The sequence below is a fragment of the Pedobacter sp. T50_32 genome, assembly GCF_057652195.1.
This window is the reverse complement of sequence record NZ_JBYFBY010000002.1, coordinates 1-115,343: the sequence shown is the minus strand read 5'-3', so window position 1 is coordinate 115,343 and position 115,343 is coordinate 1. Positions and strand designations below refer to the sequence as shown.

The window sequence follows — 115,343 nt, the reverse complement described above, 5'->3', positions numbered from 1 at the left end:
AAGTGGAAATTTTATTGTCCAGGACTAGAAACCAAAAAAATATTAATCATGGCACACAACCTAAATTATAACCCTAACACCAATAAGCACAGTTTTTTTTCGGTAAGGGAAAAGGCGTGGCACTCATTAGGAACTATTGTTGAGCAATATCCGACCAGTAGCGAGGCAATACAATTTGCAGGGCTGGATTATCTCGTGGAAAAACGCCCATTGTTTACCTATGATACCGCCAATTTTAATGCCGACCCCGACACGGAAATCTTGATACCCGAAATCAAAGTTCCCGACACTTTCGCCACCGTTCGGACGGATACCGATGAAGCCCTTGGCGTAGTGGGCAAGGATTACAACGTCGTGCAAAATGTAGATGCTTTTAGCTTCTTCGATAGTATCGTAGGTGGTGGCGAGGGTATTCTTTATGAAACCGCTGGCGCATTGGGCAGGGGGGAAAGGATTTTTATTACCGCTAAATTGCCGGACTATATCAAGGTGGGCAGAAATGATCTGATTGAACAGTATCTCTTTTTGACCACTTCACACAATGGTTCGGGAAGTATTACGGCAGCATTCACGCCTGTGCGTATCGTTTGCCAAAATACGCTGAATGCGGCAATGCGTTCACAGTCGAACGGAATTAAGATTAAACATACCGCCAATGCTCACGACAGATTGAAACAGGCACACCAATTAATGGAGATTTCCCACCAGTTAGGGAAAGAGATGCAGGAAATTTTCAACCATTGGACGAAAGTAAGGATTACCGAAAAACAGGTTAAAAAATTGGTGCAGATGGCTATGGCTCCAAATCGGGAAACTTATGACGCCATTAGGATGGGAAAGGAGTTGGACACCTCTACATTATTTAACAATACGATCGAAAAAGTTTTGGAGTACGCAGGTACCAGCCCGAGCCAACAGATGGAAACGACCAAGGGCAATTTGTTCGGAGCCTATAATAGCGTCACGGGTTACTTTCAGAATGTCAGGGAATTCAAAACAGATGAAAGCAAGTTTAATTCTATTATGGGTGGCAGCGCAAGGAATAGGGCACAATCAGCTTTTGAACTTTGTATTGGCTTCGCTAAGATGGGTATTGACGCCTTAAATTAATTAATGGTCAAATAGTAATAATGTATCATGAAAAGTTAGAAAAACAGCTTTACAGCACTAGAGCCGCAGGATATGAAGTATCACGAATATCTTGATTATTGGGTTTGTGAATGTGGCAATTTTGAAAAAGAAGATGGATTTATGGCTTGTACGGATAAAGGTGATTTGATTAGTCCTTTAGGAACATTTCATGGTCGCTGTGAGCGTTGCGGGGAGGGTGTTCCACATAGGGAGACGTCAAATAATCGGCATTAATCCAAATCCTAACAGGGGAAGATTTTAGAAAAATTAATTCTGCTCGTTTGATTAATCTCGCTTGGCATTGGATGTTTGAAACGTCCAATGCCTTGTTATGTCCAAAATTTCGCGGGCGGCCCTTACGGGCAATATGGTGGTTTAAGCATCTTGATTACTCCCTAATAAGCTCTAAGAAATCGGCCATGCCTGTAAAGACTTACATCTATTAAAGGAAATAATTTGTATTTAAATGTAGACCGTTTAGCAATGTTCAGCGACTAGTGATGATGTTTATAACTAGAATTCGCAATGTCATAAAAGCCTGTTAATTTAGGGCTGATAACTAACGCCATGGCTACAAACAGTAACGTATATTCTCAGGGGGGTGGTGGAACTACCTATGAAATCGAAGTACAGACCAGTTTTTTTATTAATTTTTTGCTCGGTCTGAATATACCTGCCGTTAAAGATAAGATTTCCTTTTTTAGACAGCAATCGGGTTCCTTGGGATATAAAACGGATGATCTGCTGATGAAATGTGGTCACGGTGTTGGAACTCTCAACGTGCTCTGTCAGATCAAGCACAACCTGACCATTTCCAGGAAAGGGGAAACTTTTCGGCAGGTGATTTCGGATGCTTGGGAAGATTTTCGAAATCCGGGGCTCTTTAAACCCAAAACAGATAAGATATTTATAATCAAAAGTGACCTCACACTAGATGAAAAGAATCACCTGAATGTAGTTCTTGATTGGTCCAGATCCAAGGATGATGCCTTAGATTTTATAGATGAGGTCTATCGCATCAAAGCCAAGAAAAATTATCTGGATATGTTGCGCGACATCATTGATGACTGTTTTCCCAATGTACTGGATGATGAGCTCCTACATGAATTTTGTAGGACACTTTATTTTTTTGAATATGATTTTACGCAGGACAATAGCAAGGACAGGGCAAATTGCCATTCGTTATTAAACCAGTTTAAGCAGGATACCACGGTAGGTGCAGATGCACTTTGGGCGCAGTTGTTCACCATGGTTGCCGATGGTAACTCCAAAGGCGCTTCCTATCAGGATAGCGAACTGTCAACGACAATGCCTGTAGCCCTTTCTCGTAACAATTCCTTTGCTATGTTGGCTGCCCTTAAGCGATGGAGCGATCAAAATTACGAGATCATGGAGATGACCGAAGATAGGATCGGAGATTTCGTACTTCCACGGAAAGGATTACTGCAAACTTTGGTTGAAACGGTTAACAATGCCGAGGTAACGGTTTTAGTTGGTAATCAGGGACTGGGCAAGTCTGCACTGGTGAAAGCTTACCTGACCAATATCCATATGCAGAACCAGGGTCTGGTCTGCTGCTTTAAAGCGGACGAACTGTCCGATGGAAACTTGCGTGATTATTTTTCGAAACATTCGATCAACCATACCATTGGCGAAATCATTAGTCTTTTCGGAGCATTTGAACATAATGTGGTATACATAGATGCCCTTGAAAAATTATTAGAGTCTACTGGAACGGCTTTTGGTCAGCTCTTGACTGCACTTGGTCGGCTTTCCAATGTAAGGGTAATCATCAGTTGCAGAGAGGTAAATCTTCCACTCCTAAACATGAAGTACCTCAATAACGTTGGGTATGCAAAGTTGGATATCCCAGAACTGACCGATATAGAATTGGATACGGTATCGGAAAATGTTCCCTCGCTCGCCAAACTTTTCGAAAACCAGAGATTGAAATCGCTGTTGAGTATCCCCAAATATCTGGACTTTGCCTACAGGGCGATTCAGCTTAATGGAAAAATTGATGAAAATGTCAATGAAGAAGGTTTTATCCAACTTTTATGGGCGACAATAATAGAGAATAAGCTCAATGAGTTTCAAGATGGTCTGCCCGCACGGAGAAGTAGTACCTTTACAGAAGTAGCCGTTAAGCGATCTCAACAAATGAAACCATTTGTAAGCTTGGAACAGCCAGATATGTTGGCCTTAGAAAAGTTGGAAAAGGAGAATATCATTATTCAATCTCCCAATAGGGGCTATTATGCACCAGCACATGATATTCTGGAGGATTGGGCCTTGATCAATCACGTGGAATTTTTGTTCAACGAATGCAGCAGCGCTGACCGATTTTTTGAAACCTTGGGGAGGGAACCCGCAATGAGGAGGGCTTATAGACTTTGGGTAACAGTTGTGCTCAGGTCTGGTAATAGCCAAAAACAGAAATTTGTTACCGAACAGGCGCTTTCAAATTCTACTGAAAGATTTCGTTCCGATGAATGCCTCATCGCCATTTTGATGTCGGAATACTGTAGTAAGTTTTTCCAAACCAACAAAGAATTGATCCTGGCCAATGATAATGAGATACTGCTCCGTTTACTAAAGATATTAAGAACGGCATGTAAGATCAATATGGGCGATCAGCATACCAAGAAATATATGCCGATCGGCTATGGATGGGCAAATGTCATTTCGTTGATATATGAAAATCTAGAGCCTATATCGGCCAAGCACTTCACGCTGATCTACCAGTTGTTAATAGAGTGGAGCACCCTGCTGGATTATCAGGACGTAGAACTCGCAATAGTGAGGAAGGCGGGACTGATCACCCTGCATCTGATCAAACATCACCTGAAACCAGATTACCGTAGGAGATCCGGCGGAGATCCGGAAGTGAAGCTGTTGATCATGCTCTATGGCGGAATCCAAAATGAGCTGTCCAGTATTCTTGGTGAGCAAGAAAGGGATGATGAAGCGGATGAGGATGGCTTCTACGATGAAGAGCGGCTCAAGGTCAAATTGCTTAAGATCATCCTTTCGGGAAATTTTTCGAGGGAAGTGGTAAGACACAATCCTGTTCAGGTTATTGAGCTCGTTAGGAAGCATTGGATGGTGACTACCTGCAAAGTTTTCTATCCCGAAAATGAAAGAGATCGCTTTATCATGAATATCTCGCAATCTTCTGGTTCCCTGTCTGTCAATGAGCACTTCGGACTTCGGAACGAGGGAAGTAGATTGAACTATTTTCCAGCTAGTGCCCTGCAATCCCCAACCTATTGGTTATTGAAATTCCATCCTTTGCTCGGTGCGCAGTTTGTGACAGAAATTAGCAATTGGTGTGCTGGTAACTATGCAGTCTCGGAATTCGCCGAAAGAGATGAGATGGTTGAGTTGGATGCCTTACTGACGGATGAAGCAAAGTTGAAGCTTTATGGAAGTGATCTATTGTGGAGTGTGTTCCGTGGCTCGGTAAAAGTAGCGCCATACGAATGGCAGTCGGTGTTAATGGCATTAGAGAAATACCTCCTTGAACTTTGTGCAGATGGGCTGGAAAATCAGAACAAACTAGATGAAATCATTGATTACCTGGTATGCAATGCCAACTCAGTGGCAATCCTTGGCGTAGTTGCCAGTATTTATCAAGCCTATCCCCAACTCGCTGGTAAACACCTGTCGGTACTCTATTCCAATAGGGAATTTTTGAACTACGACATCTCTAGATATGTTCATGACCAGACTCCTTTTAATATCAGAACTGGACATGAAGAACATGATCTAGAGCGTTACCAATCAGACAAGTTGTTGCATAGACTAAAATATGGTGGAGGTCTACAGGCATTTATCCAAGATTATTGCTTCAATTTTGGAACGTTCAATCAGGATATCTTCCGAATCCTTGATTTTCATAGGAAAAAGGTAGATCCTTCAGATAGCCTTTGGAGAAAAAAATTGGATGAAATGGATATCAGGGCTTGGGAGATTACCGAAAAGTACGATAACGGCGATACCACCGGGTTTATCATACAACCTAAATATAATTCAGAAATTAAAGAGTATGCGGTGGCATTGAATGAGTCCAAGACGGAGTCAGACGCTCACTTCTCTAAGATGAACTGGCTTCATAAGGCGGTGAAGGGAGATCTGATGCCAACTAAGGAGGAATGGACTGTTATATGGAAGGAATATGCCAAGTTGGACACTTTCAATAGTTTCTCACATAGACCTGGGCAATTGGTCGAAGTTGGTGCCAAGTTGCTTTGGGAACAATTGGAACCCGATCAGAAGGAATGGTGCGAGATGTTTGTAGTTCAGGTGGTTAGCGACAGCATTGACAGGAGTTTTAACCGTAGTTTCGAAGATGGCATGCGTACGCCCGTAATTGATCTCCAGTCGTCGATAGAGGGATTCTGTGCATTGATAGGCAAAGGAAATAATCCTAACCAAAAAGATCTAGAAAAATTGGCGCTGTGTTTTTTAACTGCACCGCATCATGAAAATGATCCGCACGCTAAAGAATTTTATGATGCATTTAGTCGAAACGTATGGCAACATAACAATGAGCTTGGCAAAAGGATTTTAAACGGACTGCTTCGTTTTTCGGCTTTTTACAAATCTGATTTCAAATTTTTCTTCAGAACTCAATCACAATCTGAAAAAGAAGCATATTATAAAATGTACATCTCTTTCATTGATAATGCTATCGATCAGGATCGCGTTTTTGATACCAATGATATTGACTTACAGATATATTCAATCAACTATTTAAAAAGGGCAGTAAACATCCTTCCCCTTGAAACTGAGAATCTCAATGTTTTCGGGTTGATGAAGTCACTGGTAAGGTTAGTTGCCAATCGCCTGGAAGATGATAGGGACTATAAAATTGAAGATAGGATTCGTATGTTAAAGCTCGATGTGCAGAACAGAGCTAGCGAACTTATTTTGTGGAATCCCCATACCACTGGAGCTGGTTTCTTTGAGTTTGTACTGGAACAGGCAAGATCACTTTTGCGGGATGTCGGTGCTGAAGAGTACGAACGGTTCTATGGGATATATAAATTCTTCAGGGGGATATTGGATAGGGTGATCCTATTTGCCGACAATAGATTTCAGGATATAGATCTGATCAAAGTCAAAAAAATGGTCGATAATTTTGTTAGGGCCTGGACAGTATTTCGTGATTATCTGATCAGAAATCAGATTCCAATGTTCAGTAACGTTCTGTTGTTGGATATAGAGGCGGGCTGGAAATCGACGGCTGAAAACTGGAAGCCTATCGAGAGAAACCCAGTGTTTTTTATGGGTATCATTGAGATATTTGGAAAGTTCAATGTTCAGTCCGTAATTACCTTACTTTCGCATATCGGTGACCAAAAATTGTTTATTGATGGTTTTAAATGGTTGTCAGGTAATTTGAGAGCAACAGGTAATTTAAATGATCTGATGCACTTTCAGCATATGGAACAACTCATTTCCAGAGGATATTACAATCATCTAGAGGAAATTATGGACGAGGAATTGCTGTTGATGGATTATCTTGACATGCTCGACGTGTTGGTTAGACAGGGATCGCCTGACGCTTATTGGATTAGGGAATACATGGTTACCTTTTCTGCAAAATAGGAATAAAGAGGTTGCCCAATTAATTTTAAATGCGAGATTTACTAACTTAAACCAACAAATGCTTATAAATGGGAATTAACGATCTGCCGCAGGTTGATGGAGCTTCCATAAATGAAGATCGATCTAAAAACCGACTACTCTCATATTTTAGCAGAGCTGCTGGATTTATTGCTCACGAACAGACACAAGATTTTGGTGTGGACTATAAGGTTGAGCTAATCGCGCAGGGAGCAACCAATTGGTTCTTTGATATCCAATTGAAGAGTGTAGAACGGCCAAAATTTATTATAGACGGACAATACTTGTCTTTTTCTATCAAAGCCTCAACGTTGAACTATCTGTTAAAAAACGAGCCGATCTACGGACTGCTTGTTATTTATGACGTGGCTTCAAATTGTCTATTTTTTGATTATATCGATGCGATATACCAGAAACTTTTGTCGGAGCGCGAAGGTCGTAACTGGCAGGATAACGATAAATTAAGCGTACGTATTCCTACTGTAAGTGTGATGGATGCCTCTGCTGTAGCCGATATCTATAACAAATTCCTTCAGCGTTTCAGGAATCGTGGAGAAATGAATAGAGATCATGGCGTAAATTACGGGTTGCCGAGTTTCGGTGTTGCACAGGTTAAGGTTGCTGGTATAGGAAGCATAGAAGATGCGGTAGCTGAGCTTAGGACAAAAGGTGCGATTTTATTAGCGCAGCGTGACCTGTGGAGGGTTTATGAGCTACTAGAAACGTTGCCTAGAAACCAGATCATTTCGGATAAGGAAGTTTTATTGATCGCAGCTATGGCGTACAGCGGGGTAGGGAAGTTAGCCGATTCGATGTACTATATCGAAAGATTATCCAAAAAGTATGTATTGAGCGAAAGTGAACAGCGTTCCATTACCTTTACAATGCTCAAAAATAGGCTAGGCTCTGGAGAGATAAATAGGCGGAGCTTTGTGTCGGAAGCAAAATTATTGCTGGCTGAGGCTGATCCTTCAGAGGAGTTATCAATTAGGTTGAACATTCTATATTTTGAGCTGGGAAAAATACAGGGATTTGAGCGAATGTCGGCGCAATTGGTTGCAGAGTTTGAGGAATTGGAGCAGATGATTTCCAAGATTCAGGATGATAGGCAGCGTAACTACTTTAAGGCGACTAACCTTGATAATATGGCAGTAATCGTTAGTCATGAGCGTACCGAAGGTATGAATAGAAAAGCTGTGTTTGATCAATTGGGTGTGGAGATGGAAGAAAGCGAACGCCAAAGCTATGTAGATAAGGGCTCTACTCTTCACCACTGGCTTAACACTGGTTACGCAGAGGTGGGGCGTTACGCATTTGAACATAAAGAATTTGTTCTGCTGGCCATGGTGACAACATCCAGCCTGAAGTTTTGGCTCAACTTTCAGATGGATGTACTTGTTTTTGGCGAAAAAGGTATTTCAAGGGAAAATGTAAAATTGGAACTTGATGAAAGAATAGATATTGCCCTAGGTACCGTTAGCACGCTAGATGCAACAAAGTTTCTCAGGCAGGCCTACGTTGTCCAGTGCCTTGCCTACGAACTGATATCTGTTTCTAGAGACTGGTACGGATTTGACGATCGGTTTAATTTGGATGATGTCAAAAATACGATGCGAAGACTCGAGGATGAGCTTGAGCTACCAGCTTTTGTTTCGCAAATGCAAAAGCTCATTGCCATGAAACGCTCGGGAAACCATCATGGATTTGCGGGTGTCGGGATGATGGGAGGGATGAGCGACATACAAATTAGAACTTACGCAACGTATATACTTGAATCTAGGTATTACCCAAATGCAAAGCTGGAAAACATTATTGAGGAAATTCACGTATACAAGAGCTTTTACCAACGGAATGATGGCAACAGATTTGAATTGCGGATTCTGAGGCCAGCTGATCATAGCTTAGTATACACATTTAAGCATCACTTCTATATCAATGACACTAAAACTGGTCTTCAATCATTGCCCACTACTGACATCGATGCCTTGTTGAATTCTTTTGGTATATAACGGATAGTGTTAATATACATTTTGAAGGGCCAACTTGAAAATACTCAAAGAGCACGGTATTTGGTTATCGAATAGAAAGATAGATGGATCAAGAGTTCGAATAAACATTATCCCAGTAGATATACCGAGATAATGTTTGATTGCTATCTAAATCCTAAGTTCTCCTCACCATTTATATGGATCTATTTGCCCTTTTTGTGCTCGTGTGGTTTTAAAGTTGGTGTATTGCCTGGTGTTTGCTTATTGTCGCGTTGACGTCTATCCGGTTTTCCTGTAGACTCGGCAATTCTTTTTGGCCCTGGTTTAATTCCCATGATTGTTCCTCCTTTTCTAGTTAAATTTTAACTAAAGATATTTAGATTTATTTGCTTTTAGATCTTGGTTATCAATAAGTTATTAACATTTTTTTTTTAAGATCTTTGATAGTGTATAATAGCGGCTGTGCACAAATTATCCCTTTGTTTTTCTGAATCGGGCCTGCGAAATAATTATGATCAGCAAGCTATCGAAGCTATTCCTTATGATTTATACTGTGATCTAATTTCTATTAAGGCAAAGCAAGCCATTCAAAGATTAATGCACATTTGCGTCGGCATTAAATAAGTTGAGAAGAAAGGGAAGACGAATTGGCTCTGTTCTGCAGTTCTTTTTGTGCTTTTCTCAAAGCAGGTGCAACTAGGTTTACTTTGATATCGTGACGTTTGTTTTCGTATTCGGCGATACATTCAGCCAATTGGGTTAACAACGATTGATAAGTTTTGAAGATACCAGATAGCTGCTGTTGTTCATGTTTTAGCATGGGTTCAATATCAATTTGGCCCGAGTTATTGATCAGTTGATCTATCGTCACTGACAATAATTGATGTTCTCTTTGGTTAATGGCTTTCATTAAGTGGTGTCTGATAAGATTATTGGGAAGTAGCCCTGAGCCGAATGAACTACAGAGCTACTTTTTAGATAACATTTTAAATATTTTTATTGATATGCTTGTACCAGGTCATGGGCCTCTCCAGTTCTGGTTCCACTCATATCTTTTACGATCTGTACATATAGCGCTTGGACACCACCTCCCTGGTACCAACCTCCAGTGGTAGGTAGGTTGGCTTGTACAAAGCTGTAGGCAAAACCTGTCTCGGCCAACCATTCCTTTTTTCCTGCCTTCAACAGAAAGATATAGAGTTCCTGTCCATTGTTGTCAATGGGAGGAACCTGAAGGAACGAGGTCCAGGTACGGGGCTTTACATTCCTAGCCAGATATTTTACGGCATCAATGTCGCCAGAAGCATCGGCGTAGACAATATCCACAGGCATATCTGCTGGGCCATCAATATAGAAAGCGAACTGCTCGACGCCTACAATGGGAGAGGGAGAGACGTACTTTTCCGTAACAGCCGATCCGCCGTAATAAAATGACAGTTTTTTATCTGTATTAGCATCCCCAGGAGAAATAGTTCTACTGTAAATTACTTTACTGTCGCCCTTTTTTTTAAATTCCATTACTGTTGGACCTTCCTTATCGAAAGCTATCTTTCCGAGATAGGCGTATCTTCCAGAAAGTTCGCGTACCTTCCTGCCATCAAAATATTGTTCTAGTGTGTCTACCAGCGCAAAACCGAATATTTGGATAGGCTGTACCTTTTTAATAGGCTGTTGGTTCAATTCTCCATCTTTTTCACAGGCCGACAGACAAGTGGCGATCAGGGCACAAAATAGAATATGTTGTATTTTCATTTGATCTGTTTTTTAAAATTTATAACTTAATGACAGGCTGTAAGTACGGCCGATGTAACGGGTAAAAGTCTCGCGATCGCCAATCAACTGTCCGGTCTTTTCATCAGCGTAACCCTTCTCGAATTTTTCTGAAAAGCCTGGTTTATATGTATAGCGGTCACTCCACTCGAGATTGTACAAGTTTTCTGTCCCTGGTTTAAGCTCATAAGTGGTCGCGTCGTTCACGAAGAAACGGAAGGGCGCATCGGTTAGATTGCCCACGTTGAATTTGGCCTCCAATCTTTTCTTGATAAATCGATAGCTTAACTGTAGGTCCAATTGGCCCCTTGGCCTTTCATACTCTGCTAGCATGGGCTCACTAGAGGTCACAAAGGTCTTATAGTCCATATAGTTATAGATCAGGTTCAGCCCCAGTTTATCGCCAACGTACTGCGCTCCGATATTATAGAGCATTGGTACCTGTCCATAAAGCTGTCGTGGATATTTAAGGTAGTAGAAATATGGGGTTGCCGGTGAAGTGGTTTGATCATATCTGATTTCCCTGCCCTGTACTTCCGATGTCTGGATCGTAAGGTTCCCCGATAGATAGATATCGCTAAGTATGGATGGTTTGGAAAGGATGAAATCCAGTCGCTTTCGGACTTCGAATTCCCAGCCCCTAACCTTGGCCCAATCTGAATTGGCGATGGTAATGTAGGGACTACCGCCACTCATATTGTCCAAACGATAGAACTCTGCCGGTTTATCAAAGTACTTATAAAAATAACCTGCCGAGATGATTTCGCCAGCACCCAGAAACCATTCTACCTTTGCATCGTAATTGTGGATCAGAGTGGTGCTCACTCCATTACTACGTACCCTGGTTCCATAATTGGGATTATAGCGTGAAAATCTGGAGTTTTCCATCAATCCCGGCCTTACGGTAGATTGCGCATAACTCGCCCTGAAGTTTAAGCTGGACATAGGGCTATAGGTCGCACTCGCTGATGGCATGAAGCGCCAGGCTTTCTCCTCATCCATCAGTAATTTGACATTGACATCAGTATTCAAGCTAGTAGGGTTCTTAATGATGTCTAGCCTAAAGTATTCTGCTCTGGCACCCCATACCAACCTGAACTTCGATCCGATCTTGTTATCGAACATGGCATAGGTGCCGTGGTTAACGCTTTTGGCCTCAAAGCCGGCATCCGTAAAGGAGGAAACCTTATAATAAAAATCTCTTGTGGGATCTTCCATACCCATATGGTTGCCCCATTCCTGGATGGGAATCTCTGCGGAGTTGCTTCCCTGTATATCGGATACTACAATCGGGAGTACCAACCAATCATTCCAAACGTGTTTGTTAAGGTAATTGTAGCCGGTCTTAAAGATATGAGAGGTATTGCCTAAACGAAAACTGTAGGCAGTGTTGAACATGCCCTCTAAATTGATCTCACGATAACTGAACTTTCCTCGGTATAACGTGCCCCAATTGGGATCGCTGTTCTGTCCGGGAATGTAGTGGTATAGCGGAGCATAGTTGGCATATTCCGTATTCCCTAAGTTGGCATATACAGCATCTTTCTCCTCCTGTTTAAGATAGGTTCTGGAACCGTTCCAGTCCAATGTTAGTCTTCCGAACACATGTTTTCCCGTCAGTTTGTTCTGCAATAGGTCGGTAAACTTTGGTCGCTCGTCTTCTTCTATGACTGGATATGGCTGACTTTCATTTTTAGGTCGTTCATTTTGCCAACCTACCAAACGGTTAAATTCATTCTCGAAAATTCTATTGTAGAGGTTGAAACTGTTTAATTGATGTTTTTCGGTGTTAAAACCCGCATTGAACATGCCGCCAAAGGAGGTGTTAAAGATGTATCGGTTACCGGTATTTATGTCTGAGGTATCCGTAGCCAAGCTGGGCCTCATGCTCCAACCACCTCTTCGCATGTTGGCGATGTAGTTGTTGCGCTGGCTGTTTCGGTAACTTACCGAGCCTATGAATCCGAGTTTGCGGATCTTGTCCTTGTTTAGTGAATAGATGCGCCCCAAACTGAATTGGTAGCCCTGTGAAGGAGCTGCAACGAAGGTACGGGCACCGAAACGCTCGGTACCTCCGATACGTTTGTTCTGCTCTGCAACTTCTGCTGCGGTCATCTTATTTTGGGCATCCGTTTTTTTGGGGTCAAAGTTGGAAAAGACATCTTTAAGCCCTTCCGGGAATCGGTTTCGCGTACCGTCATCAAAACCAAGGTAATCGTATTTACCTCTCCCGTAACCTTTAAAATCTTTGCCAATGGTACGGTCGTTGATCCCTAATCCGGTACTAAACGAAATGAAATTCTCTGAGGGGATGGTCTTAGTGGTAATCTGCACCAAACCACCCGCAAAACCATAAGGCATATCAGGTGTAACAGATTTTGAAACTACAACCTGATCTACCATGTTGGTGGGGATGAGGTCAAACTCAAAATTGCGTTCTTGCACATCTGTACTTGGAAGGGTACTGCCGTTAAGAGTAGCTACATTATAACGCTCAGCAATGCCCCTTACTACTACGCGTTTGCCATCGGTAGTGCTTACGCCAGTAATTCTGGCCAAGGTTTCGCCCACGTGCCTATCTGGAGTGCGGGCAATCTGTTCTGCCGAAATTCCATCGGTAAGGCCAGCGGCATTTTTCTGTTGTACGTAAAGCCCGGCGGTACTTTCCTTTTTGTAACTACCAGTTACGGTTACCTGTTTCAGGGCACTGGTGGAGGCATTTAGCGTAATATTAAGATTGGTATTTTGCCCTTCCTTTACGGTAACATCGGTAACGCGCTTGGTCTGGAATGAAATGTAGCTCGCTTCTAGCGTATAGGATCCAGGCTTAATAGTGATAGTGTAGGTACCATCGATTCCACTTTGAACCGTAGCGCCAGTTTCTATGATCTTGATGCCCGCTGCAGGCAGGGGTTCTCCTCGATCATCAAGGATTTTTCCTGAAATACGGCCGGGTCGTTGGGGGTTTGGCAATAAGGTTAGAATGATATAGTTGTCTCTACTTTTATAACCGATATTGAAATCTGTCTTCAGCCAATTTAATGCTTCTCTCACCATAGGTGAGGCATTACGTATAGTAATTTGTTGTGAAAGTAATTTGTTCACTACTTCATCGTAGGTGATTTCGGCACCTGTTTGTGATTTGATACTGGTAATCAGTCCCAACCCTGTAGTATTTCGGTCAGACAGGTTGATTTTCTTGTCCAACACCTGTATCGCCATGGTTTTAGCGAATAGTGCAGGTATCAGGAAAAGAATTAATAAAAATTTTTGCATGTTTGCGTTGGTTATTAAATGGGTTTGTGTCCTGTTTGGTACTATGGCATTTACCTGGGCTCAATCAGGTAATTGCTAGGCTGTCCGTTATTAATGGACAGCTTTTTCTTTTTATCGCTTTTCTGTATTCCTCCTTTCTTAATAAATAGTGATCGATTTTCCTTTCATCTCATATTGAAAATCTCCGGTGATGGCCAAGATGTCCAATACGGTGTTCAGTGGTTTTCTGGTAAAACTTGCGGTCAGTCTCTTGTTGCAAATTGAATTGTTTTTGATCATGATTTTTACATCATACCATTGATCTAATTCTGCACAGATATCTTTAAGTGGAATTTGGTTATAGCTCAATTTCTCTTCTGCCCAGCTGGTCAATAGTTTGGTATCAACTTTGGCAACTTGGTATGTTCCATTTTTACTGAGGGTCAACTGTTGACCTGGAATGAGGACTGCCAGCATTTTCTTGGCGAAACCTATTGCAATTTTTCCGGTATGTAAGATTACTTTCTGTTCCTGATTGTTGCCGTTTGTATTCACTTCAAAGCTGGTGCCGAGTACTTTAGTTCTTAGTCCTCCACTGCTTACATAAAATGGTTTTTTGGGGTTGTGCGAAACTTGGAAATAGGCTCTGCCACTTAACCTTATCTGTCTATCACTATCATTAAAGTTACTCGGAAGATCAAGGTTGGAACCGGGGAATAGCGTAACAGTGCTGCTATCAGATAATTGTAGAGTGGTCAGCTTTCCAAGTTGGGCTTCATACCTCTTAAAATGGATATTTTGGGCAAGCTCATTGGCGTGACGGAGGCTGTTTTTATGATAGATAGTTAAGCTTATACCGATACTTAGCAATAGTATTGCTACTGCGGCGTATTTCCATAGGATAAACTTGCGTTTGGTTGGAGTAGACCTTATCTGGAATTGCTGCCATGCCTCTTCATTATTTTTTATAGCTGAAGGTAAAGTTGGCTCTACCTGCCAATATTTTTCTTTCCAAGCTTCCTGCATACATTGTTGTACAAAAGCTTCGTCAATATCAAGGGCAAGATAAAGTTCGATCAAAGTTTTTTCTGTGGGTTTGCTCTTTCCCCTGAAAAAAATGATCATTGCTTTTTTGGATGGTTTTTGTACGTTGCTCATTATTGATTGTAGGAGGCTTTCTGTAACCTCTTACTATAAAAAACAATGCAGCTTTATGGGAGCATGGCTATGCTTGGGGAAAGTTTAATATTCGCTTAACAAAATTTTAACACAGCTTGAGGCGTCTGGGCTCATGAAATTAACGTTGGAGTAAGGGCAAGGACAAAGGTAATCGCTTCTGGATGGTCTTGAAATTCACTTTTGATGACCTTTAAGGAAGATTTGATATGGTTGTTCACAGTATGTACAGATAATTTTGTCTGTTTGGCAATTTCCTTGTTTGCGAGTTCCTCTTCGCGGCTCATCAGGAAGATTTTCCTGCGCTGAGGTGAGAGTTTAGCCAGTGCAGCTTGGTAGCGTTCTGCGATTTCTCGGAAAGTTAGTTCGGGTAATACGGTAGCACCTAATTGCTCCAATGGAACATCGGTAATAGCTACAGTATTGGATACTTTTTGTCTAAGGTATCCTGCCATCTGTTGGCGCATGATGCCAAAGATATAACGTTCCAGCTCTTCGATATCTTCCACTTTGGACCGGAGCTGCCATACTTTGAGCAGTGTATTCATTACCAGCTCCTCTGCAGTTTCGCTATTCTCTATATTGCGAAGCGTAGCAGCTAGGAGGCGGGGTCGGAGGTAATCGAAAATTTCACGAAAAGCACGGTCATCACCTGTAGACCAGATTTTAACTCGTTGTGCTATATATGCATTCATGATTACTTCTGAAAAATTTTATTCAAAGATAAATTTGCTATATTAACTTAGTGTTAGCTCAACTCTGTTTTGATTGACTTTGGTTTGTGCGACGATCTAGAAGTTTTAATCATAAGCTAAAAGAATTTTAAAATAATTTATATTGTAATTGAGACGGTTTATCACCGTCTATTCAGGAAAAAGTTGCCACTATATTTCGTTTCAAACTGTTCAATTCTCCTAGTATATCTTACTATTGATTCATCCTTCTATTTTCTTGGAACTAGACTTGGATGAGGGATTGGTGCAGGGACAATAAGGAATTGTTTAATGATGAAGAAAATAAGCTGGTTGAAGAATACTTCAACAATTTTTTTGAAAAGTGCAGGCAACAGAGTTCTTCGCACCGCGAAAAAATGGAGAACCACTTTTTAAAATGGTTCCCTGTTTGGACCAAATAAATGATCGCGATTTTTCCCCATTAGTTGGTGGGTGTTAATAATGGCGCACAAGTAGGTTTTCAACCTGGCACACACAAGATTTGCAAAATTCTCGGTTTAAGGTTTGGAACAAAAAAAGGTGGCCACTTTTAGGATATCCTCCAGTGTGGGACGCTATCTGGGCGCTGCGTGGTGGCAAAGGCTGACTTCTATCCAAAGCTCTAACATTATGGGAAAAACAATCAAATTACCTCCCCGTACCGCCAAATTTATAATCTCAAGTAGTGATTTATTCAAGGCTAAGTTTTGGCGAGATGTCGTCAACGTGTTGCTGTTTGTCCAAAAACACCGACAACTGGGAGATTTGAAAAGCGATCACTTAACAAAGTATCTTATATGAAGTCAGCTAGAATTGAATTAAGGCATAGGGACGGAAATGACTTAGTGATGTTTTATTCTATATATGGTCAGATATATCTCAAAATAGACCAAAAGTACAATTTTTCACATTTGCCAACTTTTTAGTTCTAACATAATCTCGTTATGGTGTTCTGCAATAAACTTGAAATAAGGTTTATATACTTTTTATATGAAACCTTTTTGTTCCAAATCTTTTATTATAGGCTCAATAAGCAATAAAAAGCTTTTTAAGTGTTCAAAGTATTTCTCGTTAGGGGTACTAATCAGATTTATCTCTGTTTTTTGGAAGGGTTGCTCATTTAAAAGCAACCCTTTTTTGTTGATTTTCAGCAGGTTATCACTAAGTGCTGGATCGATATAGTTTGTTCGAAATAAACCATTACCCCATACGAGATTATCTTTGAACATTCCCCTGATAAAGGTGTGCTTTTGGGTCACATTTGCCTTTTCGTAAATGGAAAGTAGGTTTTTAAGGTAGGGAAGCAATTTTTCTACAATATCCGCATCTGATTTTATTTTTGGCCTGTCTTCATTGTTCAAACTAGCTTCCGTCATCCTCTTTTCCAGCTGTAGTTTTTTAAACCAAGTTTGGTAAGTAGAAGTATCAATTTCCTCATTGACCAATCGCTCTTCAAGCTTATAGATCTTCTCGTTGATTTTGTGCAGTTCCCCTTTTTTTGTCTGATGTCTTTCGTTCTTCATTTTGATAGGTTCAGTTAGCATTGATTTTGCAGCCTGAAGGATAAAATCGACATGATGTTTTTTGAAACTTAAGGCCCTCATCAATTCTTCAAACTTTTCATGGATGACCTTGCCCGGAATATTGACCCCTGGATGGCCCATACATCTGTAATAGAGGTAATAATTAGCAGCACCTTTGGACCAACCGGCGGTCAACATCTGGCCACAATAGCATCTCAGCACGCCCCTTAATGGGAAGTCTTCTGCTGGCTGTACCCGCTTTCTGCGCTTGAATTTATCGAGCATTCCCTGCGTCTGCCAGAACTCGGTTTCTGATATAATAGGGGAATGGATAGCTTTGACGTATTTCTCGGGCAATTCGCCCAGGGTGGGTGTTATGCTGAAAGTGGCCACCTTTTTTTACATCAAAGTGGCCACCTGTTACGCTCCAAAATGGTCACCTGATTTCGCTTAAAAGTGACCATTTGACTGATTTTAAGGGCTTTTGGTTGTTAAAAATAGTGTTCTGGATTGGATAGCTTGCCCGCATGGTTTTGATGCCTTACGGTGCCTTAAAACTCTCTGAAATCAAAAGATTGTGGCCTGTCTGGATGTCATTAGGTTTTTCCCTAGGATTTTGTGATTTATCGTGGTCAATCATGTCTTTTGCGTAGCAAAAGCAGTTTTGAAACGTTTATTATCGGAAGGTCCGTAGAACGGAAAGTAGATACCTTGAATTATTTGTAAGGTGGGCTAAAAAAGGTTGAGCATTAGTTGAGCTGGTCAGTTTGGAACGGAATAGAGTGGTTACTTTTACCGAAATCTACAAGTAGTGCCAGAGCTCGTCTACCCCTTGGATGCTTTTGTATCTTTCCAGTAGAGCCTGTACTGCTGGGGACTTTTCCCATACGCCTTCCGGGACTTCGTCGCCACCGAAATGGATGGTCTGCAGGGGGGCGCCGGCGGTCTGGTACATCTTGATGGTTTCCTCAATCAGCTTGCCAATAAAATTGTAGACTGATGGTAATGCGGGATTGATCACATTGTCCCTAAAGCCCTGCACCGAGCGGTAGGTCGACTGGTCCTGCGGGTCGCGCAACAGGAACTGTTTAGCCTCTTCGGGCTTTCCCGCCTTTAGGAGCCGTTGGTAACGCACGTCCATCGCTTTGATGGCTGCCCTGGCATGTCCGGGGGTTTCGTATTCGGGAATGATCCTGATATGCCTTTGGGTGGCGTATCTTAAAATTTCGATGAAATCGGCTTTGCTCAGGTGGCCGCTGCCGGAGGGGCTGTTGGGGAAGGGGCCCGAGCCGTAGGCGGGGATCAGATGGTCCTGCTCGGTCAGGGTATGGCCCCTTTTGCCACCGAACTCGGTCAGTTCGGGCAGGCCGTCGATTGCGATGCGCCAGCCTTCATCGTCTTTGAAGTGCAGGTGGAGCACATTGACCTTATAGAGAGACATGACATCCAGTACTTTTAGGAGCTGTGCCTTGGGCTGGAAGTTCCTGGCGATGTCCATCATAAAGGCACGGTGTGCAAAACGAGGCGCATCCTTGACCTGTAGTGCCGGGATGGTCAACTGCTGCTGTTTGGCTTTCCAGGCTATGGCGGGGATCAAGCTCTTGAGGGTTTGGATGCCATAGAAGATCCCGGCAGGTTGGCTGGCGTAGATGGTAATTCCAGATGGGCTGACCTCTAATTCATAGCCTTCGGGAGCAGAAATGGCCTTTTCTCTCAACAGGATGAAGTTTTCTTGGGCAGTCTTGCAGAGCTTTGGGGACGATAGGAGGTTTTTGCCCAATTCGGAGGCCAGGTATTGCGCTTCTTTTTGGAATTTGTCGTCAGCTCCTATCTGGGTGTTGGCATCGATCTGGAAGCTTCCGTCCCGGCGCTCAAGGCTGATGGGTGTTGGCAGTATCGGCGTAGGTTCGTTGGTCTGAAATTGGGCTGCTAATCTGTTCTGTGCGAATTTTTGATGGGCAATTTCCTTTTCCTGCATCGTATCATCAATAGCAGATGTATTTTTTACCTTTAGTGGAATGGGGCGATTTGGCTGTTTGTGGTAGACGATGTAAAAGCCTTGGGGGTAATCGGTTGCGTTTTTAAGCGGCCTTGAACGGATGGCAAGCTTGAAGGTCTTCTTTGGGGGGATGCCCCTGAATTGCTTTCCGGGGGACAGGGCAAAGAAATCTCCGTTGATATGGGTGATCTTTAGCTGGGAGGTGTCCTGTACGGTGGCATTGGCCGGGTCACCAGCGTTGAAGTAGATGGTCCATCCGCTAGCTGGAAAGGCAGTGCTGGACGGGTTTTCCAAGATCAGTTCGGAAAATGTCTGCGCTGTAGGCTTGTCGTTGTGCTTGAGGATATTCCAGGTAAGGCTGGGTTGTTGGTCTGCCTTTTTCTGGGCATGGGCGGTACCGGATAGCAGCCATAGGCATAGGCCGGCAAATATCGTGTGTTTGGTCATGCTTGTCGATTAAAATGGAACTGGTATGTTAGCGGTGTTTCTGGGATAAACGAACGTCAGCTGTGGCGCCGGCTAATCTTACCGCGGCCGGTCTCTGTATCGTTGTGTAGCTTTGAAAAAAGGGCCGATGGTTTGTATTCCATCGACCCTGATTTATCTCTGAATTTATTTATCCCACCAAACTCTTCCAGTGAGTTTGTCACCACCAGGAACGGCTGCCGAAGCTGCTTGATGATTGACACCATTTTTAGCCGCTTCTTCTACTGGGTATGGAAAACGGCGGGGAATAGTTCCTCCAGTGGCATTTCCAGGGTAGGCTACAGGTGTAAGTGCTGGGAAGCCTGTTCTTCTCCAGTTGGACCAAGTTTCGTAGAAATCCATCTGTAGGTTACATTGCAACCAGTACTGCGTATTGATCTGCTGTAGGGCGCCTGCGGGATTGAACGCATTTGCCAACAGGTAGGTATCAGCAGCGCTTGCGGGAATGGCCATACTGGCATCGTATGGGGCCAGGCCGGTGATACCTGCCCTGAGGCCATTGTTGTAATGGCTGGCGGCAGTTCCACCGATGGCCCAACGTTGGGCGGCTTCGGCCAACAACAGTTCTGTTTGGGCGTAGGTCAAGATAAAGGTAACGCCATTGCGCTTTAACATGTTGGGACTGGGCGAGGAGTAGTCGGGGATGGTAGTATAGGCCGGGTCGGAACTGATGTTCTGGCTGGCCACGGCGCTCAGGTCCTTGCCATTGGGCATTCCCTTCTGTACTGCCGGATCGGGGTCAAAACTGGTGTTTTGGGTCTTGGTGCCATCGTTGAGATAGAGTTTGGTCACCGCAACTTTCCCTAGGCGGGGATCGGCAGTAGTTTTCATCAGGTCGATGATCGTTTTGGACCATTTCACGTAATAGTGCTCCTGTCCACCATCTCCCAACAAGACCTGGCTGTTCCTGTTCTGTGTCACCCTGTCTCCACTGGTGTCATGGATCAAAAATGCATCGTCGGCATTGGAGCTCATGGTCTTGCCGATCACCTTGGTGGCATAGGTCTTGGCGGTGTTTTCGTCCGCTTTTACCAGTCTCATGGCGAAACGGAGCAATAGGGAATTGCCGAAACGTTTCCATTTTTCGATGTCCCCATTGTAGATCACGTCCCCGGTCACTTTGTCGTTGGCCGCGTTCAGGGCGTTGGTCGCTTCCTCGACTTCCTTCAACAGGTCGGTGTAGATGGCCTGTTGGGTATCGTATTTTGGATTGAAGATACTGGTGTAGTAGCCCTGTCCGGCCTGGCTGTAGGGCACATCACCATAAAGGTCGGTGATGCGTGCAAAGATTAGCGCTTTCCAGATACGGGCAATCTGGTGGATGTTGCTATATTTCTGTTGGCCTTTGGTAAATTCAACTACATCTACAATGGGCCTGACCTGTTCGATGTAGGCCCCAACGGCGCCATTTCCCCAATAGGCCGAAGTATAGCCTTCGTTCAGCATATACTTGTCACCCGACCAGTAGCTCACTACAGTTGACAGGCCCTGCATCATGGTCGAGCAATAGATGAGGTTTCCACGCCAGGTATCGTAAGAAAAGTCGATACTACCAGTGTAGGTGAGCTGTGCGGTAGTCAGGGTATAGTTGGGGTCAAAGGTACTGGGTCCGTAGGCTACCGGATCGGTATTGATGTCCTGGAAATCCTTGGTGCAGCCAGCTCCTAAAAATATTGTAGCTAAGGCGATTACGATATATGGTTTGAATATGTTGGTTTTCATTGTCTTCATTTTTAGGATTAGAACTTAACATTTAGGTTGAAGCCGAAGGTTCTCACAGGAGGCACGCCACCCAGTTCGAGACCAGGGAAAGTAGCGTTGTAACTTGATTCGGGATCAATGTTATCCGTTCTCTTCATTAAGATGGCTAGGTTACGGGCAACCAGGCTGACGTTTAATCCCTGTATTTTGTTGCCGAACATTTTGGCCGGGAAGTTATAGCCCAACACGATCTGTCGAAGTTTGATGAAGCTGGCATCCTGTACAAAGCGATAGGAGGTATTGTTGGCCACATTGGCGTAATAGGCCGCTGCCGTTACCGGGGTGTTGGTCGGTGCAACGGGTTGGGTGTCCAGGGTCTGGCGGTTGGGCAGGGTTTCCTTGTGCAGGCCAAAAACGTAGCCGTAGTAGTTGGTGGCCGAGAACAGTTTGCCGCCCCATTTACCGTCTACCAATACCGAGAGATTTACACCCTTGTAGTTGAATTCGTTGTTCCAGCCGGCAAACCATTTGTTGAAGGCAGAACCATAGGCCTTTAGGTTTCCGCGTTCTGGACCATTTGCAGTCTGCACGATATTTCCGCTTGGATCATATTTATAATCGTAGGCCATGATCTGCGAGGCCGCTTTGCCCGGAATGTTCTGAAGGAAACCGACGCCTGCACGTGAAGTGGCCAACAACTGACTTTCTACGCCCTCGGCTAATGACAATACCTTGTTGTCGTTATAGTTTGCGTTCAATGAAGTGGTCCAACTAAAATCCCGATTTTTGATCGGTTGGCCAGAAATCAACATTTCTACACCTTTGTTCTGGATCTGACCAGCATTTAATGTTGCTGCGTTGTAACCGGTGGTGCTTGAGGTAGTGACGAAGGAGATCTCGTCCTTTGAACGTTTTTTATACCACGTAAGGTCTAAGTTTAGTCGACTGTTAAAGAAACGCATTTCCGTACCAAATTCAAGTTCGGTAGCCTGTGAGGCCCTTAGGGACGGATTGGGGATATTAACGTTCGAGATGACCCCAAGTGGGTTGCCATTTAAGCTCTGGCTCATAAAATTATAATTGAGCGCAGTTTGGTAGGCCGAAGTTGCCTGACCCACCATGGCATACCCGGCCCTTAATTTACCGAAACTCAAAAAGGAAGGTTTCCACAGTTCGGAAAATACGAATGAACCGTTTACCGAAGGATAGATGATATAAAGTTTATTGTCTTTGCCAGGTGTAGCCAAAGTACTGAACCAATCTGAACGGGCACTTCCAGTCAGATAGAATAGATCTTTATAACTGAACTCTAATGTGCCGTAAATAGATTGCGTTTCTACATGGCTTTCCGCATATCCAACCGATTTATTCTTGGCATTAAGGATATTGTAGACCCCGAAAACGGCAAAGTCTGTTCCATTATTGGTCGTCTGGTACTGATCTGTTTTACGATAACTGGCACCTAAATTTGGGGTGATAGCGTAATCGCTGCCGATGTTAAAGGTTTTGCCCAACAGGATGTCGGCGTTGATATCGGAAAACTTGGTCGATTGTTCGGCGATCTTACCATTGGCGTAATAGCCCGTTCCCGAGGGCACCACGTTCTTATAGCTGTCGTTGTAGCTGTCCTGTCCACCTCTAGCTTGTAAAAACAAACCATTATCGAAGGTGTACCTGGCATTGATCGACCCGATGATACGGTTACGCTTGGTATTGTTCATAAATTCGTAGGCGGCAAACCATGGGTTGGTGGCATAAACGTTGCCCGGATTGTACAGCCTTTCGCTGTTGTTGGAATTTCGCCAAGGTTTCAGGTCGTTGATATTGATGCTGGTAGGCAGGAAGATGGCATTGTAATTGGCATTTCCGGCGCCGTCAGATACCATTGGTCTGTTCTTGACCTGTTCCAGGATATAGTTCAGACGGGTGTCTATCGTCAAACGTTTGATAGGGGCAAAAACACCGGCAACATTGATGGATTGTCTGTCCAGGCCAGAGTTGGGCACAATGGAATTGTTGCTGACCGTATTACCTGAGACCCTTAGGCTTCCGCCTTCAAAAGTTTTGTTCAGGGCTAGGGTGTTGGTCCAGGTGCCCCCGGTGGTGTAAAAATCTTCGATGTTATTTCGATGTGCCGTGTAAGGTCTGCTGATGCCGTCGAACTGTATGACGTTGCTGCCATCCAGTGCGGCGCCGTAGCTCGAACCTCCGGCTTGTCCAGCGGCTAGGGCAGTGGTGGGTTTCAGGCCATTGGCGCCCTGGCCATACACTTGTTGCCAGTCGGTCCGGTCTACCACTTGTTCGGCGACGTAATTGGTGTTAAATTCTATGCCATTGCCTTTGGCACTTTTGGTGGTGATCAAAATGACACCTCCCTTGGCTCGATAGCCATACAGGGCAGAAGCTGCCGCACCTTTTAATACCGAAATGCTTTCGATATCGTCTGGGTTCAGGTTACCAATGGCATCGCCCAGGTCCGGGGCATTGTCCCACTGGCTGCCCCTGTTGCCATTTGGATTGGCATTATGCAGGCCAACGGGCTGGTTTTCCATAGGTACACCATTGATGACATATAAAGGCTGGTTGCTCTGGCTTAAGCTGGACACGCCCCTGATAGTGACGCTTGTTGCCGCACCTGCTCCGCCAGCGGTAGAACTGATATCCAGCCCTGGTACTTTTCCCGCCAATGAGTTCATCAGGTTGTTCTCCCTGGCTTTGGTGATTTCTTCTCCCTTTACTTCGCTTACTGCATATCCTAAGGCCCTACGTTCCTTTTTGATACCCAGGGCCACCACGACTACTTCGCCCAATTGTTGCAAGTCTTCAGCTAAGGTGATCTCGAAATTGGATCTTCCCGCTATGGTAACTTCCTGGCTGGTGAAACCGGAATAGGAAAAGACCAATATGCCGCTCTCGGGAACCTCTATGCTGAAATTTCCGTTGATGTCGGCGATGGTTCCCTTATTGGTCCCTTTGATCCTGATGGATGTTCCGGGCAGGGGAATGCCCTTGGAATCCCTGACCTTTCCCTTGATGGGAGTATCTTTAATCCTGCTGATCACGATCAGGCCGCGATCTGAGACGGAGTAGTTCAGTTTGGTATGTTCCAGTATTTCTTTGAGGATGGCAGTTACCGGGGTGTTTTCCACCTTGATGCTCACATCCTTGTTCACCGGTACATAGCTTGGGCTGTAGACGAAGCGGTATTTGCTCTTTTCCTCGATGATCTTCAGGACCTTCGACAGCTTGGTGTTCTTCACGTCGAGCGAGATCTTTTCCTGGGAGAAGACCGAGGCAGATACATTGAGGCAGGTGATAAAGACCACTAGGAATGCAAGCTTCATTAACAACATGAATTTGAGGAGCGCCCTAAAGTGGTAACGCTCTTGCGGTAAGTAATAAATTATCATATTTTTGTGTTTTGGTTACGGTTTATGGCAGCAGGTGTTTTAGCGAACACTGCCTTAAATACATCAAAAAGAAAATGGAAGGGCGGTGCTCCAACACCGTCCTTTTCTTCGCTATTTCGATATGCTGATCTGATTTTCCCTTATTTCATATTTAAAGTTTTCTACTTGTTTCAATGCTTCCAGTACCTGGGTGATGCTCTCGTTGCTAAAAGTTGCCGTGAAGCGGTATTTCTGTACCTCTGGGTCGGTAAAGCTGATCTTGACATTGTACCATTTTTCAAGGACGGGTCTGAGCTGCTCGAAATCCTGGTCATATATTTCGAGTTTATTTTGTGTCCATGCGGTTTCCAAAACCACATTGTCCTTGGTCAGCTGGTAGTGGTTGATGGTGATTTCTGGTCGGTTTGCATTGATCTTGCGTCTGGCGGTGCCCTGTGTTTTTTCAGGGGTACTGTGCTTGTAGAAGGTGACCTTCTGGCTTGGCTTGAGCGTGATCACGCCCATGTCGCCAGTGGTCTGCATGGTGATCAGTCCACGGATCAGGGTCGCTTCCGATGTCGCCTCATCCGGATATGCCTTGACGTTAAAGGCTGTACCCAGTACGTTGATGTGGAAATCGGTGGTAAAGACCTTGAAGGCTTTGGCCTTGTCATGCTTCACATCGAAAAAGGCTTCTCCCTCCAGTACCAGTTTACGGTTGGTTTTATTGAAGCCCTGGTCTAGTTTGATGGAACTTTTGGCGTTCAATAGTACTTTTGAACCATCGGGCAGGATAATTTCTTTCTTTTGGCCCGCTGTGGTGGTGTAGCTGTAGTTGATGGGTTGTACGGTCTGGCCGGCGTCGCCAAAATAGAATGCCGCCCCGATGATCAGCAATATACTGGCTGCCGCCGACCACCATAGGGCCAGCCTTTTATGAGGTTTCTGCTGGTGGAGAGACTGTTGGTAGTTGCTCACGGCCTGATGCAGCTTGGCCTTGTTGCCGCTGAGCATCCTGTACAGGTTTTCCGCCTGCTGGATCACCTGCTGCTGCTGGGGATGTTGGGAGATGTATTTTTCCCAATAGTCGACCGAAAGTTGATCGGTACCGGCACAATAGTGCTGGAAGGTAGTGTCGATCAAAAAATCTTCGGCCTCGAATTTACTTCTGTCTGTCATTTCTGCTGGGGCATTTTAATAACAGTGCCCTGGAAATGTTTTTTTTCCTAAAGATTTTTTAACTTTTTTTTAATATTGGCCCTGGCGTGTCCCTAGAAGCTGTTAAGTTCTTTGCGGAGGAACTTCAGTGCATCGTAGATAGTGTTGTAGGCGGTCTTGATGGATTGGTTGGTCTGTTCGCTGATCTGCTCATAGCTCAGACCTTCAAAAAACTTCAGGTGGATCAATTGTTTTTGGCGGAAGGTCAGCTTTTCGAGTGCCTTTTTGAGCTGGTAACGTACGATCTCGTCGCGTTGTACCTTTACGATAAACTCTTCATAGCTCATTTCCATCCATTGGCCCTCGTCGCCGGCCTTGAACAGGGCATCGTGTATTTTCTTTTCCCTTTCCAGCAGGCGCAGCAGTCTGCGTTTGAGGAAGGTGCGCAGGTAGGCTTCTACGTTTTCCACCCTGGCCAGGTTTTCGCGTTTTTCCCAAATGGTGGTAAAGACATGGTCCGTGGCCTGGCCGGAGAGCTCTGTATTGCCGCATACGCGGATGCCAAAATTGACCATACGGTAATAAAGGGCCTTGTACAGGTCAAAGAAGGCGTCGCGGTCTCCGCTACGGATCCGTTCCCAGAGCAGGCTATAGGTCAGTTGGTTGTCCATTTGGTTAGTTGGGACAAGTATAGAGATTTAGCTCGAATAAAAAAATTAAGTTATCTTCTCGTGCCCTGGTTCCATCATAGGTATTTGGTTAGGAGTTCCTCACGATTCATATTTTCTCGCTGGTTGTGCTGTACCCATATACATACCTGCAAAACTGTTTTGTCATGATCTTAAAATTCGCAAAGGGTGCAACCTTTTTTCGACAATCTTCGTCTGATGGTTTGATAGGGTCATCCATCAATAATTTAAAACAGAATTTCATGTATAGCGCAAGATCTATTTGTTTCATTATCATGCTTTTACTGACTACTAATGTAAAAGCACAGAAAAAAACAGAGATACTGCTGTTGGGAACTTTTCACTTCGATAGTCCGAACCTGGATCTAGTGAAGACTAAAGCCTTAGATATCGATGCTATTCAGTTAGAGTTGGAAAGCATAAGTGCCCAAATTGCAGCATTTAAGCCCACCAAGATTTTTGTGGAGTGGGATTTTGATAAACAGTCGCAGTTGGATAGTCTTTACACGCTGTATCTGGCCGACAGATATTTTGATGTTGTAAAGGAGCGTTATCCTAATCAGAAATTCTATAGAAACAGTGAAATTTTCCAATTGGCATTTAGATCTGCAAAAAAAAGTGGGCACAGTCAGGTTTACGGCATCGATATCAAAACCGAGTTTCCATTTGCGCAGGTAATGGCTGCAATTAAGGAAGCTGACCAGACAGAACTGGCAGCTGAAATACAGGAAAAGATAGCTGCAATATCAAAAAAAGAAGTTGCCGATCGAAAAAAGCATACATTAAAGGAATTACTGATTTTGAAGAATACACCAGATGCACGTAGAGATGATTACAGCGCTTACATTAGCCTGTTTAACAGGGCCGGGCGGTATAATGATTTTCAGGGCAGTCGTTTAGTAAGTGAATGGTATCGTAGAAACCTATTGATGTATTCATTTGTCCAGAAGGCTCTTGTTGATAGCGATGAGTGGGTGATGGTATTGGTAGGCGCCGGACACGCAGCCATTATTGCCCAGTTGATTGAATTAGATAACAGGGCAACCTTGATTTCGGTAGATAAAATTTTGAAATAGGCAATTTTTTTTGTTGAAAAGATATTCGAATAATCTTTAATATCTTTCCAAAGAGAAATTTGCTGAGTTTCAGATAACCAACATCCAATTTAGTAAAATCAAATCGTTAGTATTTTAGTTTTCTACATCAAGGCAAATAGCTTTTTTATAAACCAATCATTGATTTACATTTTGTGGTTTATAATGCTGTTTGTAAAACTGCTTCTTAAAATCCTTATACTGTTTTACCGCACCTAAGGTATGCATCATTTTAATATAATACCAAGCTAGATCTATTTGATGGGGCTTAAATCCGCTCCTGGCACTTTTAGGATATAAATGATGATTGTTGTGCCATTCGCCAGCAACAAAGCCTGGCCATAATTGGTTGATAGAATTGTCCTTTAAATTATAATCTGTTCCTGCTTTCTTTTTGTCGTCGCCTTTTCCATGGCCTTCATAATTAAAAGTCCGTACACCTACGCCCCAAAAGCCCGCAGCTCCGAATAGTGTACAAGCTAAGGCATGGCCACCAAGCAGATAAAAGGTGGTGTACCAAAATGCCCAGTTCAAGAGCCAAGATAGAATAGCTCCTTTCGGACTAACATAAGAGCCCCATTTTAAGTATTCGGCATACGAATTTGATTTTACGCCAGTATGTTGCATCAATTGTTGCACACGGCTAAATTCAGCTTCACTTAAATCTTTTGCTATGGGCTGATGATTTACATCAGCTAAAAAACAGTATAGGAAACCCGCTTGCGCATTGTATGGATCCCCTGGCTTATCTGATAAAGAATGGTGAACGTGGTGAGAAACCACATAAATTTCTTCTGGAATAACGTTTATGGTTAGGTTTTGCGTGAAAAAACGCCAGAATTTATTTCTGAAAGTATAAGCACCATGGGTACAATATCGGTGGTGCCAAATTGTACCGTGTGTGCCCATAATAATCATACTATAAACAAATGCAGCCAAAACTGTCCACCATTCTAAATAATAGATCAAAAAGATAAAGAAGAATGGGATTAAACATAAAATTTTAAGCCAGCTAAATAATGGAAGCCAATTTTTCTTATCCTTAAAAACATTTAGTCTGCTAAAGAATTCTTTTATGATTTGAGCGTGGGTAGGCTTAATTAACTGGCCGTTTTGGTCCTTCCACCCATAGGCAGGCGGCTGCAGAACCTTTTCAAAGAAGTGCATTTTTCGTTTGTTCTAGTTTGTTGTTGGTTGTATTCTTAACGAATTCAGTTGTAAGTTATGTTTTTTTATTAGTAATAATGAATTTATCGATAGCAGATTAATCTTTTCCTTGTTGACTGTTAAATGTAAGGAGGAGATATTTGTATCCGTATAACACTATTTTCTCTAAAATTTCTCCGTCAAAGGAACGGTAATAGCAATAAATTTTGGTCATTTGCTAGCGGTCGAGAGCCTAAAAAATATTTGTGTTCTTAAAATAATGTTTAGCTTTGCTAACAATGAAATTTAAGGCTTTCTTATTGGTATTCTATCTCATGGGCATGATGATGCTTCCGTGCAGTGATGCCTATAATGAATGCAAGCCTGAGCAAAATCTGCAATCTAAAGTTAAATCGGCTACTGAACATAGTCACGGTGCCGATGCAAACGATAATTGTAGTCCTTTTTGTAATTGCAGTTGTTGTCATACCACAATCGACACTAAATTTCTAGCTAAAAGGGATGAGGAACCAAGAGTTACCTTTTTAGAAAAAAAGTATCTTTTTACCAATCAACGTTTCGTTTCTAACTACTATGGAAGCATTTGGCAGCCGCCGAAGCTTAATGGTTAACTTTTAATTTTTTCGATGATGTGTGTTTAATAGTCTCATTAAGCGCTCTTTGCTATGGCTATTTCCTGCCAGCAAATCATCATTAATATTTTATTGTTAATCATCCATGAAAAAATGTTAGATAAAATCATTTATTTCAGCATTAAGAACAAGCTATTCATTGGTTTAATGACCTTGGTTCTTATCATTTGGGGTGCTTGGAGTGCAACCAAGTTACCCATAGATGCCGTACCCGACATCACAAATAATCAGGTGCAAATATTTACCAGCTGCCCAACATTGGCAGGGCAGGAGGTAGAGCAGCTAGTGACCTTTCCAATAGAGCAAAGCATTGCCAATGTGCCTAAAATTGAAGAGATACGTAGTATTTCCCGTTTCGGTCTTTCGGTAATTACGGTGGTGTTCCATGAAAAGGTTGACATCTATTTTGCCCGTCAACTGATCAATGAGCGCTTGAAAGAAGCCATTGATAAAATTCCGCAAGGTGTAGGCACGCCAGAAATGGCCCCTGTAAGTACAGGTTTGGGAGAGGTCTACCAGTATATCATCCACCCTAAAAAAGGCAGTGAAAATAAATACAATGCCAAAGATTTGCGCAGTATGCAAGATTGGATTGTTGCTAGACAATTGTACGGCACTCCCGGAATTGCCGAAGTAAACAGCTTTGGTGGACAGTTAAAACAGTATGAAGTGGCTGTAAATCCGGATAGGTTGAGGGCAATGGGGGTAAGTATTCCAGAAATATTTACGGCTTTAGAAAAGAACAACGAAAATACAGGCGGAGCTTATATCGACAAAAAACCGAATGCCTACTTTATAAGAGGGATTGGCTTGGTGAGTTCTTTAGAAGATATCAAGAAAATTGTAGTTAAAAACTCTGGAGCAGTACCTATTTATATCAATGATGTAGCCGAGGTAAGGTTTGGTAGTGCAGTGAGATACGGAGCTTTAACCTATAATGGTGAGGTTGATGCGGTAGGTGGTGTGGTGCTAATGTTAAAAGGCGAAAACAGTAATGAAGTGGTGAAACGCATCAAAGCAAAAATGCCAACCATACAAGCTTCGCTGCCCGACGATGTAATTATTGAGCCTTATCTAGATCGTACCGATTTGGTAGGGAGAGCAATTGCCACCGTAGAAAAAAACTTGATTGAAGGAGCGCTGATCGTGATTTTCGTTTTGGTCATTTTCCTTGGGAATCTTCGTGCAGGACTGATTGTTGCCTCAGCTATTCCATTAGCCTTACTTTTTGCCTTGGGCATGATGAATGTTTTTGGTGTAAGTGCCAATTTGATGAGTTTGGGCGCTATCGATTTCGGTTTAATTGTAGACGGAGCGGTGATTGTAGTAGAAGCAACGATGCACCATTTGGGCTTACGAAAATCGATGAATAAGTTATCGCAGGTCGAGATGGACGAAGAGGTTTTTGCATCAGCTTCAAAAATTCGTACCAGTGCTGCCTTTGGCGAAATCATCATTTTGATTGTGTACATCCCAATTTTAACGCTGGTTGGTGTAGAAGGAAAGATGTTTGGCCCAATGGCGCAAACAGTAGGTTTTGCCATTTTCGGAGCACTCATTCTATCAATGACTTATATCCCGATGATGTGTGCGCTTTTCCTTTCTAAAAAACCGATGCTGAAAAAGAATTTTAGCGATAAGATGATGGCAAAATTGCAGGGAATTTATCAGCCATTGCTAGAAAAAGTAATCAAAATCAAATATTATGTGGTTGCTGCAACGGTGTTATTGTTCTCTGTTTCTATTTTCTTTTTCAGTAGGATGGGTGGTGAGTTTATCCCGCAACTGCAGGAAGGTGATTTTGCTTTCCATTGTATCCTTCCACAGGGAAGTTCTTTGAACCAAAGTATTGAGACTTCTATGCAGGCTTCAAGACTGATCAAGCAGTTTGATGAAGTGAAAATGGTAGTTGGGAAAACTGGTGCGGCCGAAGTTCCTACCGATCCAATGCCTCCAGAAGCTACAGATTTAATGATAGTGCTTAAACCTAAAGAGGATTGGAAAACCAAGAGAAGTTATGAGGAACTGGCAGATGCGATGATTGAAAAGTTAGAAGTAATTCCGGGAGTCTTCTTCGAGAAAAACCAACCCATACAAATGCGTTTCAATGAGCTAATGACCGGTATTCGACAAGATGTTGCAGTAAAAATTTTCGGAGAGAACATCGATACCTTGGCTAATTATGCCGAAGAAGTAAGTGAGGTGATACAAAATGTGGAAGGTGCAACCGCTCCGCAAGTAGAGCGTGTAAGTGGACTTCCACAAATTAATATTGAGTATGACAGATCTCGTATTGCTAATTACGGCTTAACCATACAAGATGTAAATGAGGTAGTGAGTACCGCTTTTGCGGGTAAAAGTGCCGGAAAAGTATACGAGAACGAACGACGTTTTGATTTGGTGGTACGTTTAGATAGCACGCACAGAAGTAGTATCGATGATGTAAGTAATTTGATGATCCCAACTGACAAAGGGCTTCAAATTCCATTGTCGCAAGTAGCTTCGGTTGCTTACAAATTAGGACCAGCGCAAATTAGTAGAGAAGCTGGAAAGCGACGTATTGTTGTGGGGTTCAACGTTGCTGGACGAGATATACAAAGTGTAGTTACAGATATTCAAGAACAATTGAAGGAGAAAATCAAGCTGCCATCTGGTTATTATTTCACCTACGGTGGACAATTTGAAAACCTGCAAAAAGCAAGTTCCCGTTTGATGATCGCAGTTCCAGTTTCACTGTTATTGATTTTTGGCTTACTGTATTTTACTTTCCGCTCGTTTAAACAAGCTATTTTAATTTTTACGGCGATACCAATGAGTGCCATTGGAGGTGTGTTCGCATTGATGTTGCGTGGTATGCCATTCAGTATCAGTGCTGGCATTGGCTTTATTGCGCTTTTCGGGGTTGCCGTTCTCAACGGTATCGTGCTCATTGGCACATTTAATCAATTGAAAAAAGAAGGTATGAATGATATTTTAAAAAGGGTAAAAGAAGGTGCAGTTACCCGTTTACGTCCCGTTTTAATGACCGCTACGGTAGCATCTTTAGGCTTTTTGCCAATGGCGATTAGCACCAGCGCAGGTGCGGAAGTACAAAGACCGTTGGCTACAGTAGTAATTGGCGGATTGATTACAGTAACTTTTCTTACACTATTTGTGCTGCCTTTACTCTACATCATTTTTGATGGAGCGATTAAATTGAAAGGGAAGTTTGGACGCAAAACCGTTGTTGCAATAGTAGTCTTTTTGCTTTTCGGATTTTCTTCTGCTACTGCACAACAACGTATTTCGGTAGAAAATGCCATTGAAACTGCATTGAAAAGTAACCAACAATTGGATATAAACCAAGCTGAAGTGAATAGCGCCAAATTGAATTCCAAAACAGCTTTTGAAATACCCAAAACTGGCATATTTGCGGAAAATGAAGATTATCGCCCGTCTGATAAAGTAGGGATTTTAAAGATTGGTGTTTCGCAGGCTATCGCTTGGCCAGGTTTGTATGCTGCTCGGAAGAATTACTTGAATGCACAGCTAAAATATGCAGAGTTAAATACCGACTTGCTTAATGCTACGATAAAAAGAGATGTGAAAACTGCTTATTATCAGCTATGGTATTTGCAAGACAAGCAATTACTTTATAAACGTTTGGATAGCATTTACACGATGTTGTTTAAAACTACCGAACTACGAGTTAAAACAGGTGATGTAGCGAACTTGGATAAAATTGCAGCGGAAGCCAAAATGAAAGAATTACAAGCTTTCATGATGCAGAACAATAAGGAAATGAGTATTCAACAGCAACAGCTGATGATGTTATTGAACCAAAACGAATGGTTGTTGCCTTTGGCTTCGTCGTTAGTAAAAGTAAGCGCTGCAACTAATGATGTTAATGGAGGTCATCCTGTTTTGGCACTGCAAGAACAGAATGTGAATATTTCATCATCAAACATTGCTGTACAAAAGAATACCAATAGACCGGAGTTTTCGGGCAGGTTCTTTTCGCAACGATTATGGGGTGCAAACGATCCATTTACGGGTTTTTCGGTTACGGCAGCTATTCCGTTGTTTGGTGGTGGTACTTATCGTAACAAGGTAAAAGTGGCAACTGCAGAAAGAGAAGTGCAAGAAAAAACGCTTGCCTATCAGATGCAGCAGTTGCAAACACAAAGAAATTCTGCCATTGCAGATGTAGAGAAAAATCAATCGTTACTAGATTTTTATGAAACTGCTGGATTGAAACAAGCGGAGCAGATTATGGCTGCTGCTACCTTGAGCTACAAATCTGGTGAAATCAGCTTTGCGGAACTAGGACAGTTTTTAAGCCAAGCCATTGGTATTAGACAAAGTTACTTAGATGTCTTGAACCAATACAATCAGTCAGCTATCCAATTTAATTACTACAACAATAAATAAGATGAAACTTGTTTTTAACATATTATTCTTTGCTTTAACTGTTATCACGATTAATAGTTGCGGAGAAAAACATACAGAAGGCGATGGGCATAGTCACGGCAGTGAAACCAAAAAATCTGAAAGTGCTAAAGAAGAAGGTCATGGAGAAGAAGAAGCTAATAACATCACATCGCTTAGCGAAGAGCAAATTAAATCGGTTGGCATCACGTTGGGAACCATAGAACAAAAAAGTCTAACCGCTACCATTAAAGCCAATGGTGCATTGCGAGTGCCCAATAATAATAAGGCTAATGCAACCTCCCTGTACGGAGGTTTGGTAAAAAGCTTAAGAGTTCAAATGGGTGATTATGTTCGCAAAGGACAGGTAATTGCAACGATTGAAAATCCACAGTTTGTACAATTACAAGAGGAATATTTAACCATTGGCAGTAGAATTACTCTGGCAGAACAGGAAATGCAGCGTCAACGTGAACTTAATGCTGGAAATGCTGGCGCTTTGAAAAACCTGCAAAATGCCACTGCAGAACTAAATTCGTTGAAAGCTAGAAAATCATCGTTGTACAAGCAAGTTCAATTGATGGGGATTAATCCAGCATCGATTACTGCAGCTACGTTGACAGCTGCACTTTCGGTAACTAGTCCAGTAAGTGGAACGGTAAGTGCCGAATTTGCAAAGATTGGAAGCTACGTAGATGTTTCATCGCCCGTGGTAGAAATTGTAGATAATAGTTTAATCCACCTAGATCTGCAGGTATTTGAAAAGGATTTGCCATTTGTAAAAATAGGGCAGTTGGTAAATTTTACGGTAACTAATAATCCACAGATTACCTACACAGCTAAGGTTTTTAATATCGGTTCTTCTTTCGAGAATGAGAGCAAAACTATTGCCGTTCATTGTACAGTTACTGGAAATAAAGCTGGTTTAATTGATGGGATGAACATTACTGGCATGGTTAGCGTGAATAAAGCATTAACGTCTGCCGTTCCGAATGAAGCAATTGTTGAGGCCGATGGTAAGTTCTACATCTTTGTACAAACCGATAAAAAGGTAGCTGCAGAAGGTGAGGAAAAAGAGCATCCACACAAAGAAGGAGAAAAACATGATCCTGTAATTGAGAAAGGTCACGGTAACAATACGAATTTCGAAAAAATGGAAGTTGCGAAGGGAGTTTCGGAACTTGGCTATACAGCCATCACTCCTGTGGGAGAGATACCTAAAAGTGCAAAAATTGTTACCAAAGGAGCCTTTTTTATTAATGCCAAGTTAAGTAACGCTGGAGGTCATGATCATTAATAGATTTATGAGTGTTTAATATTTAATATTTAGGCCAAAAGGTGACCATTAAAAATAAATGGTCACCTTTTTTTCGAATATCTTAAGTTGGCATCGTTCTACAGTATAGGCGATTTTGGTGTTTTTATCATTTTCTTATGTTTTATTACCTGTAGTTTAACAATTCTTTATTTGATTTTGGTGTTGTTAATCAGATTTTTAGACTATTATCCTCTTAAAAAAGTAACCCGATTTACATCTATTAAGTAGTACTACTCAAAAAGTAACGCGAGTATCAGTACCCAAAAAAGGCGATAGTTGATATGGTACTTTTGTCTGTAGCTCATGAGCAGACCAAGGAGAGGATACTACCTAGTTGAAGTTTCCATTGGTATGAAGTGAAAACATAACACCATAAAATCATATAATGAAACACTTAAAAACCATTTTATTCTTTGCGCCAGTATTGGCGATTTTAAATGCAAATGCTCAATTAAAAAAACAGGCCATCACTGGAGATGCAACTCTAATAAGTAAAAGTGCACCTAGTAATGCTCTTGTGGCAAAAGTTTCGGACAGAGGCAATGGCACCGAACTAGATTCGCTTAGCGTAGGCGCTACTAATGTCAGCAAAAAAACATCAACTACCGAAGTTGAGCATGTTGGTCAATCAACTAACACGGAAAATCCATATAAAGTTGCAATAGGGGTTAAATTCCTATGGGGTATTTCGGCAACAGGAAAATATTTTTTTAAGGATAGAAATGCCGTAGAGGCAATAGTTCGCTATAGGAGTTTAGGTGGGATAGCGAATGATATTACAGTGACTGCACTCTATCAATATCAGCGTCCGATAGCTGAAGTTAACGGGCTTTATTGGATGCTTGGCGGCGGAGCCTATTTTGGAAATTCTTCAATAAAAAATTCAATACTACCTACCGAATATAGGGATGGTACTGGTTCGTTCTATTTCGGAATTGCTGGAGTAGCAGGACTAGAATATAAATTTGCGGGAACGCCTATAGCCGTAAGTGCAGATTGGATGCCAGCGATTAATCTGAACGGTGGAGGTTTTGGATCGGAAAATGGCGGTATAGGTATTAAGTATACATTTTAACAAAAGCACCTTTGAGGTTTAAATTTAGTAGTTTAATGTAATGTGTAGCCGACCTTGCTATTTGCGGGTCGGCTTTTTTATACAAAAAAGAAATTTCTAATGATGCTATTTTACTAGGCCACGCAGATAGGCCTCTTTGACCAATCCCACAGTATTTTTAACATTAAGTTTTTGACTTAGACTTAACCTGTGCGATTCTACGGTACGTATGCTCAGAAACAACTTGTCGGCAATTTCTTGGTTGGAATATTCATTGGCAATAAGGCTGAGTATTTCGTTTTCTCTTTTGGTGAGTTTAAGCAGTGAAATAGATTTTTTTCCAGAAATGGTTTCCTGCAGAATATTTTTCTTGATAGACTCATCTATGAACTGTTCGCCTTTATTCACTGTAGTGATAGCTTCTATGAGTGTAAGTTGATCGGTTCCTTTCAGCAAATAGCCATCTGCACCGCTTTTCATCATCTTTCTAACATATACGGTTTCCTCATGATTGGTGAGTGCAATGATCTTGATTCCGGGATATTTACCTTTGACGGTTTTGCATAAATCAATCCCATTGCTATCGGGGAGTTCTATGTCTAACAAGAGCAATTTTGGGACTTCGATTTCTAGTTTTTGTAAGAGCTGCTGTCCATCAGTTACAGTAAAGATAATATCAATCTCTGTACTTTCTTTTAAGATAGCCTTCAGCCCATTTAAAATAAGCTGGTGGTCATCAGCGATAGCTATTTTTATCATTTTATCAAATATAAGTTAATAGTGCAAACTAAGCAAAAGCAGGAGTATCTATTTTCAGTAGAACTACCTTAGTTTTTGTTTGCGTAGATGTGCTCTTAAATGAGCTATAATCTCCCCATAGCTTTGTAGAATGAGAATAGCTTTAATGGTAATGCTGACGGCCGCAATGATGTCGTGCAGCAAAGAAAAACAGGAAGAAGGTGGTGTGGTTAGCGGTTTAGCTACCGATTCGCAAGGAATACCTTTGGTAGGTGCAAAAGTAATTGTAGACAATAGTGTTTTTTTTAACGCAAATCTAACTGCTAGAACTGATGATGCTGGAAAGTATAACCTAAAAATTCCTACGGGATCGTGGTATGCATTTGCACTTTACGAAAAAACTTATCATGGTAAAAAGTATAGCTTTTACCTCCATCCAAATAGTGATGTTGGTTTTGGTGGCGAGGGGGCGGTGCGCAACTTTAAGTGGCAACTTACCGGAGAAAAAGCTCATCCATTATCGGGCTATTATGGTGGTTTGGTAACAATAGATAACTATCCTGAGTTCAACACCAATGCTGAGGATATTGAATTTACCTTCACACCGCAAGGGAAATTGATAGATGATACTAACGGAACCACCTTCATACGAAAAGCGGAGGATGGTCATCAGTTGAAGGATTTGCCAATGGGCAGGTATCTGGTAACGGCCAGATACAATGCAAATCCACTTACGTTACGAAAATGGAATACAGACAATGCTTTTGAAACCAGCTTGATATTTGATTTTGAGCCCCAAATTGATGGTCAATGCGACAATTGTTTTAAGATAGAATACAATAGATAATGAAAACAAGATTTTTTAAGTGCGCTGTTATTTGTCTACTTTTCCTAACTGCATGTAAGAAAGAAGATACTGATGTTGTTCTTCCTCATGGAGACGATAATGCGATTGCGATACCGCCGTCAAAGAATGCTCCCGGTTTGGGCGACAATGACGATGAACCTTTGGGTAACGTGTTGATATTGCCTGAAGGTATAAGGATTGTAAAACGCACACACAAAAGGTTCGATTCTAGTATGGAGAAACTTTATGCCCATGTGAATGCGTTTTACGTAGACGTCAACTTGGTGAACGATCGTATGCCCGGAACTCCGCCTGTTTATGTAGAATTTCCACCAGGACTAATAGGGGTAAGTATGGATCACAATAAACAAAATGGACTTTCCATCGAAAAATATATTATTCCAGTGCCTCCAACAGAACGTATTGGAGGAGGACGGGACACGACCACAATCTATGTAGGAATGTTATGTATCAATAAAACCCGTTCTATGCCTTGGTATGATAACGACGAACAAGAACAGCGCTTCCCTATATCTAGAAACAACTATGAGCGGTTTTTGGTAACTACCGATCCCAATTTGCTGAAATTTTTGGAAGAGGTGAAGAATAAGCCAAAGTTGAGGATAACTAAGCATTGGGATCCTGTTGAAGCACACGAACCAGATTATGTACAGCCTGAATGGATGAAGATCTATGGCGATATCAATGAAATGGCCTGGAAAATTACCGATGGCTGGGGTATCACCAATAAAGAGCTGCGAGAATTTAGGAAAGCATTAAAGGCATATGAGTAGCGTATCTTAAGGAGTTGGTTAAAGGGATATTGATGTAGATGCTGGTGCCTTCGTTAAGTGTCGAGTTTATTTCGTGGCTTCCGTTAAGTAGTTGTATCCGATTGATGAGATTTGAAATGCCTAATCCATTTTTTTTGATGCTATTTACATCAAATCCCTTTCCGTTGTCCTCAATGGTAATATCTAAGTGCGTATCTGTAGCGGTAAGCTGCACTAGGGCTTCCGAGGCATTGGCGTGTTTGATGATATTGTTCACAGCTTCTTGTACTATTCTATAAATGAGTAGCGCATATTCGGAATCTAATTGGCTCGTATTGCCAAAAATATAAGAGGTGATTTGTAGATTGCTACTTGAGGCCTTAGCGCAGAAGTTGTCTATAGCATAGGCGAGTCCCTCTTCCAAAAGTACGTTTGGCGCCATGTTATGCGAAATACTGCGCACTTCTCTAGTTGCGGCATCAATAAGAGCTAAAGTTTTTTCTTTACTTGTCAAGCATTCCGAACTATCTGTTCCATCTATTTTGTTGAGTTGCATTTTAGCAGCAGATAAGGTACTGGCTACGGCATCGTGTAATTCTTTTGCAGTTCTGTTGCGTTCTCTTTCTTCTCCGGCAAGTAATGCGGCTAAAAGCTTAACTTCTTGCTGCATAGCTATTGCTTTCGTTTTTTGTCTGTAGATTATAAATGTAATAATGCCCAACGCAAGTAAAAACAAGATAACAAGTGAAGTAATTAGGATGAGATTATTTTTGCTGCTTATTTCATTGGTATGATTCGCAATCTGTAGTTTTTGTTTTGTCAGTTGCTGTTCCTTTACCTTGGTTTGGTATTTTGTCTCAATATCTTGGATGGTCTCATGATTGGTTTTACCAATAAGTGAATCGTTTAGTTTTTCATATTTTTTTCTGAATTCCAAAGCTAATTCGAAGTTTTTGGCATGGGCTTTCAGTTCCGAACCTAAAAGATATACCTGTTTGAGATCAGCAATTACCATAGACTCTGCAGCATTTGCAATACATTTTTCGAAATAATGGTTTGCTGATTTGTAATTTCCAACACTTTTGTAAGCATTAGCTAGTCCCTGATACACGTAGGTGTCGTAGCCAGCAGGAGCGTTACCAAGTTTCAATTCAGCAAGCTTTAAAATCTTAATGCTTTCGTCAAATTTTTGCTGACTATGGTAGATATCTCCCAAGTTGATATAGCCTGTAAGTAAAAGGTCAATATCAGTTGTTTTTTTTGCAATCGACAATAATGTTATCGAATGTTGTTTGGCTTTTTCAAGTTGGTTTTCAAATACTTGTGCCACTATCAGGTTAACTAGGCTTCGTCCCATAGCCGAACTATCCTTTAATTTGGTGGCGATATCGTAACCTTGTTTAGCGTAGAAGCTGCCTTTTTTGTAATCTTTGAGATCTATAAAAACCGATGCAAGGTTACTATTGAATTTGCGCTGATTGAAAAGATCATTTGTTTTCTCTGCTACTCTTAGCGCTTTTACATAATATTCAGCAGCCCTTGTCATCATCGATAGTGAATAGTACAACAGACCGATATTGTTATAGGCATTTGCCTCCGCGTTTTTGTTGCCTATTTCAATACTTTTTTGCAGTTGCTGATTGGCAATTTTCAGTCCCTCTTTGTACTTCAGTTCACGATACAAGAAATTAGTATAGTCGCCAGTGTATTTTAAGAAGCCGTTATCAAATTTGATTTCCTTTGCCAATTTGCCAGATTGCTTGAAGTAAATATCAGCAGAGTCCTTCTGTCCGGCAGCGGCTTTTTCTGTTGCGATTTTAATAAGTTGATAAACCTTTACAGAATCTTTAAGCTGTTGGGGATAGGCTGGTAACGATAAGAGGAAAAATGATAAAATGAGAACGGGAAAGCAACGGTAAGAGATCATAATATACTATTGATGATGGATGCGGCAATAAAAACACTCTAAGGCTTTGTAAATATAGCTAAAAGTAGTATTTGTTTTTCAATAGTCTGTACATCAATTACTTATTCAGTAATATTACTTATTTTCTATTTTTAGGTAATACTACTTATCATGTTGTTTCTTGATATCTATTCGTAGACAAGTCTATTTAAGACAGCAGACTTTGGTGTATGTTACAAGAAAGAAACTTTCCGGTCTACGTATAAGCACTTATTCTTTGGATAGGGTAGTGTTACTGATATCTGCAAGTCTTGGAAATTGCAGCTTTGTACTTTATTACGTAAATCAATGCAAATGTACGTCCGTAAATTAGGTTTCGTAGCCTTAGTAATCTACTCATTTTTCTTGCTGGCTTCTTGCAGTAAAAAGAATACTGTATCGCCACAAGATCAGCACAACCCAAAATCTTACCCAGTAGGTAGTGTTTTAGATCATCCGTTAGGCGATGAAGTGTTAAGAAGCAAAGTTATCGGTCCGCAAGGAGGTAGTCTAATAAGTATGGACGAAGACCTAGAAATCATCATACCTGCTGGTGCCTTGGCTAATGCGACAGAAGTAAGTATAGAGCCTATCACCAATACCAACCCAGCTGGCCTTGGTACTGGTTTCCGCTTGAAGCCTCATGGCATTGTATTTAACAAGGAAGTAGAGCTTGTGTTTAATTATAACGAAGACACCGGACTTTCCTCAACACATTTCCTTGGTATAGCTTACCAAGACGATAAAGGGTTTTGGTGTTATTTGCAGCCTACGGAGGTAGATGTTGCAAATAAAAGGGTCAAGGTGAAGACAAAGCATTTTAGCGATTGGGCACTGATGCAGTGGATGTACCTCTTGCCACAGGTGAGTACAGTGAGAACTAATGATATTTTAGATTTGAAAGCGGTAAGGGTATTACCATCGGCAACTGCCGATAATGGTTTTCTAGTTCCGTTGGTGCCACCTGATGGGACGCCTTTAATGGTTGGGGAACAAGTGGATTTGGAAACCAAGTACGTTAAACGGTGGACTTTGCCTGGGAATGTTGGCAAGCTTGCACCATCGGGTAGTAGTGCTCGGTATACGGCTCCAGCAACACTTCCCCATATCAATCCAGTAGCAGTAAGTTTGGAACTTAATATGAGCAATCATCAAGTGCTATTGGTTTCAAATATAGAAGTTATGGGCGGAGAAATAGAGTTCAGGATAGATGGAGGTAATTTGATTACGATAAGAGATGCTAGATTGCTTAAGACTGCTGACGGCTATATGCTCGTTAATAGGGATAACAATGGCGGATTTGCATTAAAGTGGAAAGGGAATAGCAAATGGATGCTTTTCAATAACGCGAATTCACAGCATAATACATTTCAATATGTTGTACCTGGTGGTAATTCGATATATACACATACCAATAATCAAATCTTACAACCACTGTCGGTTAGCGCAGGGCATATCAAACTAAAATCTGTTAGTGAAAGTGCCGTATTTGGAACATTTAATTTGGGCACTGCCGGACATTTTTCAGTTCCAGTAGGTGACAGAATCGGTATAGTGTCAATAGAAGGAAAATTCAGTGCAAAGAAGATTAGTTTTTAATAATTAATGATAGTACGCTCTCAACGTCTATTCATCATGTTGTTTGGGGAGTACCATCATTATGGTGCTCCCTTTTTATGCTATGATAATGTTCTCAAAATTTTTGGTATGCTGTGAACTTATCGGATCTGTGAAATAAAAAAGCCGCTTGCTTAGGCAGCTCTATCATATTAATTTGCCTCTTTTTTAAAGATTTTGCCTTTCACATCAATGTATAATGTAGTTGTACCATCATCGGAAGTTACATCTGCGTTATAATATTTTCCTATCTTGGCATCCTCCACAATAACCATATTGTCAATCTCATAGCCTTTTACTCTATAAGGGTTAATAGCAGCCGAAATAATTGGTGGAAATTTTTTGTCGAGAACAGGATGAATACTTTGGAGCCATTGACCATCCTTGCTAACTGTAAGTACCGAGCCATTGGCTAGCGAAGCCACATAATAACCCCTTAGATCATCCTTTATCCATTGTAAGATCTTTTGACCTCCAGATTTGCTTTCGCCAGTAGCTTTAACCTTGGCAGGAATGTTTTTTTGCTGCTGAGCCCTTGCTTCAAGGTCTACCATTGCGCCTGAAATGAAAAGCAGGCTCGCAATCATGATTTTTTTTATTGTCATATTGATTAATTTTTGACAAAAATAGAGGGCTTGCCAGCGGCATAATATAGGGTTTTTACGCTTTTTATGACATCGGTAGTTATACTTAATTTATTGATTGTTTGAGGGATATGTTGTTTTGGGAGTCGTATCATCATACGTTCGAAAATACAATTAGCAAGCGCTTTAAAGTTCATTTGTAAATATAAAAATGTCGTTTGTCGATTAAACTGCGCTATAGATGGGCGAACCTTTTACTATTTGGACAAATCGTAGAGGTTTGTAAGATCGTTTAATTAATATTCGCAAAAGAAATGAACAGCAGATATTCATCTAAATATCGACATACCCTAAATATTTTTTCTGTTTTCCAACTATCAATATTTACCTTCTTTTTACTTCATAGTCCTCTTGCCAAGTCTCAAGATGGATCTGGGTTTAATATACAAGGGGTAGTTTTCGGTGGAGCAGATAAATTAGACGGTGCGTCTATCCAATTAATTACTCTTGAAAAAACGTTGCCAATAAGATATGTGATGAGCGATAATGAAGGAAAATTTATTTTTAGAGGTGTTCATTCAGGTCGCTATTTAATTAGTGTCGGATTTATGGGCTATCGATCCTATACTTCAGATACAGTTAAAATCAGTGCCGATTTCATATTTCCAGCCATAAAGTTGGAGGCTATATCTTCCAGTCTAAAGGAAGTGCAGGTTGTCGCAGAACTTCCAACCATAACACAGCAACTAGACAAACTAGTTATTGACGTAGGACGGAATATTGCCGCCAATGGGAGTTCCGCTTTAGAGGTACTTGAAAAGTCGCCGGGCATTTCGATTGATCAGAACGGAAACCTAGTGATGAAAGGAAAGCCAGATCCTGTGGTAATGGTAAACGGTAGGCTAGTACAGTTGTCAGGAACAGATCTTACAGAAATGCTTAGAGGTATTGCTGCCAATAATATCAGTAAGATTGAGCTGATCAATAACCCATCTGCCCGTTATGATGCTGCTGGCAATGCAGGGATCATAGATATCAAACTACATAAACCAATACAACGAGGAAGTAATGGCAATATGTCGTTAAATGGAGGTTACGGTAGGCTTATCAAAAGTAATAACGGTGGAAATCTTAACTATAGGCAGGGCAATTTTTCGGCTACGGCCAATTATAACTACGCCTATCGTGGTGATTTTGCTGATATGGAAGTTAAGCACCTTTTTGGAGATCGATCTGATGGAGTGGCAAGTTCCTTTCAAGATTTCTACCAAGAGGTTACCTTCGGCGCTCATACATCAAGATTGGGCATGGAATATCTTTTAGGCAAGGCTACTACCTTGGGAACGGAGCTGTTTAGTAATTTTACAAACATTCATCGTAATATAGATAATGTAACTTCCCTATATAGTGCCGATGCTGGGCTCAGCGGTTTTCGGAATATGTTAACAAATACTACAAATGACAGGAAAAATTATGGTGCTAATTTTAATATACGACACCAGTTTGATACGCTGGGAACAATCCTAGGTCTGGATATGGATTTTGCTAGATTTAACCTTGATGATAAGCAGTCTTATGATTTCAGTTATCTCAACCCAAGCCATCAGCATTCTAGAGATCCGATATCCTTATTTAATGATTCGAAGGGAAGATTGGATATCCGGTCTGGAGCTGCAAATTTTGAAAAGCCTTTCCTAAGCGGAAAATTGGAGTTTGGCGCAAAGCTTAGTCATATCCGTTCTATAAACGATATGGATTTCTATAATAGGGTAGGATCAGAACTGCAGCCCAATGCAGAACTTAGTGGTACATTTAGTTACAATGAACACATTCAAGCCGCCTTTACCAATTATGGTAGAAAGTTAGGGAATATCAATTTGCAATTAGGGTTAAGGACTGAAAGAACTGTAGGGCAAGGACAAGGTATAACTACCTTTGGAAGGAAATATGTGCAGCTTTTTCCTAGCGGTGCCTTCAGTTATCAGCTTAGCCAAAAACACGGACTTGGTTTTAATTTTAGTAGAAGGATAGGGCGACCGAGTTATGCGCAGCTAAATCCTTACTTCTATTTCATCGAGCCAACCATTACAGTAGCAGGAAACCCAGAGCTACTACCAGCGCTAAACTATACAATGGATGTAAATTATACGCTGAACAATAAGTATATAGTGAGTTTGAATTATTTTCGGTCAGCCAATCCTATCACCGAAACCCAGATCTTAGACAATGCCAATAATATTCTAGTAGGTTTTACCAATCTAGAGCGCTATGAAAGCTATTCGGTAGTACTAACGTTACCCTTTAAACTAACCAAATGGTTTAGTTCTAGTAATAATGTAAGTGGTTTTTATGGTCAGTACAATGGCGAAATTGATGGTCAAATAGTTTCAAACGCACGCCCCCATGTAATGATTAATAGTAATAATAGCTTCACATTTGGTCCGTGGTCTGCGCAACTTGTAGGAAATTATAATGGTAGTCAGTATTATGGTAATATAGAGCTTAAGGCCAATATGTCTGTGGCCATAGCAGTGCAGCGTAGTTTTTTGTCTAAAAAAGCTACACTAGGCATTAACATAAGCGATATTTTCTTTACAAACAACATCAGATGGGCAAATTCTATGCAGCGCTTCGCAGTCCATGGTACCCGATTAAGAGACAGTAGGACAGCATTAGTAAATTTTTCCTACAAATTTGGTGGCAACGAACAATCAATTAAGCGTAAATCTGGAAGTGCAGAAGAAGAAAAGAGCCGTGCCAATTAGAATAGTAAATTTTTTATCATAGTTGGTGTGCGTTATTGCTAAAGTTATGAAGAACATTATTTACCGTATTTCAACTGAGTAAATCGAATGGTTTCGTCTATCATTTCTTTTAAAATATCTATATTGATATCTGCTAACTTTTTTGCGTAAATACAACCTTTGCCCATTTTAAACTTACCTAACTTAGCAAGTAATTCATCGTTTTTAGGGGTGCCAGTATAAATGTATAACGAAATAGCTGCCTTACGTGGAGAAAAACCTACCAACGGCCAATCACCTTCTTGGCGGCTTTTTTCTGATTTGTAATGATAAACGCCAAATCCTATAATACTCGGTCCCCACATTTTTGCTTCGTAACCTGTGTAGTCTGTGATTATTTTTAATAGCTCAAAGCCATCTTTCCGTTTTTGCTCGGTGTCTGCAAATGTATTAATGAAGTCGGCTACATTTGCTTCTGTTTGTTTTGTTTTAACCGTTGATTTAGGCGTTCTTTTTTGATCGATTGACATAGATATTTGATTAATGATTACTAAATCTACAAATGATTTTTAATGAAGGGAAAAAATCTTCAGCCAATAATGCTTAAATGTGGATATCAGTAATTCGATTGATTATTAACCAATCACCCTAATTGGATTACTTAACATTTTATGGATAGGACATTTATCGGCAATGATCATCAATCGCTTTCTTTCATCGTCAGATAAATCTCCAATTAATTCGATCTTGCGTTCAATCACTGTACCTTCATTCATTTCATCTTCTGGACAAATTGCTAAATTTATCTTAATACCTTCCAACGGGATTTCCTTTCTGTCGGCATACATTCTAATCGTAATTGCTGTACAGCTACCTAAACTTGAAAGTAAAAGTGCTCCTGGCGCCATCCCTTCGTTAGTTCCACCCAAGTCCTCAGGTTCATCGGCATAAATAAAATGCCCATCTGCATAAATTTTTGTTTTATATCTAGACTGGTCTAATTCTACTACTGCTGTAATTTGCTTTTTGCTCATATTGCTGTTTTTTCTTTAAATTTAAGGAATGGAACAAGAAAATAACACTAACGATAGATTAAAAGTTTTTCAATCCTTTATTGGTAAGGAGGTAGTGCAGTCGCCATCAAACTTTATGAACTGGCTAAAACCAACGGTAATTAGTGCCGAAAAAGGAAGTTTGCATTGTAGTTACATCGTTAGAAAGGAAATGACCAATCCTTACGGAATTTTACATGGAGGCATTACTGCAGGCATTATTGACGACCTTATTGGTGCAACGGTATTTACGCTAGGACTGAAAAATGCTTACACTACCGTAAATAACAATATAGATTATTTTGCTCCGGCTAAGGAGGGAGATGTGATAACCGCAAAAGCAATCATCATAAAACAAGGTCGCACTATTATTAATCTACAATGTGAAGTCTTTTTACCATCAAAAAACAGATTAATAGCAAAAGGTTATTCGAATATGTTAAATGTAGGGTGATTTTCTGAAGATTTACAAAAACGTAACGTTTGTGTTGCAATTTGCGTAATTGTGCGTATATTGAGTTAACAATCAACTAACAATTCACAAACTATGAACAGAAAATTTACACTAACCTTGTTAGGGTTCTTGCTGTTGGCGATGGTTACCTATGCTCAAAAGGCAGTAAAAGGAAAGGTAACTGATGCAGCAAACGGGCAAGGAATTCCTGGAGTGAGCGTTTCGGTAAAGGGGCAAACCGGAAACGCAGTTGGCACCAACAATGATGGCTCTTTCACCATCAATGTCCCATCTAATAATGCTATTCTGGTATTTTCTTCTATTGGTTACAGTACCAAAGAAGCAAGTGTGGGAACTCAATCAACTCTAAACATTACGCTAACAGAGAGTTCACAAACCTTGGAAGGGGTAGTGGTAACTGCTTTAGGTATTGCTAGAGAGAAAAAGGCACTTGCTTATTCGGCGCAAACTGTATCTTCAGAAGAGTTAACCAAGAATAAGCAAACGAATGTGGTAAATGCACTACAAGGTAAAGTAGCCGGTGCTCAAATTTCAAGTACAGGTGGTGCGCCTGGGCAGGGGTCAACAATTCGTATTAGAGGTATTAACTCTATAGATCCTAATAGATCAAATGAACCCTTATTTGTAATAGATGGAATTTTAATAGATAACTCTACCTCTACTTTTGGTTCTGGAGCAGACTTAAGAAATATGAGTAACAGAGCTACAGACGTTAATCCTGAAGATATTGAAACTATAAACGTACTAAAAGGAGGGGCTGCAACAGCTCTTTACGGTTTAAGAGGATCTAATGGAGTTATTGTAATTACAACTAAAAAGGGTAAATCGGGTAAATTTGATGTTAATTTTAGCTCCACCTATGGTGTAGAAAATGTTAATAAAAAACCAGATATTCAGAAAACTTATACAGCCGGGATTTTGGGGGTTTACACACCTATAGGTTTAGGTCCTGCTTGGGGTCCTACTATTGCCGAAGCTAAGATATTAGATCCAACTCATCCAGATCAATTATTTGATAATTACGAAAGGGCATATAGAACAGGTAATCAAACTAGAAATATCTTAACACTATCTGGTGGAACGGAAAAAGTCAATGTATTTTCTTCATTTGGATATACCGATCAAGAAGGTATGTTGCCTTTCACAAGCTTTAAAAGCTATAATGGCCGTTTAAATACAGATTTTAAGATTAGCGATAAGTTCAAAACTTCTGTGAATATGAATTTTACCAAATCTGGGGGAGATAGGTATAATGCAGATAGATTTGGAGAGAGTTTAGCTTACTTTTCTGGAAGATGGGACGTGAGAGATTATCTAAATCCCGATGGTACGCAGTTATGGAAAGGTACTAACAACCCAATTTTTGGTGCTGCAACAAATAAGATGAAAGATGATGTAAATCGTTTCATAGGAGGAGCAGCATTTAATTATACTCCAATAAGTTGGCTTAGTTTTGATTATAGATTGGGTTTTGATACCTATTCGGATAATAGATTAAGAACTGCACCAGGACCAAGAGGTATAACAGGAGAAAGGTTATATGACAACGCAGATGGTCTAGTAGGAGAATATAACACAACTTTTAGAGCAATTAACTCAACATTTGTAGCTTCTGCAAAATCTAAATTAGGTAATGATTTTAACGGTACACTAAGAGTAGGACAAGAACTTTACGATAGACACGTAAAAAATGTAGGTGTTTTGGGTACTGTGCTTACTATCTACGATTATTTTACACTTTCAAATGCAAAGGTATTAACGCCTACACCTCCATCTGAGAGAAAGTACAGGTTAATGGGGATCTTTGCAGAAGCATCTTTAGATTATAAGAATTATATGTTTTTAACCTTTACTGGAAGAAATGATATTACTTCTACGTTGTTAAGTCCTAATAATTCATTTTTTTACCCATCGGCTAGTTTAAGCTATGTTTTTAGCGATCACTTAAAGTTACCTAGTGTAATTAATTTTGGTAAAGCTAGATTTTCTTATGCTCAGATAGGTAAAGATGCAGCAGAATATTCAACTTCTACAGGTTATGCAACTTATACTGGATTGCCAGCAGGTAGTACTGGTTTTACCAGAGCAGCTAACCTCGGTGACCCTGCTCTTAAACCTGAATTTACAAATACTTTTGAAGCAGGTTTAGAAATGTCCTTCTTTAAAAGTAGATTAGGAATAGACTTTACTTTCTATAATTCTATTAGTAAAGACCAAATTATTAATGCTAATATTTCTTCAACTACAGGTTATGTTACCGCTAGTATAAACTCAGGTAGTATGAGAAACAGAGGTTTCGAACTTTTGTTAAAAGGTACTCCAATACAGGGAAAAGATTTTACATGGGAAACTAGTTTGAATTTTTCTGCCAATAGAAATAAAATTCTTTCAATAAAAGAAGGGCTAAATGAAATAGTGTACGCTACACAAAGTGGTTATTCTGGCGCAACCGTAACCATGAAGTTAATTCCAGGAGAAGCTTATGGTAATTTGTATGGTACTCACTATTTGAGATATTATGGCACTGATGCTCAGGATCCTTTACGCACAGATAAATCTAGATCAATTGTGATCGGAGCAGATGGTTTTCCTGTAAGAGCACCGATAGCAAGCCAAAAACTATTAGGTAACACCCAGCCAGATTGGATTGGCGGTATTACTAATACATTTAGGTATAAGAATTTTGCATTAACGGCAATTATTGACGGAAGATTTGGTTTAGAAAAATATAATCAATTAGAAAACTGGTATGCGGCATTTGGTATTGCTGATTATACTGCTGATAGGAGAGACTTTAGAGTTTTTGATGGTGTTTTAGCTAATGGTACACCAAATGCGAAGAGTGTTTGGTTGGGACAGGGAATTGGGCCTGATGCTGTAAATTATACTGAAGGTTATTACAGGAATTCATACAGAACTGTTTCAGAAAACTTTGTTCAAGATGCTTCATTTATTAAACTAAGAACTGTTGATCTTTCGTACACGTTGCCTACAAGCTGGCTTCCTAATAAAGTTATTAAAAGGGCCACGGTTTCAGCTACAGCTAATAATATTATCTTATATACTCCTTTTTATGGTTTAGACCCAGAGTCTAGTTCAACCAATAGCGGAAGTAATATAGATGGCTTTGCTGGATTTACTTATCCAGGAGCTAGAACATTTCTATTTTCATTAAATGTTGGTTTCTAATTTAATAAAACATGAAAAAATATCATAGATTAATAATATTGGGAAGTTTGGTTTCTGTTTTTGCATTGCAATCATGTAAAGACTATTTTGATCAAAACATCAATCCCAATCAGGTAAGCAATCCGTCCTTACCTTCAATGCTTTCAACTGTAACGAGTAAGGCTGGTATAAATAGCTATAGAGCTGGTAGTATTGTTTCTAATTACGTTCAATATACAGCAAATCCAGTGGCTTCTGCCGCTAGCGATACCTATCAGATTGTGGATCATACTGATACTTGGGACGCATTGTATTTTGCAATGGCAGATACAAAGGATTTAAAAACTTTTGCGCAGGCTCAGGGTTCTAGTGAGTATGTGGGCGTTGCTAACGTTTTATTAGCTTATAATTTAAGTTTGATTAATGATTTGTGGGGAGCTGCTCCGTATTCGGATGCATTTAATCCAGCAACGTTAACTCCAAAATACGATACTGAGGAGCAGAACTATAATAGCATAAATACACTTTTAGATGAGGCTATTGTTGAGCTAAGTAAAACTACAGCGGTTATTAAACTAGCCGCCGCCAGTGATTTAATACATGGTGGAGATAGAGCTAAGTGGCTAAAGACTGCATATGCGTTAAAAGCTAGGAACTTAATAAAAATAAGTAAGAAAAGTACGTATAATGCAGCGGCTGTACTTACAGCGGTAACTGGATCGTATACTTCTAATGCTGATGATGCAGGTATGGCCTCATTTGTATTGAGAAATAACTGGGCTACAATTGCAATAAACAATGCCAGTTTAACATTGGGAGGCTGGTTGTCTGAACAGTTTATCGATCATTTGAATGGAACATCTTATGGATTTTTGGACCCTAGAATTAGGAAAATTACCGATCCAACTTCTGTACCAGGAAATCCAACATATCCAGCATATATAGGTACTGTCAATGGCGCAGGAAACCGCAGTAATCCACCTCATAATAATACTGTTAAAGATGAAAATTATATAGCCGTTAGCTCACCGTGGACTAGTGCAACGGCACCTATCTTACTTGCTACATATGCAGAATTGAAATTTATAGAAGCAGAGGCTGCGCTAGCTACAGATCCTACACGTGCATATAATGCTTACATCGCTGGTATAGGTGCAAATATGGATAAGTTACAAGTTCCCACTTTAGATAAAACTGCTTATTTGGCTAATCCTACCGTCGCTGTAGGAGTTGGTAATTTGACAAAAGCACTTATATTTAAAGAAAAGTACGTAGCAACTTACCTAAATCCAGAAGCATGGAATGATGCGAGAAGATTTGATTATCAATATAAGAATTTTACATTACCTGTAAATTCAGCACTTACATCTTTTATTAGAAGGTTACCTTATCCTTCTGGTGAAACTACTAAAAACGGAGCAAATGTTCCAACAGAAGTTCCTTTAAATACAAATTTATGGTGGGATAAACCATAATCACTAAATATTAAAACAAAAAGAAAGCCGTCCCGATTATTCGGGACGGCTTTCTTTTTATAAAAAATTTCAAGACTAAGCATTCCCGAAGAACAGATAACATAAACCAATTGCGGTACAAATACCAACAAAGTCTGCTAATAACATAGACCAAACCGTGTAACGGCTATTTTTAACGTTTACAGCACCAAAGTAAACTGCAATTACATAGAAAGTAGTATCAGAAGAACCTTGCAATATTGCCGCTAAACGACCTGCGAATGAATCTGCTCCATGTGTAGTCATAGTGTCAATCATCATACCTCTAGCGCCACTGCCACTTAGAGGTTTAATTAACGCTGTTGGAACGCCATCAATAAATCTTGTGTCGGCACCTAAAGCACCAAATACACTTTTAAAGCCATCTATTACTATGTCAAATGTACCGCTTGTTCTTAATAAGCTAATGGCAATCAACATTCCTACTAAGTAAGGGATAATCCTAATAGCGGTATCAAAACCGCCTTTAGCACCTTCTACAAATGCATCAAAAATATCGATGCGTTTATACAAACCACCTAGTACAATAGATACAAAGATTAATAACATCAAGCCGTTGCTTAATAAACCAGAAAAAGATTGCAGCCCAGCGGTATTTAGATTTACTACATATAATACCATTAAAGCTATCACTGCCGAAATGCTACCTACCCAAGCAATAATTACAGGTTGAAAAAGATTAATTTTCTGTTTGATGGAAACGATAATCATTGCGGCCATGGTGGCTACAAACGTTGCAATCATACAAGGGATGAAAATTTCCGTTGGGTTTGCCGATTTCAAGGTAGCTCTTATGGCGATAATACTCACTGGAATTAGCGTTAAGCCCGAGGCGTGCAAACACAAAAACATAATCTGTGCATTTGAGGCAACCGCCTTGTTTGGATTGAGCTCTTGCAAGCTTTCCATCGCTTTGATACCAAATGGCGTTGCAGCGTTGTCTAAGCCTAGCAAGTTAGCAGAGAAATTCATCACCATGTGCCCGGTAGCCGGATGACCTTTTGGAACTTCGGGGAAAATTTTAGAAAAGAATGGCCCGATAACACGAGATAATAAGCGAATACCGCCAGCTTTTTCTGCAATACTCATGAAGCCCATAAATAAAGCCATTACACCAATTAAACCAATACAGATTTGTACCGCATTTAAGCTGGTTTGTATCACGCCATCAACTTTTGTAAGATTGGTTGGGTCATCGGCTTTGCCAATTACCATCCAGCTAAATATCTCTGTTTGACCAAAGAAGAAGCATTTAATGGAAGCTACTAAAATAGCAACGATAATAAATGCCGACCAAATTCTACTTAATGCCATTTGTTTGGGTTTAGTTTTATGCGTTGAATTTAGTGTTTTTGCGGTATTTTACATCAAATAGATAACGATTAATTTAAAATTTTGCCACAGATACACAGATTTAAAATCAGAAATTGAGATAAGTATATATGTGTGAAGTTTATACAATCAAATTTCCAGCCCTAAAAGCTAAAACAATTTGCTTTTCTTTGAGCAGTTCAAAATCTGCGGTTTTATTGAATACGATATTTCCCTTTATCACGCAGTTTTCACCATCATAAACATGATATGCATCGCAGAAACTTAAATCTCCAATGTCTTCTATGCTGTAGCTCTTATAAGTACTCATCCCATCCGCATTTGGACATTCATCGTAATTGATACCAATACTAACTAGAGTTCCATCTAAAATTACATTGTTGATAAGGATATGGAAAATTTGCTTATTGTTTTGAGCAATGGCAAAGTAATTCTCTGTACGCTGATTTTCATAGCTTTTTGTAGCAATAGAAATTAATCCCGATAGGATAGAAGCGAAGTAATACTTTCTGATTTGCTGTTTTTCTGGATCATCCAAATATCCGCCAGCTTCAATTAAAATGGTAGATGTTCCCGCTTTTTGGAAATTATCACCAAATGCTCTTGGCTCATATTCATCGTCAAACAAACCAATTTGCTGCGGCAGTATTTGATCCAGTTCCTTAAATATATCTGCAATCACTAACATCGCATTTTCGCGAACCTGATTTATAGAAAGTGCTTTGTCAAAAGCTGGTGCTAGATAGGAGAGTGTTGCTGGCTTTAAAGTTTCATCAACACTCCATAAGGTAGTTTGGTCATGCAAATTGAAACCAAAATCAGGTTCAAAATCATCTCTTGCTTGTTTTAAAATCTTTCCTTCTGGCGTTGCTGTTTGTATAAAATCTCTGTTGATATCAATCTGTTGTGCATTTCTTCTGGCAAATACAGCTGCTCCATCAGGGTTTACCATTGGGATAAAAAGCAATTCGCAGTTATCCTTAATGAGTTTTACTATTTCATTATCTTGTTGCAAGAAATTGAACAAATCGAACAGTGCCATAGTTCCAGTAGCTTCGTCACCATGCATTTGGCTCCACAACATTACTTTAGTTTTGCCTTTTCCCCATTTAACGGAGTTGATACTTTTTCCCTTTACCGAATCGCCCAATTGTTTTGGTGCGAAATCAGCAGACAATTGCTCAATTAATGGAAGTAGATTTTCATGTTTGAAGAAACGATTTGTTAACGTTTTCTCTTCGAAAGTGGTGTAGTTGCTTAGGACGGTTGTGATGTTCATTTGAAATCGAAGTTAAAGAAAAATCGCCATTGCGAGAAGGAGAAGTAATCCCTAATTTGGATAGATTGCTTCGTCGTTTCTCTCCTCGCAATGACGACTTGAATAATTGCTAACTGAAAACTGTTAACCGAAAACTGACTAAGGTTTCTCGTCAGTTAATTCAAATCCCCAAGTTTTTCCTTTTTCGGTTGCTGGTACTCCGCCAACCATCCAAACTGGCGCTTTTGCACCTTTCAGATAGTGATCGAAGAACTGTTGCTCACGAATTTGGATGTCTTTTCTGTTTTGACGTTGTATTAAGTTATGTGCTTCATTGTTATAATTCAACAACCAAACTGGTTTACCCAAACGTTTTAAGCCAGTAAACATCTCAATACCTTGATACCAAGGCACAGCTCCATCTGCATCGTTGTGCATTACTACAACTGGTGTATTTACCTTAGGGAAGTTAAACAATGGAGAGTTTTGGATATATAACTCCGGTTTTTCCCATAAAGTTGCACCAATTCTACTTTGCGTTTTTTCGTACTGGAACTGACGGTTCATACCACTTTCCCAACGGATACCACCGTAAGCAGACGTCATATTAACAACCGGTGCGCCAGCCCAAGCTGCAGCATACATATTGGTTACTGTAATTAAATGCGATACTTGGTAACCACCCCAACTTTGTCCTTGAATACCTATTTTAGTACCATCTACCCAAGCATTTTTCTTCAAGTGCTCTACACCAGAATTGATAAATTCTTCTGCAGATTTGCCTGGATAACCAGTTTCGTAACTGATATCTGGTGCAAAAACTAGATATTCGTTACTCACGAAGAAAGGAATGTTTAAGCGTGAAGGTGTAGGAGCAGGAGCTTGGTAAGAGTATAAACCATCAGAAAGTTTCTCATAGAAATACACAATCATCGGATATTTCTTATTTGGATCGAAATTTTCTGGCTTATACAAAATACCTTGAGATTTATATCCTTTAGGTGTAGTCCAACTTACTAATTCACTTGTACCCCAATTGTAGTTTGCCTGTTGAGGATTTGTACTGCTTAATTTTGTAGCTGTTTTGAAATCTTTTGATAAATAAACGTCTGGAGATTTGATGTAGCTTCCTTTATCGTAAATGAATAAATCTGCATCCTTTGCTTTAACCAACGATGAAAATTTTGCTTTCTCCATCGTTAACTGCTCAGGCAATTTATTATCATTAATCGCTTTGCGGAAAATGCCGTTTTCTTTGGTGACATTATTTAACGCATCGAAATAAAGCACTTCATTCTTTTTAAAGAAACGATCGTCGCTGTTACCACCAGTGTTTCTAAAACCCATTACACGTTCTGCCCCAATACTAACTCTTTCTACACGCAAAGTAATATTGTTAGAGCGACCGTAGCCGATAGTTACATTTTTAGGTGCAGATTTTCCATCTGGAGAGAATGCCCAAACATCATAACGGTCGTTGATTAACACTAATTTATCATCTTCAGTCCAGCCAGCTAAGCCGTAGCTTCTTGCGTAATCTGGCACATCATTTTCTTCGTCAGCAAATTTTGCAGACATATTATTGTTTAACAACGTAATTTTTCCAGTAGCTACTTGGTAAGTATACCAGTTGCCATTTTCGTTGTTGAAATAAAGCACATATTGACCGCCAGGCGAAGCCATAGCTTGTCCAATCAATCCATCGATGATCTTTTTGCGGCTACCGTTTTTAACGTCTACTAAATAATAATCTCTTTTGCTGCTTCCAGTCCATTGTGTAGCTGCACGGTTTCCAAAATCTGTAGATGCGAGTACGTAAGGCGAATCACCCTCGTTCATCAAAGACGCATCTTGTAATTTTACATCTGTTAAAGGAATAACCTTAGGATCAGAGCTGTAAACATCAATCACGCTCAAATAACTTCTTTTCGATTCTCTATCTGCGTTCTTTAACTGAATAGTTTGTAGATAATCATCCTTATAACCCCAAATATCCAACTTAGCATTTTCAAACTCTACCAATGTGGTGTCTTTTGGAAGTTTTTGAGGAGCAATGCCGAAGAACAATTTGCTGCCATCTTTACTGAAATTCAATCGTCCATCGGCACTAACCACATATTTGCTAGGTAAACCAGCAATTTCATTGTCGATTAAAACCTGTGCAGTATCCAAGCTTAACGAGTTAAAATAAACGTTGTAATCTTTGATTTCTTTTTTCTCTGGATCAGTTTCGCCTAAGAAAGCTAAGTGTTCGCTATCCTCATCAAATGTGAAGCCTTTAAAAGTGCCTTTGTCTTTTACCAAAGTTTTTAAGGTCCATTTTTCAGTATCTAACAAGAAAACACCGTGCTTAGCTGCCACATCTTTTTTAGAGCCAGATGCTGCAAATACCAAAAGTTTACCATTTTTGCTGAAAGCATAATCGGTTACATATTTGTAGGTTTTCTCTACACCTGTAGTTAAGTTTTTAACAATAAGGTCGCTACCTTCTTTACTTGCAGCGCCGCCCGCAGCAGGTTCATCAGCGAGGTAATCACTATCGTTTTTTCCTGGCGCAGCCGATGATGGCCTTGTCTTTTTAGAAGTGTCTAATGGTTTTTCTAAATTATATGCAATGATTGAAACACCCTTATCTGGAAATGAAAATGATTTTACACGAGGAACTTTAGTAACGTTCAAAGTGGTCAGGTTCACAATTGCCAAAGTATCTTTGGTCATTTCATCTGGCTTTTTCTTTTTGATTTTTGCCTGTCTAACATCTTTAAATTGAGGCTTTACAGCTAATGCTGCAAATTTAGAGTCATTGCTGAACGATAAATTGGTACCTCTAGCTACAGTTAGTTTCCTTCCAGTGGGAATAAGCGTTTCTTGGAAATACAGGTTTCCATCGCCTTCTTGGGGACTAATAACGTAGCTTGCCCAAGCGCCATTGTTAGTTAGTTGTTTGCTGCCAACCGATTGCCACGCATCATATACGCTGTGGTCTAAAGGTTTTTTCTGCGCAAATACAGCACTGCTGATCAGCACAAAAAACAAAAAGAGTTTCTTTTGCATGTTATTTTATAAATAAATTTTATTTGTTGGTTAAATTATTCTAAAAATCGTAATTAATAGAACTTAAAGCAAATGTTAAGGTAAATATTACAATTGGAATGAGGGATTTTCTTGAGCACTCAACCAATCTCTTTTTAATAATGAAAAACAGATGGAATCTTCATGTTTTCCTTCGTAGAAATAATCTTCTCTCATTACGCCTTCCTTAACAAAACCGTATTTATCAATCAGTTTTAACGATGCTTCGTTCCAATCAGCAATTAACGCTTCAATTCTATTTAGATTCATTTGCTCGAAGCCATATTTTAGTATTTCTACAAGCGCTTCTGTCATGTAGCCTTTTTGCTTATGCTCATCTTTCTTTAGGAGATAGAATAATTCAGCTCTGCTATGTTTTCTGTTCCAAGTATGAAATCCGCATTCGCCAATAATCTTATTGGTTTCCTTTTCTATTAGGAAGAAGTAAAGAAATGAAAGCTGAAAAGTTTCCATTCCATTCAAAAACATATCCTGATATCGCTCAAAGCCAGCTTCGTCTACATTTAATAGAGAAATTATTTCTGCTTTAGTATGATTATTAAACACTTGCGTGATGAGTTTAGGTGTGATGGCTTTAAAGTAAAGGCGCTCGGTTTGTAGTAGTATTTCGTGCATTTAGTTTAACTTATGATAATGAAAATAATTTTTTTTTGTTAGCTACAGATGCGCAGGTGATTTTTTTATAGCATTGTTTCCGTCATTTCGATGATAGAAGAAATCTAACGATTTGAAAATTAATTGAGCTCTTTTTTTATCATCAACAACATGTAACAAAAAAAAACACTTCGTCTTTCGTAATAGCGAATTAGTTCCATAAAAAAAAGCACCATTGCTGGTGCTTTCTGTATTATTGTTTTGTTTTGTTGTTGCTATTTTTTCTTTTGGTTAGCTTGTTGTTGTTGCTGACGCATATAGTCTTCTAAACGAGCTTGGAAACCAGATTTCTTTTTCTCCACTTTTGGCTTTGCCTTATTTTCTTGCAAAATAGCGTGGATTTTATCATCGTTTACCATTTTTCTAATTAAGAACTGTTGCAAGAAAGTAAGCATGTTGGCCAAGAAATAATAATAGTTTAATCCAGATGGATAGCTATTTAACACCCCTAAGAAAATAATTGGCATAATGTAACCAATGTATTTCATTTGACCGGTAGCACCTGAAATCTGATTGTTAAAGTAAGTGTAGATCAATGTTGAAATCGTCATCAAAATACACATCAAACTTAAGTGATCACCAATGAAAGGAACGTTGAACCCAAAATTGATAAAGTTATCGTACGTAGACAAATCTTTCATCCAAAGGAAACTCTCGCCACGTAACTCAAACAAGTTAGGGAAGAAAAAGAAGAATGCCATTACGAAAGGTAACTGCAACAACATCGGTAAACAGCCTCCTAACGGATTTACACCAACTTGTTTGTACAACTTCAAATATTCTTGCTGTAATAGGGTAGGATTGTCTTCGCCAACTTTAGCTTTAATCTCATCCATTTCTGGCTTTAAAACTCTCATTTTAGCCATAGAAACGTACGATTTGTACGTTAATGGCGACATGGCAAGTTTCAAGAGAATGGTTAACACTAAGATGATTAAGCCATAACCCCAGTTAAATCCTTCTAAAAAGTTAAACACAGGCAATACCACAAAACGGTTAATGTATTTTAGTGGCCAGTAACCTAAATCTACCTGTTTTTCAATTTCATGTCCCTGATCTTTCAAGGTGCTGAACTTGTTGGTTCCAAAATAGAACTTGAAGTTATAATTTTGAGCTGCTAACTGGTTAAATGGCATTTGCATATTAGCACCATACCATTTAATTTTCCCTGGTTCTGTAGATACCTTTGTCTCTAAATTACCTTTTTCGAAAGGAACAGATGGAATTAAAACTGCAGAGAAGAAGTGTTGTTTGAATGAAAACCATTCAATTTTACCTTCGGTAAGCTCTTTTTTCTCATCTTTATGTAATTCTAAATGATCTGGAGTTTCTTCTGTGTATTTAAAATACGGACCAGAGTGTTCTTGCTCTTTTTTGGCGTCTTTTTCCTGTTGTAGTAAGGTAGTCTCCCAGTTTAGGTTAACATTATTACCTTGTACAACTTGGTTTAAACCATTTAGATTGATATTGAAATCAAGATTATTGCCCTGTGCTGGAAGCGTGTAAATGAAATCTACGTATTTATCTGCACTGTAATTAGCACGCATACTAACACCGTTGCCAGTTTTAGTAGCAGTAAAGTACAAATCGTTAGTGCTCGTAATTTTACCACCAATATTCAGATTTAAACCGAATTTATTTTGGTTCCCATCAAATAAAATTAATGGTTTGCCTGTATACGTTTTTTCGTTTTTAACCTCAACCGATTGGATTTTACCACCTAAGTTATTGAAAGTGATTTTTAATTTTTCGTTCTCTAAAACTGTAGTTTGTTCAGTTCCTGTGATGTTAGCTCCGAAAGGACCTTTAAGCGCCGCTGTGTCTATTGTTTTTACCGGTTCTACGGTAGGTTTAACTGCTGCAGGAGCTTTAACACCTGCTCTTCTTAATGAGTCTGCTCTTTGTACTTCTCGTTCTTTTTTGATTTCAGCTTCTGTAGGTTTCATGAAGAAAACGCCACCTGCTAAAATAATCATAATCAGGAACAGACCCGTGAATGTATTTCTATCCATTATACTGTTTATATACTGCTTTTAAATTGCCTTCTTTTTTACCTGCTCCATTGCAGCGGCCACAAATTTAATAAAAAGTGGGTGAGGATTAGCAACTGTTGATTTTAATTCTGGGTGGAACTGTCCACCTACAAAGAAAGGATGGTTTTTAAGTTCTACAATTTCTACTAAGCCACTTTCAGGATTGATACCAGAAGCAATCATTCCTGCTTCTTCGTATTGTGCTAAGTATTTGTTATTGAACTCGTAACGATGACGGTGTCTTTCTGAAATGTGTTGTTTTCCGTAAGCGGCAAAAGCTTTTGTGCCTTTTTTAACATCACATGGATAAGCACCTAAGCGCATTGTACCACCTTTGGTTGTAATGTTTTTTTGCTCTTCCATCATATTGATCACTGGATGCGGAGCATTTTCATCGATTTCAGTTGTATTCGCATCTTTCAATCCCAATACATTTCTACCAAATTCAATTACACAGCATTGCATGCCTAAACAAATACCAAAGAAAGGAACATTGTTCTCTCTTACGTATTTAATGGCCTCAATTTTCCCCTCAATACCGCGACTGCCAAAACCTGGAGCAACTAAAACACCATCTAAATGAGCTAGTTTTTCCTTAACGTTATCTGCGTAAATGCTTTCTGAAGGAATATATTCTACACGAACTTTACATTCATTTTTCGCACCAGCGTGAATAAATGATTCTGTAATTGACTTATAAGCATCTGGTAACTCCACGTATTTACCAACCAATCCGATTTTTACTTCAGAAGTTGGGTTTTTCAAGCGACCTAAGAAGTCTTTCCAGCTTTCCATGCTTGGTTCTGCCTTAGTTGGTAGCTTTAATTTACTTAATACGGTTTTATCCAATTGCTCTTTGTACATCAACAATGGCACATCATAAATTGTAGATGCATCCATAGATTCGACTACCGCATTGATGTTAACGTTACAAAATAATGCAATTTTTCTTCTAATGTCTTGACTTATTGGGTGTTCTGTTCTGCAAACCAAAATATCCGGCTGGATGCCGTACTCTAATAAAGCTTTTACGGAGTGTTGTGTTGGCTTAGTTTTTAACTCGCCAGCTGCAGCTAAATAAGGTACTAACGTTAAGTGAATAACTAAGGCGTTGTTATTTCCTTCTTCCCATTTAAACTGACGAACAGCTTCTACGAAAGGTAATGATTCGATATCACCAACAGTACCACCAATTTCAGTGATTACGATGTCGTACTCGCCGCTTTCGCCTAAAATGCGCATGTTACGTTTAATCTCATCGGTAATGTGAGGTACAACTTGTACGGTTTTACCTAAAAACTCACCTTGACGCTCTTTATTGATAACGTTTTGATAGATACGACCAGTTGTAATGTTGTTGGCTTGCGAAGTAGGAACGTTTAAGAAACGCTCATAGTGACCTAAGTCTAAATCGGTTTCTGCACCATCTTCAGTTACAAAACATTCGCCGTGCTCGTAAGGGTTCAATGTTCCTGGATCGATGTTGATGTAAGGGTCGAACTTTTGGATGGTTACTCGGTAACCTCTGGCTTGTAAAAGTTTAGCTAAAGATGCGGAAATGATGCCTTTTCCTAACGAGGAAGTAACACCGCCCGTAACAAAAATATACTTAGTCATGGATGAATTTTTGTTGCAACAAATACATTTTGTTGCTTTTTGTACGGGATACAAAGGTAAGAAAATATTGCTTGTGTTTCTGCGCTGTTGATAATATATTTTTTGCAGTGGCAATACGTTGACCTACAAATGATAATGTAAATGCAAGGTCTGTTTATAAAAGTTTGATGGGTTTGATTTGAAATAGTAAAGCCACAGATGCACAGATTTTTTCCTTTAAAATAAATTATCTGTGCATTTGTGGCTGATAAAAACTACTTCGTCCTAGTCGGTCTAACTTCAATTTTTGAAGGCAGCACATTCGGATTTAAATTCAATAAATCTACTACCATCTGACCTAAATCTTCTGGTTGAATTTTCCATCCATCTGCATCATTTGGTTGATGATCGTTAAAATGAGAAGTTACCGAACCTGGCATAATCGTAGTAGTCTTTACATCGTATTCTCTCAGATCTAACATCGCTGCTTGCGTAAAACCAACTACACCAAACTTAGAAGCATTGTAGCCAGCGCCTCCAGCAAAGAAATTAGTTCCAGCTAAACTAGCAATCGAGATATAATAACCTTTGTTAGCTTTTAGTTGCTCTACAGTGGCTTTTAAGGTATGGAAAACACCAGTTAAATTCGTATCAATCATTGCATTCCAATCTTCTAAACTTAACTGATCGATAGGGCCAAACTTGCCTACTCCAGCATTTGCAATAACGATATCTAGCTTGCCAAACTTCGCCATGATTGCCGAAACAGCAGCTTCTTCATCGTTGTAATTTGCTACATTTGAAGCAATAGCTAGCACATTCTCACTACCTAAATCTGCAGCTGCTTTTTCTACGTCTGCTAAATTTCTGCCTGAGATAGCCACTTTTAAACCAGCATCAACCAATGCTTTTGCAATTCCGAAGCCTATTCCTTTTGTACCGCCTGTAATGTAGGCTACTTTATTTTCTAAACTCATATATTCTAAATAAAATTGAAATCAAAAGTGCGAAATCAATATGTATTCAATGTTTTTTGTATGTAAAATAAGCGAGCAGTTAACTTGTGCCAAGTCCTTGATAGCCGATAACATCCTCTGTACCTAACTTCTCTTTCAATCTGCTTTCATCGGTTAAATCTAGCCTTAATGGAGTAATAGATACGTAGTTGCGTTCCATAGCCCATCTATCACTGTTTTCTTCAGCTTGTTCTAATGATCTTACGGAAATCCAAAAGTTCTTTCTACCCATCGGATCTTCTCCTGGAATTACAGTGCCATCATATAAACTAACCGACTGTCTAGTCCACATCATTTTGGTTGGTTCTTTCGGGAAATTCACATTGTAAAGTGCTACCTCGTTCGTTTCAAAAAGCAGGCTTAAACATCGTTCTACAAAAGGGGCTAGCAAGTTAAAATCAGGTTCTGTTTTACCTACAGGTGTACTTAAGGCAATTCCTTTAACTCCCAGTAAAACTGCTTGTTTTGCAGCGGCTAATGTTCCAGAGTGCCACATCGAATTTCCTAAATTTGGCCCCATGTTGATACCCGATAAAACCACTTCCGTATCTGGGTACATGTGTAAACCTAAAGCCACACAATCTGCCGGCGTGCCATTCACGCGAAAAGCTTCAATTCCTTCAAAAGTAATGGGCGATTTTTTATAATTCAATGGCCTAGAATGAGTAATCGCGTGTCCCATAGAAGATTGTTCTACGTCTGGCGCAACTACTCGTACGGTTCCAAATTTTAATGCTGTTTGCGCTAAAGCTGCTATTCCCGGGCTATATATGCCGTCGTCATTAGTGATTAATATATTCATATTCATTAATTTTTGGTGATGTATTAAAAACTATTATTAGGCTGTTATTGTTGACAAGAAATGAAAATAGATTAGTCTTATGAAAATTGAGCAGACCAAAATACAGTTGATACACAACCCAACAGCAGGTGCCGAAGAGCACGAATCTGAACATTTGTTAGAGATGTTGCAGGCGGCAGGTTACAAGTGCAATTATTCTTCTTCGAAAAAGAAAATCCTTAAAAAGGTAGCTACAGATATAAAATATATTGCGGTTGCTGGTGGCGATGGCACTGTGCGCAAAGCGATTTTAGCAATGCTCGATAAAAAGCTGAAATACAAAAGACCTGTAGCTGTTTTACCATTGGGAACAGCAAACAACATTGCGAGTTCTTTAGGAATTGAAGAAAATTTAAGGCTAAACGCAGATGCTTGGAGAAAAGAAAAATTTCAAAAATTGGACATTGGGGTAGCCAGAACTCGTAAAGATGAAGAACATTTTATCGAATCCTTTGGTTTTGGTTTGTTCCCTGCTTTAATTAAATGGATGGATGAACAACCTAGAACACCGGCAGAAGAACCAGAAGAAGAAGTTAAGTTAGCGCATAACGCTTTGTTGCATTTAACCAAGCACTACGAACCTATTAAAGCATCCATGGTTTACGATGGAAAAGAAGTAAATGATGAGTTTTTAATGATCGAATTGCTTAATATCTCACGCTTGGGGCCTAAATTGCAGTTAGCTAAGGCAGATCCAGGTGATGGTTTGTTAGAATTGGTAATCGTCAAAGCAAATCAACGTCCAATTCTAATCAAGTATTTCGAAGAAATGGTAGCAGGTAAAAAGCCTGTGTTTCCAATTAAATCTATTCCTGTAAATCAAATCAAAATTTCAATAGATACGAAAGATATTCACGTAGATGATGAATTGAAAGAGGTTAAATTGCCTACTTGGAATGTTAGTCTTTTACCGCACATGGTGGATGTGATTTTAACAAAATAGTTGTTTTTATGAAGTTTAGACCACTCTATCTATTAATTCTCGTTACAATAGTAGCAGCTTGTAAAAGCGGTCCTTTTAATTTATTGAAGCCTGCAACGCCACACCAACAATATGAAAGAAAACTGGTTAACGCTGGTTTAGACCAAAATACAATGGGTAGGGCATGGATTACCAAGGCTAACAGCTTGTTGCCCAGTGCTATTGGTGTTAAAGTGCCTTACAAGGAAACTGGATATTTTGCAGCAGATAAAGTTGATGGGGCAAGTTTTAAGTTTACGCTACAGCGTGGGCAATTACTCACCGCTAGGTTAACTAAACAATCGGTAAGCAATTTTGCCATTTACATGGATATTTGGGAACGAAAAGATGATGGTGAGTTCAAAGTATTGGCATTTGCCGATAGTTTAGGTGCAGAAATACAATTGGAAGCCAAAAGAAGTGGTGAATATTTTCTGCGTTTGCAGCCAGAATTATTAGGTAGTGGCTCGTATACTTTAGAGTTAGCTATTGGTCCATCTTTGGCATACCCTTTAAAAGCAGTAAATAGAAAGCAAATTCAAAGTTTTTATGGTGTTGGTAGAGATAATAATACTCGTAGACACGAAGGAATTGATATTTTTTCGAGTTTTAGAACGCCTGTTCTGGCAATTGCCGAAGGAACGGTTACACGTGTTAACGAAAATAATTTAGGCGGAAAAGTAGTTTGGCTCCGCCCGAAAGGAAAAGATTATACCTTGTATTATGCGCACTTAGATGAACAAATTGCTACTGCTGGCCAGGAAGTTTTAATAGGAGATACGGTAGGACTGATGGGGAACACAGGCAATGCCAAAACTACGCCGCCACATCTGCATTTTGGAATTTACACTAGCGAAGGTGCTGTAGATCCGCTGCCATTTGTAGATCCGCTAATTCCAGCGGTACCAAGTATCAATAGTGATATTGCTAAGCTGAATACCACTCTTCGTACTTTAAATAGGCCTGTAGAAGTTGCCGGCAATCAACAGTTCTTAAATCCAGAAAGTTTAAAGCAAAGTACGGTTGTAAGGGTTTTGGCTGCAGTTGCAAATCAGTATAAAATTGAACTTCCCGATGGTAAAATAGCTTATGTTAGCAATAAATCTGTGGTAGAAACAAAACCGCTAAATACCCGTAAAATTGCAGCTGCTAATCAACCGTTACTCGATTATCCAAATGCAGTAGCTGGTGTTAAAACAAAACTTAATGTAGGGCAAACCGTAAATGTATTAGGTAATTTTGAGGATTTTCAGTTGGTAAGTACGCCCGCAGGCGAAGTAGGATGGCTAAGCTTAAAATGACGTAAATCTAATTAGGTTTCATAAATGTTGCAAAAACCTGCAAAAACAAGTAAAATCTATGATGCTTTTTTAGATTTGTTGATTATCTTTATGGTTCAATTAAATAGATAACCATGAAATTGTTTTCCTTCTTAGCTGTTGCTACACTATTATTCTCATGTTCACCTAAAATTAAGGCCACCAAATCTGATCCTACTAACGCAGGGATAAAAACAGGTGCTGAACAAACCGAGTTATACTTACCCTTAATTAAAGGAAAGAGAGTCGCAATACTGGCCAATCAAACTTCCATCATTGGAAAAACACATTTGGTAGATAGTTTACAGAAATTGGGTGTAAACATTGTAAAAGTGTTTGGTCCTGAGCATGGTTTTAGAGGAAATGCTAGTGCTGGTGCAAAAGTTTCTGATGAGATTGATCAACGTACTGGTATTCCTATCATCTCGTTGTACGGAAAGAAGAACAAGCCAAGTAAGGAAGATTTAGCTGACGTAGATATTTTAATTTACGATTTGCAAGATGTTGGCGTACGTTTTTACACTAATATCAATGCTTTATCTCGTTTAATGGAAGCTTGTGAAGCGAGTAAAAAAACACTTTTAATCTTAGATCGTCCTAATCCGAATGCGTATTTAATTGATGGACCAATTTTAGATATGAAATACAAGTCTGGCATTGGTATGTTTCCAATTCCAATGTCGCACGGTTTAACGGTTGCCGAGTTTGCACAAATGGCAAATGGCGAAGGCTGGTTAACGAATAAAGTAAAAGCAGATTTAAAGATTATCCCCGTGGCAAATTATAACCACGATATGCCATACACCTTACCAGTGCCACCATCTCCAAATTTGAATACACAACAGTCTATTCTGTTATATCCAAGCGTGTGTATGTTTGAGGGTGTGTATGTAAACCACGGTCGTGGAACTTATGATCCTTTTACCATTTTGGGAAGTCCAGCTTACAAAGGTATTTACAGCTTTAGCTTTACGCCAAAAAGCATTAAAGGCATGGCCGAAAGTCCAATTTTTATGGATGAAGTTTGCTATGGTATTGATCTGCGCAACTATGATACGCAGAAGTTAGTAAAAAGCAAAAAAATCAATTTCGAGTGGATTATGGAACTCTATAAAGCGCATCCAAAAAAAGAACAGTTCTTCGAATCCAAGTTCAGCAATCAAATGAATAACATAGAAATTCAAATTGGTCGTGGCGATTTTAGACAACAAATTATCGATGGTGTGCCTATTGAAACCATAAGAGCAGGCTGGGAGCCAGGGCTAAAAGCTTATAAGGAAATGAGAAAGAAGTATCTGCTTTATCCTTAGAGGCAGAAAGAAATCTAGCAAACTCGTTTTGTTTTTCTATTTTTAACAGCAATTTCTTACCTTAAAACGATAAAGACGCTGTTTAAAGCCTCATGACCAAAAAAACGAAATCAAACTTATTAGATGCCGAACTCATTCTCGAAATAAAGAACGGTAGCGAGCAAGCGTTTTATGAGTTGTATATGAGGTATAGTGCTTTGTTATTGGTGTATGCTCATCGAAAACTAGCTGATAAAGAGGAAGCCAAAGATGTGGTGCAGGAAGTCTTCGTTCGTTTTTGGGATCAAAGGATAAGTTTAGATTCGGATTTACAAGTATCTGCGTACCTTTACAAGGCAGTGCTAAATAAAGTGTTAAATATCTACAAACACAAAGATGTACTGCAACGCTTCGAAACAGAACAAATTAACAACGTAACGGCTGTAAGCAACGACACCGATTTCCTGATCCGTGAAAAGGAAATTAGAGCCATGATTGATCGGGAAATTGAAGCCATGCCAACACGCATGCGAGAAATCTATCAACTGAAAAAACAATATTTCCTAAGTACCAAAGCTATTGCAGAGAAATTAGAACTTTCTGAACACACAGTTTCTACACAGTTAAAAAGGGCCGCTAAGCTCCTAAAAGATAAGTTTGGCCTAGTTATTTACGTACTTTATATCCTCCGTTAAAAAGAAAATTAACTTTTTTTCATTTCCTTGTACCCATTTTTAAAAGATGAGTTGTTATACCTATAACAAGCATTATAAAAACGAATGGATATTGTTAAAGTAAATGAGTTGGTAGCTAAGTTGCGAAACGGCAGTCTTTCAAGTTCTGAGGAACAGGAATTGATGGTTTGGCTGCATCATTTTAACATGGATGGGAGCGCTGATTATAGTGATGATGAACTAGAAACCGCTCAACAAGAAATGTGGCAACAAATCGATGTCGCCAAAGTGCTACCTATTAAAAATACCAAATCGTTTAAGTTATATACATGGATTGCAGCTGCTGCAGCTATTGTTTTGATAACGCTTAGTGTGCTATTATACAATAGTGGCAATAAAAACCGTTTTTACATTGCTAATGATATTGCAGCTGGTAAAAGTGCGGCAACATTAACCTTGGCAGATGGGAGGAAGATAGATTTGGGAAGTTTAAAGTCGGGAGAGGTGTTACAGCAAGATGGTTTGGTGGCTTACAAAACAGTAGACGGTCATTTAATCTATGAAATTCAGCCTTCAGTTGCTAAACAAACAAACAACAGCGGGTTAAACACACTTTCTACGGCTAAGGGACAAACTTACCAAGTGCTCTTGCCAGATGGTTCGAGAGTTTGGTTAAATGCAGCATCTTCTCTGCAATATGCCACCGATTTTGCCAACAAAAATCTTCGCGAAGTAGAACTTCAGGGCGAAGCCTATTTTGAAGTTAAGAAAGATAGCCGTCATCCTTTTAGGGTAAAAACTAAAGCGCAAACGGTGGAAGTGCTAGGAACCCATTTCAATATCAGTAACTATCCAGATGAAAGCACTATACGTACCACTCTAGTAGAAGGTAGTGTAAAAGTCAAATCGGAAGTTTCAGGATTTGAGCAAGTTCTTCAGCCTAATCAACAGGCAATTGCAAATGGTAATGGTATTCAGGTTAAAACAGTAAACACTGCAGAAGTTATAGACTGGAAAGATGGGAAGTTTGTTTTCAGCAATGAAAGTATAGAAAGTTTAATGCGGAAAATTGCCAGATGGTACAATGTGGAAGTAGTTTACGAAGGTGAAATAACTAAAGAACGTTTTGGCGGGCAGGTATCTAGATCGCAGCCCATCTCAAAAATATTAGAAGCGCTCCAACTCACAGGATTTGTAGAATTTAAAGTCGAAGGAAGGAGGATTACCGTTTTATCGAATGACTAACATTTAAACGGTAAGTCAAAAAAAAACAGGTCCCGACTGCAATCAGGACCTGCAAAAAGTTTGAATTATCGCTCAACATTTATTGGACTAACAACAATTATCAACTAACAACCAAACTAAACAAATGTATAAAATTTACGTGTCAAAATTGACAGGACTGTGGGCCTTGCAGTCTAAATTGTGGAAAGTGATGAGGATAATCATTTTATTGATTTTAGCAGGTATTTTTAAAGTGCAGGGAAATACCTATGCGCAAAAAATCACACTTAACGAAAAAAACGAAACTCTAGTTAGTGTGCTTCAAAAAATTGGCGCACAAAGTGGATATGATTTCGTTTATGGAAATACCACCATCAAAAATGCCAAGCTGGTAAATATCGCTGTAAGTAATGAAGAATTTGAAAACGTATTAAAGAAGGTTTTCGATGGACAAAGATTTACTTATACCATCAGAAACAAAACCGTGGTACTTTACGACCAGCCAAAGGGTTTCTTCGAGACCGTAAGCGATTACTTTAAAGCTATTCGTCTTACGGGGAAGGTTTTAGATCAAAACAATCAACCGCTGCCAGGAGTAAATGTTCAGGTAAAAGGTACTGGAACTTTGACTTCTACAGATCAAAGTGGTAATTACAGTATTACTGTTCCTGATGAAAATGCAGTTTTAGTATTCAGCTATATAGGTTTCGATACTCGCGAAATTAAAGTTGGCAAGCAAACCAAAATAGATGTAACACTACAAATGACTACCAATAGGTTAGAGGAAACGGTTATCATCGCCTATGGCACACAGAAAAAAACAGACGTTACAGGCTCGTTAGCAACCATCTCCGGCGATGCTATTAAAGATTTGCCATCAACCATTAACGTAGAACAGGCTTTGCAAGGTAGAGCAGCAGGGGTAATGGTAATTCAAGAAAGCGGTCAGCCTGGTGCAGCAACAAGAGTTCGTATCAGAGGTGCTTCATCTTTGTTAGGCTCTAATCAGCCTTTATATGTGGTAGATGGCGTGCCTGTAGTAGCCGAAGGAAATATTCCAGATAATGGAAGTGTCTTAAACGGAAATTTAATCGATCAAGGTTTAAGTTCGCCTTTAAATAACTTAAATCCAGCAGATATTGAGAGCATGACAGTTTTAAAGGATGCGTCAGCAACAGCTATTTATGGCTCCAGAGCTGCTAACGGTGTGGTGGTAATTACCACTAAAAAAGGCAATGCCAAGACCGGACCTAGTTACACCTTTAATACTACGGTAAGTTTGCAAGAAGCACAAACACAAAAAGTATTAAATGCAGCTCAGTTTAAAGAGATTTGGACAGAGGCGGCTAACAATTCTACTTCGACAGCATTACAAGTACAGCAGATTAAAAATGGAACATATTTTCGGGATGCTGATACAGATTGGGAAAAAGAAGTAAGTCCAGAAAGTGCGTTATCAAGGAATATTAACGTTGCTGCTAGTGGTGCAACAGATAAAGTAAACTATTATGTGAGTTTAGGCTCAATGGATCAAGACGGTACTTTTGTAAACTCGAACTTTAGTCGTTACAATATGTTGGTAAACCTGGATATTGCTGCATCTAAAACCATAAAGCTTGGTACTTCATTAAATCTTTCTTCTTCTACGCAAACCTCTCCAGACCCGCTTTTGTTAACTCGTATTTATACGTTCCGTCCAGATTTGCCTGTATATAATCCAGACGGAACCTTTACTTTCTCCGAGGGCTGGTCACAAGAAAATCCAGTAGCATTATCAAAAGCTAGCAACACAAATAAAACTGCTCAGGTATTCGGTTCAGTTTATGGAGAAGCTACTATTGCTAAAGATTTCAGATTACGCTCGGCCTTATCTGTTAACTATAATAATGGATCGCTCAGTAGTTTTTATCCAAGTCAAACGATATTAGGTGGTTGGGCAAGAGCTACTGGCGACGGATCTGGTTATGGTCAGCAGGGTCGTAGCCAATTTCTTTCTCATTTGTGGGAGAACACCTTGAATTATAAAAAAGTGTTAGCTGGTGAGCATTCGATAGATGGCGTACTAGGTGCTTCTTGGCAGGGTGATAATAATGAGTTTATTACTGCAATGGGTATGGGCTTTCCACAAGATGATATTTTAAATAATCTTTCGAGCGCAAGTAGTAATTTTATCGTTCGTGGCAATAAAACTCAAAGTGGATTAGTCTCTTTCTTTGGTCGAGCGAATTATGCCTACAAAAGTAAGTACATTTTAAGTATATCTGCTCGTACAGACGGTTCTTCGAAATTTGCACAAGAAAACAAGTGGGCATTTTTTCCAACGGCCTCGGGTGCATGGAGAATTTCGGAAGAAAACTTCTTGAAGGGTGCTACTTTTTTAAATGAATTAAAACTGCGTGCCAGTATTGGTGTAACCGGGCAGCAAAATTTTGGTCCTTATCAATGGCGTACACTTTTTGGCGCCGATCAGTATGGTGGCTTACCTGCCGTTGTGCAAAACCAACTCGGTAACAATAGATTAAGATGGGAGCTAACCACCCAAACTGATATTGGTTTAGACTTCGAGTTGTTTAAAGGTCGCTTAGGAGGAACGGTAGATTACTATGTGAAAGATACCAAAGACCTATTGTTTAGGGTAATGTTACCGGGAAGCACCGGTTTCGCCGAAACTATTGCCAACCTAGGTCGCACACAGAATAAAGGTTTAGAATTCAGCTTAAATGGAGATATTATTAAGGCAAAAGATTTCCAATGGAACCTTTCGATAAATGCAGCTTTCAATAAAAATAAATTAGTATCACTTAATAGCGACTTCCTAAATGCTGCAACTGGAAATATTTCTCCTCCATCATCAGGTTATAACCTTAGAATTGGTCAGCCGCTAGGTATTATTTATGGCCGAGTTGCGGATGGATTAATTCAAACGCAAGCAGAACTAGATGCTTTAAATGCGGGTTCATCTACAGGAGTATATCAAAATGTAAATACAAGACCGGGTGATATCAAATTTGTAGATCTGAATGGCGACGGTAGAATTACATCTGATGACCAAACTGTAATTGGAAATGCTTTGCCAGATTTGGCCGGCGGTTTTACCAATACATTTAAATACAAAGGTTTTACCCTAAATGCGCTATTTACCTATTCTGTTGGTAACGATATACGCTGGGGAACCATGGCTACAAATGTTAACTATACTAATATTGCGGCTGGTGAGAATAAAATGGATTTGGCATTAAATCGTTGGAGACCAGATGCACCAAGTAATATTCCTAGAGCAGTGTATGGTGATCCAAATTCAAATAATTTAATTTCTAGCTTTTACGTTTATGATGGCTCTTTTTTAAGATTAAAGAATGTGACTTTAGCCTATTCTTTACCGAAAACCTTATTAGCTAAAACTGGTTTCATTAAAAATGTGGAGGTAAGCGCTACAGCTACCAATTTATTTACCATAACCAATTATCCTGGGCCAAATCCAGAAACTTCGAACTTATTCAATAACGATTTAAGTACAGGTTTAGATAATAGCCGTTTTCCGCTAGCGAAAATTTACACGTTTGGTCTTAGGGCAACATTTTAACCATTAATTAAAAAAGGAAATTACAATGAAAATAATATATCAACTACTTGTTCTGTCCCTTCTTTTTAGTGGATGCAGCAAATTAACCGACGTACTTAACGTAACTCCTCCAAATAACCTTACGCCCGATAATGTGGCTAAGAATAAAGAAGGTGCTAAAAATTTATTGAATGGCGCTTATGCATTACTGCATGCCCAACATTATTATATGCACACAGAGGTAATTCCGGCTACTTTAGGCGGAACTATGCGTAGAGCCACTGTGCCAGACATCCAGTTTCAAGACAATAACCTTAATCCTCAAATTGCTAACGTAAACAGCTTTTGGACTGCTTTCTATAAAATGATTAACCAAACCAATTGGGTTGTACAATTGATTGGTGAATTGCCAGAAGGTGAACTTTCTGCTACAGAAAGAGATCAAATGTTGGGACAAGCAAGAGCTTTAAGGGCAATGGCAACTTTTGATGCTTTGCGATACTTTGGTCAGTTTTATAATTTGAATAGTGCGTATGGTGTAATCGTGAGAACCGATGCAATAGATTTTACTACTCGACACACAAAACGTAGTACTGTTGCAGAAACTTACACACAAATCTTAAGTGATTTAGATTACGCAATAACCAACGCCCCTGATTTCACTAAGTCAACTTTGTTTTCAAAAACTGCTGCTAAAGCTTTGAAAGCTCGTGTGCTGTTGTTTAGAGGAGAATATGCCAGTGCGGCAACTTTAGCCGATGAAGTTATTTTGGAGAACAAACGCTCTTTGAGTCCAACTTTTGCAAGAGTGTTTGCAGACGGCTTTACTTCTACAGAAATGATTTTTATGCGTGCTACAGATGCAGTTACCTTTGTGGCAGATCGTAAGAAATTCACTTACACCAATAATGCAACAATTGTTAGTTCGTGGTTAAAAACCTTTATGACAGGAGATCCTCGTGTGACTGCATCTTTCAATGCAACTAGCAATAATATTATCAAGGTAAATAATGCAGCAGCTTTTGCCCCAACTTATTTTATCCGTTTGGCAGAGATGTATTTGATTAAAGCAGAAGGTTTAACACGTTCTGATGCACCCTTGGCAGATGCTAAAATTCCACTACAAACTATTATGAGTAGGGCTTGGGGCGCACCAAGGGTTTCGGCAGCAACAACGAAGACCGCTTTGTTAGATGAAATTCATGCAGAGTACATTAAAGAGTTATGTTTTGAAAACGGTAGCGACTGGTTTGCGAATATTCGCTTTGGCAAAATTTCTGCAATTAAGCCAACGGTAACCAATGTTAATCAATACATTTTACCAATACCAGAATCGGAGACGGTAGGGAACAATTTGTTCGGTAGGCAAAATCCTGGTTACGAGTAAAAGTAAATTTAATCTTCCCAAATCCTCCCTCTTTAATTCTCCCTCTAGAGGGAGATACATGGTGCATAGGCGATATGTATAGGCAGGGGGAGGATTTACATATTACAAACAACACACAAAAAGAAATTCAATGTACAACAACATAAAAATCCTATTACTAGGAACGGCATTTTGCCTTTGCTTTCAAGCGAATGCACAGGTGAAAAAGCCGACAGACACCGCATCTACTGCTAAAACTGCTACAGATGGTATCAAAAGCTTTCAAGCATTTTTTAAGGATGGCGTAGTTTCAGACACTGGAATGTTTGTTAGCCATAAAGCCAACAACAGTTACTTTTTCGAAATACCAGATAGCTTGTTAAGACGTGATATGCTGATGGTATCTACCCGTGTAGCTATGAGCAGCAGCGATTTTGAGCAAATGGTAGCTGGAGAAAGAGCGCAGCCAGGCTTAATGTTGCAATGGGATAAATCGCCCGATGGCAAATATATTTACTTGAGAAAAGTAACGTCGCGAGTGGCTATGCGATTTACTGGAGCTGATACTAGTTTTAGAAAAGCGCTAGAACTGCAAACTTTAGATCCAATATTGATGTCGTTCCCGATAAAAGCTAAAGGCAGGAATGGAAAAAATGCGATCATCGATATTCAACAACTTTTTGTTGCCGATGTTAAGGATATCAGTCCATTTGCACAGCATCCTTTGCAAAAAGCGATGGGTATTCCAGATAAGAAGTACAAAGTTGAATCAGATCGTTCTTACATTGAGGGCGTGCAAAGTTTCGATAAAAACATTGAGGTACGCAGTTTAATTACCTTCACCAATGCAGAAGATATTTATTCGATTTTAGTGAACAGATCGATGGTGTTACTGCCAGAAAAGCCGATGATGGGCAGGTATGCGGATGATAGAGTAGGTTATTTTACCAAAACCTTCACTACGTTTAACGAAAGTGAGGCAACTGGAAGCAAAGCCTACATCAACAGATGGAAATTGGAACCAAAGCCCGAAGATGTAGAAAAAATGAAGCGGGGAGAATTGGTAGAGCCAGCAAAACCGATTGTATTTTATTTGGATGCGTCTACACCACAAAAATGGAAAGAATACATTAGAAAAGGGGTAGAAGATTGGAAGCCTGCTTTTGAAGCTGCTGGATTTAAAAATGCCATCATGGCTAAGGATGTTCCGCTGAATGATCCAAAATTTAATGCAGAAGATATCCGATATTCAGTAATTAGATATACGGCATCTGCTATTCCGAATGCTAAAGGTCCTTCAGTTATCGACCCACGTTCTGGAGAGATTTTAGAATCGGATGTGATCATTTACCACAATATCCTGCAAATTCTTTCGCAATGGCGATTTGCACAAACAGCAGCAAATGATCCTTCGGTACGTTCGGGTAAATTATCTGACGAAGTTTTAGGCGAAGCCATTCGTTATGTAGCAGCACACGAAATTGGCCACTCATTGGGTTTGCGTCACAACATGGGTGCATCTTATGCGTTTCCTGTAGATTCATTGCGTTCTGCTTCGTTTACGCAAAAGTATGGTACTACACCATCAATTATGGATTATGCCCGTAATAATTACATCGCCCAACCAGAAGATAAAGGAGTGAAATTAACGCCGCCGTTGTTAGGTGTTTATGATAAATATGCGATTAGCTGGGGCTATAAAGATGTGGTGGCCAATACTCCAGAAGAAGAAACCAAAACGTTAAATGCTTGGATTGCCAAACATGCCGATGATCCAAATTACAGGTTTGCCGAAGGCGATGTAAATGCAAGTGATCCATCTTCTCAAAAAGAAAGTTTGGGCGATGATGTAGTGAAAGCTAGCAGATATGGTGTGAAAAATACCCGCTATATTTTAGGTAATATGCGTGGTTGGATGAACCAACCGGGTGAAAAGTACGATGATTTGGAAGATATGTATTTGGCGGTGCTAAATCAGTACAATAGATATTTGGGTCACGTTGGAGCAGTGGTTGGCGGTACTTTTCAATATTATCCAGTGCAAGGACAGGCGCAGTCCACTTATCGTTTTACTTCTAAAAAGCAGAATGAAGAAGCTGTTGCTTTTATGTTAGAGCAATACCGTCAGCTGCCGGTTTGGTTAAACGCATTGCCTAAGGATATGATTATTTATGAAAAAGCTGGAAGTGTAAAACGGATTGTTACGGTGAGTACGTATGTTGAGCGTTTGGTAAAGAAAAGCTTCCAATCGGAGTTATTAAATGTGGGCAAGCTGGTACACTTAACCAATAATGGCTTGCATACTACCAACGGTTATAGTGCTACCGATTTATTAAATCAAATTAGAAATGATGCTTTTGCTGAAAGTAGAAAGTCGCCGAATTATTACGACCAATTGATACAAGCAGTTTACGTAGACAGATTGATTAATCTTTCAGCATTAAAGAAAAACGCACCTAATGCTAAAGGTTTTGCGGGCACCTCGAATAATGATAACAACTGTTTTGAGTTGTTTGAGAACGCTGATGCAGATAAGCAACTCTACTTTCAATATATGGATTTAGTAGGCACGGATAAGCAATTTAAAGTGGAAACTTTAGCGATTTCAGAGTTGAATAGAGTTAAAGCACTAATTAAGCAGCGTGTGCAAACGAGCATTGGAGAAGTTGCAGATCATTATAAGTATTTGCTGAAGAAGATTGATTTAACGTTGGACTAGGTCTTTAAGTATTTTATAAATGTTGTCATTCCGACTTCGGAGGAATCTATTTATTATTTATTAGATTCTTCGCTGCGCTCTAAATGACAGGGAGTGTTAAAAATCTAACGAAGAAGGCGTTCAATAATTTGAGCGCCTTTTTTTGCGCTATCGTTCGCTGTTTGTTTTTTGCAATGCTTTAAGTTCTCTAAACCTGATGGAAGCGGATATACTTTTTGTTTCTTATATGTACTGTCATCCTGAACGATAGTGAAGGATCTAAAAAGTTAAAGCTATTCAGAAGCAGATTCCCCCTAACGTCGGAATGACAGGGAACGAGAAAACAAAAAGATAGCAGCGTACAGCAGGAGTAACGTTAAAATGGAATTCTGTTATTTGCTTTTCTAAAAAAAAATAGATCCTTCGCTGCATTCAGGATGACAGGTGGCTAAAAAAAATAGCCCGAACGATTTGTCCGGGCTATTGATATTTTATGAGATCCTTCGACAGGTTCAGGATGACAAGTCGTCTAATGACAAACTGTAAAGTCAAAATCGTAAATCAAAAATCTACGATCGTAAATCCTAAGCCATTGCTTCTTCTTCCATATAGCTTTCCAAAGGAGGGCAAGCGCAAATCAAAGAGCGGTCTCCATGACTGTCGTTTACTCTACCAACCGAAGGCCAGAATTTGTAAGCAGCTACGTAAGGTAATGGGAAAGCAGCAGTTTGACGGCTATAACCGTGGTTCCAGTCGTTTCCAGTTACTACAGCAGCAGTGTGTGGCGCATTTTTCAATGGGTTATCTACTTTATCTAAGCTACCAGCTTCAACTTCGCTAATTTCATCTCTGATGGCAATTAAAGCATCGCAGAAACGGTCTAACTCGTGCTTAGGCTCACTTTCTGTAGGCTCAACCATTAAGGTTCCAGCAACTGGGAAAGAAACCGTAGGAGCGTGGAAACCGTAATCCATTAAACGTTTTGCAATATCAACCACCTCGATACCGAAGTTTTTGAAACCACGACAATCTAAAATCATCTCGTGTGCACAACGACCATTTGCACCAGCATATAACACTGGGAAATGTTGCTCTAAACGAGCTTTCATATAGTTGGCATTTAAAATTGCATATTTTGTAGCATTTGTTAAACCATCAGCACCCATCATAGCGATGTAAGCGTGAGAAATTAACAAGATACTAGCCGAACCCCAAGGCGCTGAAGACACCGCAGGAATAGATTTTCCTTTTTCGATATCTACCACAGCGTGACCAGGTAAATAAGGCACTAAGTGTGCTGCAACACCAATCGGACCCATACCAGGACCACCGCCACCGTGAGGAATACAGAAAGTTTTGTGCAAGTTTAAGTGACAAACATCGGCACCGATATTAGCAGGGCTAGTTAAACCAACTTGTGCGTTCATATTGGCACCATCCATGTAAACCTGTCCACCGTTTTCGTGAATTACTTTACAAATTTCGATGATACTTTCTTCGAACACACCGTGGGTAGAAGGGTAGGTTACCATTAAGCAAGAGAGGTTTTCTGCATGTTCTGCAGCTTTTGCTTTCAAGTCTTCTACGTCAATTTCGCCTTTCTCAGTAGATTTTACTACTACGATTTTCATTCCGGCCATTGCTGCAGAAGCAGGGTTGGTACCGTGTGCAGAAGCAGGAATTAAAGCGATGTTACGGTGGTGGTCGCCACGGTCTTGATGGTAAGCTCTAATTACCATTAAACCTGCGTACTCGCCTTGCGCACCAGCATTTGGTTGGAAACTCATTGCAGCAAAACCTGTGATTTCACTTAACCATTTATCTAACTCATCAAATACAGTGTAATAACCTAAAACCTGATCAGCAGGAGCGAAAGGATGTATCTTGCTAAACTCTGGCCACGTAACTGGGATCATCTCTGTAGTTGCGTTAAGTTTCATGGTACACGAACCTAAAGCAATCATTGAATGACAAAGAGATAAATCTTTAGTTTCTAATGATTTGATATAACGCAACATCTCATGTTCTGAGTGGTGCGAATTAAATACCGGATGTGTTAAATATGCAGAAGTACGTTGTAAATCTGTTGGAATTGTAGTACTAACTTGGTCAACTACATTAACGCTATCGGTAGCAATTGCTTTAACTTTAGAGAAGATACGAACAATTAAACTTACGTCTTCAAAGTTGGTAGTTTCATCTAACGAGATGGTTGCTTTAGTACCTTGGTAATTAAAGTTGATGTTGTTATCTAAACAATCTTTGTGGATTGCACCTTTTAAGTCAGCTAATTCTACTTCAATAGTATCGAAATAAGCTTGGTTACTTACTTTATAACCAATTGCTTTTAACGATTCTGCTAATGAAATGGTTAAACCATGAGTACGTTCAGCAATTAATTTTAAACCTTTAGGACCGTGGTAAGCAGCGTAAAAACCTGCCATAATAGCCAATAAAGCCTGTGCCGTACAGATGTTTGAAGTCGCTTTATCTCTACGGATGTGTTGCTCACGAGTTTGCAAAGCCATACGTAAAGCGTAGTTATCATTACTATCGATAGTTACACCGATAATACGTCCAGGAATTGAGCGTTTGTACTCGTCTTTAGTTGCAAAGAAAGCAGCGTGTGGACCACCAAATCCCATTGGGATACCGAAGCGTTGCGTAGTACCAACTACTACATCAGCGCCCCATTCTCCTGGAGGAGTTAATAAGGTTAAGCTTAATAAATCTGCAATTACTGTTAACTTCACATTTTGTGCGTGTAAAGCAGTAGCTAAGTTATTATAGTTGTAAACTTCGCCATTACCTGCCGGATATTGTACAATAGCACCAAAAAACTCAGCCGTAGGCTCAAAAGTTTCGTGGTTACCAATTACCAACTCAATACCGAAAGGATTAGCTCTAGTTTTAAGAATATCAATAGTTTGAGCGAAAATAGCTTCAGAAACAAAGTATTTATTGCCTTGCTCTTTTTTGCGTAAGCTGTATTGCATAAACATCGCCTCAGCAGCAGCAGTACCTTCGTCTAAAAGAGAAGCATTTGCAATCTCCATTCCCGTTAGGTCAATTACCATCGTTTGGAAATTTAACAAAGCCTGTAAACGACCTTGAGCAATTTCTGCTTGGTATGGCGTGTATTGCGTGTACCATCCTGGGTTTTCGAATACGTTACGTAAAATTACACCAGGGGTGATATTGTCATAATATCCTTGTCCGATATAAGATTTGAAAACCTTATTTAAAGAAGCCGTTTGTTTCAAGCTTGTCAGGTAATCAACCTCAGATTTTGCTTCTGGCAAATTTAAACCTTGTTTTAACCTAATAGTTGCCGGAACCGTTTGCTCAATTAATTCATCAATAGAATTAACGCCTACAGTTTCTAACATCGCCTTAGTATCGGCCTCATTTGGCGCAATATGACGGTCTTTAAAGTTCTCTTGGTAATGGATGTTTAAGCTCATTGAATGCTAGCATTTTTAATGCCGCAAAGGTAAGAATTTAAAAGGAGATATTATCGTAACAAATCCTTAATAAAAGCCTATGGTTTTTGTAGGAAATAATTGCCTTACATTTTATTGTTTTTGAAAAGCAGGTTTTGTTTTCCATCGCTTCCGGTAGCCCTGCTATTCACTTCAATCTTTTTGTGTTATTTCTTCCGTCATTTCGAACGCAAAGAGAAATCTCATAGTGTAATGCTGCTAGTTTGGAGATTTCTCCTCGTTCCTCGTCGAAATGACGCAACAAAAAGTATTTCCGTTACTATCAGGTTTAATTTACAAATTGCAGTGGTAAAATGTTAAAAGAGCTACTATCAGGGGACTTTACTGGTAATCGGAATTAGTATATTTAGTTACGGTTACTCTCCTAAAAGAATGCTTAGACCTATCAAAGAAGAGTTGGTAACCACATGTAATAATAAAGGATATTGAAATCCAAATCTAACCCTCGTATAACCAGCTATACTTGCACTAAACAGCTGAGGCAAGGTCAAAACTGGAAGTAATAACAGATTTGTTAAATTAAGTTCGAAATTGAATATATGCAACCAGGCGAATAAGATACTTGAAATGTAATATATGGTCTTGAAATTTCTTACCCAAAATAGTCTTAAATATGATTTAATTAAACTTTTACTAACTATAAAATATACAAAGCCTCCCGTTATCAAAGCTATACTCAATCTAATGAAGAATGTGTCATCATATTCGCTAAGTTTTACATTGAATATGAGTTTCGTTAGCGTATAATAAGTGGCGGCGGCAGAACTTAAACTTAGATATATAGGTTTGAATATTAAGGAAAGCCTGAATAATACTTCTTCAAATACAGGAAGTATAAGTCCGCCAACTAATAGATATATCAAAGGGGTAAAGCGAGACGACATTGAAGCATCGGTGAGATTTTTAGGTTCATAAAAAATACCAATAATACTCGCTACTGCAACGGAAAAGCTTATTTTTAGGATAAAAAGTATAAGCGAAACTAGTATCTTCTGCGTTACCGTTTTTTCCGGTATTGATAATTGTACGGATGGATGAAATAGGAATTGGAAAAAATCAGTGAATGCTGATTTATAAAATTTAATGTCTAATAACAGTAATTTACCCATGTAGTTTGTTTGTCTAATTGAGACACAAACACGATATGGATGTTACATTTTTTGTTATCAAGCAGTGCTCAAACTTCTCTATTGTAGTTCAGTCCAAATAAAGTCTAGCACATCTGATTTTTATTCCTTGCTCCTTAATCCTTTTCTTTACCTCCTCACTTTCCAACCTTCTTCTTTATCATATTTTAAGCGATAGGTTTTGGTTAGAAATTCACTGTTTTCTTCTGGTTTATTTTGAAATGCAGCAAATGGTGTGTTTACTTTTTTAAGCGATACCGTTACTTTTGCAGTAGCATCATTCACTTTAGAGAAATCTACTGGTTTTTCTTCAGTCAATTCGTAAGTAACTGCTTTAACTGTAGCTTTATCAGCATCTTGCTTCATCACGTATTCGCTAGCTTTTTGGGTAAGCTTAGCACTGTAAACATAACTACTGTCTTTAGAAAGGAATTTCTTTTTCGAGCTTAATAAGGTTAACGTGATATAGCCATCATTAGCCAACTGGCGGTAGTTTTCCAACTCTGCATATTCTTTTTCTGTATTGAACTTCAGCTCACCGAAATCAAATCTGGTGGTTTTATATTCAGGGTTTCCTTTTAGATAGGTGATAATTACTTTGCCAGCTTCGTCTGTATTAATGGTTGAGTTGCTTTTGCAAGCAAAAAGGGTAGAGGCAATTAGTGCGATTAATATTGTTTTTTTCATGGTGCTTTTTATGTAGTTCTCTGAAATTTCCTCCCCCTGCCCCCTCAATGAGGGGGATATGCAAGTTGCCTAAATACCCAATGTCTCCCTTTGGAGGGAGAATTAAAGAGGGAGGAAGTTAATTTCTCTTAAATCTATTCGCTTTCTTTAAATTTTCCAAATTTGGGAGAATCATTGATGATAAAATAATTACCACGCCAATCCATCTAAGGAAACTTACTTCTTCGTGCAAAACCAATGCCGACATGCTCACCGCTACTGGTAATTCTGCAGAACTTAGAATAGAACTTAGCGTTAATCCTATTTTTGGAATACCAGAAGCAAAACACAAAGGAGGAATTACTGTTCCGAAGACTGCTAGAATTAAACCCCATTTTAAGAGATTGCCACCCAAAGCTCCATTGACTAGAAAGGTAGGAGGTAATACGATGAAAATCAAAATACAAGCTCCGGTAATCATTAAGGCACTCTTTTGTAAGGGTGGATATTCGTTTCCTAAGTTGCCGTTGAGCATCAGGAAAATGGCGTAGCACAGCGCTGCGACCATTCCGTAGCCGATGCCAACAATGCTCAGATTTGCGGCAGACTGCTCAAAATAACCACTGGCTGCTATCGTGCCTAATAGAATCATAATAATTGCGAAAATTTGAAGGCTATTAGGTTTTTTCTTGAAGAAGAGATATTCTAACAGTACACTAATCCATACAAACTGCATTAATAAGATAATTGCCACCGAAGCAGGAATTAACTTTACACATTGATAATAGGTCAAACTTACCAAACCTGTAAATGTACCAGCCAAAACGAGTTTAATCCAATGTGTTTTGATGATTGGTTTGGGTTTGTCTTTAGCTTGTGTTTGGCGTTGAACCAAATAGACAATCCATAACATTGAAGCACCAAACAGCGCTTGTGTGCCGGTCACGTCGCCTAAACTATATCCATCGCCGTAGGCCAATTTTACGAAAGTAGACAGGATGCCGAAACTGCAAGCACCAAACAATACAAGAAGAATACCCTTGAGCATTGGTTAATTGTTTAATTGATTATGGGTTAACTGAAAACTGTTAACTTAGCTGTGCTAAATAACGTTTAATCGTTTCTTCTAAACCTAAATAAAGCGCATCGCTGATTAAGGCGTGGCCAATAGAAACCTCCAATAAACCAGGGATGGTTTGTGCAAAATATTTAAGATTGTGCAAATCTAAATCGTGACCAGCATTAATGCCGATGCCTAGTTCGTTTGCTTTATGTGCTGCTGCCAAGTAAGGCGCAATAGCTTTTTCTCTATTGTTTGAATATTGCTGAGCGTAAGCTTCTGTGTAAAGTTCAATTCTGTCAGTTCCTGTTGTTAAAGCAGCCTCTACCATTTCTACCACTGGGTCTACGAAAATAGATACACGGATACCTGCGTTTTGAAACGTAGCCACCATTTCTTTCAAATAATCTTGATGTTTAATGGTATCCCAGCCGTGGTTTGATGTGATTTGCCCTTCGGCATCTGGAACTAAGGTAACTTGAGCAGGCTGGTTGGCTAATACCAAATCCACAAATTTTCGCTCTTTGCAGTTACCCTCGATATTGAATTCTGTAGAAATTACAGCCTTTAAATCAAAAGTATCTTGGTAACGGATATGTCGCTCATCTGGACGGGGATGCACTGTAATGCCTTCTGCTCCAAATTTCTCACAATCTAGTGCAACTTTAACCAAATCAGGATTATTGCCGCCTCTGCTGTTGCGTAGGGTTGCAATTTTGTTGATGTTAACCGATAACTTTGTCATGGGGGCAAAGATACGGTTTAGCCACAGATGCACAGATAAAAAATAAATTGATTTGATATTTTGATGATGTCTTAAAAGAAATCTGTGTATCCGTGGCTTGAAATTATTTAGACTTCGATTTTTTAGCTTTCTTGGTTTCTACCAATTGCATTGATTTTGCTTTAAATCTTCCATCAACGATTTCGCCAGTTACGGTTGCTTTTCTAATAGCATTGCAAAAACCATCATCTGCATGGGCGTCGCCAAAATCGTTGATGCCTCTTCCGTCAACGAAATAAGCTACGCCATCAATTCTAACAGCTAAGTCGCAGCCCTTGCCCGGCATTTTAAACATACATTCGCCACAAGCAGTTTCTACTTGCTTTTTCTCGATTTTAGTAGTTTTTGCTGGTGTTTCTTGTGCGTTGGTAGTAAATGCAAATGTTGCAAATAATAGGAATATACTTAATTTTTTCATGATTTGTTGATTAGGTATTACAAATATGGTGATTATAAGCTTTTTCTTTTAATGATTTATATCAAGTCTTTGCGTTAATTGCGAAGTCCTTTTCTCTTTGCGTTAAAATTAACCGCAAAGTATTTTTTTATTTTCGCAAAGAACGCGAAGATGTTGAAGGAACTTTTTCAATCTTCTTGGCCTGGGATAGTAGATTGACAAAGTTGGTTTATTGCACAGGTTTTGCATTTTAAACCTGATTGTAGCGGATATACTTTTTGTTTTTTATAAGCACTGTCATCCTGAACGCTAGTGAAGGATCTATCTGTTAAAGTAGCTCGTAAATAGATTCCTCGAAACTTGGAATGACAGGAAGCTTAAAACAAAAAGATAGCAGCAAAAAGCAGGGTTACCATTTACGATGAAAGGATAAACCTGCTTTTCTAGTTATAATTATAAAATTTATCGTTAGATTTCTCACATGCGTTTGAAATGACGACAGAGTTGCCTAGTTTTTTCTATGCAATAACCTCCTGCAAATGCGCTACTTTCTTCTTGTAACTCCAGTAAAATACAATTGGATACACGAACAAATTAAACAAAGTATTTGTAATTAAACCGCCAATAACCACCACAGCTAAAGGTTTTGAAGCTTCGGAACCGATGCCGGTAGACAACGCAGCCGGTAATAAACCGATAGCTGCCATCAAAGCCGTCATAATTACAGGACGCATTCTGGTAGCAATACCGTCTTTGATAGAATCTGCGAAAGTCCAAGTTGGGTGGTGCTTTAGCTCTACAATATTGCTTTTAAACTTGGTGATGAGAATAACGCCATTTTGTACACAAATACCGAACAATGCGATGAAACCAATACCTGCCGAAATATTGAAGTTAATTCCCGTAGCGAGCAGTGCTAAAATACCACCAATCATGGCAAAAGGAACGTTATTGAGTACCAACAAAGCATCTTTTACGTTTCCGAATAAAATGAACAGGATAAAGAAAATCAATAATAAACTAATAGGAACTGCTTGAGAAAGCTGCTTGCTTGCTCGCTGCTGATTTTCAAAATCTCCTGCCCATTCTAAACGGTATGGCTTTGGTAACTTAATTTCTGCGTTTACTTTTTGCTGTGCTTCTGCAATTACACTTCCCATATCTCTACCACGGATAGAGAACTTAATAGCGCCATAACGGTTGTGTTTGTCACGGTAAATGATGCTTGGGCCGGTAATTTTCTTTATTCTGGCAATTTCTCCCAATGGAACTTTTGAACCAGAAATAGTAGGCACACGCAAGTTAGCGATAGCCGTTTCATCATTTCTAAAATCTTCCGGATAACGGATAATTAGGTCGAATTTTTTCTCGCCTTCGTAGATTTGTGTGGCTGCTTTACCACCAATCGCCATTTCTACTACGGCATTGGCATCGGCGGTGCTTACACCGTATAAGCCCATTTTACGCTGACTTAAATCTATCTGTAGCTCTGGCTGACCTAAGTTTCTTAAAATTCCTAAATCTTCGATACCATCTACTGTTTTTAAGATGTTGAAGATTTTTTCTTCTTCTTGCTCGATGAACTCGAAGTTATCTCCAAAAAGTTTAACTACAATAGAGCCTTTAACCCCAGAAACGGCTTCCTCCACGTTATCAGAAATAGGTTGCGAGAAGTTTAAGCTAATGCCCGGAAATCCTTTCAGTTTCTCTTGCATACGCTCAATCAACTGTTCTTTAGTCTGCTTTCGCTTCCATTCTTTTTTAGGGTAGATGTCTACATGGAACTCCATATTGTAGAAACCCGTAGCGTCTGTTCCATCATTTGGTCTACCTGTTTGTGATAAAACCTGTTTTACTTCCTCGAAACTTAGGAAGATTTTGCGCATCTCGTTCGACAGCTTTTTGGTTTCATCTAAGGAAATACTCAATGGTCCGGTTGCACGAACGTAGATAGAACCTTCATCTAGATTGGGCAAGAACTCGCTACCTAAGAACTTGAAACTAAAAATTCCGACAATTAAAATAACGATAGAAGTGTAGAATGCAATCTTTTTGAATTTGAAGCACTTATCGTAAGCTTTTAAAGTGTATTTGGTGATGAATTCTAGAAAGATATTGTGTTTTTCTTTCACGTTTTTCTTCAGTAAAATGCTCGCCATGGCCGGCACCAAGGTAAAGGTGAGCAATAGCGCACCTAATAAGGCGAAACTCAGTGTCCATGCCAATGGCGAAAACATTTTACCTTCTACTTTTTCGAAGGTGAAGATTGGCATCAAGCCCGTGATGATAATCAGCTTTGCGAAGAAAATACCTTTACCGTTCTCCAAGCAAGCCTTTTTAATTAAACCTAGCTTGCTGATTTTATTGAACTTTTCCATGCCCACTTTTCGGGCTTTTTGGTCGAGCACTACAAAAATACCTTCCACCATGACGACCGCACCATCTATGATAATCCCAAAATCGATGGCACCCATGGACAATAAGTTGGCCGACATTCCTTTCATTTTTAAGCAAATAAATGCAAATAGCAATGCCAAAGGAATAACGATGGATACAATTAGGGTAGTTCGCCAATCGGCCATGAAAAGGAATACGATAACGGTTACGAACAAAATCCCTTCGAACATATTACCCATTACGGTGTGTGTAGCGAAGTTTACCAAATCTTCACGGTCGTAAAACGATTTGATTTTTACGTCGTCTGGCAAGATGTTTTCATTAATGTCTTCAATCTTGATTTTCAGGTTTTTGATGACCTCACTAGGGTTTTCGCCCTTACGCATTACCACAATACCTTGCACTACATCAGGGTCGTTATCTCTACCTACTTGACCTAAACGCGGCAAAGCAGCTTCAGTAACTTCGGCAATGGTTTTTACGTAAATCGGTATGCCGTTGTAATTGTCTACAACTACATTGTTGATTTCCTCGATGTTGTTTAACACGCCAATACCTCTCACTACATAGGCTTGTCCGCCTTGCACAATCACATCGCCACCTACGTTAATGTTGCTTTTAGAAACGGCTTCGAACAACTCTGTAGCTGTAACATTGTATTGTATCGCTTTTTGCGGGTCTACCGTAATTTGATACGTTTTTACTTCGCCACCGAAACTTATTACATCGGCTATGCCTGGAACCGATAATAATTCCCTTTGAATAGTCCAATCTTGAATGGTTTTCAGTTCTTTAACCGATTTTCTATCGCTGCTTAAGATATAACGGAAAATCTCGCCCGTTGGTCCATAAGGAGGTTGAACTTCTGGTTGTAATCCATCTGGTAAATCTGCTTCTTCAATGTGGTTATTTACTTGCACTCGGGCAAAGGCGTAATCTACATCGTCGTCAAAAGTGATTTTAACAATAGAAAGCCCAAATAGGGAAGAAGAGCGGATGCTGGTTCTTTTTTCAGTTGGGTTCATCGCTATTTCTAGCGGACGGGTCACAAACTTTTCTACCTCTTCTGCACTTCTTCCCGGCCATTGCGTAATTATGGTTACGTTGGTATTTGTAACATCTGGGAAGGCCTCGATGGTGGTTTTTTTGAAACTTAAGTAGCCTGCCAACACCAAGAGGAAGGTGGTGAAAAAGATGAAATATTTATTCTTTAAAGAAAACCCGATAATGGTTTTGATGAATTTGTTCATTGTGAAATAGAATTAATACCTAGTTTGTCAGTCTGAGCTTGTCGAAGACTACTTATGTTTCGACAAGCTCAACATGACACGATTTTTTAGGATTATGCTAGCTTATAATTGTCAGTTACTTCAAACTCTCGAAAAGAAACACCTGTTTAGATGCCACAACCTTATCTCCAGCGTTTAAACCTTTACTCACATATGTACGATTGCTGGTTTTACGACCAATTTCAATTTCCTGTACTCGTATTTTTTCCTTTGGATCTAACACCAGCACGTAGTTCTTATTCTCATCGAATATCACAGCTTTGGGATTGATGGAAGGTAAATTGATATCTGATTTTGCAGCTACTTTAACCGTAGCCATCATGCCTGGTTTTAAGCTTAAATCTTTGTTAGCAATACTCACACGAGCATTAATTACCCTACTTTCATTATCAATCGTATTGTAAATGCGTTCAATTTTGCCTTTGTAGGGTTTTTCTGGATAAGACAGCACAGATACTTCTACTTCATCGCCTTCTTTCAGCATTGCAAACTCCGATTCGTAGATGTTTATTACAGCCCAAACGTTAGATAAATCTGCCACTTTAAATAAGGCATCTTCGTTGTCGGGACGTAATTGCATGTAGCTATTTACATTCTTTTCGATTACGAAGCCAGCAATAGGTGAGATGAGGTTATAATTTCCTTTGGCATTGCCACCGTTAAGTTTTAAGGTAGTTTTTGCACGTTGTAATTCAGCCTTTTTGATGACCAAATCATTTCTAACTTCTTCCAGTTCCTTTGCAGAACTTAAGCCACTTTTAAAAAGTTCTTCTGCTTGTTTTAGTGCTCGTTCTGCAATTTTAAACTCTGCATCAGCACTAATTACCTCTTTATCGAAACCAGCCATTTCAGCACTGCTTACGGTGGCTAGCAATTGTCCTTTATTTACTTTATCGCCAATTTTAACATTTACTGCTCCTACAATACCGCTCACCATTGGATAAATGGCAGCCTGTAGATCGTCATTTGCGGTAATTTTTGCCGAGAAATTTAGATCCATGCGGTTATTTGGCGACTGCACCGTGTCAATCAATAATTTGCTGATCAACGAGTCGGTTACTTCAAACTTATCTTCCTTAACAGTGGTATTGTTTGTGGTACAACTCTGCGTCATCATTCCTGCTATAGCAAGAGCGTATAAATAGTTTTTTGAGGATTTAAAATAAGACATGCTTTATTTGAATATGCTGGTTCCAGTAACAAAATTGATTTCTTCTTTAGCGTTGATACGCTCGTATTGCAGCTGATTGAATTGCAAAACACTTTCCTTGTACGATTCGTAAAAATCTAGGAACTCTAACAGACTAATGTTTCGTTTGGCGAAGTTCTTCGTGACTTCGTCTATCAATTTCTGATAGTCTTGGTTAAATTCCTGATCTCTGCCTGCAAATAAGCTTTCTATACGCTGAATATTTTGATAAGCTTTGAAAACTTCATTCGATAAAGTGTTCTCTACCTGATTGTAAACAGTTTGTTGAGCTTCTATTGCGATCTTAGCTTTCTTAATTTCGCCTTGGTTTCTGTTAAAAAGTGGAATAGGGATGCTAATTCCAATCCCTGTGTATTTTTCTGGGTAGCTGCCTTTTAAATCGTAAACCAATGAAAGCTGCACATCTGGAATGGCATTCGCTTTTTGTAATTTAAGGTTCTGTTGTGCGTAGGCGATAGCAGTTTGTGCAGATTTTAAATCTATCCTATTGGTTTTTGCAGAATCTAAAAGTAACGCATAAGCTAACGGTGATGGTTTTGCTTGTTGTTCATCGGCAACTAGGGTTTTTATGATCGTATTTGACTTTACTTGCGTAAGTAATTTGAGTTCCGCAGAAAGTTCATCTATTTCTGTATTGATTTGATGATATTCTGCCTGCAAACTATATAGCAGCGATTTGATCCGTATCACGTCTTTATTGGCGATATTGCCTAAACTTAACTGCTTATCGGATGCTTTTAGCAGTTGCTCTAAAGCTTTACCCTGACTGCCGTAAATTTTTGCAGATTGTTGTGCAGCATGTAATTTGAAGAAGGTACTACGTAGTTGGTAGCGCAAAGTTCGCATCAGATCGAAATATTCGAATTCTTCTAATTTAACCGCTGTATTGGCAAGTTGGATGCTTTTGTTACGCTTGCCAGCCAATTTAAAAAGCTGTGACACTTGCGTATTGAATTGCCCGGTTGCGTACGAAGTTTCTAGAAATCGCTTTGTTTCATGGTTGTACAACAGGTTTTCATGCGTGATTTCTGGATTGTCGAACAGTTTTGCCGTGATCACATCGGCCTTTGCCTGCTCAATTTCATATTTCGCCAATAACAATTGATAGTTGCTGCTTATAAATAGCTGCTCTGCGTCTGCTAAACTTAGCTTTAAAGTGTCTTGAGCCCTAGAAGCTTGCGCAAACCCAAGTAGGCAACAGATGAATAATAACTTGATTTTCATTGTTGCCAAAGCTATTTTTACGGAATTAAACGGGAATTAAATCGAAATTAAAAAGTGATTAAAATGGTTAATCAGTGTGCAATTCCCTCTCATTTTCAAGGAGTACCTGTCCCGACACTTCGGGAGGGTTAGGGTGAGGTTTGTTGCCCCTCTCTGCCTTCGGCATCTCTCCCTAAGGGAGAGATTAGTATTTTGAAATGTTCAGTGCTAAACAAAAAATCCGATTGTAACTCACAACCGGATTTTCCTTTCAGTATTTATTTGAACTATCTTGCTTGCATTTTGCCAACAGCAGTATTCAGTGCATTTTTGATTTTTTCGGTAGCACTTTTCATTGCCAAGTCATAAGTATCCCCAAAATCGCTGGCTACAAGCGGCGGTTTACCATCTAACTTGACTTCTATTACGCATTTTTTGTCGTTTAAGCCCGCTTTGCTACCGTTCTCATCAGAAAGGTGAATTTCTACACGAGAAAGATGATTGCTGTATCGATCTAAATCTTTGGTTAACTGTTCTTTAATTTGTGTTTCGTAAGGCTCGTGAATAGTTAAATTCTTATCAGCATTTAATTGAATATTCATATTATGGTATTTTAGTGTATTAAATTAACAAATAATGAATAACCTTGTTTTTGCAGAGCGATGGATTTTTCATCTTAGGATTTTCTTAGCTAAAAGGATTACAAATCCTTGGATAGGTAGTTCGAGATTGCAAATCTCGAACAGCAAGAGAATTTACAATTTATACTAGTGCATTAAGATCCCAGATTAAATCTGGGATGACGTATCGTCGAACGTATGGAGTTCTCAAAAGCTATATTAAAACCTAACGTAAAACGTCGTTCCTTGATCTCCAGACGTAAAACTCAATTCGCCTTTGGCTAAGGTGATGATCTTGTGTGCCATATACAAACCCATGCCACTTCCTTTAAGGTTTTTTTCGTTAGCGGCACTGAAGAATGGTTCGTAAATATGATTTCCAGTTTCTGCTGATATGCCAGGGCCTTGATCTTGAATGTTGATCTCGATTTGCATACCATTCGCACTTAAAGTACAATAAACATCCTTTTGGTTCGAAAACTTGAAAGCATTGCCGATGATGTTGTTCAACGCAATCTCCAGTAGCGATTTATTGAATACCAAGTTTAAACGTTCGCTTTCGGTAGGTATATTCTGCAAACTGATATGCAGTTGCGCCTTGCCTTGCTGCTTTTTATTCCATTGTGCCTGTAGGTCCCACAACAGTTCGTCAATTCTGAAGGTCTCTGTATATAAGTTGCCCAATTCCAGATCTGCCTGTGCCAAACTCATCAAACTATTAATGGTAGAATTCATTTTATCTGCATCTTCAATTACAGAACGTAATGCTTTTTGGTAATCTTCGGCGTTTCTCGGCTGACTGAGCGCAATCTCGGCTTCCATCAGTAAACTGGTAATTGGTGTTCTCAATTCGTGAGAAGCATTAGCCACAAAAGTTTTTTGTAAAATAAAAGCCTGCTCCAAATGGTCCATTAGTTGGTTGAAGTTCTGTGCAAGCAAATTAATTTCATCTTTGTTTTTGGTTTCCTGTACACGAAAATCTAGGTTGCTCGATTTAATCTTTTTTACTTCACCAATAAACACATCCAGTGGTTTTAAGATACGTTTTGCAATCCATCTAGAAGAAAGTAATAAACCAGCGGTGATGACCAGAAAAGTCAAGATCATACTATTCCTCAATTTATCGATACGAGAATAACTGCTCTGATCAATAGCAGAGGCGAGGATCACGAAATCGCCCTGATTGTCTTTATAGAAAATTCCAACGGTTTGTCGTAAACCTTCCTTAATACGTATTTTCTTGGCGTTACGTACTCGGTTAATTAAATCGCTTGTCCAAAACTGCTGATTGTCTTTAATGAAACTAGCCTTGTTCTTTTCGTCGTAAATACGAACAATTTCGCCATTCAAGTTTTCCAAGTATTCGGTTCTAACTTTACGCAGCGAATCTGCCGAGATCTCATCTGCTTCTAAGTAAAGTTTAGCGTTGATAAAAGCTCTGTCGTTTAATCGATCGTAGAAATCGCTCTCTAAAAACTTCACGAAAATAAAGTACACCCCAAACAGCACCGCTAAAAGTACAGTGGTACTTACTAATGTGAAATATAAAGCTAAGCGGTCTTTAATCTTCATCTATATTATTTAAAGATGTAACCCATTCCAATTTTAGTGTGGATCAGCTTTCTATCGAAGCCTTTTTCTAACTTATTACGCAGAAAATTGATATAAACATCAACCACGTTGGTTCCTGTATCGAAATTCACATCCCAAACTTGTTCTGCAATGTATTGTCTAGAAAGCAAACGGTTGGGGTTACGCATAAAAAGCTCTAGCAGGTGGAATTCTTTGGCTGTTAAATCAATTATTTGTCCGGCTCGCTTAACTTCCTTACTTTGAATATCCAATACTACATCCTCAAATTGTAGCTGCTTATTTACACTTGCGTTGTTCATCCAAAAATCTGGAATACCTAAATGTGCATACGGGTTAATTCCAAAATCGTAGGCTGAGATGGTTTCTTCACTATCTCCGTGACTGGTACGGTTGTTATAATTGGTGGCATTGCCGCCCACCATTTCGGCATTTGCGTACTGTTTGTAATAACGGTAAGAATATTCGTAAGCTGCACTAATTTGATAGTTGTTGGTGATACCAGTGCTGCCTCTCTGTCCTTCGTAGCTCACCGTTGCAGTAATTTCGCCCTCGCTATTGCTTTCCTTCATTCGCTCTAACTTGCCATCTGTCTTGTACCAAAAAGAAGTGATCTTACTATTGCCATTGATGTTGTAATGTATTTCACGAACTTTATTATTTGCGTAGTAACTGATTTCTTCTGCGCCATCCACCACATTTGCACCGTTTGCTGCCTTACTTAGGTGTGTAATTCGTGTGGGCAAGCCCCAAGCATTGTAGGTGTATTCTTTCCTTGTCTGGGGAAGCCACTTATCGCCAGATTTAAGAAATACAGTTTCAGTTTTAATCTTCTTAGCCACATCTGTAGAGCCACCAATGTAAAGTTCCTGGGTCTTCATATCTGTTCGTTCTAGCACCATTTCATCATCTAAACCCCATTTAGAAACATTCAGCTTGTATTTAAACGCATTTTTAGAAAGCCTAAGTTTTTGTCCACCAGCGGCAATTTGGTGTGTCTGCGTCGTCGGATTTCCATGCAAAGGGTAGGTTGTTATAGCAACTGAAGCAGGTACACTGTCGTAAACAATTTTACCTACTCTAAAAATTGGTTTTAGATCTATTACAAACTCCTGTGAACGATCGAGAGGTAAATCAAACATTCCGCCTTCATAGCCAAAATCTTCTGCGGTGTGGTTTGCTTCAATAGCCAACACTTCTGTAGCTAGCGTAGTTGTCGCTGTACTCAAGGTAAAATTTGCTGCCAAAGGTTTATTCACTTGCGCTGCCAAGTTTGAGCCAGCATAAGGGCAAGCGAATATGGTTCCGCCGCCACGTTTGATAATCAGCTTCACCAGTTTGTAACTACCTAAGGGAAGTTCAATGGCATTGCTAACGTACTTGCCGTTGTAATTCATTGGAATGGCTCGGTCGTCAACTACCAATTCTCCACTAGCCGATTGGATAGAGATAATGGCCGAAAGTCCATCCAGCACATTATTTTGTCCGGGTAAATTTTCGATGCTAAGGTTAAATTTGTGTTTTTGGTTAATTGGTGTTGGCGTTTCGTTGTCGCCTTTCTTGCAGTTTGCCATTAAAAGGCTAAACAATGCGAGTAGTGTTAGTAAAGATATTTTTTTCATTTTTCGTGTGTTTTTGGCATTGGATAGTCAACCGCTGTGCCATGTTACAGTGGTTTTGGCTTTAGTAGACCAACAGCAAACTAACGGCGACGAACGCTATTTGTATCTAGCAAAACGCTGCCGTGTTTTTGTGAATTTCATAGAAAGGTTCAATCCAAAAGACACTACGTTGACTAAACAAGGCTACAATTATCGTTGGGGTGTCACATCTTACATTTAAGGGAGGATATCACTAAAAGCACATTTATCTTTGAATATGAGCGAAAAGAAATCTACAGCTGTACCTTACTCGGTACTTGATTTAGCTGGCGTTATAGAAGGACACGATATAGCAGATACGTTCAGGAACAGTGTTTCCTTAGCGCAACATGCAGAAAAATTAGGTTATAACCGCTATTGGTTGGCCGAACATCATAATATGATTAGTGTAGCGAGTTCTGCTACTTCGGTGCTGATAGGACATATTGCAGGGCATACCAATACTTTACGTATAGGTTCTGGCGGTATTATGTTGCCTAACCACACGCCGCTAATTATTGCAGAACAATTTGGTACCTTGGCAACCTTGTATCCAAATAGAATTGATCTAGGTTTAGGCAGAGCGCCCGGAACCGATCAGCTAACTGCATTTGAAATTAGAGGTGAGCGTTTCCACTCACCGCAGCAGTTCCCGCAAGATGTGCGTAAGTTACAGCAATACTTGGGCGATGATAATTACGATAGCAAAGTACGAGCTATACCTGGCGAAGGGACGAATGTGCCCATTTGGATTTTAGGTTCGAGTACAGAAAGTGCGCACTTGGCAGCATCTTATGGTTTGCCTTATGCTTTCGCAAGCCACTTTGCACCCACTTATTTCTTCGAAGCTATAGAAATTTATAGGAAGAATTTCCGTCCATCAGCTGTGCTACAGGAACCTTACGTGCTTTCTTGCGTAAATGTGGTAGCTGCAGATACTGATGCAGAGGCAGAGCGATTAGCTACTTCGTTGAAGATTTTATTTTCTGGCATTGTGACCAACAAACGCCGACTTTTACAGCCACCTGTAGATAGCATGGAAGGCTTATGGAGCGATATGGAAGAAGCCGCTGTAGAACAGATGTTAGATTTTACTTTTATTGCCGGTCCAGATAAGTTGAAGGAGCAGTTACATTCGTTTATCAATCACACCAAAGTAGATGAATTAATGGTAACCTCACATATTTACGACCACACGGCTAGGTTAAGGTCTTATGAGTTGGTGGCGGAGGCATTGAAGGCATAGTATTGTATTTGATATACAAAAAGAGCTTATTGGTTTTACGCCAATAAGCTCTTTTTGTATGCATATAATTTATTTTACTTATTTGGTTGGATATATTCTAAAGCTTCTGGACCTTTTATGATTGCATAAATGAAAACGACAATCATTACAATTATCATTAATACTAAAAAAGCTACCATCATTAAACCTATTATAGCCAAAACTCTCCATATGATTTGTTTTAATGGTTGTTGAGGATAAAATCCTTTAAAAAACCAAACCAGCAAAAATGGAACTATCAAATTAGAAAAGTTTATGGCATAGAGAATATTATTCGAGTTTCTTAATAAATAAAGTATTGGATAGAGAAACACAATATTTATGATCATATAAAGAGATAAAATATAGGAATTCATCACTATGTGTTCATAATAATTGTTTTTCAATTTATGAAAAGCTAACCATGTTACAAATGCAAAAACTGGAATAAGACACAACATGAAAATCGAGCTATAGCTTGAAGTAATTGTCGTGTAATCATTCATGAACTTTGAATTCAAATGATTACCAGATAAAACATTTCGCATTACTTTTTCTAAGCCAATAATCTTAAACGTAATAAAAGCCGATATACCACTAAGAACAAATGTTAATAACATGGGCTTGTAGTGATTAACTCTATTACCGTCTATAAACTCCCTAGCTGTTTTGCCTGGATTTCGAACCAATTTTTTAACGGTATAAAGAAATCCTTTGTTAGTGTGGACTAATAGATATTGAAGTTCATCAGTTACGTACTTTTTATCAATTCGTTTAAATCTCTTCTGACCACAATTACTACAGAAATTTTCATCGATAGAATAATCACAGTTTAAACAAGTGTTTGCCATGTTTTTGTTAATGATATAGTTATTAATGGCGAGTTTTAAGCTCTTTATTTAATAAAGTTAATTGTATGAACGAGGGCAGTAAAGTCATTGGTAAAATTGCCATCGGTATAAATAATTTTAAAGTAGACTTTGTGATGTAAAAGTAAATGGCTACACCTATCAACACCATCCACATCATGCCAAATACGGTAAGTACGCCTTTTAATAAATTTCGCTTCTTAATTAGGTTTTCGGTGCTTAGGTCGGCAAAGGGATTTTTGCTCATTGTTTGCTTATAAATAAATCGTTCGTTTGATGTGCAAATATAACCTATTTTAAAAATTGTAGCATACTTAAATTTTAGATTTAACATCAAACATTCTACTTGTGTTTAGCCATATTAATTTCAAATTTTTAAGCTAAATTAGCTTAGCTTAGCGTAAATTAGATTTTCCTTAAGATCATATCATGTTCAAATTAAACACCACCGTATTAGCCCTTGCTATTATTTGTATATTTTCATTAAATGGCTTTGCACAATCCAAGAAATCGAAGAAAGTAAATAATAGAGATACCGTTAAAATTGTACCTAAAAGCGAATGGAAAGGGGTAGAAGGCAGACCTTACAAACAGCATGTTCCTGTGAAGATTACGGTTCATCATGAAGGAGGTAAGTTGCTTACCGTAAATGATGATGCCAAGCAAAGGTTAAAGAACATCCAATCTTGGGGCATGGGACCCGATAGAAAATGGGCTGACGTTCCTTATCACTTGTTAATTACGCCAGACGGTACAGTTTTAGAAGGTAGAAATCCTTTAACGGTTGGCGAAACGAACACTGAATATGATCCCACTGGACATTTATTGATCTGCTTTTTGGGTAATTACAATCAGCAGAAGTTAGACGATAAGTTGCTGAAAGTATTGACTGATTTGTTAGTGGATCAGTGTATTAAATATCGTATTCCGGCAACGGAAATTTCTACCCATCGCGATCATAGCAAGCAAACCACCTGCCCGGGAGATGATATCTACAGTTATTTCTCTAACGGTTTTATTGTAAAGGAAGTAGAGAAGGGCTTAAAGAATAGGAAATAAGTAGAATTGATTTGGTGAGAGCGTATTGCTTTGCCTATATTTATGGGCTCAATATCCACTTTTGCCAGTAGTCTTGTAAACATTAAATCAATCAATTTGTCTTTGTTAAATTTATGGGAACGGCTAAGGGGACCTAGAGAGGAATTTGTCCTTGAAGAAAGGATTTTAAATGCAGGCGGGATATTTACGGCTGCCACCTTGCTCATCTTTACCGCTTATAATATTTGGGTAGTGCTATTGCCAGAATTGGCTGTTGCTACGGCTTTTACATTATTGTTGCAGCTGTTCCTTTACTATCACTCTCGCTTTCGCAGGAATTTCGCATTTGCTCGCCATGGGTTTACCTCAATGAGCTACGTCTTCTTGGCCGTCAACTACTACTATGGTGCAGGTATGAATGGTCCTGTGCTTTTCAGTTTTTTCCTTTCTTTAATTGTCATCATTTTCATCCATCGCCGCAGGAGCTATCTGTATCTGTTCATGCATTTTGTAGCGATTGCTGCACTTTTGTTTTACGAATATCAATATGGTGTAGATGAGGTTTATACCAGTAGGGCAGAGCGGTTTCTTGATATATTTTTCATTCTTTGCATTGTGCTATCGCTAACTTACATATTAGTGGCTGGCGTGGTAAGGAGTTACAACCGCGAAAGACGACTTGCAGGTGAAAGAGCGGAAGCTTTGGCCTTGTTGCATCAGGAGAATAATAGGTTGTTTTCAATCATTTCCCATGATTTGCGTACACCATTGAATAGTATTCAGGGTTATTTGGAATTGCTTGGCAGCCATTCGTTAAGCGAAACGGAAAGAGCGATGTTAGAAGGACAACTGTTAGAACTTACCAACGGCACTTCAGAGTTTTTAGGAAATCTTTTGGCCTGGTCAAAATCTCAACTGGAGGGCACGAAAGTACAGTTAACTGATATTCGGCTAACACCATTGCTAGAGGGAGTTCTTGCGTCTATTGTGCCGCTGGCAGTTAAAAAAGAGATCAATATCCAAATAGAGCTTAATGCCGAAAATTTTTTAGCGGATATAGAAATGATTAGTATTGTAATGCGCAACCTGCTTATAAATGCCGTAAAATACAGCGAGCATGGAGGAGAGGTGCTTGTACGCAGTTGGGAAGATCAGGGCAGGATGATACTTTCGGTAACTGACTTTGGCGTAGGCATTGCGGTAGATCAAAAAGACCTAATTTTTCGGTCGCAGGCTAAAAGTACTTTAGGTACAGCCAACGAACCTGGAGTAGGTTTAGGTCTTATGCTATGTGCTGATTTTATCGCCCTGCAAAATGGAAATATCTGGTTTGAAAGTGCTTTAGGTAAAGGCACTACTTTTTTCATCTCTTTTCCTAGTAAAAAGATTTCTTCGTAAGTGCTTTGCTTTTCATTAAAGGCAAAGCAATAAGCTATAATAAGGCGGTTAGGTGCGTTGGCTACATTTATTTTACAGGCTCTCGAAGTATGGTTCGAAGTTTTTCGGCTGATGTTTTTCGAAAATCTGAAAGGTAAATCTCATGATGTAAGCCATTTTGTACTAGCCCATGTTCATTCGCAAAATTAGCAATGATCGCTAACGTTTTTGGCTCTTCGGAAAATGGACCAGTATGCAATATCTGAATGCATTTGCCCTCGAACAGCTCAAAGTAAGCCACATCTTTTGCATAGGGAAGCTGTTTTTTTGTGAATACTTCCGCAGTAGCATTTTCCACATCGGCAATGCTTACAAAGTCTGGCAGGCGGATCATCAGACGATATTGCCATTGCGATCTTGGGATTTGCATTGGGGCTTCTGCCATAGAAATTTCTTGGTATTGCTTTTCATCATACCACCACAATCCTTCTAATTTAGGGACGATAAAATCATTGCCTTGCGCCTTATGGCTAAATTTTAATTGATAGGCAGTACCGTAAAGCGCTTGTACATGAGCGCTAAATAGCGGAGCACTAGGATCACCTTTTCCTAATACGGAGATATAACGGGCTGGTGCAACTTCAATAAGTTGAGGTTTCGAACTTGCATGGTAATATGTCTTGTCTGTTTTGTAGAGATCTAGTTTCTGCATGTCTTTTTTTTACAAGGTTAAGATGTGGTAGTGACAACCCTATGGCAGTGGGTAATTTGCGATTAGGTTTTTTTCTAATACTTTGATTTTTTCCGCTAATCGATGTTCATTCCCACATCTTCATCCCGACCTTAGCCTGTGCCGATAAAATCGGTATGGAGGGATCTTTGAACTATGCAATTGTTAGCTCGATTATGTATTTACTTACTGTTTTCATCTGATGATTATGTCTTTGTTTATTCTTCTTTTCCATTGATGAAAAGAAGCAAAAATCTAGGCTGGCATCTTTTCTTGAATAAAGCGACCAATATCCTGATAGCCCAAGAAAAATGCGTTTGCCAGTTCACTTGTCTCCGCTCACGCTGCTTTCTTGCTTGGTGTTGCTAATTTTTAGTTTGTGCAATGGATATTTTGGTGCTTTCTCCGGCGAAAACTTGCTAGGCCGTTCCTCGTGCTTGGGAATGGCTTATGCTAATTCGCAGTTACCTTTCCTACATTGTCATCCCGACCTTGCGGAGGGATCTTTGAACTATGCAATTATCTTGATTTGGAACCTAAGTCGGTTATGCGTAATGTATTCCCTCTACTTTTTAAGGAGGATTTGTCCCGACTATTCGGGAGAGGTTGGGGAGGAATTGATAAATCGTCTCTAGTGATCACTGTTCCCTTCCTACATCGGCATCCTAAGCATCCTGTCATCCAGAGCTTGTCGAAGGATCTATTATCCAAATTAGCCTCTAGATTCTAAAGCAGCAAGGCGATAAATGACGTATGCGCTAATAAACCCCTCTCTGATTTTGACATCTCTCCCCGCCAGTTATCGTGAGTGAAATGTGCTTGGGAAAGTTTGTTTCAATTTGCACCTGCTTTCCAGTATCGTCATTCCCGTGTAGGTGGGGATCTTGAAGTTGTTCTTTTAATTTTACTTTTGTCTTGATACAAAAGTTGACAAACCTGAGCTTCAGCGAAAGCATGCCCACCTATAAAAATAGAAACCAAATAGGCGTAACATCTAGGCTTGCATCTTATTCTTGAATAAAGCGACCAATATCCTGACAGCGCAAGAAAAATGCGTTTGCCAGTTCACTTGTCTCCGCTGACGCTTCTTTCTATTCTTCTTTTCCATTGATGAAAAGAAGCAAAAATCTAGGCTGGCATCTTTTCTTGAATAAAGCGACCAATATCCTGACAGCGCAAGAAAAATGCGTTGCCAGTTCACTTGTCTCCACTCACGCTGCTTTCTTGCTTGGTGTTGCTAATTTTTAGTCTGTGCAATGGATATTTTGGTGCTTTCTCCTGCGAAAATCTGCTAGGCCGGTCGTCGTGCTTGGGAATTGTTGTACGAAGCGAGTGGTTAGTTATGCATAATGTATTCCCTCTACTTTTTAAGGAGGACTTGTCCCGACTATTCGGGAGGGTTAGGGTGAGGTTTGTTCCAGTTTTTACCTGCTTTCCTGCATCGTCATTCTAAGCATCCTGTCATCCAGAGCTTGTCGAAGGATCTATTATCCAAATTAGCCTCTAGATTCTAAAGCAGCAAGGCGATAAATGACGTATGCGTTAATAAACCCCTCTCTGCCTTTGGCATCTCTCCCCGCCAGTTGGCGGGAGAGAAATGTGCTTGGGAAAGTTTGTTTCAATTTGCACCTGCTTTCCTACATCGTCGTCCTCGCAGCTTGTTCCAATTATTCGGGAGTGTTGGGAGAGGTAAAAAAGTAACAACTTGAAATTATTAACATAGATCAATGGATATGACTATTGCACATGCTAATTTTGCTGCCTAAATTTATATGAATTCATCATTATAAACTTTAATTAAAAAGCAACAACATGAGAAAATTACTTTTTGCGCTTCCTGCGCTTTTTTTACTGGCTTCTTGCGGAGGTTCGTCTAACAATGCTAACACTACAACAGAGCAAACTGCTGCTGAGCAAACAGGTGATAGCTTCATGGTAGATACTACCACTACTTCGGTAGATTGGAAAGGTGTGCACAAAGGCGGTTTGGCACCTCGTTGGGGTAAAATCGGCATTTCTGCTGGTACCATCTCCGTACAAAACGATTCTATTAGTGGTGGCGACTTTATCATCAATATGAGTTCTCTTACGGTAGATCCGGCATCAGTTGGTAAAGAAGAAGGTAAATCGCCTGCAGATTTAGAAGGTCACTTGAAAAGTGCTGATTTCTTCGATGTAGCTAAAGCTCCTACTGCTAAATTTGTAATCACTAAAGTTGAGCCTTATACTGCAGCAGCTGGCGAAAGCTTAGTAGCTGATCCAAATTATGTAATCAGCGGTAACTTGACCCTTAAAGATAAAACGTTAAACGTTACTTTCCCTGCTAAGGTTGAAGTAAGTGCTACTGATGTTAAAGCTAATGCTAAATTCGTAATCGACAGAAGTGCTTGGGGTATTAACTACAAAACTGAAGGTAGTGCAGAGAACTGGATGATTTCTAAAGATGTAGAGGTTGGTTTTACCGTTAATGCGAAAAAAGGTTAATAGGTTTTTTATATCAATTGTTAAACAGCCCAGCGATATTTCGTTGGGCTGTTTTGCGTTTGTTAGTTCCGGATTAACACCGTAGTGTTATGAATATGCTTTTTACTTTTGTCTTGATACAAAAGTTGACAAAAAATCAAGGCTGGCACCTTTTCTTGAATAAAGCGACCAATATCCTAATAGCGCAAGAAAAAGGCATTTCCAAAATCACTTGTCTCCGCTCACGCTGCTTTCTTGCTTGGTGCTGCGTGTTGCTTTGTGGTGCAATGGATATTCTGGTGCTTTCTCCGGCGAAAACGTGCTAGGCCAAGTGGCGTTCTTGGGAGGGGTTTGTTCTTCTTCACGGTTCCCTTCCCACGACCGTCATCCTCGCGTAGGCGAGGATCCTAATGCGGTAGTATTCACACCATGCTGTGTCCTCTCTACTTTTTAAGGAGAGGGCTAGGGTGAGGTTTGTTAGGTTTAGCTCTTGCTTTCCTAGATCGTCATTGCGAGTAGGCGGGCAATTTTGATGTTAAGTTTTTTGTATTCTTCTTTTGTCTTGATACAAAAGTTGACAAACCTGAGCTTTAGCGAAAGCATGCCCACCTATAAAAATAGAAACCAAATAGGCATAACATCAAGGCTACCGATTTTATCGGTATAAATTGCATCTTTTCTTGAATAAAGCTACCAATATCCTAATAACGCAAGAAAAAGGCGTTTGCCATTCACACTGTCTTCGCTCACGCTGCTTTCTTGCTTGATGGTGTTTGTTGCAAGGGTTTGCAATGGATATTTTGGTGCTTTCTCCTGCGAAAACCTGCTAGGCGAGTGCCGTGCTAGGGTATGATTGTGGTATGTAAGGGGTCGGTTATGCACCATGCTATGTCCCCCTTTGGAGGGGGATTCAAGGGGGAGGAACTGATGATTGGCTCCAGTGACCGCAGTTGCTTTCCTATATCGTCATCCCGACCTTGCGGAGGGATCTTTGGACTATGCAATCGTTGGCTCCATTATGTATTTACTTTTGGCTTGAACCAAAAGTAACAAAAGTTCAAGGCTTGCACCTTTTCTTGAATAAAGCGACCAATATCCTGATATCGCAAGAAAAAGGCGTTTGCCATTCACACTGTCTTCGCTCACGCTGCTTTCTTGCTTGGTAGTGCTTATTGCCTGTTCGTTTAATGGATATTCTGGTGCTTTCTCCGGCGAAAATCTGCTAGGCCGGGTTAGTGTCCTTGGGAATGGTTTGTACTTTGCATTTGCTTCCCCACCACCGTCATTCCGGCCTTAGCCTGTGCCGATAAAATCGGTATGGAGGGATCTTTGGATGATGCAATTATTTGTCCCTTATTTGTCCACCCCTTGGTATACCCTAAATCTGAGTAAAAATGCCATATTTGTAGTTTATCCCTTAACTCAATTAAATTAATTTCTTAGCTCATTCCCATTATGCTCTACAAAACTTCTTTTATAAAGCGCTATTTTTTCTATTTACTGGTTGCTTTTTTTATATTAAACACTAGCAAAGTTCAAGCTAATAAACATGCTAATTATTCTCTTGGTACAAATTTAACGCCGGCAGCAAATCCTCCATCAGCAACGGTCATCATCAATGAGAATAGGTTGTACACTAGTTCTGAAATTGTACCAGTAGAGATCATTCTCGATGCCGGTACGGAGGCTCCATCCCAAGTCAAAATCAGTATAAATTCAGAACCTTTTTTCACTACAACTTATACAAGTTCAAATTTTTCGCTAAATGTAGGTGGTGGTCTGGGCGCCAAGAACATCAGTATCCAATTGGTTTCATCAGACGGGTTGCTTTCGCCAATCTACACTTGGAATTTCTCTTTAGAGACGTTCCCTCCAGTAGTTTCATTTACCATTAACAATGGTGCCGCTGCTACTAACAACACCACCATAAATTTAGCTATTACAGCAAGCGATTTGGAGAGTGGTTTAGCAACGATGCAATTTTCGCTCGACGGTATCAATTGGACACCTCGAGAGCCTTTTACTGCAACTAAGCAACTGGATTTACCAGCTATATTAGGACTAAAAAATATTTGGCTTAGGGTTTTTGATCATGCGGGCAATTTTACAGTAGTACAAAATAGTATCAACTATCAACTCGTCCTGCCAGTTGCATTACTTAACTTTAGTATTCTTAGTAACAAGCCCGGCGAAGTTTCGGTGCAATGGAGTACCGCTACCGAAGTAGATAACCATCATTTCGAACTACTTGCCTCTACAGATGGGGAGTTCTTTAAACGAGTGGCTGTTGTAAATTCAAAAGCTACAGATGGAAATTCACAAACACCTCTCGATTATCAAATTACTTTAACGTTAGCAGAGGTATTAGGCCATACTTCATTGGCGGGCTTCGGCTTGTTAGGTCTTTTATTGTTACCTATGGCGAGACATAAAATGTGGAGGTTCTTGCTATTTGGTGCTGTGGTATTGGCATTTGCATCATGTAAGAAAGATCAAACCGATGGAGAAGAAACCACAGTATATGTAAAATTGGTTCAGGTAGATCATAATGGGATAAGATCTGAAAAAGGCATTAAAGCTATAAAAGTAAAGCCTGGTAGTTAGTTAAAAAGTTTCTTGTTTTAACTGATGACGGGCTATGAAATTCATCATGCTTTATAAATACCGCCATGCTCACCTTATTTGAAGATTTTCAATCACATCATCATCCTTTTTGGTACCTCAAAAATCAAAAAAGGACTTCAGCTTTTTGCACTCTTCTAGTGGTGTCTGCTTCGTACTGTCTTCGGTGCTTCTTCGATGCTTGTTCGGTAAAATGGCTGTTTTACCGAAGGACTACCGAAGCAGGTACGAACCAGACCCGAACAAAGGGTATTTCTGGGCACATGTATTTTTCATTATAAATGGAAAAAGAAACTGCACATAATTCTACTTGTTTGCTGCGTAGTACTAAAGAAGATCGACTATATCTGCGTAAGCGTGACCAAAAGGAGGGGTTAATTGTGTGGTTTACGAGAAGTGAACTACTAAGATTATACGGAGTTTCATATCTTAAGCTCAAAGTATTTCACTAAGCCTACAATCTTAACAATTCCTTAAAAATAGACAAGAGCAATTAGTTTTTTTTAATGTTGATATATCTAGAAAAATAGTTTTAATTTGAATTGTGAGTTAATTGATTGTAACTATTTTATACCCAGCTATATGGTAGTTGTAGAGACCCAATTAATAACACATTAAATGCGGATCGCAATGTATTAGCGACATTCTTTTAGTTGTTAATGCAGTTTTATGTCGTTATCCGTAATATTTTACCGAACAAAATGACACAAACTGATATCAAAAAGCTTGAAGTAGAATTGTGGGAAGCCGCAGATGAACTAAGGGCTAATTCTAAACTTACTGCTGCCGAATATAAAGATCCATTGTTGGGCTTAATCTTATTACGCTTTGCAGAAAATAAATTTTTAGAAGCCAAAAAACGATTAACAGAAACGCTGCCTATTAATCCTAGAACAAAACAGCGCCGAGAAGCCGTTAAAGACGATTACGCTGCCATTGGTGCGATGTTTTTACCTGAAAAAGCACAATATACTTATTTAGCTAACTTACCAGAAAGTGAAGACTTAGCTGAAGCGGTGAATTCTGCAATGAAGCTTATTGAAGTAGAATATGAAGAACTGACGGGTATATTACCAAAGAATTTCCAAGAGTTAACGCCAGAAGATGATTCTGATAACAATTTGCTAGCTAATCTAATTCGAATCTTTAATAGTGATTCTGTACGTAATGCTAAAGGCGATGTCTTTGGTAGGGTATATGAATATTTTCTAATGAAGCTTTCAATGATGGGAGCCGGTGCACAGGAGGGCGGTGAGTTCTTTACACCTCCATCGTTGGTGCAGTTAATAGTGAATTTTATTCAGCCAGATCATGGGATAATTTACGATCCCGCATGTGGTTCTGGGGGTATGTTTGTTCAAACTGCACATTTCATTAAAGATCATCAGAATAAAAAAGTTAACGAAGCCATTAAAGTTTACGGTACGGAATATAAAAGCAATACCACCCGTTTGGCTAAAATGAACTTAGCCATTCATGGAATTGAAGGTAAAATTGCTAACAATAATTCTTTTTATAGTGATCCACATGACCTATACGGGAAATGCGATTTTCTGATGGCTAATCCACCTTTTAATGTAGATAAGGTAGATGCCAAAAACAAATTTCTGGCCGAGGACAAACGCCTGCCTCATGGTGCGCCGCTTACCGGAAAAGGAACTATTGGCAATGCTAACTACCTCTGGATACAATACTTTATGTCCTACCTCAACCCTACAGGCCGGGCCGGTTTTGTAATGGCATCTTCAGCTACCGATGCCGGCAACGCCGAAAAACGCATCCGGGAGGAACTGGTAAAAACCGGAAATGTAGATTGCATCGTATCCATTGGCAACAACTTTTTTTATACCCGTAGTCTGCCTTGCCATTTGTGGTTTTTTGACAAAGGAAAACGGAAAGCGAACCAAGATAAAATCCTGATGATTGATGCCCGCAATGTTTACCGCAAAGTAAGCACTACGATCAACGATTTTTCGCCAGAGCAACTGGAAGGGCTTACGGCTGTAATGGCGTTGTACCGTGGCGAAGCGCCCGAAGTAGCGGCAGACAACGCTTGGTTTAATGAGCATTTCCCGGATGGGCAATACCGCGATGTGGAAGGCCTGTGCAAAGTGGTGACGCTTGCCGAAGTAACGGGGCAAGAATATAGCCTTACGCCGGGCCGATATGTGGGTGTGAACATTGATATTGATATGGATTTTGATTATAAAACCCGGATAAAGGAATTGCATAGCGAATTAGCGGAACTGAATACCGAAGCGAACTTACTTATGAATCAAATTCAAGCTGTTAAATTATGAGAGAAGGCTGGAAAGAAGTAACAATCGGTGATTTAGGAAAAGTTGTTACGGGGAATACACCTCCAAAGAATGATAAAGATAATTATGGGGGCACCTATCCTTTCATAAAACCGACTGATATGGAAGTCGGTAGTAGACATGTTACTAATTGGGAGGAAAATTATTCAGAAAAAGCCTTCAAAAAATATAAAAATTCATATATACCACCCAAAGCTACCGGAGTAGTAACTATTGGTACTGTTGGTGAGAAAATGTTTCAAGCAGATCAGTGGTGTTTCACCAACCAGTCTGTGAATGTAGTTATTCCTGATACCCAACTATATGATGAAGACTTTATTTTTTATTTAATGAAAATAAATCTTCCGAAAGTAGAGAATGCTAATCCAGGAACTGCATCAGGAAGACATCACGTAAGTAAATCGAATTTTTGTGCAATTAAAGTTAGAGTTCCCGAAAATAAAGACACCCAACGCAAAGTCGCTTCCATTTTATCGGCTTATGATGATTTGATAGAAAATAATCTAAAGCGCATTAAAATTTTGGAAGAAATGGCACAACAAACCTACGAAGAATGGTTTGTTCGGATGCGTTTCCCAGATTATGAAATGACGGTTTTTGATGAAAATGGTTTGCCGGAGGGTTGGGAGAAAGATCTCGTAGGAAATCAACTTGATAAGGTAAAATCTACTGTAAAGATAAAATCTGCTAACATATTAAATACCGGAAATATTCCAGTCGTTGATCAAAGTCGAGATTTTATTGCAGGATATACTGATGATGAGTTATCAAGAATATCCTATGTTGATAAGGCTTTTATTGTTTTCGGCGATCATACCAGAATTCTAAAATTAATAAATTTTGACTTTGCTAGAGGAGCTGATGGGACACAAATAATCATTTCAAGAAACAAGAGAATGCCACAGCATTTGTTTTATTTTTCCTTGAAAAATATTGATCTCTCAAACTATCACTATGCACGACATTACAAGTATCTAAAAGATTCCGAAATTTTAATACCGTCTTTAGATATTGCTTTTGAATTCGAAAAAAAAACTAGTCTCCTTTTTACTCAAATTTACAATCTTCAATCCCAAAACCAACGCCTCCGTGAAGCCCGAGATCTTTTGTTACCACGGTTGATGATGGGGGTGATTGACGTTGAAAGTTTGGAAGTAAAACCAACTATCGCTAAAGTAATATCTTTAGAACAACCTAAAAAAGAAGCTTCCAAAGAATTTAAAGAAGCGGTTTTGATTGCTTGTTTAACGGAAAAATTTGGTAATGAAAAATTTCCCCTAGGCAGAAAAAGATATACCAAGCTTTCTTATCTCTTTCACCGCTATTCAGATAATAAAATTCAAGATTACCTTAGAAAAGCGGCAGGACCCTACAATCCCAAAACAAAGTACGGTGGTCCCGAAAAAATTGCGCTGAACGGTAAATACATCCAAAACTGGAGAGGTGAAAAAGCAACAGGATTTGTTGTTGCTGAGAAAATAAATGATGCTAAAAAGTATTTTTCTAACTATTGGCAAATCGAAGACTTAAATTGGTTGGCTACAGAGTTTAAATTTAAGTCTAATGATGAACTAGAGCTTTTAGCAACCGTTGATAACAGTTTGGTCGAGCTTTCTAAAAAGAATATTGAGTTTACTGTAACTAACGTTATGAATGTTATTAAATCTGAAAAAGAATGGGAAGCGAAGTTGGAAAGAACAATTTTTAGTGAAGAGAACGTGGAGCGTGCGATTGGGTTTTTGAGGGGAGTTCTCCAATATTAAAGATGATAGCAAAGTCATATTAATCAATATCTAAATTAACAATCTTAAAATGAATATTTTTTTCGGAAAGATTTCCGCAAAATTTGATGTTAACCAAATTACGCAAGGTTATTATCAAGCATCGAAACAGAGCTCTTGGTTTAATGGGCTTGCAATAGGCGATTATGCCTATATTATTGGAGGTGGCAAGGTTCAACTATGGCGTGCCAAAGAATGGAAGCGGGCTGATGATGAGGATAGACTCTATTTTGATGTCCTTAGCAGTGATCTAGGAGTTACAATTGAAAAATTGGTTTCTTTTAAATATTTCTATCTAGATGTGCCTTTGATAGTTAAAACAGCTCGTTCTACGGCTGTCGAGCAAAAGGCTTTCTTTCGTATAGACTATGAAGAATATGATATTCTTAATTTTGAATTATTTACAGATACTTCTAACTACAGAAGAATATTCAATAGAGTATCAGTTGAAAATGTCGAAACCAATAGTTTAGATCTTCAATTTTATTTCAAGGACGATAAAATACAATTAGCCAATATAGCTTTCTGCGATCCTGAACTACAGGCTAGATTTAATGGCAATAACTTAGAATTATACGGCAAAGGTAGTCGCAATAAGGATAAGCTACTTCAAAATTTAATCTCACATAAAGATCATGTACATTTATTTGATGATGTAAAAATCCAACAAGTGTATGATACTTTTATGTGTGCTTATAAGGTTAAGGAAGAAAAAAGACAAAAGAACTTTTGGGCTGTAAACGGTAATGAAGTAGATAAGCTGCTGTACGATATTGAGAATAATCTTTTTATCATGCAGCAACAATATGAAGAACAGCATAATTCCACTGTTAGTGCACTTTTAAATAAATGTAGAGAGATTAAGGATGGAGATGGCGTGCTATTGTATAATAAGAATAGGTATTATGCCTACGGAGAATTTAAGAGCATAGATTTTGAATGCCCTCGTGTGGAAAAGTTGCAAGAACAAAGAGATAAAAAGGGGATAATAGAAATAGATCTAGCTATTTTTTCTGATGCTGAGTGCTATTTCGAGGATACCAGGACTAGTAATGGATTTGAAGGTTGGTATGGGCAAAGGCTTTTAGTTGATCAATGGAATGGCGTGCACGAAGATGGTTTGCATATTTATGGTATAGGTTATGAAACAGATATGGTAAATACAACGATCATTAAACTTAAAGATGAGAAGTTTTACAACAAGGTAGTTAGAAATTTAGACGGAAATATATCTGATATGAGAGAAGCTGAACTGAAGCCAGCCAAAGACTTGCTAGAATACAAAAAGCAGATCATTTTACAAGGGCCTCCAGGAACTGGAAAGACCTATATGGCAAAAGATTTAGCGGAGTTCATTATAACTGGCGAAATAAGTGAAGACAAGAAAGTACAAGCTGAAATATTGAGCATAAATGAACAGATAGACCTTATACAGTTTCATCCATCATTTACCTACGAAGATTTTATCCGAGGTATAGTAACTGTTGCTGAAGGTGATAAAATAAGTTACACACCACAAGACAAATTGTTTTTGGAAATGGTAAATAAAGCTTCTAATGATCCAGATCAAAAACGATATGTGCTAATCATTGATGAAATTAATAGGGCAAACCTCTCCGCTGTTTTAGGAGAATTGATTTATGCTTTAGAGTATCGAAACGAAACATTCAAATCAATGTATGCTGATAAAAATGGAAAATATAAGATTGCTATTCCAGATAATCTACTTATCATAGGCACTATGAATACAGCCGACCGAAGCGTGGGACACCTAGACTATGCCTTAAGGAGAAGGTTTGCATTTTATGACATATTGCCTAAATCTTTCAAAGAAGATAGCTTTGAAAAAGCTTTATTTGAAAAAGTGTCGTCTCTATTTGTTAAAGAAATCAAAGAACAGGTTGATGATTTAGAAGCATCAGAGCATTTGAGCATCGAATTTCAAGAAAGACCGCAAGATATATGGTTGGGGCATAGCTATTTTTTCAAAAAGGCTGACATAGATTTTTCGTTACGAATTAAATATGAAATTGTTCCCATCTTACAAGAATATGTTAAAGATGGTATATTAAATAATACTCCTGAGGTGAGACAGATAATCAAAGATATACGTAACCATCAGCTATCTAACGATGCTTAAGATTAGAGAGAACTTTACTGCTGGATATCATCATCTCTCTACGATTACTGACTACGAAAGTAAGTGGCGAGGCCTGTTATTAGAAGCATTTAAAGATACAGGTAACTTTACGCTTCAATGCGAAAAGATAAGTGATCAGGTAAATTGTATCGATATCAGACGTAATGGTGATGATTTAAATATTAACACCTCTTATTTGATAGGGTTAGATTATTTAAACGGTGAATTGCCATTTATGGTAGAACCAAAATTCTCTTATCAAGACAATGATTTTGATATTGATTTCTACAGTATATTGTTTAAAAGCCTGCCTTATGTAAAAAGCACAGAAGATATATCGAATTTATACTTTGTTGATTTTTCTAAGCCTGCAATCGAGATAGATCAGAAGGACGATTTTTTAACTCCAATCTTAGTTATACAGTTTATTTCATACTTAGAAAAAATATGTCACTTTGGTTTGCAAAAAGGTTATTATTGGGTAGAAGAAAATTTGCAAGGAAAAGTTAAAGGCAAAATTTTAATAAATGATACAATAAAGAAAAACCATCTCAAATCTAAGTTTGCAGCTACATATTGCCGATTTCAAGATTTTGGGATAAATACAGTAGAAAATAAGTTTTTAAAGTTCGCATTTCAGTTCTGTTTAAACTACTTAAATCAATTTAAAAAACTGAAAATTACTGATAATATTACTGCATCGGTTGGTCTTGTTAAAAACACACTAGAAAAAGTTTCTTATGACACCTCAATCAGGAAAGAAATTAGTGTGCGTAAAAATCCATTATTTCCAATCTATGAAAATGCTTTAAAGCTGGCTAATCTTATTTTAAAAAGGCTTTCCTTTAATATAGTTACTAGCACGAGTTCAAAAGTTAAGACCTATCCATATTGGATTAACATGAGTAAACTCTTTGAAATTCATGTGCTTAAATTATTAAGGGTGTCATATAAGGATGGGGTGTTTTATCAAAAGAAATATTCAGGTCTTTTCCCTGATATTATATTAAACTTACCTAATTATAAAGCGGTGATTGACGTAAAATATAAAGCTTATGATGAAAAAAGTATTGATTTGGATGATGTTAGGCAAGTTGCGGCTTACTCGAAAATGAAATCAATTTATAAACATACCGGGTTAGAAAGAAATCATAATTTAGATGCTCTAGTTATTTATCCAAAGGTTAAAAGTCAGCACACTGAGCTGAACGATTTAACACTTTCCCATAAAACAGAATTAAGAGATTATTATAATATTTATAAATTAGACGTTGATATACCAACAATCTAACATTAACGCTTATGTCTTACGAATACTCAGAAGATGCCTTGATAGAGAATGCTACTGAAGAAGTGCTAAAAGAACTTGGGTGGACGGTAGTTACTGCTTGGAAAAATGAGGCTTTTGGTGATGATGGGTTGTTAGGTAGAGATAATAAGACGGAGGTAATTTTAGAGCGATTCACGCTAAACGCCTTGCGAAGGTTAAACCCAGGCTTGCCGGATATTGCTTATACGAGAGCTATAGAGAAAATTGTACAACGCGAAGCCGACAAGAGTATAGCGCAGCACAATAAAACAAAATATCAATTATTAAAAAATGGTGTAGAGGTTTCTTTTGTCTGTGAAGAAGGAAAAACGCAAAAGAAAATACTTAAGGTATTTAATTATCAAAACTACCTTGATAATGATTTTTTGGCTGTACGTCAATTTGAAGTATCTGGGCAATTGCACAATCGCCGTCCAGATTTAATTGGTTTTGTTAATGGTATTCCCTTACTTTTTATTGAATTAAAATCGCATGCTGTAGACTTACGATCTGCTTACGAAGATAATTTCAAAGATTATAAGGATACAATACCTCATCTTTTTTATCACAATGCTTTTGTTATATTAAGTAATGGTACCGATGCTAAAGTTGGCACAGTAACCAGTCCATATAAATATTTTTTAGAATGGAAGCGTATTACCGAAAGCGCTGAAGGGTTGGTAAGTTTAGATACCATGTTGCGAGGAACATGTGCCCCACAAAACTTGATGGATATTTTCGAGAACTTCTTGCTATTTGATGAGAGTAATGGAAATATTGTAAAGCTCATGGCTAAAAACCATCAGTTTATAGGCGTAAATCGTGTATTAGAAAATGTTAAAGATATTAATGATCTTGAAGGCAAGTTAGGTGTTTATTGGCATACTCAAGGCTCGGGAAAAACTTATTCAATGGTTTTTCTTTGTGAAAAAATCCATCGAAAATTTGGAGGTTCGTATACTTTTTTGATTGTAGTGGATCGTACTGAGTTAGAAAATCAAGCTTATGATACATTTTCTGGCGTTGGTGTAGTGAATAACAAAAACATTATAGCTGGGAAGAAAAAAGGCATAACAGGTAGAGATCATTTAAGGGAGTTATTAAGCGAAAATCATCGCTATGTATTCTCACTAATTCACAAGTTCTCCATTGATCCTGAATTGGAAACAGAATACCCACTAATTACCGAAAGAAAAAATATCATCGTTATTTCCGATGAGGCACATAGAACACAGGGTGGAAAATATGCTCGTAATATGCGTTTCTTTGGTTTGCCTAATGCTTCTTTTTTAGGGTTTACTGGCACACCTATTATTAAAGATGAAGAAGAAGTTACTAAAAATATATTCGGTGAATATGTTTCGGTGTACGATTTTAAAAGAGCTATTGAAGATGAAGCCACGCTACCACTAAAATATTTAAACCGAGGTGAAAAGCTTAATATCGAAAATCCAGCTTTGGATGAGCAAATGGCTGAAATTTTAGAAAGTGAAAACCTTGATGAAGACCAACAGAAAAAATTAGCTTATCTCTTTAAAAAGGAATATCCGATTTTAACCGCTGAAAGTCGGTTACGAGCTATTGCTAGAGATTTAGTTTGGCACTTTAACGAAAGGGGGTATCAGGGTAAAGCAATGTTGGTTGCTTTAGATAAGCCTACTGCCGTTCGTATGTTCGACTATGTTATGGAATATTGGAAGGAATATTCGCAGGAGTTAGAAAATAAAGTAGGTAAAGCAAAAGATAGTCAAGAGGAACAAGAATTAAAAAGGAAATTTAAACTAATAACTGAGACAGAAGTTTGTGTTGTGATTAGTTCTGAACAAAATGAAATAGATAAGTTCAGAAAAATGAATCTAGATATAGAATCACACCGACGTAAAATGGTCGAAAGAAATCTGGAGAAGGAATTTAAGGATGAAGATCATCCATTTCGTTTAGCTATTGTTTGCGCAATGTGGATTACTGGTTTTGATGCACCAGCTATTTCTACAGTTTATTTGGACAAACCTATCAAAGGTCATACATTAATGCAAACTATTGCAAGAGCCAATAGGGTTTATGACGATGAAAAAGAAAACGGGCTAATTGTAGACTATGGTAATGTTTATCAGCAACTCGAAAAAGCGTATGCAATTTATGGAGAAGGTGAAAAGGATGGAGGTAACGGCACTGAAAATATAAAGCCGCTTGAACAATTAGAGTCAATGGCAAATGAAATCAAAACTGCAATTGATGATGTAATCAATATGCTTCAGGAAGAAAAGTTTGACTTGCGAACATTGATTAAGGCTAATGCAATGGGTAAAATTGCAGCTATTCATAATGGAGCAAATGCGGTGTGTAGAAACGATGAAAGCAGAGCGAAATTTGAGATAGCTGCTCGTAATGTATTTAGGAAATACAAGGCCTTATTTCCGGAGAAGCAAGCAAAGGTTTTTACGGCTGAATACAATGCTATAGATGCTATTTATAATAAACTTAATCAAAAGGTAAAAGCTGCAGATGTTACCGAGATCATAATGAAATTACAATCGGTAGTGAACGAAAGCGTTAATATTGATAAAGTCCAAGAGTCTTCTGCTGGCTGGATTGATCTATCTAAGTTTAATATTGATGCCTTAAAGAAGGCTTTTGAAAAAATGCCTCGAAAGAATGAATTAGTTTATGACCTTAACAAAGCAGTAGAACAAAAATTGGAGCAAATGCTTAGAGAAAACCCTCTAAGGTTAGAGTTTTATGAACGATACCGTGAGATTGTTGATAGTTACAATAACGGAAAGTCAGAAGTGGAGTTGAGTAGAAGCTTTGATCAGCTAACAGCATTCATTCAGAGTTTATCAGATGAAGAAAAAAGAGCTTATCAGGAAAATTTAGACCAACCTACATTATCAATTTTTGATTTATTAGTGCAAGGAAAGGAATTAACGATTGCTGAAAAGGACGAGGTTAAGAAGGTAGCCAAAGATACCTTAGCTATTCTACAGAATGAAAAAATTAATATCCCAAATTGGAAAGAAAGCAGAGAAATTAAAGCTAGTGTAAAGACCACTATTTATAATCAGTTGTTGTGGTTGCCAGAACAAAAATATACTGATGAAGATGTTACTGTACGATCCTTGCAGGTTTACCAACATATTTATACCTATAGTTATTTTTAAAATAGCTAATAGCGTTTTTTATTCTGAGTTGGAGAAAAGTTAGTCATAACTTAGTGGAGATTTCGCTGAAATTGACCATCTGATTTCGGTTTAAGCTGACCACCTATTCCGCGGCAAACTGACCACCTCAT

At 39.2% G+C, this 115,343-nt stretch carries 74 protein-coding genes and 1 pseudogene (1 of these 75 running past the window's edge); 34 read left to right on the top strand and 41 right to left on the bottom strand.

Annotation, left to right across the window (positions count from 1 at the left end; genetic code table 11):
- From AC23ME_RS05805 to AC23ME_RS05790, 4 genes are all read left to right on the top strand, one after another.
- A protein-coding gene (locus AC23ME_RS05805) for a hypothetical protein (protein ID WP_487726816.1) crosses the window boundary here: on the top strand, positions 1 to 71 show its final stretch. Its footprint begins 136 nt before the window's first position; the window shows 71 of its 207 coding nt (coding positions 137-207); its start codon lies beyond the left edge, outside the window; the stop codon is at positions 69 to 71.
- Entirely contained in the window at positions 49 to 1,110 is a 1,062-nt protein-coding gene (locus AC23ME_RS05800; protein WP_487726815.1) for a DUF932 domain-containing protein, read from the top strand. The genes AC23ME_RS05805 and AC23ME_RS05800 overlap by 23 nt, the downstream gene beginning before the upstream one ends.
- A 588-nt stretch (positions 1,111 to 1,698) precedes the next feature.
- Positions 1,699 to 6,744, top strand: a complete 5,046-nt coding sequence (locus AC23ME_RS05795) for an NACHT domain-containing protein (RefSeq protein ID WP_487726814.1) — start codon at positions 1,699 to 1,701, stop codon at positions 6,742 to 6,744.
- Positions 6,745 to 6,812: 68 nt separating this feature from the next.
- Positions 6,813 to 8,771, top strand: a complete 1,959-nt coding sequence (locus AC23ME_RS05790; protein WP_487726813.1) for a DUF4365 domain-containing protein — start codon at positions 6,813 to 6,815, stop codon at positions 8,769 to 8,771.
- Positions 8,772 to 8,953: 182 nt separating this feature from the next.
- On the opposite strand, the gene AC23ME_RS05785 is transcribed toward AC23ME_RS05790, so the two are convergent.
- The 12 genes from AC23ME_RS05785 to AC23ME_RS05730 all read right to left on the bottom strand — a co-directional run bounded on the left by AC23ME_RS05785 (position 8,954) and on the right by AC23ME_RS05730 (position 26,591).
- Positions 8,954 to 9,085 (bottom strand): hypothetical protein, encoded by a 132-nt coding sequence (locus AC23ME_RS05785; protein WP_487726812.1) that lies wholly within the window; start codon positions 9,083 to 9,085, stop codon positions 8,954 to 8,956.
- Positions 9,086 to 9,366: 281 nt separating this feature from the next.
- The gene (locus tag AC23ME_RS05780; protein WP_487726811.1) at positions 9,367 to 9,660 is read right to left on the bottom strand and encodes a hypothetical protein; all 294 of its coding nucleotides are present in this window, start codon (positions 9,658 to 9,660) and stop codon (positions 9,367 to 9,369) included.
- Between the two features lie 86 nt (positions 9,661 to 9,746).
- Positions 9,747 to 10,502: a hypothetical protein gene (locus AC23ME_RS05775; protein ID WP_487726810.1), complete on the bottom strand. Its 756-nt coding sequence runs from the start codon at positions 10,500 to 10,502 to the stop codon at positions 9,747 to 9,749.
- 12 nt (positions 10,503 to 10,514) lie between these two features.
- Positions 10,515 to 13,796 carry a TonB-dependent receptor gene (locus AC23ME_RS05770; RefSeq protein ID WP_487726809.1) on the bottom strand — a complete coding sequence of 1,094 codons (3,282 nt, stop codon included), beginning with the start codon at positions 13,794 to 13,796 and terminating at the stop codon, positions 10,515 to 10,517.
- Between the two features lie 138 nt (positions 13,797 to 13,934).
- The gene (locus AC23ME_RS05765) at positions 13,935 to 14,933 is read right to left on the bottom strand and encodes a FecR family protein (protein ID WP_487726808.1); all 999 of its coding nucleotides are present in this window, start codon (positions 14,931 to 14,933) and stop codon (positions 13,935 to 13,937) included.
- A gap of 131 nt (positions 14,934 to 15,064) precedes the next feature.
- Complete coding sequence (locus AC23ME_RS05760) at positions 15,065 to 15,646, bottom strand: RNA polymerase sigma factor (protein WP_487726807.1); 582 nt, start codon at positions 15,644 to 15,646, stop codon at positions 15,065 to 15,067.
- A 1,004-nt stretch (positions 15,647 to 16,650) separates the two neighbouring features.
- Positions 16,651 to 17,580: a recombinase zinc ribbon domain-containing protein gene (locus AC23ME_RS05755; RefSeq protein ID WP_487726806.1), complete on the bottom strand. Its 930-nt coding sequence runs from the start codon at positions 17,578 to 17,580 to the stop codon at positions 16,651 to 16,653.
- Between the two features lie 409 nt (positions 17,581 to 17,989).
- A complete protein-coding gene (locus AC23ME_RS05750; protein ID WP_487726805.1) occupies positions 17,990 to 19,633 on the bottom strand; it encodes a family 20 glycosylhydrolase in 1,644 nt (547 codons plus the stop codon).
- Between the two features lie 165 nt (positions 19,634 to 19,798).
- Entirely contained in the window at positions 19,799 to 21,394 is a 1,596-nt protein-coding gene (locus AC23ME_RS05745; RefSeq protein ID WP_487726804.1) for a SusD/RagB family nutrient-binding outer membrane lipoprotein, read from the bottom strand.
- Positions 21,395 to 21,411: 17 nt separating this feature from the next.
- The gene (locus tag AC23ME_RS05740) at positions 21,412 to 24,717 is read right to left on the bottom strand and encodes a SusC/RagA family TonB-linked outer membrane protein (RefSeq protein WP_487726803.1); all 3,306 of its coding nucleotides are present in this window, start codon (positions 24,715 to 24,717) and stop codon (positions 21,412 to 21,414) included.
- A 177-nt stretch (positions 24,718 to 24,894) separates the two neighbouring features.
- Positions 24,895 to 25,941, bottom strand: coding sequence for a FecR family protein (locus AC23ME_RS05735; RefSeq protein ID WP_487726802.1), 1,047 nt, complete (start codon positions 25,939 to 25,941; stop codon positions 24,895 to 24,897).
- Between the two features lie 92 nt (positions 25,942 to 26,033).
- Positions 26,034 to 26,591, bottom strand: coding sequence for an RNA polymerase sigma factor (locus AC23ME_RS05730; RefSeq protein WP_487726801.1), 558 nt, complete (start codon positions 26,589 to 26,591; stop codon positions 26,034 to 26,036).
- A gap of 164 nt (positions 26,592 to 26,755) precedes the next feature.
- Between AC23ME_RS05730 and AC23ME_RS05725 the strand changes: the two genes are divergently transcribed.
- Positions 26,756 to 27,685, top strand: a complete 930-nt coding sequence (locus AC23ME_RS05725; protein WP_487726800.1) for a DUF5694 domain-containing protein — start codon at positions 26,756 to 26,758, stop codon at positions 27,683 to 27,685.
- A 156-nt stretch (positions 27,686 to 27,841) separates the two neighbouring features.
- On the opposite strand, the gene AC23ME_RS05720 is transcribed toward AC23ME_RS05725, so the two are convergent.
- Positions 27,842 to 28,672 (bottom strand): fatty acid desaturase, encoded by an 831-nt coding sequence (locus AC23ME_RS05720; protein ID WP_487726799.1) that lies wholly within the window; start codon positions 28,670 to 28,672, stop codon positions 27,842 to 27,844.
- Between the two features lie 476 nt (positions 28,673 to 29,148).
- Between AC23ME_RS05720 and AC23ME_RS05715 the strand changes: the two genes are divergently transcribed.
- The 4 genes from AC23ME_RS05715 to AC23ME_RS05700 all read left to right on the top strand — a co-directional run bounded on the left by AC23ME_RS05715 (position 29,149) and on the right by AC23ME_RS05700 (position 36,302).
- Positions 29,149 to 29,481 carry a DUF6660 family protein gene (locus AC23ME_RS05715; protein ID WP_487726798.1) on the top strand — a complete coding sequence of 111 codons (333 nt, stop codon included), beginning with the start codon at positions 29,149 to 29,151 and terminating at the stop codon, positions 29,479 to 29,481.
- 54 nt (positions 29,482 to 29,535) lie between these two features.
- Positions 29,536 to 33,912 (top strand): CusA/CzcA family heavy metal efflux RND transporter, encoded by a 4,377-nt coding sequence (locus tag AC23ME_RS05710; RefSeq protein WP_487726797.1) that lies wholly within the window; start codon positions 29,536 to 29,538, stop codon positions 33,910 to 33,912.
- A 1-nt stretch (position 33,913) separates the two neighbouring features.
- The gene (locus AC23ME_RS05705; protein WP_487726796.1) at positions 33,914 to 35,206 is read left to right on the top strand and encodes an efflux RND transporter periplasmic adaptor subunit; all 1,293 of its coding nucleotides are present in this window, start codon (positions 33,914 to 33,916) and stop codon (positions 35,204 to 35,206) included.
- A 406-nt stretch (positions 35,207 to 35,612) separates the two neighbouring features.
- Complete coding sequence (locus AC23ME_RS05700) at positions 35,613 to 36,302, top strand: hypothetical protein (RefSeq protein WP_487726795.1); 690 nt, start codon at positions 35,613 to 35,615, stop codon at positions 36,300 to 36,302.
- 105 nt (positions 36,303 to 36,407) lie between these two features.
- On the opposite strand, the gene AC23ME_RS05695 is transcribed toward AC23ME_RS05700, so the two are convergent.
- Entirely contained in the window at positions 36,408 to 37,040 is a 633-nt protein-coding gene (locus AC23ME_RS05695; RefSeq protein ID WP_487726794.1) for a response regulator, read from the bottom strand.
- Positions 37,041 to 37,170: 130 nt separating this feature from the next.
- On the opposite strand from AC23ME_RS05695, the gene AC23ME_RS05690 reads away from it, so the two are divergent.
- Positions 37,171 to 37,866: a carboxypeptidase-like regulatory domain-containing protein gene (locus AC23ME_RS05690; protein ID WP_487726793.1), complete on the top strand. Its 696-nt coding sequence runs from the start codon at positions 37,171 to 37,173 to the stop codon at positions 37,864 to 37,866.
- Positions 37,866 to 38,660 carry a hypothetical protein gene (locus AC23ME_RS05685; protein ID WP_487726792.1) on the top strand — a complete coding sequence of 265 codons (795 nt, stop codon included), beginning with the start codon at positions 37,866 to 37,868 and terminating at the stop codon, positions 38,658 to 38,660. Before AC23ME_RS05690 ends, AC23ME_RS05685 begins: the two co-directional genes overlap by 1 nt.
- On the opposite strand, the gene AC23ME_RS05680 is transcribed toward AC23ME_RS05685, so the two are convergent.
- Positions 38,632 to 40,566, bottom strand: a complete 1,935-nt coding sequence (locus AC23ME_RS05680; protein WP_487726791.1) for a tetratricopeptide repeat-containing sensor histidine kinase — start codon at positions 40,564 to 40,566, stop codon at positions 38,632 to 38,634. The two genes, AC23ME_RS05685 and AC23ME_RS05680, sit on opposite strands and share 29 nt — an antisense overlap.
- 327 nt (positions 40,567 to 40,893) lie before the next feature.
- Here AC23ME_RS05680 and AC23ME_RS05675 point away from each other — a divergent pair, with 327 nt between their 5' ends.
- The gene (locus tag AC23ME_RS05675) at positions 40,894 to 42,183 is read left to right on the top strand and encodes a hypothetical protein (RefSeq protein ID WP_487726790.1); all 1,290 of its coding nucleotides are present in this window, start codon (positions 40,894 to 40,896) and stop codon (positions 42,181 to 42,183) included.
- 170 nt (positions 42,184 to 42,353) lie between these two features.
- Here AC23ME_RS05675 and AC23ME_RS05670 read toward each other — a convergent pair whose 3' ends face one another.
- Positions 42,354 to 42,806, bottom strand: coding sequence for a hypothetical protein (locus AC23ME_RS05670; RefSeq protein ID WP_487726789.1), 453 nt, complete (start codon positions 42,804 to 42,806; stop codon positions 42,354 to 42,356).
- Between the two features lie 293 nt (positions 42,807 to 43,099).
- Between AC23ME_RS05670 and AC23ME_RS05665 the strand changes: the two genes are divergently transcribed.
- The gene (locus AC23ME_RS05665) at positions 43,100 to 45,550 is read left to right on the top strand and encodes a TonB-dependent receptor domain-containing protein (RefSeq protein WP_487726788.1); all 2,451 of its coding nucleotides are present in this window, start codon (positions 43,100 to 43,102) and stop codon (positions 45,548 to 45,550) included.
- A gap of 56 nt (positions 45,551 to 45,606) precedes the next feature.
- Here AC23ME_RS05665 and AC23ME_RS05660 read toward each other — a convergent pair whose 3' ends face one another.
- On the bottom strand, positions 45,607 to 46,059 hold the full coding sequence (locus tag AC23ME_RS05660) for a DUF1801 domain-containing protein (protein ID WP_487726787.1): 453 nt from the start codon (positions 46,057 to 46,059) through the stop codon (positions 45,607 to 45,609).
- Between the two features lie 105 nt (positions 46,060 to 46,164).
- Complete coding sequence (locus AC23ME_RS05655) at positions 46,165 to 46,563, bottom strand: OsmC family protein (protein ID WP_487726786.1); 399 nt, start codon at positions 46,561 to 46,563, stop codon at positions 46,165 to 46,167.
- Positions 46,564 to 46,591: 28 nt separating this feature from the next.
- Between AC23ME_RS05655 and AC23ME_RS05650 the strand changes: the two genes are divergently transcribed.
- The 3 genes from AC23ME_RS05650 (at position 46,592) to AC23ME_RS05640 (ending at position 51,699) form a co-directional block, all read left to right on the top strand.
- Complete coding sequence (locus AC23ME_RS05650; protein ID WP_487726785.1) at positions 46,592 to 47,035, top strand: PaaI family thioesterase; 444 nt, start codon at positions 46,592 to 46,594, stop codon at positions 47,033 to 47,035.
- Between the two features lie 93 nt (positions 47,036 to 47,128).
- On the top strand, positions 47,129 to 50,245 hold the full coding sequence (locus tag AC23ME_RS05645) for a SusC/RagA family TonB-linked outer membrane protein (RefSeq protein WP_487726784.1): 3,117 nt from the start codon (positions 47,129 to 47,131) through the stop codon (positions 50,243 to 50,245).
- A gap of 11 nt (positions 50,246 to 50,256) precedes the next feature.
- Complete coding sequence (locus tag AC23ME_RS05640) at positions 50,257 to 51,699, top strand: SusD/RagB family nutrient-binding outer membrane lipoprotein (RefSeq protein ID WP_487726783.1); 1,443 nt, start codon at positions 50,257 to 50,259, stop codon at positions 51,697 to 51,699.
- A gap of 75 nt (positions 51,700 to 51,774) precedes the next feature.
- Here AC23ME_RS05640 and AC23ME_RS05635 read toward each other — a convergent pair whose 3' ends face one another.
- From AC23ME_RS05635 to surE, 8 genes are all read right to left on the bottom strand, one after another.
- A complete protein-coding gene (locus AC23ME_RS05635; protein ID WP_487726782.1) occupies positions 51,775 to 53,052 on the bottom strand; it encodes a nucleoside recognition domain-containing protein in 1,278 nt (425 codons plus the stop codon).
- Positions 53,053 to 53,191: 139 nt separating this feature from the next.
- Entirely contained in the window at positions 53,192 to 54,349 is a 1,158-nt protein-coding gene (locus tag AC23ME_RS05630) for a M14 family zinc carboxypeptidase (protein ID WP_487726781.1), read from the bottom strand.
- 138 nt (positions 54,350 to 54,487) lie between these two features.
- On the bottom strand, positions 54,488 to 57,382 hold the full coding sequence (locus tag AC23ME_RS05625; protein ID WP_487726780.1) for an alpha/beta hydrolase family protein: 2,895 nt from the start codon (positions 57,380 to 57,382) through the stop codon (positions 54,488 to 54,490).
- Between the two features lie 87 nt (positions 57,383 to 57,469).
- Positions 57,470 to 58,036, bottom strand: a complete 567-nt coding sequence (locus AC23ME_RS05620; protein ID WP_487726779.1) for a GNAT family N-acetyltransferase — start codon at positions 58,034 to 58,036, stop codon at positions 57,470 to 57,472.
- Positions 58,037 to 58,290: 254 nt separating this feature from the next.
- Entirely contained in the window at positions 58,291 to 60,087 is a 1,797-nt protein-coding gene (gene yidC / locus AC23ME_RS05615) for a membrane protein insertase YidC (protein WP_487726778.1), read from the bottom strand.
- A gap of 21 nt (positions 60,088 to 60,108) precedes the next feature.
- Positions 60,109 to 61,725, bottom strand: coding sequence for a CTP synthase (pyrG, locus tag AC23ME_RS05610; protein WP_487726777.1), 1,617 nt, complete (start codon positions 61,723 to 61,725; stop codon positions 60,109 to 60,111).
- Between the two features lie 254 nt (positions 61,726 to 61,979).
- Positions 61,980 to 62,681 carry an SDR family oxidoreductase gene (locus AC23ME_RS05605; RefSeq protein WP_487726776.1) on the bottom strand — a complete coding sequence of 234 codons (702 nt, stop codon included), beginning with the start codon at positions 62,679 to 62,681 and terminating at the stop codon, positions 61,980 to 61,982.
- Positions 62,682 to 62,760: 79 nt separating this feature from the next.
- Positions 62,761 to 63,522 carry a 5'/3'-nucleotidase SurE gene (gene surE, locus AC23ME_RS05600; protein ID WP_487726775.1) on the bottom strand — a complete coding sequence of 254 codons (762 nt, stop codon included), beginning with the start codon at positions 63,520 to 63,522 and terminating at the stop codon, positions 62,761 to 62,763.
- A 79-nt stretch (positions 63,523 to 63,601) separates the two neighbouring features.
- On the opposite strand from surE, the gene AC23ME_RS05595 reads away from it, so the two are divergent.
- From AC23ME_RS05595 to AC23ME_RS05560, 8 genes are all read left to right on the top strand, one after another.
- Positions 63,602 to 64,504, top strand: a complete 903-nt coding sequence (locus AC23ME_RS05595) for a diacylglycerol/lipid kinase family protein (protein ID WP_487726774.1) — start codon at positions 63,602 to 63,604, stop codon at positions 64,502 to 64,504.
- A gap of 8 nt (positions 64,505 to 64,512) precedes the next feature.
- Positions 64,513 to 65,823, top strand: a complete 1,311-nt coding sequence (locus AC23ME_RS05590; protein WP_487726773.1) for a peptidoglycan DD-metalloendopeptidase family protein — start codon at positions 64,513 to 64,515, stop codon at positions 65,821 to 65,823.
- 113 nt (positions 65,824 to 65,936) lie between these two features.
- Complete coding sequence (locus tag AC23ME_RS05585; RefSeq protein ID WP_487726772.1) at positions 65,937 to 67,151, top strand: exo-beta-N-acetylmuramidase NamZ family protein; 1,215 nt, start codon at positions 65,937 to 65,939, stop codon at positions 67,149 to 67,151.
- A 92-nt stretch (positions 67,152 to 67,243) separates the two neighbouring features.
- Positions 67,244 to 67,825, top strand: a complete 582-nt coding sequence (locus AC23ME_RS05580) for an RNA polymerase sigma factor (RefSeq protein WP_487726771.1) — start codon at positions 67,244 to 67,246, stop codon at positions 67,823 to 67,825.
- An 84-nt stretch (positions 67,826 to 67,909) separates the two neighbouring features.
- Complete coding sequence (locus tag AC23ME_RS05575; protein WP_487726770.1) at positions 67,910 to 69,049, top strand: FecR family protein; 1,140 nt, start codon at positions 67,910 to 67,912, stop codon at positions 69,047 to 69,049.
- A 190-nt stretch (positions 69,050 to 69,239) separates the two neighbouring features.
- Positions 69,240 to 72,611 carry a TonB-dependent receptor gene (locus AC23ME_RS05570; protein WP_487726769.1) on the top strand — a complete coding sequence of 1,124 codons (3,372 nt, stop codon included), beginning with the start codon at positions 69,240 to 69,242 and terminating at the stop codon, positions 72,609 to 72,611.
- A gap of 25 nt (positions 72,612 to 72,636) precedes the next feature.
- The gene (locus AC23ME_RS05565) at positions 72,637 to 73,977 is read left to right on the top strand and encodes a RagB/SusD family nutrient uptake outer membrane protein (RefSeq protein WP_487726768.1); all 1,341 of its coding nucleotides are present in this window, start codon (positions 72,637 to 72,639) and stop codon (positions 73,975 to 73,977) included.
- A 130-nt stretch (positions 73,978 to 74,107) separates the two neighbouring features.
- Positions 74,108 to 76,675: a zinc-dependent metalloprotease gene (locus AC23ME_RS05560; protein ID WP_487726767.1), complete on the top strand. Its 2,568-nt coding sequence runs from the start codon at positions 74,108 to 74,110 to the stop codon at positions 76,673 to 76,675.
- 563 nt (positions 76,676 to 77,238) lie between these two features.
- Here AC23ME_RS05560 and gcvP read toward each other — a convergent pair.
- The 12 genes and pseudogenes from gcvP to AC23ME_RS05500 form a co-directional block, all read right to left on the bottom strand.
- Positions 77,239 to 80,118, bottom strand: coding sequence for an aminomethyl-transferring glycine dehydrogenase (gene gcvP / locus AC23ME_RS05555; protein ID WP_487726766.1), 2,880 nt, complete (start codon positions 80,116 to 80,118; stop codon positions 77,239 to 77,241).
- 395 nt (positions 80,119 to 80,513) lie between these two features.
- Positions 80,514 to 81,266 carry a hypothetical protein gene (locus AC23ME_RS05550; RefSeq protein ID WP_487726765.1) on the bottom strand — a complete coding sequence of 251 codons (753 nt, stop codon included), beginning with the start codon at positions 81,264 to 81,266 and terminating at the stop codon, positions 80,514 to 80,516.
- Positions 81,267 to 81,413: 147 nt separating this feature from the next.
- On the bottom strand, positions 81,414 to 81,971 hold the full coding sequence (locus AC23ME_RS05545; RefSeq protein WP_487726764.1) for a hypothetical protein: 558 nt from the start codon (positions 81,969 to 81,971) through the stop codon (positions 81,414 to 81,416).
- A 118-nt stretch (positions 81,972 to 82,089) separates the two neighbouring features.
- Positions 82,090 to 82,998 carry an EamA family transporter gene (locus AC23ME_RS05540; RefSeq protein ID WP_487726763.1) on the bottom strand — a complete coding sequence of 303 codons (909 nt, stop codon included), beginning with the start codon at positions 82,996 to 82,998 and terminating at the stop codon, positions 82,090 to 82,092.
- 40 nt (positions 82,999 to 83,038) lie between these two features.
- Positions 83,039 to 83,755, bottom strand: a complete 717-nt coding sequence (locus AC23ME_RS05535) for a pyridoxine 5'-phosphate synthase (protein ID WP_487726762.1) — start codon at positions 83,753 to 83,755, stop codon at positions 83,039 to 83,041.
- A gap of 103 nt (positions 83,756 to 83,858) precedes the next feature.
- Positions 83,859 to 84,212 carry a DUF6370 family protein gene (locus tag AC23ME_RS05530; protein WP_487726761.1) on the bottom strand — a complete coding sequence of 118 codons (354 nt, stop codon included), beginning with the start codon at positions 84,210 to 84,212 and terminating at the stop codon, positions 83,859 to 83,861.
- Positions 84,213 to 84,709: 497 nt separating this feature from the next.
- Positions 84,710 to 87,838, bottom strand: a complete 3,129-nt coding sequence (locus AC23ME_RS05525) for an efflux RND transporter permease subunit (RefSeq protein ID WP_487726760.1) — start codon at positions 87,836 to 87,838, stop codon at positions 84,710 to 84,712.
- Positions 87,839 to 87,953: 115 nt separating this feature from the next.
- Positions 87,954 to 89,048, bottom strand: coding sequence for an efflux RND transporter periplasmic adaptor subunit (locus tag AC23ME_RS05520; RefSeq protein WP_487726759.1), 1,095 nt, complete (start codon positions 89,046 to 89,048; stop codon positions 87,954 to 87,956).
- Positions 89,049 to 89,051: 3 nt separating this feature from the next.
- Complete coding sequence (locus tag AC23ME_RS05515) at positions 89,052 to 90,311, bottom strand: TolC family protein (RefSeq protein WP_487726758.1); 1,260 nt, start codon at positions 90,309 to 90,311, stop codon at positions 89,052 to 89,054.
- Positions 90,312 to 90,577: 266 nt separating this feature from the next.
- On the bottom strand, positions 90,578 to 90,892 hold the full coding sequence (locus AC23ME_RS05510; RefSeq protein WP_487726757.1) for an HPF/RaiA family ribosome-associated protein: 315 nt from the start codon (positions 90,890 to 90,892) through the stop codon (positions 90,578 to 90,580).
- Positions 90,893 to 91,129: 237 nt separating this feature from the next.
- Positions 91,130 to 92,482, bottom strand: coding sequence for a sensor histidine kinase (locus AC23ME_RS05505; RefSeq protein ID WP_487726756.1), 1,353 nt, complete (start codon positions 92,480 to 92,482; stop codon positions 91,130 to 91,132).
- Positions 92,483 to 92,487: 5 nt separating this feature from the next.
- Positions 92,488 to 92,775, bottom strand: a pseudogene (locus tag AC23ME_RS05500) (winged helix-turn-helix domain-containing protein); the annotation flags it as partial.
- Positions 92,776 to 94,378: 1,603 nt separating this feature from the next.
- Between AC23ME_RS05500 and AC23ME_RS05495 the strand changes: the two are divergent.
- Entirely contained in the window at positions 94,379 to 95,386 is a 1,008-nt protein-coding gene (locus tag AC23ME_RS05495; protein WP_487726755.1) for an LLM class flavin-dependent oxidoreductase, read from the top strand.
- A gap of 74 nt (positions 95,387 to 95,460) precedes the next feature.
- Here the strand turns inward: AC23ME_RS05495 and AC23ME_RS05490 are convergent, their stop codons facing one another.
- Positions 95,461 to 96,255, bottom strand: coding sequence for a DUF3667 domain-containing protein (locus AC23ME_RS05490; RefSeq protein WP_487726754.1), 795 nt, complete (start codon positions 96,253 to 96,255; stop codon positions 95,461 to 95,463).
- 22 nt (positions 96,256 to 96,277) lie between these two features.
- A complete protein-coding gene (locus AC23ME_RS05485; RefSeq protein WP_487726753.1) occupies positions 96,278 to 96,520 on the bottom strand; it encodes a hypothetical protein in 243 nt (80 codons plus the stop codon).
- 182 nt (positions 96,521 to 96,702) lie between these two features.
- On the opposite strand from AC23ME_RS05485, the gene AC23ME_RS05480 reads away from it, so the two are divergent.
- Together AC23ME_RS05480 and AC23ME_RS05475 are read left to right on the top strand one after the other, a co-directional pair.
- Positions 96,703 to 97,332, top strand: coding sequence for a peptidoglycan recognition protein family protein (locus AC23ME_RS05480; RefSeq protein ID WP_487726752.1), 630 nt, complete (start codon positions 96,703 to 96,705; stop codon positions 97,330 to 97,332).
- Between the two features lie 96 nt (positions 97,333 to 97,428).
- A complete protein-coding gene (locus tag AC23ME_RS05475; protein ID WP_487726751.1) occupies positions 97,429 to 98,709 on the top strand; it encodes a sensor histidine kinase in 1,281 nt (426 codons plus the stop codon).
- A gap of 67 nt (positions 98,710 to 98,776) precedes the next feature.
- On the opposite strand, the gene AC23ME_RS05470 is transcribed toward AC23ME_RS05475, so the two are convergent.
- Positions 98,777 to 99,400: a GyrI-like domain-containing protein gene (locus AC23ME_RS05470; protein ID WP_487726750.1), complete on the bottom strand. Its 624-nt coding sequence runs from the start codon at positions 99,398 to 99,400 to the stop codon at positions 98,777 to 98,779.
- A gap of 1,830 nt (positions 99,401 to 101,230) precedes the next feature.
- Between AC23ME_RS05470 and AC23ME_RS05465 the strand changes: the two genes are divergently transcribed.
- The 7 genes from AC23ME_RS05465 (at position 101,231) to AC23ME_RS05435 (ending at position 115,212) form a co-directional block, all read left to right on the top strand.
- The gene (locus AC23ME_RS05465; protein WP_487726749.1) at positions 101,231 to 101,902 is read left to right on the top strand and encodes a YceI family protein; all 672 of its coding nucleotides are present in this window, start codon (positions 101,231 to 101,233) and stop codon (positions 101,900 to 101,902) included.
- Positions 101,903 to 103,336: 1,434 nt separating this feature from the next.
- On the top strand, positions 103,337 to 104,485 hold the full coding sequence (locus tag AC23ME_RS05460; RefSeq protein ID WP_487726748.1) for a hypothetical protein: 1,149 nt from the start codon (positions 103,337 to 103,339) through the stop codon (positions 104,483 to 104,485).
- 719 nt (positions 104,486 to 105,204) lie between these two features.
- Positions 105,205 to 106,803 carry an N-6 DNA methylase gene (locus AC23ME_RS05455; protein WP_487726747.1) on the top strand — a complete coding sequence of 533 codons (1,599 nt, stop codon included), beginning with the start codon at positions 105,205 to 105,207 and terminating at the stop codon, positions 106,801 to 106,803.
- Complete coding sequence (locus AC23ME_RS05450; protein WP_487726746.1) at positions 106,800 to 108,584, top strand: restriction endonuclease subunit S; 1,785 nt, start codon at positions 106,800 to 106,802, stop codon at positions 108,582 to 108,584. The genes AC23ME_RS05455 and AC23ME_RS05450 overlap by 4 nt, the downstream gene beginning before the upstream one ends.
- A 49-nt stretch (positions 108,585 to 108,633) precedes the next feature.
- Positions 108,634 to 110,742 carry an McrB family protein gene (locus tag AC23ME_RS05445; protein ID WP_487726745.1) on the top strand — a complete coding sequence of 703 codons (2,109 nt, stop codon included), beginning with the start codon at positions 108,634 to 108,636 and terminating at the stop codon, positions 110,740 to 110,742.
- Complete coding sequence (locus AC23ME_RS05440; protein ID WP_487726744.1) at positions 110,735 to 112,033, top strand: 5-methylcytosine restriction system specificity protein McrC; 1,299 nt, start codon at positions 110,735 to 110,737, stop codon at positions 112,031 to 112,033. The genes AC23ME_RS05445 and AC23ME_RS05440 overlap by 8 nt, the downstream gene beginning before the upstream one ends.
- Before the next feature lie 11 nt (positions 112,034 to 112,044).
- Positions 112,045 to 115,212 (top strand): type I restriction endonuclease subunit R, encoded by a 3,168-nt coding sequence (locus AC23ME_RS05435; RefSeq protein WP_487726743.1) that lies wholly within the window; start codon positions 112,045 to 112,047, stop codon positions 115,210 to 115,212.
- Positions 115,213 to 115,343 lie beyond the last annotated feature (131 nt).

Bases quoted from the DNA above. Each gene is read 5' to 3' on its own strand.
- AC23ME_RS05800 (WP_487726815.1), top strand. From the start codon at position 49: ATGGCACACAACCTAAATTATAACCCTAACACCAATAAGCACAGTTTT.
- AC23ME_RS05795 (WP_487726814.1), top strand. From the start codon at position 1,699: ATGGCTACAAACAGTAACGTATATTCTCAGGGGGGTGGTGGAACTACC.
- AC23ME_RS05790 (WP_487726813.1), top strand. From the start codon at position 6,813: ATGGGAATTAACGATCTGCCGCAGGTTGATGGAGCTTCCATAAATGAA.
- AC23ME_RS05785 (WP_487726812.1), bottom strand. From the start codon at position 9,085: ATGGGAATTAAACCAGGGCCAAAAAGAATTGCCGAGTCTACAGGAAAA.
- AC23ME_RS05780 (WP_487726811.1), bottom strand. From the start codon at position 9,660: ATGAAAGCCATTAACCAAAGAGAACATCAATTATTGTCAGTGACGATA.
- AC23ME_RS05775 (WP_487726810.1), bottom strand. From the start codon at position 10,502: ATGAAAATACAACATATTCTATTTTGTGCCCTGATCGCCACTTGTCTG.
- AC23ME_RS05770 (WP_487726809.1), bottom strand. From the start codon at position 13,796: ATGCAAAAATTTTTATTAATTCTTTTCCTGATACCTGCACTATTCGCT.
- AC23ME_RS05765 (WP_487726808.1), bottom strand. From the start codon at position 14,933: ATGAGCAACGTACAAAAACCATCCAAAAAAGCAATGATCATTTTTTTC.
- AC23ME_RS05760 (WP_487726807.1), bottom strand. From the start codon at position 15,646: ATGAATGCATATATAGCACAACGAGTTAAAATCTGGTCTACAGGTGAT.
- AC23ME_RS05750 (WP_487726805.1), bottom strand. From the start codon at position 19,633: ATGACCAAACACACGATATTTGCCGGCCTATGCCTATGGCTGCTATCC.
- AC23ME_RS05745 (WP_487726804.1), bottom strand. From the start codon at position 21,394: ATGAAAACCAACATATTCAAACCATATATCGTAATCGCCTTAGCTACA.
- AC23ME_RS05740 (WP_487726803.1), bottom strand. From the start codon at position 24,717: ATGAAGCTTGCATTCCTAGTGGTCTTTATCACCTGCCTCAATGTATCT.
- AC23ME_RS05735 (WP_487726802.1), bottom strand. From the start codon at position 25,941: ATGACAGACAGAAGTAAATTCGAGGCCGAAGATTTTTTGATCGACACT.
- AC23ME_RS05730 (WP_487726801.1), bottom strand. From the start codon at position 26,591: ATGGACAACCAACTGACCTATAGCCTGCTCTGGGAACGGATCCGTAGC.
- AC23ME_RS05725 (WP_487726800.1), top strand. From the start codon at position 26,756: ATGATCTTAAAATTCGCAAAGGGTGCAACCTTTTTTCGACAATCTTCG.
- AC23ME_RS05715 (WP_487726798.1), top strand. From the start codon at position 29,149: ATGAAATTTAAGGCTTTCTTATTGGTATTCTATCTCATGGGCATGATG.
- AC23ME_RS05710 (WP_487726797.1), top strand. From the start codon at position 29,536: ATGGCTATTTCCTGCCAGCAAATCATCATTAATATTTTATTGTTAATC.
- AC23ME_RS05705 (WP_487726796.1), top strand. From the start codon at position 33,914: ATGAAACTTGTTTTTAACATATTATTCTTTGCTTTAACTGTTATCACG.
- AC23ME_RS05700 (WP_487726795.1), top strand. From the start codon at position 35,613: ATGAAACACTTAAAAACCATTTTATTCTTTGCGCCAGTATTGGCGATT.
- AC23ME_RS05695 (WP_487726794.1), bottom strand. From the start codon at position 37,040: ATGATAAAAATAGCTATCGCTGATGACCACCAGCTTATTTTAAATGGG.
- AC23ME_RS05690 (WP_487726793.1), top strand. From the start codon at position 37,171: ATGAGAATAGCTTTAATGGTAATGCTGACGGCCGCAATGATGTCGTGC.
- AC23ME_RS05685 (WP_487726792.1), top strand. From the start codon at position 37,866: ATGAAAACAAGATTTTTTAAGTGCGCTGTTATTTGTCTACTTTTCCTA.
- AC23ME_RS05680 (WP_487726791.1), bottom strand. From the start codon at position 40,566: ATGATCTCTTACCGTTGCTTTCCCGTTCTCATTTTATCATTTTTCCTC.
- AC23ME_RS05675 (WP_487726790.1), top strand. From the start codon at position 40,894: ATGCAAATGTACGTCCGTAAATTAGGTTTCGTAGCCTTAGTAATCTAC.
- AC23ME_RS05670 (WP_487726789.1), bottom strand. From the start codon at position 42,806: ATGACAATAAAAAAAATCATGATTGCGAGCCTGCTTTTCATTTCAGGC.
- AC23ME_RS05665 (WP_487726788.1), top strand. From the start codon at position 43,100: ATGAACAGCAGATATTCATCTAAATATCGACATACCCTAAATATTTTT.
- AC23ME_RS05660 (WP_487726787.1), bottom strand. From the start codon at position 46,059: ATGTCAATCGATCAAAAAAGAACGCCTAAATCAACGGTTAAAACAAAA.
- AC23ME_RS05655 (WP_487726786.1), bottom strand. From the start codon at position 46,563: ATGAGCAAAAAGCAAATTACAGCAGTAGTAGAATTAGACCAGTCTAGA.
- AC23ME_RS05650 (WP_487726785.1), top strand. From the start codon at position 46,592: ATGGAACAAGAAAATAACACTAACGATAGATTAAAAGTTTTTCAATCC.
- AC23ME_RS05645 (WP_487726784.1), top strand. From the start codon at position 47,129: ATGAACAGAAAATTTACACTAACCTTGTTAGGGTTCTTGCTGTTGGCG.
- AC23ME_RS05640 (WP_487726783.1), top strand. From the start codon at position 50,257: ATGAAAAAATATCATAGATTAATAATATTGGGAAGTTTGGTTTCTGTT.
- AC23ME_RS05635 (WP_487726782.1), bottom strand. From the start codon at position 53,052: ATGGCATTAAGTAGAATTTGGTCGGCATTTATTATCGTTGCTATTTTA.
- AC23ME_RS05630 (WP_487726781.1), bottom strand. From the start codon at position 54,349: ATGAACATCACAACCGTCCTAAGCAACTACACCACTTTCGAAGAGAAA.
- AC23ME_RS05625 (WP_487726780.1), bottom strand. From the start codon at position 57,382: ATGCAAAAGAAACTCTTTTTGTTTTTTGTGCTGATCAGCAGTGCTGTA.
- AC23ME_RS05620 (WP_487726779.1), bottom strand. From the start codon at position 58,036: ATGCACGAAATACTACTACAAACCGAGCGCCTTTACTTTAAAGCCATC.
- yidC (WP_487726778.1), bottom strand. From the start codon at position 60,087: ATGGATAGAAATACATTCACGGGTCTGTTCCTGATTATGATTATTTTA.
- pyrG (WP_487726777.1), bottom strand. From the start codon at position 61,725: ATGACTAAGTATATTTTTGTTACGGGCGGTGTTACTTCCTCGTTAGGA.
- AC23ME_RS05605 (WP_487726776.1), bottom strand. From the start codon at position 62,681: ATGAGTTTAGAAAATAAAGTAGCCTACATTACAGGCGGTACAAAAGGA.
- surE (WP_487726775.1), bottom strand. From the start codon at position 63,522: ATGAATATATTAATCACTAATGACGACGGCATATATAGCCCGGGAATA.
- AC23ME_RS05595 (WP_487726774.1), top strand. From the start codon at position 63,602: ATGAAAATTGAGCAGACCAAAATACAGTTGATACACAACCCAACAGCA.
- AC23ME_RS05590 (WP_487726773.1), top strand. From the start codon at position 64,513: ATGAAGTTTAGACCACTCTATCTATTAATTCTCGTTACAATAGTAGCA.
- AC23ME_RS05585 (WP_487726772.1), top strand. From the start codon at position 65,937: ATGAAATTGTTTTCCTTCTTAGCTGTTGCTACACTATTATTCTCATGT.
- AC23ME_RS05580 (WP_487726771.1), top strand. From the start codon at position 67,244: ATGACCAAAAAAACGAAATCAAACTTATTAGATGCCGAACTCATTCTC.
- AC23ME_RS05575 (WP_487726770.1), top strand. From the start codon at position 67,910: ATGGATATTGTTAAAGTAAATGAGTTGGTAGCTAAGTTGCGAAACGGC.
- AC23ME_RS05570 (WP_487726769.1), top strand. From the start codon at position 69,240: ATGAGGATAATCATTTTATTGATTTTAGCAGGTATTTTTAAAGTGCAG.
- AC23ME_RS05565 (WP_487726768.1), top strand. From the start codon at position 72,637: ATGAAAATAATATATCAACTACTTGTTCTGTCCCTTCTTTTTAGTGGA.
- AC23ME_RS05560 (WP_487726767.1), top strand. From the start codon at position 74,108: ATGTACAACAACATAAAAATCCTATTACTAGGAACGGCATTTTGCCTT.
- gcvP (WP_487726766.1), bottom strand. From the start codon at position 80,118: ATGAGCTTAAACATCCATTACCAAGAGAACTTTAAAGACCGTCATATT.
- AC23ME_RS05550 (WP_487726765.1), bottom strand. From the start codon at position 81,266: ATGGGTAAATTACTGTTATTAGACATTAAATTTTATAAATCAGCATTC.
- AC23ME_RS05545 (WP_487726764.1), bottom strand. From the start codon at position 81,971: ATGAAAAAAACAATATTAATCGCACTAATTGCCTCTACCCTTTTTGCT.
- AC23ME_RS05540 (WP_487726763.1), bottom strand. From the start codon at position 82,998: ATGCTCAAGGGTATTCTTCTTGTATTGTTTGGTGCTTGCAGTTTCGGC.
- AC23ME_RS05535 (WP_487726762.1), bottom strand. From the start codon at position 83,755: ATGACAAAGTTATCGGTTAACATCAACAAAATTGCAACCCTACGCAAC.
- AC23ME_RS05530 (WP_487726761.1), bottom strand. From the start codon at position 84,212: ATGAAAAAATTAAGTATATTCCTATTATTTGCAACATTTGCATTTACT.
- AC23ME_RS05525 (WP_487726760.1), bottom strand. From the start codon at position 87,838: ATGAACAAATTCATCAAAACCATTATCGGGTTTTCTTTAAAGAATAAA.
- AC23ME_RS05520 (WP_487726759.1), bottom strand. From the start codon at position 89,048: ATGTCTTATTTTAAATCCTCAAAAAACTATTTATACGCTCTTGCTATA.
- AC23ME_RS05515 (WP_487726758.1), bottom strand. From the start codon at position 90,311: ATGAAAATCAAGTTATTATTCATCTGTTGCCTACTTGGGTTTGCGCAA.
- AC23ME_RS05510 (WP_487726757.1), bottom strand. From the start codon at position 90,892: ATGAATATTCAATTAAATGCTGATAAGAATTTAACTATTCACGAGCCT.
- AC23ME_RS05505 (WP_487726756.1), bottom strand. From the start codon at position 92,482: ATGAAGATTAAAGACCGCTTAGCTTTATATTTCACATTAGTAAGTACC.
- AC23ME_RS05495 (WP_487726755.1), top strand. From the start codon at position 94,379: ATGAGCGAAAAGAAATCTACAGCTGTACCTTACTCGGTACTTGATTTA.
- AC23ME_RS05490 (WP_487726754.1), bottom strand. From the start codon at position 96,255: ATGGCAAACACTTGTTTAAACTGTGATTATTCTATCGATGAAAATTTC.
- AC23ME_RS05485 (WP_487726753.1), bottom strand. From the start codon at position 96,520: ATGAGCAAAAATCCCTTTGCCGACCTAAGCACCGAAAACCTAATTAAG.
- AC23ME_RS05480 (WP_487726752.1), top strand. From the start codon at position 96,703: ATGTTCAAATTAAACACCACCGTATTAGCCCTTGCTATTATTTGTATA.
- AC23ME_RS05470 (WP_487726750.1), bottom strand. From the start codon at position 99,400: ATGCAGAAACTAGATCTCTACAAAACAGACAAGACATATTACCATGCA.
- AC23ME_RS05465 (WP_487726749.1), top strand. From the start codon at position 101,231: ATGAGAAAATTACTTTTTGCGCTTCCTGCGCTTTTTTTACTGGCTTCT.
- AC23ME_RS05460 (WP_487726748.1), top strand. From the start codon at position 103,337: ATGCTCTACAAAACTTCTTTTATAAAGCGCTATTTTTTCTATTTACTG.
- AC23ME_RS05455 (WP_487726747.1), top strand. From the start codon at position 105,205: ATGACACAAACTGATATCAAAAAGCTTGAAGTAGAATTGTGGGAAGCC.
- AC23ME_RS05450 (WP_487726746.1), top strand. From the start codon at position 106,800: ATGAGAGAAGGCTGGAAAGAAGTAACAATCGGTGATTTAGGAAAAGTT.
- AC23ME_RS05445 (WP_487726745.1), top strand. From the start codon at position 108,634: ATGAATATTTTTTTCGGAAAGATTTCCGCAAAATTTGATGTTAACCAA.
- AC23ME_RS05440 (WP_487726744.1), top strand. From the start codon at position 110,735: ATGCTTAAGATTAGAGAGAACTTTACTGCTGGATATCATCATCTCTCT.
- AC23ME_RS05435 (WP_487726743.1), top strand. From the start codon at position 112,045: ATGTCTTACGAATACTCAGAAGATGCCTTGATAGAGAATGCTACTGAA.